This window comes from Xanthobacter oligotrophicus (assembly GCF_008364685.1).
GTDB lineage: Bacteria > Pseudomonadota > Alphaproteobacteria > Rhizobiales > Xanthobacteraceae > Xanthobacter > Xanthobacter oligotrophicus.
The window spans coordinates 223233-320449 of record NZ_VTTL01000004.1 but is presented as its reverse complement, the minus strand read 5'-3'; the positions used below and the strand labels follow the sequence as shown (position 1 = coordinate 320449).

85 protein-coding genes, 1 tRNA gene and 2 pseudogenes (1 of these 88 only partly in view) are annotated in these 97217 nt (G+C 67.9%); 40 read left to right on the top strand and 48 right to left on the bottom strand.

Features of this window, described 5'->3' with window-relative positions; translation table 11 throughout:
• Positions 1-88 precede the first annotated feature (88 nt).
• Positions 89-844 carry an SIMPL domain-containing protein gene (locus FZ033_RS08465; RefSeq protein ID WP_188079383.1) on the bottom strand — a complete coding sequence of 252 codons (756 nt, stop codon included), beginning with the start codon at positions 842-844 and terminating at the stop codon, positions 89-91.
• A gap of 224 nt (positions 845-1068) precedes the next feature.
• Here FZ033_RS08465 and FZ033_RS08460 point away from each other — a divergent pair.
• A tRNA-Ile gene (locus FZ033_RS08460) sits at positions 1069-1144 on the top strand.
• Positions 1145-1319: 175 nt separating this feature from the next.
• Positions 1320-2525: a tyrosine-type recombinase/integrase gene (locus FZ033_RS08455; RefSeq protein ID WP_149575707.1), complete on the top strand. Its 1206-nt coding sequence runs from the start codon at positions 1320-1322 to the stop codon at positions 2523-2525.
• 345 nt (positions 2526-2870) lie between these two features.
• Here FZ033_RS08455 and FZ033_RS08450 read toward each other — a convergent pair whose 3' ends face one another.
• The gene (locus FZ033_RS08450) at positions 2871-4028 is read right to left on the bottom strand and encodes an MmgE/PrpD family protein (RefSeq protein WP_188079382.1); all 1158 of its coding nucleotides are present in this window, start codon (positions 4026-4028) and stop codon (positions 2871-2873) included.
• 316 nt (positions 4029-4344) lie between these two features.
• Here FZ033_RS08450 and FZ033_RS08445 point away from each other — a divergent pair, with 316 nt between their 5' ends.
• Both FZ033_RS08445 and FZ033_RS08440 read left to right on the top strand, forming a co-directional pair.
• The gene (locus FZ033_RS08445; protein ID WP_149575705.1) at positions 4345-7773 is read left to right on the top strand and encodes a CHAT domain-containing protein; all 3429 of its coding nucleotides are present in this window, start codon (positions 4345-4347) and stop codon (positions 7771-7773) included.
• Positions 7773-8222, top strand: coding sequence for a hypothetical protein (locus tag FZ033_RS08440; RefSeq protein ID WP_149575704.1), 450 nt, complete (start codon positions 7773-7775; stop codon positions 8220-8222). Before FZ033_RS08445 ends, FZ033_RS08440 begins: the two co-directional genes overlap by 1 nt.
• 66 nt (positions 8223-8288) lie before the next feature.
• Here FZ033_RS08440 and FZ033_RS08435 read toward each other — a convergent pair whose 3' ends face one another.
• The 3 genes from FZ033_RS08435 to mmsB (FZ033_RS08425) all read right to left on the bottom strand — a co-directional run bounded on the left by FZ033_RS08435 (position 8289) and on the right by mmsB (FZ033_RS08425) (position 12121).
• Complete coding sequence (locus tag FZ033_RS08435; protein ID WP_149575703.1) at positions 8289-9512, bottom strand: ABC transporter substrate-binding protein; 1224 nt, start codon at positions 9510-9512, stop codon at positions 8289-8291.
• Positions 9513-9630: 118 nt separating this feature from the next.
• On the bottom strand, positions 9631-11130 hold the full coding sequence (locus FZ033_RS08430) for a CoA-acylating methylmalonate-semialdehyde dehydrogenase (protein WP_149575702.1): 1500 nt from the start codon (positions 11128-11130) through the stop codon (positions 9631-9633).
• A gap of 97 nt (positions 11131-11227) precedes the next feature.
• Complete coding sequence (mmsB, locus tag FZ033_RS08425; protein ID WP_149575701.1) at positions 11228-12121, bottom strand: 3-hydroxyisobutyrate dehydrogenase; 894 nt, start codon at positions 12119-12121, stop codon at positions 11228-11230.
• Between the two features lie 146 nt (positions 12122-12267).
• On the opposite strand from mmsB (FZ033_RS08425), the gene FZ033_RS08420 reads away from it, so the two are divergent.
• Complete coding sequence (locus FZ033_RS08420; protein WP_210247871.1) at positions 12268-13224, top strand: LysR family transcriptional regulator; 957 nt, start codon at positions 12268-12270, stop codon at positions 13222-13224.
• A gap of 80 nt (positions 13225-13304) precedes the next feature.
• On the opposite strand, the gene FZ033_RS08415 is transcribed toward FZ033_RS08420, so the two are convergent.
• On the bottom strand, positions 13305-14321 hold the full coding sequence (locus FZ033_RS08415; RefSeq protein WP_149575700.1) for a GntR family transcriptional regulator: 1017 nt from the start codon (positions 14319-14321) through the stop codon (positions 13305-13307).
• On the bottom strand, positions 14297-15841 hold the full coding sequence (locus tag FZ033_RS08410; RefSeq protein ID WP_149575699.1) for a UxaA family hydrolase: 1545 nt from the start codon (positions 15839-15841) through the stop codon (positions 14297-14299). The genes FZ033_RS08415 and FZ033_RS08410 overlap by 25 nt, the downstream gene beginning before the upstream one ends.
• 218 nt (positions 15842-16059) lie before the next feature.
• Between FZ033_RS08410 and FZ033_RS08405 the strand changes: the two genes are divergently transcribed.
• The 4 genes from FZ033_RS08405 (at position 16060) to FZ033_RS08390 (ending at position 19044) form a co-directional block, all read left to right on the top strand.
• Positions 16060-16743, top strand: coding sequence for an amino acid ABC transporter permease (locus FZ033_RS08405; RefSeq protein ID WP_149575698.1), 684 nt, complete (start codon positions 16060-16062; stop codon positions 16741-16743).
• A 7-nt stretch (positions 16744-16750) separates the two neighbouring features.
• A complete protein-coding gene (locus FZ033_RS08400; RefSeq protein ID WP_149575697.1) occupies positions 16751-17395 on the top strand; it encodes an amino acid ABC transporter permease in 645 nt (214 codons plus the stop codon).
• Between the two features lie 69 nt (positions 17396-17464).
• Complete coding sequence (locus FZ033_RS08395) at positions 17465-18205, top strand: amino acid ABC transporter ATP-binding protein (RefSeq protein ID WP_149575809.1); 741 nt, start codon at positions 17465-17467, stop codon at positions 18203-18205.
• Between the two features lie 35 nt (positions 18206-18240).
• Positions 18241-19044 carry a transporter substrate-binding domain-containing protein gene (locus tag FZ033_RS08390; protein ID WP_149575696.1) on the top strand — a complete coding sequence of 268 codons (804 nt, stop codon included), beginning with the start codon at positions 18241-18243 and terminating at the stop codon, positions 19042-19044.
• Positions 19045-19227: 183 nt separating this feature from the next.
• On the opposite strand, the gene FZ033_RS08385 is transcribed toward FZ033_RS08390, so the two are convergent.
• Both FZ033_RS08385 and FZ033_RS08380 read right to left on the bottom strand, forming a co-directional pair.
• Positions 19228-22362 (bottom strand): multidrug efflux RND transporter permease subunit, encoded by a 3135-nt coding sequence (locus FZ033_RS08385; protein WP_149575695.1) that lies wholly within the window; start codon positions 22360-22362, stop codon positions 19228-19230.
• Positions 22359-23561, bottom strand: a complete 1203-nt coding sequence (locus tag FZ033_RS08380) for an efflux RND transporter periplasmic adaptor subunit (RefSeq protein ID WP_149575694.1) — start codon at positions 23559-23561, stop codon at positions 22359-22361. The genes FZ033_RS08385 and FZ033_RS08380 overlap by 4 nt, the downstream gene beginning before the upstream one ends.
• 289 nt (positions 23562-23850) lie before the next feature.
• Here FZ033_RS08380 and FZ033_RS08375 point away from each other — a divergent pair, with 289 nt between their 5' ends.
• The 3 genes from FZ033_RS08375 to FZ033_RS08370 are packed head-to-tail and all read left to right on the top strand — an operon-like array spanning position 23851 to position 25403.
• Positions 23851-24396 carry a sigma-70 family RNA polymerase sigma factor gene (locus tag FZ033_RS08375; protein WP_149575693.1) on the top strand — a complete coding sequence of 182 codons (546 nt, stop codon included), beginning with the start codon at positions 23851-23853 and terminating at the stop codon, positions 24394-24396.
• 3 nt (positions 24397-24399) lie between these two features.
• A complete protein-coding gene (locus FZ033_RS23995) occupies positions 24400-24888 on the top strand; it encodes a hypothetical protein (RefSeq protein ID WP_188079381.1) in 489 nt (162 codons plus the stop codon).
• On the top strand, positions 24885-25403 hold the full coding sequence (locus tag FZ033_RS08370; RefSeq protein WP_188079380.1) for a periplasmic heavy metal sensor: 519 nt from the start codon (positions 24885-24887) through the stop codon (positions 25401-25403). Before FZ033_RS23995 ends, FZ033_RS08370 begins: the two co-directional genes overlap by 4 nt.
• A gap of 75 nt (positions 25404-25478) precedes the next feature.
• Here FZ033_RS08370 and FZ033_RS08365 read toward each other — a convergent pair whose 3' ends face one another.
• Genes FZ033_RS08365 through FZ033_RS08355 form a run of 3 tightly spaced genes read right to left on the bottom strand, consistent with a single transcriptional unit; the run spans position 25479 to position 27115 of the window.
• Positions 25479-26006 carry an ester cyclase gene (locus FZ033_RS08365; RefSeq protein ID WP_149575691.1) on the bottom strand — a complete coding sequence of 176 codons (528 nt, stop codon included), beginning with the start codon at positions 26004-26006 and terminating at the stop codon, positions 25479-25481.
• A gap of 13 nt (positions 26007-26019) precedes the next feature.
• Entirely contained in the window at positions 26020-26397 is a 378-nt protein-coding gene (locus FZ033_RS08360; protein ID WP_149575690.1) for a VOC family protein, read from the bottom strand.
• A 7-nt stretch (positions 26398-26404) separates the two neighbouring features.
• Entirely contained in the window at positions 26405-27115 is a 711-nt protein-coding gene (locus FZ033_RS08355; RefSeq protein WP_149575689.1) for an SDR family oxidoreductase, read from the bottom strand.
• Positions 27116-27267: 152 nt separating this feature from the next.
• On the opposite strand from FZ033_RS08355, the gene FZ033_RS08350 reads away from it, so the two are divergent.
• Positions 27268-28209 (top strand): LysR family transcriptional regulator, encoded by a 942-nt coding sequence (locus tag FZ033_RS08350; protein ID WP_149575688.1) that lies wholly within the window; start codon positions 27268-27270, stop codon positions 28207-28209.
• Here the strand turns inward: FZ033_RS08350 and FZ033_RS08345 are convergent.
• Positions 28206-28980 (bottom strand): annotated as a pseudogene (locus FZ033_RS08345) (IS5 family transposase). The gene FZ033_RS08350 and the pseudogene FZ033_RS08345 sit on opposite strands and share 4 nt — an antisense overlap.
• A gap of 308 nt (positions 28981-29288) precedes the next feature.
• Here FZ033_RS08345 and FZ033_RS08340 point away from each other — a divergent pair.
• Both FZ033_RS08340 and FZ033_RS08335 read left to right on the top strand, forming a co-directional pair.
• The gene (locus FZ033_RS08340; protein WP_188079379.1) at positions 29289-31103 is read left to right on the top strand and encodes a DEAD/DEAH box helicase; all 1815 of its coding nucleotides are present in this window, start codon (positions 29289-29291) and stop codon (positions 31101-31103) included.
• A 160-nt stretch (positions 31104-31263) separates the two neighbouring features.
• A complete protein-coding gene (locus tag FZ033_RS08335; protein ID WP_149575686.1) occupies positions 31264-32511 on the top strand; it encodes an Hsp70 family protein in 1248 nt (415 codons plus the stop codon).
• On the opposite strand, the pseudogene FZ033_RS08330 reads toward FZ033_RS08335, so the two are convergent.
• Together FZ033_RS08330 and FZ033_RS08325 are read right to left on the bottom strand one after the other, a co-directional pair.
• Positions 32489-32656, bottom strand: a pseudogene (locus tag FZ033_RS08330) (IS5/IS1182 family transposase); the annotation flags it as partial. The gene FZ033_RS08335 and the pseudogene FZ033_RS08330 sit on opposite strands and share 23 nt — an antisense overlap.
• 55 nt (positions 32657-32711) lie before the next feature.
• A complete protein-coding gene (locus tag FZ033_RS08325) occupies positions 32712-33542 on the bottom strand; it encodes a transglutaminase-like domain-containing protein (RefSeq protein ID WP_232847382.1) in 831 nt (276 codons plus the stop codon).
• 226 nt (positions 33543-33768) lie between these two features.
• On the opposite strand from FZ033_RS08325, the gene FZ033_RS08320 reads away from it, so the two are divergent.
• The 8 genes from FZ033_RS08320 to FZ033_RS08285 all read left to right on the top strand — a co-directional run bounded on the left by FZ033_RS08320 (position 33769) and on the right by FZ033_RS08285 (position 39647).
• Complete coding sequence (locus tag FZ033_RS08320) at positions 33769-34251, top strand: Na+/H+ antiporter subunit E (protein ID WP_149575684.1); 483 nt, start codon at positions 33769-33771, stop codon at positions 34249-34251.
• Complete coding sequence (locus FZ033_RS08315) at positions 34244-34537, top strand: monovalent cation/H+ antiporter complex subunit F (protein WP_149575683.1); 294 nt, start codon at positions 34244-34246, stop codon at positions 34535-34537. The genes FZ033_RS08320 and FZ033_RS08315 overlap by 8 nt, the downstream gene beginning before the upstream one ends.
• Complete coding sequence (locus FZ033_RS08310) at positions 34534-34860, top strand: monovalent cation/H(+) antiporter subunit G (RefSeq protein ID WP_149575682.1); 327 nt, start codon at positions 34534-34536, stop codon at positions 34858-34860. Before FZ033_RS08315 ends, FZ033_RS08310 begins: the two co-directional genes overlap by 4 nt.
• Positions 34857-35789, top strand: a complete 933-nt coding sequence (locus FZ033_RS08305) for a hydrogenase subunit MbhD domain-containing protein (RefSeq protein WP_149575681.1) — start codon at positions 34857-34859, stop codon at positions 35787-35789. The genes FZ033_RS08310 and FZ033_RS08305 overlap by 4 nt, the downstream gene beginning before the upstream one ends.
• Complete coding sequence (locus tag FZ033_RS08300; RefSeq protein WP_149575680.1) at positions 35786-36106, top strand: NADH-quinone oxidoreductase subunit K; 321 nt, start codon at positions 35786-35788, stop codon at positions 36104-36106. The genes FZ033_RS08305 and FZ033_RS08300 overlap by 4 nt, the downstream gene beginning before the upstream one ends.
• Entirely contained in the window at positions 36103-37608 is a 1506-nt protein-coding gene (locus FZ033_RS08295; protein ID WP_149575679.1) for a complex I subunit 5 family protein, read from the top strand. The genes FZ033_RS08300 and FZ033_RS08295 overlap by 4 nt, the downstream gene beginning before the upstream one ends.
• Positions 37605-39296 carry a complex I subunit 5 family protein gene (locus FZ033_RS08290; RefSeq protein ID WP_149575678.1) on the top strand — a complete coding sequence of 564 codons (1692 nt, stop codon included), beginning with the start codon at positions 37605-37607 and terminating at the stop codon, positions 39294-39296. Before FZ033_RS08295 ends, FZ033_RS08290 begins: the two co-directional genes overlap by 4 nt.
• A gap of 108 nt (positions 39297-39404) precedes the next feature.
• Positions 39405-39647, top strand: a complete 243-nt coding sequence (locus FZ033_RS08285; RefSeq protein WP_149575677.1) for a BrnA antitoxin family protein — start codon at positions 39405-39407, stop codon at positions 39645-39647.
• 47 nt (positions 39648-39694) lie between these two features.
• On the opposite strand, the gene FZ033_RS08280 is transcribed toward FZ033_RS08285, so the two are convergent.
• On the bottom strand, positions 39695-40606 hold the full coding sequence (locus tag FZ033_RS08280; RefSeq protein WP_149575676.1) for a LysR family transcriptional regulator: 912 nt from the start codon (positions 40604-40606) through the stop codon (positions 39695-39697).
• A 158-nt stretch (positions 40607-40764) separates the two neighbouring features.
• On the opposite strand from FZ033_RS08280, the gene mmsB (FZ033_RS08275) reads away from it, so the two are divergent.
• From mmsB (FZ033_RS08275) to FZ033_RS08265, 3 genes are all read left to right on the top strand, one after another.
• Complete coding sequence (gene mmsB / locus FZ033_RS08275) at positions 40765-41643, top strand: 3-hydroxyisobutyrate dehydrogenase (protein ID WP_149575675.1); 879 nt, start codon at positions 40765-40767, stop codon at positions 41641-41643.
• A gap of 108 nt (positions 41644-41751) precedes the next feature.
• Positions 41752-42960: an ABC transporter substrate-binding protein gene (locus tag FZ033_RS08270; protein WP_149575674.1), complete on the top strand. Its 1209-nt coding sequence runs from the start codon at positions 41752-41754 to the stop codon at positions 42958-42960.
• A gap of 47 nt (positions 42961-43007) precedes the next feature.
• Complete coding sequence (locus FZ033_RS08265) at positions 43008-43556, top strand: amino acid synthesis family protein (protein ID WP_149575673.1); 549 nt, start codon at positions 43008-43010, stop codon at positions 43554-43556.
• A 122-nt stretch (positions 43557-43678) separates the two neighbouring features.
• Here FZ033_RS08265 and FZ033_RS08260 read toward each other — a convergent pair whose 3' ends face one another.
• The 4 genes from FZ033_RS08260 to FZ033_RS08245 all read right to left on the bottom strand — a co-directional run bounded on the left by FZ033_RS08260 (position 43679) and on the right by FZ033_RS08245 (position 50063).
• Complete coding sequence (locus tag FZ033_RS08260) at positions 43679-45391, bottom strand: thiamine pyrophosphate-binding protein (RefSeq protein WP_149575672.1); 1713 nt, start codon at positions 45389-45391, stop codon at positions 43679-43681.
• 92 nt (positions 45392-45483) lie between these two features.
• Entirely contained in the window at positions 45484-47046 is a 1563-nt protein-coding gene (locus tag FZ033_RS08255) for an AMP-binding protein (RefSeq protein ID WP_149575671.1), read from the bottom strand.
• Between the two features lie 104 nt (positions 47047-47150).
• Positions 47151-49022: a TRAP transporter large permease gene (locus tag FZ033_RS08250; RefSeq protein ID WP_149575670.1), complete on the bottom strand. Its 1872-nt coding sequence runs from the start codon at positions 49020-49022 to the stop codon at positions 47151-47153.
• A gap of 12 nt (positions 49023-49034) precedes the next feature.
• On the bottom strand, positions 49035-50063 hold the full coding sequence (locus FZ033_RS08245; protein WP_149575669.1) for a TRAP transporter substrate-binding protein: 1029 nt from the start codon (positions 50061-50063) through the stop codon (positions 49035-49037).
• 139 nt (positions 50064-50202) lie between these two features.
• On the opposite strand from FZ033_RS08245, the gene FZ033_RS08240 reads away from it, so the two are divergent.
• Positions 50203-50931, top strand: a complete 729-nt coding sequence (locus FZ033_RS08240) for a GntR family transcriptional regulator (RefSeq protein ID WP_149575668.1) — start codon at positions 50203-50205, stop codon at positions 50929-50931.
• Between the two features lie 21 nt (positions 50932-50952).
• On the opposite strand, the gene FZ033_RS08235 is transcribed toward FZ033_RS08240, so the two are convergent.
• From FZ033_RS08235 to FZ033_RS08200, 8 genes are all read right to left on the bottom strand, one after another.
• Complete coding sequence (locus tag FZ033_RS08235) at positions 50953-51669, bottom strand: ABC transporter ATP-binding protein (protein ID WP_149575667.1); 717 nt, start codon at positions 51667-51669, stop codon at positions 50953-50955.
• Positions 51669-52421, bottom strand: coding sequence for an ABC transporter ATP-binding protein (locus FZ033_RS08230; RefSeq protein WP_149575666.1), 753 nt, complete (start codon positions 52419-52421; stop codon positions 51669-51671). Before FZ033_RS08230 ends, FZ033_RS08235 begins: the two co-directional genes overlap by 1 nt.
• On the bottom strand, positions 52418-53644 hold the full coding sequence (locus tag FZ033_RS08225; RefSeq protein ID WP_149575665.1) for a branched-chain amino acid ABC transporter permease: 1227 nt from the start codon (positions 53642-53644) through the stop codon (positions 52418-52420). Before FZ033_RS08225 ends, FZ033_RS08230 begins: the two co-directional genes overlap by 4 nt.
• Before the next feature lie 3 nt (positions 53645-53647).
• Positions 53648-54589 (bottom strand): branched-chain amino acid ABC transporter permease, encoded by a 942-nt coding sequence (locus tag FZ033_RS08220; protein WP_149575664.1) that lies wholly within the window; start codon positions 54587-54589, stop codon positions 53648-53650.
• A gap of 114 nt (positions 54590-54703) precedes the next feature.
• Entirely contained in the window at positions 54704-55951 is a 1248-nt protein-coding gene (locus FZ033_RS08215) for a branched-chain amino acid ABC transporter substrate-binding protein (RefSeq protein ID WP_149575663.1), read from the bottom strand.
• 65 nt (positions 55952-56016) lie between these two features.
• A complete protein-coding gene (locus FZ033_RS08210; protein ID WP_188079378.1) occupies positions 56017-57393 on the bottom strand; it encodes an acetoin dehydrogenase dihydrolipoyllysine-residue acetyltransferase subunit in 1377 nt (458 codons plus the stop codon).
• Positions 57394-57406: 13 nt separating this feature from the next.
• Positions 57407-59593 (bottom strand): alpha-ketoacid dehydrogenase subunit alpha/beta, encoded by a 2187-nt coding sequence (locus FZ033_RS08205; RefSeq protein WP_149575661.1) that lies wholly within the window; start codon positions 59591-59593, stop codon positions 57407-57409.
• Between the two features lie 86 nt (positions 59594-59679).
• Positions 59680-60246, bottom strand: a complete 567-nt coding sequence (locus tag FZ033_RS08200; RefSeq protein WP_149575660.1) for a VOC family protein — start codon at positions 60244-60246, stop codon at positions 59680-59682.
• A 326-nt stretch (positions 60247-60572) separates the two neighbouring features.
• Between FZ033_RS08200 and FZ033_RS08195 the strand changes: the two genes are divergently transcribed.
• On the top strand, positions 60573-61265 hold the full coding sequence (locus FZ033_RS08195) for a GntR family transcriptional regulator (RefSeq protein WP_149575659.1): 693 nt from the start codon (positions 60573-60575) through the stop codon (positions 61263-61265).
• Positions 61266-61271: 6 nt separating this feature from the next.
• Here FZ033_RS08195 and FZ033_RS08190 read toward each other — a convergent pair whose 3' ends face one another.
• The 7 genes from FZ033_RS08190 to FZ033_RS08160 all read right to left on the bottom strand — a co-directional run bounded on the left by FZ033_RS08190 (position 61272) and on the right by FZ033_RS08160 (position 67710).
• Positions 61272-62066 carry a TrmB family transcriptional regulator gene (locus FZ033_RS08190; protein ID WP_149575658.1) on the bottom strand — a complete coding sequence of 265 codons (795 nt, stop codon included), beginning with the start codon at positions 62064-62066 and terminating at the stop codon, positions 61272-61274.
• An 84-nt stretch (positions 62067-62150) separates the two neighbouring features.
• On the bottom strand, positions 62151-63077 hold the full coding sequence (locus FZ033_RS08185) for a carbon-nitrogen hydrolase family protein (protein ID WP_149575657.1): 927 nt from the start codon (positions 63075-63077) through the stop codon (positions 62151-62153).
• Between the two features lie 29 nt (positions 63078-63106).
• The gene (locus FZ033_RS08180) at positions 63107-63811 is read right to left on the bottom strand and encodes an ABC transporter ATP-binding protein (protein WP_149575656.1); all 705 of its coding nucleotides are present in this window, start codon (positions 63809-63811) and stop codon (positions 63107-63109) included.
• A complete protein-coding gene (locus tag FZ033_RS08175) occupies positions 63804-64550 on the bottom strand; it encodes an ABC transporter ATP-binding protein (RefSeq protein WP_232847381.1) in 747 nt (248 codons plus the stop codon). The genes FZ033_RS08180 and FZ033_RS08175 overlap by 8 nt, the downstream gene beginning before the upstream one ends.
• Positions 64547-65566, bottom strand: a complete 1020-nt coding sequence (locus tag FZ033_RS08170) for a branched-chain amino acid ABC transporter permease (RefSeq protein WP_149575654.1) — start codon at positions 65564-65566, stop codon at positions 64547-64549. The genes FZ033_RS08175 and FZ033_RS08170 overlap by 4 nt, the downstream gene beginning before the upstream one ends.
• 3 nt (positions 65567-65569) lie before the next feature.
• A complete protein-coding gene (locus FZ033_RS08165) occupies positions 65570-66421 on the bottom strand; it encodes a branched-chain amino acid ABC transporter permease (RefSeq protein WP_149575653.1) in 852 nt (283 codons plus the stop codon).
• 68 nt (positions 66422-66489) lie between these two features.
• Positions 66490-67710: an ABC transporter substrate-binding protein gene (locus FZ033_RS08160; protein WP_149575652.1), complete on the bottom strand. Its 1221-nt coding sequence runs from the start codon at positions 67708-67710 to the stop codon at positions 66490-66492.
• A gap of 443 nt (positions 67711-68153) precedes the next feature.
• Between FZ033_RS08160 and FZ033_RS08155 the strand changes: the two genes are divergently transcribed.
• Together FZ033_RS08155 and FZ033_RS08150 are read left to right on the top strand one after the other, a co-directional pair.
• Positions 68154-69362, top strand: a complete 1209-nt coding sequence (locus FZ033_RS08155) for an ABC transporter substrate-binding protein (RefSeq protein WP_149575651.1) — start codon at positions 68154-68156, stop codon at positions 69360-69362.
• Between the two features lie 70 nt (positions 69363-69432).
• Positions 69433-70476, top strand: a complete 1044-nt coding sequence (locus tag FZ033_RS08150; protein WP_149575650.1) for a phenylacetaldoxime dehydratase family protein — start codon at positions 69433-69435, stop codon at positions 70474-70476.
• Between the two features lie 222 nt (positions 70477-70698).
• On the opposite strand, the gene FZ033_RS08145 is transcribed toward FZ033_RS08150, so the two are convergent.
• From FZ033_RS08145 to FZ033_RS08120, 7 genes are all read right to left on the bottom strand, one after another.
• Positions 70699-70983, bottom strand: coding sequence for a hypothetical protein (locus FZ033_RS08145; protein ID WP_149575649.1), 285 nt, complete (start codon positions 70981-70983; stop codon positions 70699-70701).
• A 120-nt stretch (positions 70984-71103) separates the two neighbouring features.
• Positions 71104-79671: a GH36-type glycosyl hydrolase domain-containing protein gene (locus FZ033_RS08140; RefSeq protein ID WP_149575648.1), complete on the bottom strand. Its 8568-nt coding sequence runs from the start codon at positions 79669-79671 to the stop codon at positions 71104-71106.
• Positions 79672-79936: 265 nt separating this feature from the next.
• Positions 79937-80158, bottom strand: coding sequence for a hypothetical protein (locus FZ033_RS08135; protein WP_149575647.1), 222 nt, complete (start codon positions 80156-80158; stop codon positions 79937-79939).
• Between the two features lie 301 nt (positions 80159-80459).
• Positions 80460-80723, bottom strand: a complete 264-nt coding sequence (locus tag FZ033_RS08130; protein WP_149575646.1) for a DUF1488 family protein — start codon at positions 80721-80723, stop codon at positions 80460-80462.
• 28 nt (positions 80724-80751) lie between these two features.
• The gene (locus FZ033_RS08125; protein ID WP_149575645.1) at positions 80752-81054 is read right to left on the bottom strand and encodes a hypothetical protein; all 303 of its coding nucleotides are present in this window, start codon (positions 81052-81054) and stop codon (positions 80752-80754) included.
• A 9-nt stretch (positions 81055-81063) separates the two neighbouring features.
• Positions 81064-81192, bottom strand: a complete 129-nt coding sequence (locus FZ033_RS24530; protein ID WP_269149857.1) for a hypothetical protein — start codon at positions 81190-81192, stop codon at positions 81064-81066.
• 256 nt (positions 81193-81448) lie between these two features.
• Complete coding sequence (locus FZ033_RS08120) at positions 81449-81661, bottom strand: cold-shock protein (RefSeq protein ID WP_012113582.1); 213 nt, start codon at positions 81659-81661, stop codon at positions 81449-81451.
• 398 nt (positions 81662-82059) lie between these two features.
• On the opposite strand from FZ033_RS08120, the gene FZ033_RS08115 reads away from it, so the two are divergent.
• A complete protein-coding gene (locus FZ033_RS08115) occupies positions 82060-82920 on the top strand; it encodes a transglutaminase family protein (RefSeq protein ID WP_149575644.1) in 861 nt (286 codons plus the stop codon).
• A 26-nt stretch (positions 82921-82946) separates the two neighbouring features.
• Here FZ033_RS08115 and FZ033_RS08110 read toward each other — a convergent pair whose 3' ends face one another.
• The 6 genes from FZ033_RS08110 to FZ033_RS08085 form a co-directional block, all read right to left on the bottom strand.
• Positions 82947-83282, bottom strand: coding sequence for a hypothetical protein (locus FZ033_RS08110; RefSeq protein ID WP_149575643.1), 336 nt, complete (start codon positions 83280-83282; stop codon positions 82947-82949).
• A gap of 187 nt (positions 83283-83469) precedes the next feature.
• Entirely contained in the window at positions 83470-83955 is a 486-nt protein-coding gene (locus FZ033_RS08105) for a GlcG/HbpS family heme-binding protein (protein ID WP_149575642.1), read from the bottom strand.
• Between the two features lie 186 nt (positions 83956-84141).
• On the bottom strand, positions 84142-84741 hold the full coding sequence (locus tag FZ033_RS08100) for a response regulator transcription factor (RefSeq protein ID WP_149575641.1): 600 nt from the start codon (positions 84739-84741) through the stop codon (positions 84142-84144).
• Positions 84738-86327: a sensor histidine kinase gene (locus tag FZ033_RS08095; protein ID WP_188079377.1), complete on the bottom strand. Its 1590-nt coding sequence runs from the start codon at positions 86325-86327 to the stop codon at positions 84738-84740. Before FZ033_RS08095 ends, FZ033_RS08100 begins: the two co-directional genes overlap by 4 nt.
• 108 nt (positions 86328-86435) lie before the next feature.
• Positions 86436-87326: an amidohydrolase family protein gene (locus FZ033_RS08090; RefSeq protein WP_232847390.1), complete on the bottom strand. Its 891-nt coding sequence runs from the start codon at positions 87324-87326 to the stop codon at positions 86436-86438.
• Between the two features lie 2 nt (positions 87327-87328).
• Positions 87329-89041, bottom strand: coding sequence for an IlvD/Edd family dehydratase (locus FZ033_RS08085; RefSeq protein ID WP_149575638.1), 1713 nt, complete (start codon positions 89039-89041; stop codon positions 87329-87331).
• 192 nt (positions 89042-89233) lie between these two features.
• Here FZ033_RS08085 and FZ033_RS08080 point away from each other — a divergent pair, with 192 nt between their 5' ends.
• From FZ033_RS08080 to glsA, 9 genes are all read left to right on the top strand, one after another.
• On the top strand, positions 89234-90517 hold the full coding sequence (locus tag FZ033_RS08080) for an ABC transporter substrate-binding protein (protein WP_232847380.1): 1284 nt from the start codon (positions 89234-89236) through the stop codon (positions 90515-90517).
• Between the two features lie 3 nt (positions 90518-90520).
• Entirely contained in the window at positions 90521-91474 is a 954-nt protein-coding gene (locus FZ033_RS08075) for a carbohydrate ABC transporter permease (protein WP_149575637.1), read from the top strand.
• 1 nt (position 91475) lies between these two features.
• Entirely contained in the window at positions 91476-92348 is an 873-nt protein-coding gene (locus FZ033_RS08070; protein ID WP_149575636.1) for a carbohydrate ABC transporter permease, read from the top strand.
• A 7-nt stretch (positions 92349-92355) separates the two neighbouring features.
• A complete protein-coding gene (locus FZ033_RS08065; RefSeq protein ID WP_149575635.1) occupies positions 92356-93510 on the top strand; it encodes an ABC transporter ATP-binding protein in 1155 nt (384 codons plus the stop codon).
• Positions 93510-94529 (top strand): Gfo/Idh/MocA family protein, encoded by a 1020-nt coding sequence (locus FZ033_RS08060; RefSeq protein ID WP_149575634.1) that lies wholly within the window; start codon positions 93510-93512, stop codon positions 94527-94529. Before FZ033_RS08065 ends, FZ033_RS08060 begins: the two co-directional genes overlap by 1 nt.
• Positions 94526-95221 carry a GntR family transcriptional regulator gene (locus tag FZ033_RS08055; protein ID WP_149575633.1) on the top strand — a complete coding sequence of 232 codons (696 nt, stop codon included), beginning with the start codon at positions 94526-94528 and terminating at the stop codon, positions 95219-95221. The genes FZ033_RS08060 and FZ033_RS08055 overlap by 4 nt, the downstream gene beginning before the upstream one ends.
• Positions 95222-95259: 38 nt before the next feature.
• Complete coding sequence (locus FZ033_RS08050; RefSeq protein ID WP_149575632.1) at positions 95260-96045, top strand: SDR family oxidoreductase; 786 nt, start codon at positions 95260-95262, stop codon at positions 96043-96045.
• Positions 96046-96054: 9 nt separating this feature from the next.
• Positions 96055-96990: a dihydrodipicolinate synthase family protein gene (locus FZ033_RS08045; RefSeq protein WP_149575631.1), complete on the top strand. Its 936-nt coding sequence runs from the start codon at positions 96055-96057 to the stop codon at positions 96988-96990.
• Between the two features lie 153 nt (positions 96991-97143).
• Positions 97144-97217, top strand: partial view of a glutaminase A gene (glsA, locus tag FZ033_RS08040; RefSeq protein ID WP_149575630.1) — the start only. The gene runs 1768 nt beyond the window's last position; only the first 74 of its 1842 coding nucleotides appear in the window; the start codon lies at positions 97144-97146; its stop codon lies off the right edge, out of view.

Below are 97217 nucleotides of genomic sequence, written 5' to 3'. Positions count from 1 at the left end.
GCCCGACGCTACATGGGCCCGACGCTACATGGGCCCGACGCTACATGGGCCCGACGCTACATGGGCCCGACGCTACATGGGCCCGACGCTACATGGGCTCGATTTCGTAGACCATGACGGTACGGGCGCGCACCTCGATCTCGCCCGCCTCCACCGGCACCGACATGCGGCCGGCATCGGCCTTCATCATCATGGGCGCCGCCGGCATGGGAAAGCCGCCCTGGGTCTCGGGCTGGATCGAGGTGATGCGGGTGAGCCGGACGCCGGCGGCGGCGGCCAGCGCCTTGGCCTGCTCCATGGCATCCTTCACCGCGGCGGTCCGTGCCTCGCGGTCGAGCTGCCCCGGCTCGGCGAGGGCGAAGGACAGGCCCGACGCCTGGTTGGCGCCCGACTGCACCACCTTGTCGAGCAGCGGGCCAAGCTTGGCGAGGTCGCGCACGGTGATGCGCACGGAATTACGCACCTCGAAGCCGATCAGCTTGGGCGCCTCGCGCGAGCCCTGCTGAGGCAGGGAATATTGCGGCTGGATGGAGAAGTTCGCGGTGGCGATGTCGCGCGGCTCGACGCCGGCGGTCTTGAGCGCGGCGATCACATCGGTCACCGCCTTGGAATTGGCGGCGAGGGCGTCGTCGGCGGTCTTGGCGGTGGTCAGGGTACCGGTGGTGAGCACGGCCATGTCGGGCGGCGCAGAGGCCCGGGCCTCGCCCACCACGGTGAGCGTCGCCGCCGCGGCGGCGGGCCCGCCCGCGAGCAGGAGGGCCGTCATGGCCGCCACCACGGCGCCCGCGGCAGCGCGGCGCGGGGCGCGGATGACGGACGCCGGACCGGACGAAGCAAGACGCATGGTGTTTCCCTCGGGCTGTTTCTGGCTCGGGCCCGCCTGAGCCTTCGGCGGGAGACGACGCTGCGAAGGCGGCGCCAATGGGGCAGGCTGCTCTGCCCGCGTGCACCATCCACGCGTTTTCCGCCCGCCCATGGGCGCCACACGCGGTCTCCTGTTGTTCGCCGACGACGGGATTGCTAGACGAGAAGCGCAACCGGCGGCGGCCCCGTGCCGCGCCCAGCCGGGGGCCTGTAGCTCAATGGTTAGAGCTGACCGCTCATAACGGTCTGGTTGCAGGTTCGAGTCCTGCCGGGCCCACCAAATTCCCCTCCGCCGAGGCTCGTTCCGGTTCGCCGGTGTTCTGGAAGATCATACGATATTAAATAGTTATAGTCATCAAGCCGTCGCCTGCGTCCGCTTAAGTTCGTTGGCATCCGGGAAATTTGTTGGTATTTGTGTTGGTATCGAAAACACGGGATTGGCCAGATACCAACACATGCCCCTATCCGACATCGCCGTCCGCAACGCCAAGGGCCGGGACAAGGCGTTCAAGCTCTCCGACGGCGGCGGCCTGTTCCTGCAGGTCAATCCGGACGGCGGGCGCCTGTGGCGCATGGCCTATCGCTTCGACAAGAAGCAGAAGCTCCTGGCCTTCGGCGTCTACCCTGATGTGTCCCTCGCCGATGCCCGCAAGCGGCGGGAAGCGGCAAAGGCGCTGCTGGCAAAGGGCGTGGATCCTGGGCAGGCAAAGAAGGCCGACAAGCGCGCCTCCGCCCTGAACTCCAGCCGCACCTTCGAAGCCATCGGGCGGGAGTGGTTCGCACTCAAGCTCCCCGGCTGGGTTCCGTCCTATTCCGACCGCCTGATGAGCCGCCTGGAAGCCGATGTGTTCCCCGCGCTCGGCTCCCGGCCTATCGCCGATATCGAGCCGCCTGAGGTGCTGGAGGTTATTCGCAAGGTGGAGACCCGTGGCGCCATCGAATTGGCGAAGCGCGAGATGCAGGTCATCGGGCAGATCTTCCGGTTTGCCATCGCCAGCGGCCGGGCCAAACGGGACCCCACGCAGGACCTGCGCGGCGCCCTGAAATCGCCGGGTAGGCAGAAGCACCACCGCGCCCTGCCCCGTGAGGATCTGCCGGACTTCCTCAAGGTCCTGGACGCCTACGACGGCGAGCCCATGACAAAGCTCGCCCTGAAGCTGATGGTCCTCACTTTCGTGCGCACCACCGAGCTGCGCGCCGCGCGCTGGTCAGAGTTCGAGGGGCTCGATGGGCCCGAGCCGCTGTGGCGCATCCCGCCCGAACGCATGAAAATGAGGTTCGAGCACCTCGTGCCACTTTCGCCGCAGTCAGTCGCCGTGCTGCAGGAGCTTCGCCCCCTCGCTGGCCGCAGTCCCCAGCTTTTCCCCTCCCCCAGCAAGGAGGGCTTCATGTCGAACAACACGATGCTCTTCGCCATGTACCGCATGGGCTACCACGGCCGCGCGACGGTCCACGGCTTCCGAGGGGTAGCGTCCACCTGGCTCAACGAGGCCGGCTACCATCCGGACTGGATCGAACGGCAGCTCGCGCATGATGAACGCGACGAAGTGCGCGGCGCCTACAACAGCGCACAATACCTCGCCGGCCGGCGGCAGATGATGTGCGACTGGGCGGATTTCCTGGATGGCCTGAGGCGAGGCGGTTCCAATACAGGAGCGTAGATCGCTCTGCTCTCCAGATCCACGGGGCAGACGAACCCCTGCGAACCATTGCGGACACCGGCGAACCTCGGCAGACTGCCGTGAACAAAGACTGAACACGCGACAGAACGAGGGCGGGGCTGATGACAGAGAGGGCAAGCCCGACTGGTTGGGATTTTAGTGCAATTGGTTGGCTGTTCGATGAGGTCAAGCAAGCCGGCGGTGAGATCCCGTGCCGATATTATCGGAAGCATGACACACAGGGGGCTTATGGAGACACGCCAGAAGACTTTATGGCCACGGAGGCCGACTTCGAGTCTGTCCGCAAGGCCAGAGACGTTCTCGGACGGAAAATATCCCGGGCATTCACATGCCGTTCTTCAGGGTGATCTCGACGGCGGCGGGCGCGAAGGCGTCGGTTGAGGTGGTGTCGAAGACCTCCAGCGAAACCAGCCCCGCCAGGCGGTGGGTCTCCAGATCCCGCAGCGCCTCAGGCGTGAAGTCCGCCATGGCGAGGGACCCGCCGCGCAGCATCCGCGCCGCGCAATAGGCCATGCAGAGGCGGGCATAATTCGACGCCATGTCGTCCCTCAGCGGACGGCCCACGAGACTGCGCGCGACCGGCGTCATCCGGATGCGGACGGCATCCACCGTGTCGGCGGAAAACGCATGCCGCGCCCTGAGCCCGGCGATCGCCTCCAGCGCGCCGTGGGTAGCGCGGCCGCTGGGAAAGGGCTTCTGGGCAACCTCGGCCATACGCCAAGCCTTGCCGAACGCCTCAACCACGGGGCCAAGGTCTACCCCATCCTCGAACAGCGCATAATAGCCGAAGCGGCCCTCCAGCACCTCGCGCGGCGCCTTCAGCCCCGCTGATGCGAGATCGCAGGCCTGGATGGCGTTGCGGGCATTGAAGCCGATCTGAAGGGCGAGCAGCATGGTGCCCTCTTCATGCGCCTGCATGGAGCCGCACAGCTGGGCGAAGGTGGTGCCGAAGGCGTTCTCCAGCGTGTCGGCATCGAAGCCGAGCAGTTTTCCCGCCGCCGCCGTCGCGCCGAACCCGCCCGCCACCCCCGGACGGAAGAACTTCATGGGCCGGGTGCCGCCAAGGCCGATGGCGCAGGCGACATCGACGCCGGCGACGACCGCCTCCAGCAACCGCGCGCCGCAGATGCCACCCAGCCGGTCGGCGACGGCAAGCGCCGCCGGCAGCACCCCCGTCATGGCATGGACCACCGCCTGCTCATGAAGGCAGTCGAACTCGGAATTATGGATCTGGTACGCGTTCATCAGCGCGGCCACCGCCGCCGGAAACCGGCCGCGCCGGCCGAAGACACGGGCCTCCTCCCCCGAGCCCCAGCCTGCGGCACAGCCGGCAAGCTCCTGCGCCCACTGCCCGGCGCTGCCGGCTATGCCGACGCCGACGCTGTCGAGCAGGAACGTCTTGGCGGCCTCGATCACCGGCGCGGGAATGTCCGCGAGGCGGACCGCCAGCACGTGACCTGAGAAGTGTCGTATCGCGTCCATGCATCGCGTCCATGCTGTTTCCTCGCGGAAGGACAGGCCGTAGGCCCCCCTGCGAGCGATACATGAGGCGGGGCTTCGCCGCATATGCTTGCGACTTATATCGGATTTAAGGGTTGGAGGCCTTGCCGGGCGCAACGGACCATCGCCGATGCCGGTTCAGTCACTACGGGTCACCTCATCTTCTGCGCCGAGCTGCCGGGCCGAGGGCGACAGCCATCGCCAACGGCGACGCCCCGGTTCCCTTGCCAGACGGCGTGTCGGCCCTTGACGATTCAGGAAAAGAGCCGAAAGTTGCGCCCATGCTGGGGAGGGCGACATGGTGGCCTTCGTGCGCGAGGCCTTAGCTCGGCTCTTGTCTCGTCTCCGTCCAGCCCGGGCTGCATCAACCCATGGCCAGGCCAGCAGTCTTCTCGACGCCCGCCCCATCGCGCCGGATGCAGCCCTGCGGGCGCTGGAAGCCGCCCTCGCCGATCCTGAAGAGCTGATCCGGATCGGCGCGGCGCGGGCGGCACCGTGGCTGGAGCCGAAGGGGGCGGCGGAGCTGTTGTCCGCGCGCCAGGCGCACCTGCCCGAACCGCTGCCTGTCGCCGAGGCCTCCATTCTCGCCATCGCCATGGAATGGGCCGGCGGCGACGGCCTGCCGCTGGCCGCGCGCATCCTTCAAACGACGCCCGAGGTGGTGGAAGCGGCCACGGCCGGCGACGGCGAGCATTGGGCGCGTTCGATGAACCAGATGGTCGACCGCATCGGGCGGCCGGGCCGGTTTCGCCTGCTGCAACCCTTCTTTGTTGCGCACCGCGTGCGCACCGGGCCGCCACAGGAAGAGCCGGACCACGACGAGGAAGAACCGGACGCCGGCCAGCGGAAGGCACGGGCGGCCCGATGGGCCTTCGAGAATGCCTGCCGCGATTTCTCCAGTTTCGGCAGCGATACGGCGGCCCGGGCAAGCCTCGACGCGGCTTTCGCCGACACGCTTTCCCGCCTCGACACGGGTGACATGGACGGCGCGGTCGAGCGCCTCCTCGCTTTTGCAATCACCCACCAGGACGAGCGCACGCGGCTCACCGCCCAGCGCATGCTTCCCGCCTTCGGGAGGCAGGCCTCGGAGCCGCTGCTGGCCATGCTGGCCGAGCATTCGATCATCCTGCCGGGGCCTGAGGTCATGGCGGCCATCGCAGCCGAGCCTCGCGGCTATATTCCCAAAGGCGCGACAAGCGAGCGCCTTCGAGCCTTTCTCGCCTGCGAGACGCTGGAGGGCTTCACCGACCGGCCCACTGCCTTCGCAGTCGTCCATGCCGCCCTCTCGGGGAATGGGCCGGCACGGGCCCGCGCCCAGCGGGCGGCCGCGCGCATGTCGGCCGATGTGGCGCTGCCGGTCCTCGTCTGGTGCGCGCTTCACGGTCCCACCCTGTCCGAGCGCGTCGAAGCCAGAATTCTGCTGGATCGGATCCTCGCGCGCGATCACGGGCTCGGCATCCGCTTCCACCGCATCGGCGCCACCGAGGTCAAGCCGGAAGACCTCTCCTGGCTGAACCGCATCGTCCTGACCCGACCGGATCGGCATGCATGGACGGACAACGAAGATGTCGCCCTTGCGGTGCTTTCCGAGGCCATCGCCGTCCTCCCCAACCTCTTCGGGGACGCCGGCCCCATGTACAAGGAGCTGGGCACCGCAGAGCGGCTCGACGAGTTCATCGCGGCTGAAGGGGGGGCCGGCCCGGAGCAGCGGCCAGAGGAGGCTCCCGCCGGCACCTCCATCGCCGACCGGGATGTCTCTTTCGATGCAATCGTGAATATCGACCCACTCGATCTGGAGCTGCCCCTGCCGGAATCCACCGAAGACGCGGGCGCAGCGGCGCCCCTCCCCGAGCCGGCGCCGCGTTTCACCGACATCCAGTTGTTCGATGCGGAGCGCGAGCTGGGGCGGCTGGAGCCCCTCGTCCATGGCCGCGCCTACACCCTGAGCATTGCGGTGCGCGCCCTGCGGCTCGGCCTCACGAAGGACCGCCCGGAGCAGCCCGACGTGCGCATTCCGGGGCAGACGCAGACCGAAACCGTGTGGGCGATCGTCAGCGACGAAAGCACCGCCGAATTCGACGACGAGGAAGGCGGCGCCTTCGAGATCGACAGGCGCTTCGCATCCTTCCGCCTGCCGGCGATGGGGGATTCGGAAACGGCCGCGGTGTTCCGGCTCACCCCGCAGGTGAAGGCGTTCCGGCAACGGGGCGGCGGGCGCGGGCGCATCGGCATCCGCCTTTATCACCGCCTCAACCTCATCGACCACCTGGAACTGGACCTCCGGCTGGAGGTGCAGCCCGGCCAGCCCCTTTCGCCACCCGACGAGCCCGCCGTCAGGGTGGTGTTCTGCCGGGCGCAGGGCACAAGCGTGGAGGCCCTGGAGCCGGACCGGGCCGCGCGCACGCTCAACATCGCCATCAGTCGCGTGGCCGATACCGACGCCACCTATCGGTTCGCGGTGACCCTCGGCAACGCCGGCGGCATCCCCCAGACCTATGCCGTGAAGCGGCTGCGGGCCGAACAGCTCGACACCTTCATGACGCGCTTCCGCAACATCCTGCTGGATACGGTGTTCGGCGAGGCTTTCGCCAAGGCGGAGCTGACGCCTGCCGCCTGCACCCGGACCCTCACCGACCTCACCCGCCTCGGGCAAGACGTGCTGACCACCTTGTTCGACTATGGCGAGGGCGGCGATTTCTTCAGCCTCGGCCAGATCATGCTGGAGGCGCTGCCGCAGGCTCCCTTGGTGCAGATCGTGCTGGGGAAGGGGGCGGAGAACCTTGCCCTCCCCTGGCAGATCCTCACGGTGGACAACCGCCCTCCCCCCGCTCCGGGCGTCGCGGTGGCGCGGGTGAAGCCGGAGGACAATCTGTGGGGCCTGCGCTTCGTCCTCGAGGTCAAGCGCTGCGGCGACGGGGTGGACCGGCGCGCCCCGGCCGAGCGGGACCGGCGGCCGATCAAGGTGCGCTACGGCAACTGGCCGTTCGCGAACGAAGCCCAGCACCGCGCCCGCCTCGCGCAGATCATCACCGCCCATGGGGACGAGGCGATCCTGGTCGAGCCCGTCCTCAAGGGCGCGGCGGATTTCGTGGAGGCGCTGAAGGGCGGCGGCCAGCTGATCTATCTTTACGCCCATGGGCACGCGGCGGCGCCGGCCACGCCCTCGGCCATGGCCCTGCGCGACCGCACCCTCGCCAAGCTTGCGGACGTGCAGGAGGAGCTGAAACAGAACGCGGCCGGTCTTCCCCCGGCCGAGCTTGAGCCACGCGTCGCGGCGCTGCAGGCCCTGAAGGACGTGGTGGGCCAGGGCGATGAGGCGAGCGCCCTCATCCTCAGCCTGGCGACCGTGCGGCTCACCGACCTGCTTCTGGCCCTGCCGCCAGACGGCGCCAGGCTGAACGACGCGCCGGTGCTGTTCCTGAATACCTGCCAGTCGGCGCAAATCTGGAATGGGGTCGAGAATTCATTCGTCAGCTTCTTCCTCTCGCGGGGCGCGCGCGCCATCATCGGCAGCGAGGCGACCATTCCCGCAGTCTTCGCGGATCGCTTCGGCTGCGAGGTCATGGGCCGGATCTTCCAGGGGGAGACCATCGGCGAGGCGGTACGGCAGGCGCGGCTCATTCTGCTTCAGGCAAGCCGCAATCCGCTGGGGCTCTGCTATGCGGTCTACGGAGCGGGCGATGCGCGGCTGATCCCGCCGCGCAATATCGGGGTGGGAGGACCATGATGAGCGACATTCAAACCGTGATTGGCGAACTTCAGCAGGCCGACGACGAAAAGCTCCTGGAACAGCTCGGGGCCTATTCCAAGGCCTATGCCTCGGATGCGGCGAAGTTCGCTGCCCCGGCAACCTCCATCCCCCTCGACATGGCGACCATGGGGCCGCTCGACGGGCTTATGGAGATCGGCCGGCGGGTGCTGAAGCGCTGGCAGAAGGTCATCTACGACCTCGTCTGCGGCGGGGGCGAGGGCGACCCGGATGCGCGCAAGACCATTCTCGATTCTCTCAAGATCAACTCGCCGGAAGCCCTCGCGGCGGCGGTGGCGGGCGTCCTGATCAGCGCGTTCAATGTCGGCCCTGCCATCGCCACTATCGTCGGCGTCCTGTTCGGTCGCCTCCTGCTGCCGGCGGCGGGCCAGGTCGTCTGCGAATATTGGAAAGAACAACTGGGCTGAGCGCCTGAAGGATGGCCGGGCGCGTCCCGGCCATCCGTCTTCCAAAGCCGCGGGGGCGGCGCCGAGCTATCGCGTCACGGCCTTGTCCCGGTTCACGAGATACGGGCACCGTGTCTGCTCGATGGGGGCCGCGGTGGTCTCCCGGGCGATGGGGCTCAGCACCTTGAAATAGTCCCAGTCGCCGGTGGATTCGCCCGGCTTCTTGACCTCCACGAGATACATGTCGGTGACCATGCGCCCGTCCTCGCGGATCCGGCCGTTCGGGGCGAAGGCGTCGTTCACCGGCATCTCGCGCATTTTGGCGGCGACGGTGGGGCCGTCGTCGGTGCCGGCGGCGTCGATGGCCTTGAGGTAATGCAGCACGGCGGAGTAGGTCGCCGCCTGCACCGCGCCGGGCATCCGGCCGTTGCGTTCGAAGAAGCGCTTGGAGAAGGCGCGGGTTTCCGCGTTGGTGTCCCAATAGAACGGCGTGGTCACCACCAGCCCCTGTGCGGTCTTCAACCCCAGCGCATGCACGTCGCTGATGACCACGGCGAGGCCGGCCAGCTTCTGCCCGCCCTGGGTGATGCCGAACTCACCCGCCTGCTTGATGGCGTTGATGGTATCGGTGCCGCCGTTCGCCAGCGCGATCACCTGCGCACCGGAGGTCTGGGCCTGGAGCAGGAACGACGAGAAGTCCGCGGTATCAAGCGGATGGCTGACCTTGCCCACGATCTGCCCGCCCCGCTCGGTGACGACGCGGGAGATGTCCGTCGCCATGGCACGGCCGAAGGCATAGTCCGCCGCCAGGATGAACCAGCGCGACTGCCCCTGCGCCGTCAGCGCGCCGGCGGTGCCCACACCCTGCGAATAGGTGTCCCAGCCCCAGTGGAAACCGGTGGGAGAGCAGTTCTCGTTGGTCAGCGCCGTGCTGAGCGGCCCGGTCATGAGCGTGATCTTGCCCCGCTCCTTCGCCACCGTGTTGACGGCGATGGCCACCGCCGAATTGGTGAGGTCGGCGATGGCATCCACGCCATCCACATCGAACCAGCGCTTGGCTGTGGCAGATGCCACGTCGGCCTTGCTCTGGTGGTCTGCGGATACGATCTCGACCTTGATGCCCTTTGACCCGCCCTTGAAGTCCTCGACCGCCATGCGCGCGGCATCCACCGATGTCTTGCCGCCGAAGTCTGAATACACCCCCGACTGATCGTTCAGAACACCGATTTTCACGACGCCGCCCGTAATATCTGCCGCCTGGCACAGCGAAACGGACGCGAGCAGGGCGATCATTGAAGTCGCCAGTTTCATGGCATTTCTCCCAATATTGTTTTGTTTTTATGGCGTTTGTCTCGCCGGCTTTCTTTGGACCGGACTGTCGTGCCCGCCCGTCCCGCGCCGCCGGCTGCCGGGACGGGCGGGGGAGGCGTCAATCGTTGCTGGGGAAGGCGAAGGAGAGCGCGCGCTCTTCCTGCGCATCAGGCTCGGGCCACCGCTGGGAGATGGTCTTCATCTTGGTGTAGAAGCGCGCGGCATCCGGGCCGAACATGTGGGCGTCGCCGAACTTCGACCGGCGAAGGCCGCCGAAATTGTGATACCCGACCGGCACCGGCACCGGCACGTTCACGCCCAGCATGCCGGCCTCCACATCCGCGCAGAACCGCTGCCCGGCCTGACCGCTGCGGGTGAAGATGACCGCGCCGTTGCCGTATTCATGCGCATTCACCACCTCGATCGCCTCGTCCAGGCTCTTCACCCGCATCAGGCCGCGCACCGGCCCGAAGATCTCTTCCTTCCACATCTGCATGTCCACGGTCACATGGTCGACCAGGGAGGCGCCGACATAGAAGCCCGGCTTGTCCGCGCCAGCCGCCGAGCCGTCGACCACCAGTTCCGCGCCCTCGGCCACCGCCCGCTGGATCGCGTCCTCCACCGTCTTCTTGGCGGCAGCGGTCACCACCGGGCCGAAGTCCGCCGTCGTGTCGTCATAGGCGCCGACGCGCAGCTTGCGCACCATGGGCACCACCAGGTCGCGCAGCTTGCTGGCGGTCTCCTCGCCTACCGCGACGAGGAGCGAGATGGCCATGCAGCGCTGGCTGGCGGAACCATAGGCGGCACTGACGAAGGCCGCCGCCGCCGCCTCAAGGTCGGCGTCGGGCATCACCACCATGTGGTTCTTGCCGCCGGTATAGGCCGCCACCCGCTTATTGTGCGCACAGCCCTTCTGGTAGATGTACTCGCCCACGCGGGTGGAGCCGACGAAGCTGATGGCGGCGATGCCGGGATGCTCAAGCATGGCATCCACCACCTCCGCATCGCCGTTGACCACGTTCCACACGCCGTCGGGCAGGCCGGCCTGCTGCCACAGCTCGCTGATGAGGGCCGAGGCGCCGGGCACGCGCTCGGACGGCTTCAGCACCACGGCGTTGCCCACCGCCACCGCCATGGATCCCATCATCAGGGGGACCATGGCCGGAAAGTTGAACGGCGCGATACAGCCCACCACGCCCACCGGCTGGCGGATGGAATAGGTGTCGATGCCGCCGCCGACGTTGCAGGAATATTCGCCCTTGGTCACCTGCGCGGCATTGGTGGCGAACTCCAGCGCCTCCACGGCGCGGCCGATCTCGCCCTTGGCATCGTCGATGGTCTTGCCGTGCTCGAGGCCGATGGTCCGGGCGATGGCATCCGTATTGGCGAGCACCAGCTCGCGCATCTTGAAGATCACCTGCACCCGGCGGGCCTGGGACTGGCGGGCCCACTTGCGCCCGGCGGCCGCAGCCGCCTTCACCGTCTGGTCCACGGTCGCCTTGTTCGCATAATTGCAGCGATAGATCTCTTCGCCCGTGGAGGGATTGAACACCGCCCCGGTCCGGCTTCCGGAACCGGCGCTGAAGGTGCCGTCGATGTAATGATCCTTGCCGTACATGATGTGCGTTCCTTGAATGTGGCTGGAGCACGCGCCGATCAGCTTGCGTCGCAAGCTGATCGGACAGCGCGTTCTCTTTCTTGAGTTTGGAGAGCGCTCACGCGCCGTGCGAATAGAGGGTCTGGATGCAGGAGAAGTCGGATGCGCCGGCGCCGTCTTCCTTGGAGCGGATGGCGTAGAGGCTCTGCGCCAGCGCGCCGAGCGGCACGGCGGCGCCGTGGGCGCGCGCATTTTCCAGCGCGAGGCCGAGGTCCTTGAGCATCAGGGACAGCTGGAAGCCGGCGGCGTAGCCCTTGCTGGCCGGGGCATCCGGCATCACGTTCGGCCACGGGTTCCAGCGATCGAGGAAGAAGTTGCCGCCCGAGCTCTTCTGCATGATGGCCGAGAGAACGGCGGGATCGAGCCCGTTGCGCACCCCAAGTTCCAGCACCTCGGCGGTGCCGGCCATGGTCACGGCCGCCAGCATGTTGTTGCAGATCTTCGCCGCCTGGCCGCTGCCGTTGCCGCCGGCGTGAACGATGAAGCTGCCCATGCGCTCCAGCAGTTCGCGTGCGGTCGCCAGTGCTTGCGCGCTGCCGCCGACCATGAAGCTCAACGTGCCGTCGGCGGCGCGCTGCACCCCACCGGACACCGGCGCATCGATCATGGCGAAGCCGGCGGAAGCCGCGGCCGCCGCCACCGAACGCGCCGTTTCCGGTGCGATGGTGGAGCAATCGATGAGCAGCGGACGCCACTGAAGGGCGGCGATGAGCCCGTCCGCCCCCAGATAGAGGTCTGAAACCACCTTGCCGTTCGGCACCATGGTGATGATCGCCTCGGCGCCGTCGGCCGCGTCACGCGGGCTTGCCGCGCCACGGGCGCCGGACGCGGCAAGGCGTTCCACGGTGGCGGTCGAGATGTCGTAGGCAGATACGTCATAGCCTGCGCGCAGCAGGTTGGCGGCCATGGGGAAACCCATGTTTCCCAGGCCGATGAAGGCAATCTTCCGCATTACGGTTCCTCCCCGGGGCGCGTCCGATCTTGCCCGTCGCACATGGCTGATTGCACATGGCAACCGGTTAAGCGTCTTGCGGCATCACCTGCCTTCGCGCTCTGCGGACGGCACCCTCTGGATCGATTGGGTAGCACGCGCCCCGCGTGCTTGAACCTCCCGCCGACGCAAGGGTAGTGTTCAAAAATGCACAGGCCGAAGCGGGCGCACCGATTATGGAATGGGACGACCTCAGGTATTTTCTGGAGCTCGCGCGCACGCGCACGCTGACGGAAGCCGCACGCCGGCTGGACGTGAAGCACACCACCGTGTCCCGGCGGATCCAGCGGCTGGAGCTTGCGGTGGGAGCCCCGCTGTTCAACCGCACCGCCTCCGGCCATGAGCTGACGCGCAAGGGCCAGACCCTGCTGGTGGAAGCCCAATCCATCGAGGACGTCTTTCGAGGCATCGACGAGGACCTCGCCGATCCGGCGGACAAGGTGGCGGGCGTGGTGCGCGTGGGGTGCACCGAAGGGTTCGGGGTCGGGGTGCTGCCCCCTTACATCGCCGAACTCCGGCAGGCGCACCCCGGCCTGTTCGTCGATCTCATCGTGCAGCCCCGTCCCATCCAGCTCGCCCGCAACGAGGCGGACATCGTGATCACCATCGACAGGCCCGAGCGCGGGCCTTACCTGATCACGAAGCTGTTCGACTACACTCTTAAACTGTATTCATCACCGCAATACCTGGACAGGTTTCCAAACATCGCCTCTCTCGCCGACCTGAGGCCCCATCAATTCGTGGGATACATCGAGGAGGCCGGGCCGGCCAAGGGCCTGCCCGCAATCTGGGATATCGTCCAGTCCGCGTGCAGCAGCTTTCGCAGCACCAGCATCTTCTCGCAGATGTCCGCCGTCGCAGCGGGCGCGGGGATCGCGATCCTGCCGAGCTATCTGGTCAACGGCAAGGACGGCTTTCGCGCCGTTCTGGGCGAGACCGTGAGCTTCCAGCGGACCTATTGGATGCTGATGCCCATCGAGCTCAAGCACAGCGCGCGGGTGCAGGCAACCTGGCATTTCCTGCGGAACACGGCGCAAAATCAGTCGCAGCGCCTGCTGTTCTGACAGGCTGTTGAGATCTTCAGCTTACTGGAGTTGGACGGCAATTCACCGTGCAAACGCACTCGATTTGATTGGATCATACCCTAGACGATGTACGGCAGCGGCGCGTGCTCATGGGTGGCGCGGAAGGCGGCGAGGCGCTGGGCGGCCTTGTCGCTGGAGGCCTGAAGATGGGCAATTAGCGCCCGCCGCGCCGCCGCGTGCTGGCCCTTGCGCACCGCCTTTATGATGTCGAGGTGCTCGCCCATGAACGGGTCCACCAGCCCGTGGGGCTTCAGTTCCATCTGGATGTGCTTGCCGGAGACGAGGATGCAGCGGGTGCGCTTCAGCGCCTCCATGATCTCCGGATTGCGCCCATGGCCGATGCAGTCGATGTGCAGATCGTTTTCCAGCACATCGAGGTCGGCGCTCTCCACCTTGGGATAGCTGTCCATGGCGTCCCGCAGCCGGCGCTCGATGGCATCGAGCTGCGCCGTCGGGATCTGCCCGATGGCGCTGTCGAGGGCCACCGGCTCCAGCAGGATGCGCAATTCGTAGAGGTCGTGAAAGCGTGCCTCGTCCAGCGGCACGGTCCACCAGTGGGACTTCTCGCCCTTGGAGACGATGCCCACCTCGCGGGCATGGATGAGCAGGTCGCGCGCCACGGTGCGCCCCACGTCGAAATGCCGCGCGATGGCCAGTTCGTTGACGCGGAACCGGCCGAACACCGAGGACAGGATGATCTCGCGCTCGAAATCGTAATAGAGCGCCTGCCAGGCGAAGCCCTTGCGGGCCTCCACCGTCTCGTCGCCGCTTTTCAGCATGTCCGCCGTCACCGGCAGGCGGCGCGGGGTGGCGGCCCGGCCGACCATGAGGCCGCGCCCCTCAAAGCGGGAGACCACGCCCTCCTCTTCCAGCTCCGCCAGCGCCTGCTTCACCGGCGAGCGGCTGGAGCCGAACAGGGCCGCGAGCGGGCCTTCCAGCAGCACCATGCCTTCCGGCAACGCTCCCTCGGCGATGGAGCGGCGCAGCCGCCCGGCGATGACCGCATAGGCCGGCGTGCGATCGACCACGGGCGCTGTGGCCCGCGCCGCGCTCAGGTGACGGCGCCGATCTGCCATGGCACGAACTCGCTGTCGCCGAAGCCGAAATCCTCGCTCGCCGTGTGGGCGCCCGAGGCCACGGCGAGAATCTTCTCGAAGATGCGCTCGCCCGCGGCGGCGATGGTGTCCTCGCCGGTGACGATGCCGCCGCAGTTGATGTCCATGTCCTCGTGCATGTGCAAATACATCTGGGTGTTGGTGGCGACCTTGATGCAGGGCGCCGGCTTGAAGCCGGAGACCGAGCCGCGGCCGGTGGTGAAGACGACGACGTTGCAGCCCCCCGCCACCTGGCCGGTCACCGCCACCGGATCGTAGCCGGGCGTGTCCATGAACACAAAGCCCGTGCGATCGATGATCTCGGCATATTCATAGACCGCCTCCAGCGGCATGGAGCCGCCCTTGGCCACCGCGCCCAGCGACTTCTCAAGAATGGTGGTGAGCCCGCCGGCCTTGTTGCCGTGGGAGGGATTGTTATTCAGTTCCGCGCCGTTGCGCTCGGTGTAGCTGCGCCACCAGTCGATGCGGTCCATCAGCTTCTGCGCCACCTCAGGACTCACCGCGCGGCGGGTGAGCAGGTGCTCGGCGCCGTAGATCTCCGGCGTCTCGCTGAGCACCGCCGTGCCGCCGTGCTTCACCACCAGGTCGGCCGCATGGCCGAGCGCCGGATTGGCGGAGATGCCCGAATAGCCGTCCGAGCCGCCGCATTGCAGCGCCACCTTCAGGCCGGTGAGGGGCACCGTGGTGCGCTGGGCGGCATCGGCGATGGGCAGCATCTCGCGGATGATGGCGCTGGCGGTCTCGATGGTCTTGCGGGTGCCGCCGAGGCCCTGGATGGTCATGGTGCGCAGCAGCTGGCCCTCCACCAGCCCCTCGCGGGAGACGATGGGCTCGATCTGGTTGGTCTCGCAGCCAAGGCCGATCATCAGGATGCCGGCGAAGTTGGGGTTCTTGGCATAGCCGCCGAGCACGCGGGTGAGATAGGCGTAGCCCTCGGTCTTGGTGTTGATGGCGCAGCCGGTGCCGTGGGTGAGGGCCACCACGCCGTCCACGTTGGGAAAGCCCTCCAGAGCGTCGCCGCGATTGAAATGATCGGCGACCGCGCGGGCCACCGTTGCCGAGCAGTTCACCGAGGTGACGATGCCGATGTAGTTGCGCGTGCCCACCTGGCCATCGGGCCGCACATAGCCCTCGAAGGTGCGCCGCTCAGCCTGCGGCAGAAGCTCGGTGGCGCGGCCGTCCTCGGCGAAATGGTGGGCGACATCGCTTTCCTGCATGGCGAGGTTGTGCAGGTGGACATGGGCGCCGGGCGCGATATCGGCGGTGGCGACGCCGATGGTCTGGCCATATTTCAACACCCGCGATCCCGCCGGGATGGGCTCGACCGCCATCTTGTGGCCGCTGGGAATCTCGGCCAGCGCAATCACGCCCACCCCATCGAGGACGACGGCGGTTCCCGCCGGAATGCGCGCGCGCGCCACCCCGACATTGTCCGACGCATGAAGGTGGATGAGGGGTGATGCGGCGGACGTCGTCAGCATGGCGTTTCCCTAAAAATGATCATTGCGTGCATCAATCAATCATGTTAGACATGGTCTAGTCAAACGAAAAATATAACAAATATCAGGGTTATGGGGACGCCAATGGCCAGACATCCGTGATCCCAAAATTCGTTCGTGCGCATCCATGTCGCGCATCAAAGCATTCATGCTGGTCATGAGCGCAGATATATTGTCGTCGGCGAAGCGGATCTGATGCCGTGGGCTATGAATTCGATTTTTCATTTCTGAATGAGTATTGGCCGGACCTCCTCAATGGCGTCTGGCTGACGCTGGGCATGACCGTGGCCTCCGTGCTGCCCGGCTTCGTGCTCGGCACCCTGTGCGCCGTGGGGCGCCTCTACGGGCCGCCCCCCGTGCAGCGCGCAGTTACCTTCTATGTGGAGGCGATCCGCAATACCCCGCTCATCATCCAGGTGTTCTGGCTGTTCTTCGGCCTCGCCGTGCTGGGCGCGAAGATCGGGCCGTTTCCCGCCGCCGTGATCGCGCTGGTGGTGAATGTGGGGGCCTATACGGCCGAGATCATGCGGGCCGGCTTCCGCTCCATCCCCAAGGGCCAGATCGAGGCGGCGCATTGCCTCGCCCTCACGCCCACACAGGCCTTGTGGTCGGTGCAGCTGCCGCAGGCGGTGGAGCGGGTCTATCCCGCCCTCGTCAGCCAGTTTGTTCTGATGATGCTCGCCACCGCCATCATGTCGCAGATCTCGGCGGAAGAACTCACCGGCGTCGCCTACATGATCCAATCCTTCACCTTCCGCGGCTTCGAGGTCTACCTCGTCATCGCTGTCATCTACCTCGCCATGGCCTCGCTGCTGCGCCTCAGCCTGATGGGCGTGGCGCACGTGTCCTTCCCCCGCCTTCGCCGTCTCGGCACGCCGCTGTGAGGATGCCATGCTGGGCCTGACCATCGAGCAGATCGCCTACCTCTTCCGCGGCGCCGGCTGGACCATCGTGCTGTCGCTGCTGGGCTTCGTCGGCGGCACGCTGCTGGGCCTGCCGGTGGCGCTCGCCCGCGCCTCCAAGAGCCGGCTCCTGCGCTTCCTGTCCGGCCTGCTGGTGCAGCTGGTGCAGGGCATTCCGCTGCCGGTCATCATGTTCGTGGTCTATTTCGGCATCTCCATCGCCGGCTTCGACGTGCCGGCGCTGGTGGCCGCCGGCGTCGCCATGACGCTGTATTCCGGCGCCTATCTCGGCGAGATCTGGAAGGGCTGCATCCTCGCCGTGCCGCGCACCCAGTGGGAGGCCGGCGAGTGCCTGGCGCTGACCAAGACCCAGCGCTTCATCTTCGTCATCCTGCCGCAGGCGCTGCGCATCGCGGTGCCGCCCACGGTGGGCTTCCTGGTGCAGATCGTGAAGAACACCTCCTATTCGGTGGTGATCAATTTCTTCGATCTCACCTACTCCGCGAAGGTGATCAACAACGCCACCTACAAGCCGTTCACCGTCTTCACCATCGCGGCGCTGATCTATTTCGCCATCTGCTTTCCCATGTCGCTGCTGGCGAGCCGGTTCGACCGCCGGCTGCACCGGAGCTGAGGACGCGCCATGGCCTTGCCCTCCCCCGCAGCCGACCTTTCCGCCGCCACCTTGCACGAGGGCCTTCGCATGACCTCTCCCGCCGCCCCCCTGGTGCGCTTCAAGAATGTGGAGAAGAGCTTCGGCGCGCTCCAGGTGCTCAAGGGCATCACCCTCGATGTGGCGCCAGGGCAGGTGGTGGCGCTCATCGGCCGCTCCGGCTCCGGCAAGAGCACGGCGCTGCGCTGCGTGAACGGCCTGGAAATGATCAACGGCGGCGAGCTGGAAGTGTGCGGGCGCAAGCTCCACGCCGGCAAGGTGGACCTGCTGGAACTGCGCAAGGACGTGGGCATCGTCTTCCAGAGCTACAATCTCTTCCCCCATCTCACGGTGGAGGAGAACATCACCCTGGCCCCGCGCAAGGTGCGGCGCATCGGCAAGGCCGAGGCCCGCGACATCGCCGCCGAGGTGCTGGAGGAGGTCGGCCTCTCCGAGAAGGCGCAGGCCTATCCCGAGCAGCTCTCAGGCGGCCAGCAGCAGCGCGTCGCCATCGCCCGTTCGCTGGCCATGCGGCCGAAGCTGATCCTGTTCGACGAGGTCACCTCCGCCCTCGATCCGGAACTCACCGGCGAAGTGCTCAAGGTGATCGAGCGCCTCGCCCGCGAGGGCATGACCATGATGCTGGTGACCCACGAAATGGCGTTCGCCCGTTCGGTGGCCAACACAGTGGTGTTCATGCACCAGGGCCGCGTCTGGGAAACCGGGCCCGGCGCCATGCTCTCAAATCCCGTCACCGACGAATTGCGCCAGTTCGTCGGCAGCGGCCTGTAATCACCATCAAAAACACTGACCGGAGGAACCCCAGGATGCTCAGGACCCCCATCATCGGCGCCGTGGCGCTGGCATTCGGCCTCGCCGCAGCCCTTGCGCCCGCCGCCGCCGAGACGCCCGCCGGCATCAAGCAGCGCGGCAAGCTGATCGTCGCCATCGACGTGTCCCACCCGCCCTACCGCATGCTGGACGGCAAGGCCAAGGAGACCGGCTCGGACGTGGAGACCGCGCAGTTGCTCGCCAAGGACCTGGGCGTCGCCCTGGAGGTGGTTCCGGTGTCCGGCGCCAACCGGGTGCCCTCGCTGCTCGCCAACAAGGTGGACGTGGTCATCGCCTCCTTCTCCATCACGGCGGAGCGCAAGAAGGTGGTGGATTATTCCATCCCCTACGGCGTGATCCCGGTGGTGGTCTCCGCGCCCAAGGCCATGGCCATCAAGAGCCCGGCGGACCTTGCGGGCAAGTCCATCGCGGTCGCCCGCGGCACCACCGCCGACATCGAGCTCTCCCGCACCATCAAGGATGCCAAGGTGGCGGCCACCATCGTGCGCTACGAGGACGAGGCCACCGCCGTCACCGCGCTTGCCACCGGCCAGCAGGACCTCATCGCCGCCGCCCTCTCCACCGCCAACACCGTCGCCGAGCAGAACCCGGGCAAGACCCTCGAGGTGAAGCTGGAGATGGCCGCCTATCCCATGGCCGTCGGCCTGCGCAAGACCGATCCCGAGCTGAAGGCCTATGTGGACGAGTGGGTGAAGGCGAACCTCGCCAACGGCAAGCTCAACGACATCTACAAGAAGTATTTCGGCCTTTCCCTGCCGGAGCATATCGCGGCCGAGTGACCGGCCTCTGCCGGCATGCTTTTCCGCCCTCCTCCGCCGTCCGGCCGGAGGGGGGCGGGTCCGGGGAGAGGGCACGGGCCTCGGGTGCTGCCCTGATAACCTCGCCTGAACGTTCGTGCCCTCCCCCCGGGCCCATTCCTCCAGATGCCACGCCGGGGCCTGCCCCGCACCGGCGCCCGCCGCTCACTCGGCGGCCACATCCAGCGGCGGCGCCACCGCAGGGGATGGCGGCGCCGGGCGGCGGCGATCCGCGAAGAAGCGCTGCAGGCGGTTCATGTACAGATAGACTACCGGCGTGGTGTAGAGCGTCAGTACCTGGCTCACCAGCAGGCCGCCGACGATGGCGAAGCCGAGCGGGCGGCGCAGCTCCGATCCGGTGCCGGTGCCCAGCATCAGCGGCAGGCCGCCGAGCAGCGCCGCCATGGTGGTCATCATGATCGGCCGGAAGCGGATGAGACAGGCCTGGTAGATGGACTCCTCCGGCGCCATCCCCTCCTCCCGCTCCCGGGCCAGCGCGAAGTCGATCATCATGATGGCGTTCTTCTTGACGATGCCGATGAGAAGAAGAATGCCGATGAGCGCGATCACGCTCAGGTCGTAGCCGAAGAGATAGAGGATCAAGAGCGCCCCGACCCCCGCCGACGGCAGGCTCGACAGGATGGTGAGCGGGTGGATGTAGCTCTCGTAGAGCACCCCCAGGATGATGTAGACGGCGATGATGGCGGCGAGGATCAGGTAGGGCTGGCTGCGCAGGGACTCCTGGAACGCCTGCGCCGTGCCCTGAAAGGTGCCGATCAGCGTTGCCGGCATGCCCATGTCGCGCTCGGCCTGCTTGATGGCGTCCACCGCCTGCCCCAGCGCAGTGCCGGAGCTGAGGTTGAAGCTCAGCGTCACCGCCGGGAACTGGCCCTGGTGAGAGATGGAGAGATAGGCGGACTTCGCCGTATCCACCTTCACGAAGGCCGAGAGCGGGATCTCCTCGCCCGTGCGCGGGGAGCGCACATAGAGCTTTTCCAGCGCGCTCGGGTCGGTCTGGAGCGCGGGGTCCACCTCCAGGATCACGTGGTACTGGGACAGCTGCGTGAAATACTGCGCCACCTGCCGCTGGCCGAAGGCGTCATAGAGCGTGTCGTCGATCACCTGGGGCAGGATGCCGAAGCGCGCGGCGGTGTCCCGGTCGATGGTCAGGGAGACCGTGGGCGCATTGGTCTGCTGGTCGGTGGCCACGTCCTGCAGCTGCGGCAGGGCGCGGAGCTTGGCGAGCATGCGCGGACCCCAGGCGTTCAGCTCATCGAGGTTGGCGTCCTGCAGCGTGTATTGATACTGGGTACGCGAGGGACGGCCGCCCACGTTGATGTCCTGCGATGCCTGGAGGAACAGGGCGATGCCCTCCACCTTGGCAAGCTCAGGCCGCAGCCGGGTGATGACTTGGTCGGCGCTTGCGTCCCGCTCATTGCGCGGCTTCAGAGTGATCCAGACACGACCGGTATTCACGGTCTGCGAGCCGCCGGTGGCACCCGCCGCGCCGGACACAGCCTCCACCGCCGGATCGCGCGCCACCACCGCCATCAGCGCCATCTGCTTCTGCGTCATGGCGGCGAAGGAGATGTCCTGCGCCGCCTCGGAGAAGCCCTGGATGAAGCCGGTGTCCTGCTGCGGGAAGAAACCCTTGGGGATCACCACATAGAGATAGCCGGTGGCGGCCATGGTGACGAACAGGCTCATCAGGGTCGCGAACTGGTGCTTCAGCACCCATTTCAGGCCGGTGTCGTAAACCTTGAGCATGCCGTCGAAGAAGGCCTCCGCCGCCATGTAGGCGCGGCCGTGCTTCACCCCGTGGTCGTTCTTCAGGAACAGCGCGCACATCATGGGCGTGAGGGTGAGCGAGACCACCACCGACACCAGGATGGTGATGGTCACCGTCACCGCGAACTCCCGCAGCAGCCGCCCGACGATTCCGCCCATCATCAGCACCGGGATGAACACCGCCACCAGCGACAGGCTGATGGAGATGATGGTGAAGCCGATCTCCCCCGACCCCTTCAGCGCCGCCTGAAGGGGCGGCAGGCCCTCCTCGATATGGCGGTAGACGTTCTCCAGCATGACGATGGCGTCATCCACCACGAACCCCACCGCAATGGTCAGGCCCATGAGGGACAGGTTGTCGATGCTGTAGCCCAGCACATACATGACCGCGAACGTGCCGATCAGCGCCATGGGCACCGTGACGGAGGGGATCACCGTCGCCCACAGGTTGCGCAGGAACACGAAGATCACCCCCACCACCAGCGCGATGGTGAGCAGCATGGTGAACTGCACATCCTCCACCGAGGCCCGGATGGTCTGGGTGCGGTCGGCGATGATCTCCACCTTGATGCCCGGCGGCAGCGCCGCCTCAAGGCGCGGGATCATGGCGCGCACCCGGTCCACGGTCTCGATCACGTTGGCGCCCGGCTGCTTGAACACGATGAGCTGGATGCCGCGCTTGCCGTTCTGCCACGAGGCGAGGCGCGCATTCTCGGGGCCGTCCACGGCCCGGCCGATGTCGCGGATGCGCACCGGCGCGCCGTTGCGATAGGCCACCACCACCTCGTTCCAGGGCATGGCGGCGAGGAGTTGGTCGTCGGCATAGATGGTGAAGCTCTGGGCCGCGCCGTCGAAACTGCCCTTGGGCTGGTCCACGGTGGCGGCGGCGAGCACGGCGCGCACGTCCTCAAGGCTCATGCCGAGGGCCGCGATCTTGGACGGATCTACCTGCACGCGCACCGCCGGCTTCTGCTCGCCGGTGATGGCCACCTGCGCGATGCCGGCGATCTGGCTGATCTGCTGCGCCAGGATGGTGTCGGCGGCATCGTCGAGCTTGGTCAGGGGGTAGAGGTCCGACTGCACCGACAGGATCAGGATCGGCGCATCCGCCGGATTGACCTTGCGGAATGTGGGTGGGCTGGGCAGGTTCTTGGGCAGCTGGCCCGCGGCCGCGTTGATGGCCGACTGTACGTCCTGCGCCGCCGCGTCGATGTTGCGGCTGAGGTCGAACTGGACGGTGATGGACGAGACGCCGAGCGCACTCGTGGAGGTCATCTGGGTGACGCCTGAAATCTGGCTGAACTGCCGCTCCAGCGGCGTGGAGACGGACGACGCCATGGTCTCGGGGCTCGCGCCCGGCAGGCTCGCCGACACCTGGATAGTGGGAAAGTCCACCTGCGGCAGCGGCGCCACCGGCAACATCAGGTAGGCCACCGCGCCGACGAGGACGAGGGCCGCCATCAGCAGCGTGGTGGCGATGGGGCGATGGATAAAGGGGGCGGAGATGTTCATGCCGGGCTCTCCGCATTGGCGCTGGTGAGCGTGCCGCCGCCGGGTGCGCCGCCGGTTCCGGTGCCGGGGGTTCCCGCCGGCGCCTGACGGACCGAGACCCGGGCGCCGGGCGTCAGCTTGTACTGGCCGTCCACCACCACCCGGTCGCCGGCGGCGAGGCCCGCTTCGAGGAAGGAGACGCCGTCTCGGGTGCCGCCCACCTTCACCGGGCGCTGCTCCACGGTGTCGTCCGCCTTCACGCGATAGACGTAGAACCCGTCCGGGCTGCGCTGGATCGCCTGCGCGGGAACCGTCGCCACCGCGTGGCGGGTGTCCACCAGCACCTTCACGTTGACGAAGGCGCCGGGCCAGAGCTTGAGGTCGTCGTTGGAGAACAGCGCCTTGAGGCGCAGGGTGCCGGTATCGGAGCTGATCTGGTTGTCGATCAGCTGGATCTGGCCTTGGCCCATCTGCGTGGTGCCGTCCCGCTTCAGGGCGATCACCTCGACCGGCCCGCGCGCCATGGCCTCGCGCACGTCCTCAAGACGATCCTGCGGCAGGGCGAACAGCACGGCGACGGGCTTCACCTGGGTGATCACCACCAGCCCGCCGGTATCGGAGGCGTGGACGATGTTGCCCTGGTCCACGAGGCGCACGCCGGTGCGCCCGGAAATGGGAGCGCGGATGGTGGCGTAGTCGAGCTGCACCTGCGCGTTGTCGATGGCGGCCTGGTCGCCCTCCACCGCCGCCTGGTACTGGGCCACGAGCGCCGACTGGGTATCGAGCTGCTGCTGGGATGCGGCCTGCTTGGGAACGAGGGTCTTGTAGCGCTCGAAATCCATCTTGGCGTTGGCGAGCAGGGCCTCGTCCTTGGCCTTGGCCGCCTTGGCCTGGTTGAGTGCCGCCGTGAACGGGCGCGGGTCGATCTGGGCGAGCAGGTCGCCCGCCTTCACGTCCTGCCCCTCGGTGAAGGCGACCTTCTGCAGTTCGCCATCGACGCGCACCTTCACCACGATGGTGTTGGAGGCCTGCACCGTGCCGATGCCGAGGGCGTAGATGGGCACGTCCTGAAGCCTGACGGTGTCCGCCACCACCGGAATGGGCGGGGCGGCAGCCTTCGCCTTGGGGGCGTCCGGGCCAGGTGTCAGCAGCCCGAGATGCCATGCGAAGGCACCGGCGAGGATCACTGCCGGCGTCACGATCCATAAGACAGGCCGCATCAGGCTCTTGCGCTCCAGTGGTCGATGGGCCTTTCAACCCGCGCGCGGCCGGAACCCTGCGGCCCCGCGGCCAGGCTCACGGGACTGTGATCGCATCGGCGGACAACGGGGACCGCAGGGTTTCCCCACCGTGCGGGTTCAAAGGACCAAACCCGCAGAACGCTGCCGGCCTCCGGCGCCGCTGCGGAAGACGCCGGGCGGACAACCGGCATGGGACGGGGCGGCCGATTGAGGGAGGGCGCACCATGGTGGCATGCTGCGGGGATGGGAGGCGGGTTCGAATACGCCCATGCGCGAGGCGAGCGACGAGGACCTCATGGCGTGCGTGGCCACGGCCGACGCGGCAGCCTTCCGGACGCTCTGTGACCGCCATGTGGCGCGCGCCGCCGGCTTCGCCCGGCGCTTCGTGGGCGATGCGCAGGACGCCGAGGACATCGCCCAGGAGGCCCTGCTGCGGGTCTGGCGCGCCGCGCCCCGCTGGCGCCCGACGGCGGCCTTCGGCACGTGGTTCTACCGCATCGTGGTCAATCTCTGCCTCAACCACCGGCGCAGGACCCGCTTCCTGCCCCTCGACGGGACCGACGAGGCCGCCGACCCGGCGCCGGACGCCCTCGCGCGCATGGAGCGCCGGGAGGATGACCTTGGGCTTTGGGCCGCGGTCGCCGATTTGCCCGAGCGGCAGCGCGCAGCCATCCTGCTCACCTATTGGGAGGGTCACTCGAATGCGCGCGTGGCGGACATCCTCGGCACCTCGGTTTCCGGGGTGGAAACCCTGCTGGTCCGGGCGCGGCGCAGCCTGCGCGGCCGCCTCGGGCCGCACCAGAACGGAGTGTGAGGCATGACGCGCGCGGAACTCGAACGGCTGATCGCCCGCCACGGCGCGGATCGCGCCTTCTGGCCCGCCGGCATCCGGCAGGAGGCCGAACGGCTGGCGCGGCGGGACCCGGCGGCGCGCGCGCTCCTCGCTGAGAGCGACGCCCTCCACGCCCGCTTGGTCGCTGCCACCCGGAGCCCCCCGCAGGATACGGCGAGCGGACGGCGGGTCATGGATGCCCTGTTCGCCGCGCCGCTGCCGCCCCAGGACCAGCGAGGCCCGGCGGGCTGGCTGCCCTCCTGGCTGCCCTCTTGGCTGGTGTCGCTGGACCTCGCCCCGGCATGGTCCAGCATCGCGCTGTTGGCGGGCATGGCACTGCTGGGCTTCGTGATCGGCACCGGCACGAGCGGCTTCGGCCTGATGCCCGGCGAGCTTCACGCGCCGCAGTTTTCCGGCGGCGACGTAAGTACCATCGTGTTCGAGCCCGACCCGCTGGGGGAGGACGTTCTGTGAGCCTTGAACGGCGCTCCCTCATGGCCATGCCGTCGCAGCGCGTGCTGCTGGTGGCCTCCCTCGCGCTCAACCTGTTCTTCGCCGGCGCGGCGGTAGCGGTGGCGCTCCACCGCATGCACGGCCCGCCGCCGGCCGTGCGAAGCCAGACGGTGCACATCGACCGCCTCGCCGCCACCCTGCCGGCGGCGGACGCCGCGGTGCTGCGCGCCCGCTTCGGCGAAATCGCCGGCAGCCTCGCCGCCGCCGAGCAGGCCTCCCGCCTGGCGCAGGACAAGGCCCGCAGCGCCATTTCGGCGACGCCGTTCGACAAAAGCGCGGGCGATCAGGCGTTCGTCGAGCTGCGGGCCGCGCGGCGGGCGGTCTGGCTCATCGTCCACAAGGCCATTCTCGATGCAGCCAAGGACATGTCCCAGGAGGGCCGCGACCAGCTCGCGACCTGGGTGCCCCCCGGATCCACCCGCACGGGTGGCACCACGGAACAGACTAGGCCGCCGGCATCCAAGGGCGGCGAATGACATGGCATGGCGCACCGAAAGGGTTCGTCAGGGGCAGGTGTCTTGAGACGGCATGGTCACGCCCCTCAACCGGCCTCACGGCTCCATATGGGCCACGCCCATCTTTGAGAGCAGCGTCAGGTTGTCCTCGATGTGCCAGTTGTCGGTGATGCGCCCGTCCGTGACCTTGATGAGGTCGGTGGCGATGAAGTCGATGGGCTGGCCTTCGCCCTTCACCTTGCCGAGCGTGCCGGTGAAATGCCCGGTAAACTCCATGTGCACCGTCACATAGTCATCGGCGACGATCATCTTGCGGACCTTTACCCCCAGATCCGGCAACGCCGTCCGGAACTGGGCGGACGCGAATGCGGGTCCCTGCGGCCCCTGGGGACGGCCGGGCGGCAGGGTGTGATCGGTGAAACTCGGGGCGATGGCCGCCTTCAGGAGGGCTTCGTCGCCGGTGTTCCAAAAGTCGTAGAAGGCCATCGCGGCCTTCACCGTGGCGTCGCGCTGGGAGGCCGGAACGGCGGTGGACACGACGACTTCGTCAACCTTCACCTCCCTCGCGAATGCGGGGGCCGGGAGAAGCCCGGCAATGACGGCAGCCGCAAGCAGTTCACGCATCTTGATGTCTCCTTCAGGGGTGGGCCGGGACGGCACCGTCGCGAAAGACCAGCTCCAGCAGGATGCCGGCCGGCGTCCGGACAAAGAGGCGCCGCTCGCCAAGCTCGGGCAGGTCCATGCGCGAATAGGCAACCCCCAGCCCTTCCAGCTTCTGGCGAAACGCCTCGTAGCCGGTCAGGCGGAACGCCACATGGTCGATGGCTTCGCCCCGTCGATCCACCGGGCCGGGTCCACCGGGGATGAGGTGCACCACCGGTTCGTCTCCGGCGTAGAGCCAGTAGCCCGGAAACGGGAAGTCGGGTCGGGGACCGGGCCTCAAAGGCAGGAGGGCCTCCAGGAAGGCCCGCGTGCCCTCGAGGTCGTGGGTGCGCAGGGTGACATGGTCCAGCATGCCGCCCTCACGCGATGGTCCCGCCGCCATCGACCGTGACGGTCGTGCCGGTGACGAACGGGTTGGTGGCGACGAAGAGGATCGCCTGGGCGACATCCTCCGGCCGCCCCACCCGACGGGCCGGCAGACGCTCGGCGGTGCGGGCGAACATGGCCGCGCGGTCGTCCGCCCGCATGCCCTGCCACAGCGGCGTGTCGATCAGGCCGGGCGAGACGGTGTTGACGCGCACCGGCGCCCGCTCGAGCGCCAAGCCGCGGGCGAGCGCCTCGATCGCGGCATTGATCGCGCCTTGCAGCACCGCGCCCGCGCTCGGCCGGTGGGAGAGGAAGCCGGACACGAAGGTGATTGAGCCCCCCTCCGCCACCCGCGCCGCGCGGGCGATGCGGTACGCCCCCCAGAACTTGCTCTCCATGGAGGCCTTCGCGGCCTCCAGCGGCAGGCCGGAGACTGGGCCGCTCTTGGTCGCCGCAGCCGCGATGGCGACATGGTCGAAGGCCGGCGCCTCCGCGAAGACGCGTTCGATGGCGCCGTCGTCGAGAATGTCGAGGGCCACGGCCGCGCCGCCGGTCCCGGACGCGACGGCGTCCAGCTTCGGCCCCGGCCGGCCGGCGGCGAACACACGGGCGCCGGCATCAGCGAAGGCCCGCGCGGTGGCCGCGCCGATGCCTCCGCCCGCGCCAACGATCAGAACGCGCTTACCTGTCAGGTCGAGTGCCATGATGAGACCTCCTGTCCCGGCCTCCTGGCTGCCGCAGCCGGCAGGTGGGAGGGGAAATCCAATTCGTTATGAGGGCAATGTGCGCCGTTGCATTAGAATGGATAAGAGATCACTTATACGAGTCATTATCGTACTTAAGTTGAGAGCTGGCGGTGCTGGACGACCTGAATGAGCTGAAGACGTTCCGGGCGATCCTGGCCGAGGGCAGCCTCTCGGCCGCCGCGCGGCGGCTCGGCGTCACTCTCGCGGTGGTGAGCAAGCGGCTGGCGACGCTGGAGGACCGGGCCGGCGCGCGCCTCATACATCGCACCACCCGCGCGCTCAGCCCCACCGAGGAGGGCGCGCGCCTCCTGATCGACGTGGAGCGCGCGCTGGAGGCCATCGAGGCGGGCGAGGAGCGGCTGGCGAGCGGTCGGGTCGAGCCCTCTGGAACGCTGAGGGTCAGCGCGCCCATCGCCTTCGGCCGGCGCTGCGTGGCGCCGGTGCTTGCCCAACTGGCCACGCGCCATGCCCGGCTCGCCGTCGCTCTGGAGCTCGACGACCGGGTGGTGGATCTGGTGGGAGAAGGGTTCGACGTGGCGATCCGGATCGGCACGCCCGCCGACAGCTCGGCCATGATGCGCAAGCTCGCCGACAACCGGCGCATCCTGGTCGCCGCGCCGGCCTATCTCGACCGGGAGGGTCGCCCGGCGACGCCGGAAGAGGCGGCAGGCCATGCGTTCCTGCGCTACGGACGCGGCACCGACCCGTGGCGGCTGCGAGGACCGGACGGGACAACGGCCAGCCTCGCCGCGGCGGCGCGCTTGCGCGTCGACGATGGCGACGTGGTGCACGACTGGGCGCTCGCCGGCCTCGGCATCATGCTCAAGTCCGAGGTGGATGTGGCCCAGGACCTCGCCGCCGGACGGCTCGCCCGCGTGCTGCCCGACTGGGATGGCGGCGACGCGCCCATTCTCGCGCTCTATCCCAGCGCCCGGCATGTGCCGCTGAAGACTCGCGTGCTGCTGGACGCGCTCGCCGCCCACCTCGCCACCATCATGGCCGGGGAAAGCCGCCGGCCCGCGGCGCCCTTGCCCGTCACTGAAGTGCTCTAGGCGGGGTGGACGGATTTGATGAGGATAAAGCTCAAGGCGAGGGCGACGATGGCAGCGAAGCCGCATTCGGTCTTTTCGCAGCGCAGGGCGACGCGCTTGAATCGCTTGAGCTTTCCGAAGCACTGCTCGATACGGGCGCGGCCCCGGTAAAGCACCTTCGGAAGAAGGTCGACCGCTCCGTCGCGTTGGCTTTGAAAGGGATAGCCGGCGCGGTGCGGCGGGCGCGTGCGATGGCCCGGTTGGCCTCGGCGTCATAGCCATTGTCAGCGAGGGCCGCGCGCGGCGTGATGTCGGGACCCAGATCCAGCAGCCGCTTGAAGATCGTGCTGTCGCCGGCCTCACCAGCGGTCAGGTGGAAGGCGATCGGCAGGCCTTCGGTATCGACCAAGGCATGGATCTTCGTCGTCAGGCCGCCCCGCGAGCGACCCATGCAACCGGATCGGTCGTCTTTTTGTGGGCGTTGGCGGCGTGCTGGTGCACGCGGATGCTGGAACGATCGATCATCTGGATGTTACCGTCATAAGCCTTTGACACGGCGTCCAGAAGGCGGTCCCAGACGCCCACCTTGCGCCAGCGGTTGAAGCGGTTCACGCAGGTCGTGTGCGGGCCGTAGCGCTCGGGGACGTCGGCCCAAGGTGCGCCGGTCCGCAGCCGCCAGAAAATTCCGTTCCGAACACGTCGGTCGCCCACCTGGGGCACGCCGCGCGGCTTAATCGGCAAAAGCGGCTGGATCACAGACCACTCGAAATCCGTCAGATCAAAGCGTGCCATGTCATCCTCCATAAGGAGAAATGAATCAGCCTTCGACCCAAAAAGGGAATCCGCTTTATGGGCCTGCCGCCTAACGCCCCCGCCGCCATAGAAGCCGCTCCGCCTGCGGGCGGTGAGGCTGGTGCGGCGGTCGCGCGCGTCAGCCGGGGCGGGAGGGGTATCGCGAGAGGGGTCGCATTGGATCAGATCAAGCTGGCCGTGGTATCAGGGCGTCGGCTCGATTAAGAAGAGCTCCCAACCCCATCCGATGGCTCCCGTTCGACGCCTGACGACCGTACCAGATAGGCGGAACCAAGCCCGTGCCCTTCATGACGACAAACCCGGCGCTCGCCCGCGCCTTGGCCGAGCGGGACTACAACGACCCGACGCCGGTGCAGCTTGCCGTGCTCGCCCCCGAGGCGTCGGGGCGCGACCTTCTCGTGTCCGCGCAGACCGGCTCGGGCAAGACCGTGGCCTATGGCCTCGCCATGGCCGACACGCTGCTGGGCACGGAAGAGCGCTTCGGACCCGCCACGGCGCCGCAGGCGCTGGTGGTGGCTCCCACCCGGGAACTGGCCCTTCAGGTCCAGCGCGAGTTCGAGTGGCTTTATGCGGCGACAGGCGCGCGCATCGTCTCCTGCGTCGGCGGCATGGACCCGCGCCAAGAACAGCGCGCGCTCAGCCGGGGCGCGCACATGGTGGTCGGCACCCCCGGCCGCCTGCGCGACCATCTGGAACGCGGCCGGCTCGACATTTCCGCCGTGCGGGTGGTGGTGCTGGATGAAGCCGACGAAATGCTCGACCTCGGCTTCCGCGAGGATCTCCAGTTCATTCTCGACGCCACGCCTCCAGAGCGGCGCAGCCTGCTGTTCTCAGCGACGCTGCCGCGCGGCATCACCATGCTGGCCAAACGCTACCAGCGCGAGGCCCTGCGCATCGAGGTTGCGAGCGCCGAGGGCGGCCACGCCGACATCGAATACCGCGCCATGCGCGTGGTGCCGAAGGAGATCGAGCACGCCGTCGTCAACGTGCTGCGCTTTTATGATGCGCCGAGCGCCATCGTGTTCTGCAACACTCGCGAAACGGTGCGCCACCTGCACGCGACCCTGCAGGAGCGGCAGTTTTCCGCCGTCGCCCTGTCCGGCGAGCTGAGCCAGAACGAGCGCAATTCGGCGCTCCAGGCCCTGCGCGACGGCCGGGCGCGGGTCTGCGTGGCCACCGACGTGGCCGCGCGTGGCATCGATTTGCCGAGCCTCGGCCTCGTCATCCATGCCGACCTGCCGAACGACGCGGAAAGCCTCCAGCATCGCAGCGGCCGCACCGGGCGAGCCGGCCGCAAGGGCGTCAGCGTGTTGCTGGTGCCACCGTTCCGCCGCCGCCGCACCGAAGACATGCTGCGGGGCATGGGCCTGACCCCGGCCTGGTCGGGGCCGCCCACCGCCGACGAGATCCGCAAGCTCGACCACGAGCGCATGCTGCGTGACCCCCTCCTCACCGACGAGCCGAGCGAGGAGGATGCCGCCGTTGCCCGCGCGCTGCTGGAACAGCAGCCGGCCGAGCATCTGGTGGCGGCGCTGGTGCGCCTGTATCGCGCCGGCCTGCCGTCCCCGGAAGAGGTGGCCGACCCCGGCGAGCCGCGCGGCCGCGACCGTGCCGCCGCGCGCGGCCTCGGCGGGCCTGCGGGCGCGGGGGGCGGGGCGTGGTTCCGGCTCAATATCGGGCGCCGCAACAAGGCGGACCCGCGCTGGCTGCTGCCGCTGATCTGCCGGCGCGGGAACGTGACCCGCGACGATATCGGCGCCATCCGCATCTTCGACGAGGAAACCGCCTTCGAGGTCAGCGCCGCCGCCCTTGACCGCTTCAGCACGTCGGCGCGCAAGTCGGACGGCTCGGACGTGGTCATCGAGCCGCTGCCCGGTGGCGCGCCGTCGAGCCGTCCCGAACGGCCGGCGCCACGCTGGAAGGGGCCCCAAGACAAGCCCGGATATGACAAGCCGGGGCAGGACCGGCCGGGCCGTGGCAAGCCGTTCCGCGACAAGGCCGGACCGGGCAAGGGCGGGAAGCCACCAAGCCGAGGCCCTGCGGATCGCGGTCCGGGTACCTTCGCGGGCAAGCCGGCAGGAAAGAAGCCGCGCCGCCCCTGATCGCGCCTCCGACGCGGGAGCGGACCTGCATCGGCCAGCCTGAGGGCGGCCCCCGAAAGGGGCTGCTCCGGAGGCCGCTTGCGCTTGATCTCTTGCGTTGCAGCACGACATGCTCTAGCAAGCGCCCCCTTCCGCATCCCGCATCCTGCACGGAGGGCCCATGACCGCCTGCGGCCTCGATTTCGGCACCTCCAATACCACCCTCGGCTTCATCGGCGCGAACGGTCCACGTCTTGCACCCCTGGAGGGCGCGGCCGATACGCTGCCGAGCGCCATCTTCTTTCCGCGCACCGGCGAGCCCATGGTGGGCCGCGCGGCCATGGCGGCCTATGTGTCGGGCGAGCAAGGCCGGCTGATGCGCGCCCTGAAATCGGTGCTCGGCACGGCGCTGGTGGATGAGACCACGTCCGTCGGCCGGCTGCGGCTCAGCTTCCGGGCGGTGATCGCGGCGTTTCTCGGCGCGGTGAAGGCTCAGGGCGAGGCGGCGGCCGGAGGTCGGCTTGATCAGGTGGTGCTCGGCCGGCCGGTGCATTTCGTCGATGGCGACGCGGCCGGCGACATGCGGGCGCAGGACGTGCTGGGCGCCATTGCCCGCGAGATCGGCTTTGCCGACCTGTCGTTCCAGTTCGAGCCCATCGCGGCGAGCCTCGATTACGAGCGGCAGGTGGCGGGCGAGGAATTGGCGCTGATCGCCGACATCGGCGGCGGCACTTCGGACTTTTCCATCGTGCGCATCGCGCGCGGGCATGCGAACCAGGCCGACCGTGCGTCCGACATCCTGGCCAACGAGGGCGTGCGCGTGGGCGGCACGGATTTCGACCGCCAACTCTCCCTGTCCATGGTCATGCCGCTGCTCGGCCATGGCAGCCCGCTGAAGCGCAAGGGACTGTCCATGCCGGTGGGCATCTATCAGGATCTTGCCACCTGGTCCTCCATCAACAGGCTGTATGACGGGAAGACCGCCCGCTCCATCCGCGAGCTGGAACGCGACGCCGAGCGGCCCCAGCTGGTGTCGCGTCTGGCGCGGGCGGTGGAGGACGAGCGTGGCCACAGCCTCGCCCTCGACGTGGAGACCGCGAAGATCCGCGTGGCGGAGGCGGGCGCGACCGTGCTCGATCTCGCGGTGCTGGAAGCGGGCCTGTCCGTGGGCATCGCCCATGAGGACCTGGTGCGGCACACCGGCCTGCTGGCGGATCGCATCGCCGGGCGGATCGCCTCCTGCCTCGCCACGGCGGGCCTGAAGGCCGACGACATCGACGCCCTGTTCCTGACGGGCGGCTCCACCCGCCTCAGCCATGTGCGCGCAGCCATCTGCACCTGCGTGCCGCAGGCCCGGGTGATCGAGGGCGACACCTTCGGCTCCGTCGGCACCGGCCTCGCCATCGAGGCCAGCCGGCGCTACGGCTAGCTGGGAGCCTGGCCGAGAGATCGAGGCCCTCGCGCACCGTGTCCCGAACGAAAAGCACCTGGTGACCCGACGGCACGAAATCATGCACCGAAGCCGGCAGAGGCCAGCTTTGGTCAACATCCCACGAGCGAAACGTCTTGGCCATGTGCCAATGAATCAAGAGATGACGCCCCCGTCGATCCCATGACTCGGACAGGATCCTAGCCGACGGCGACGGCGCGGACCGTGGGCTCCTCCTCCGCGTCAGGACTGACGGCCTCGATGCCCACGGACATACCCTTGAATTCCGCGTCCCCATAGATGGTGGCGAATGCCGCGTCGGCGGCATCGCGGCCGACGCCGATCCGCACCAGCCCCTGCAGGGCGGCTTGCCGGGTGGCGTCGAACAGATACCATTCGCCGCCGAGATAGGCTTCGAACACCGCATGGAAATCCGGCGGGTCCAACTGCCAGGCGTAGCCGCTGGCAAAGCGTGCGGGGATGTTGAGGGCGCGGCAGAAGGCGATGCCCAGATGGGCGAAATCCCGGCATACGCCGGCGCGCAACACCATGGTGTCATAAGCGGAGGTCTGGGCGTCGCTGGAACCGCGTTCATAGTCCACGTGATCGTGGATCCAGCTGCAGATGGCGTTCACCCGGTTGTGGCCGGGCTCCAGCTCGCCGAACTCGCGGCGGGCGAACCGACCCAAGAGGTCGGACTGGCAGAAGCGGCTGGGGTTGAGATAGGGCAGGATGTCCAACGGCAGCTCGCCCACCGGCACCTCGCTGATGCCGGCCGGCTCCTTCTCGATCATGTTCACTTCCACTTCGCCGGCGTAGGCCACGCTGAAGGGACCCGGATTTGCGATCACCCTCAGGAAGCGGCTGCCGCCTTCATCCTCGGCGAAACGCTCGATGGCGTAGCCCGGCGTCAGCTGCAGCCGCTCGGAGATGATGCGCTGCCGGCGCAAGGCGGCGGCCTCGACATTAAGAATGAACACGGTGGGAGACTTCACCTCGTATTCGAGGCGGGATTGGACGGCGAAGCGCATTTTTGCCCCCGTTGGTCCGCGCGCGGACGGCGCGAGGAAGACTCCGCACGAGGCGCTTTGTTCCAGCGATCATCATACGCAGCCGAAGGCGTGGGTTTCGCCGCACCCGCAACCTTCTCGCGTAAACCGTGACCTGCGCCTTCCGTCCCGCGCAGGCGCTGGCTATGATGGCCGCCATGCTGCAAAGCAGCATCCGGGTGGACGACGCAGGCTGGGAAGGCCAGGAATGGGGAAACTCTTCAGCGCGCACGGCGCGGCACGCTGGCTTTCGTTCTTCGCCGGGTGGGTGATTCTCGGGCGCATTGGCGCCATCGACCTCGCCGCCGGCCTCATCATATCCGCCCTTGCCGCGGCCCTTAGCCTGCATCTGCTGCCACCCGTGCGCCTCAACCCACGGGCAATGCCGGCCTATGCCGCCCGCTTCTTCGCCGGCTCGCTGCGCGCCGGGTGGGATGTGGCGTGGCGCGTTGCCGCCCGTCCGCCTCAGGTGAACCCCGGGGTGCTGGTGGTGCCGTGCGCCGTGCCGCAAGGCCTTGCGCGGGATGCGTTTCGGGCGCTCGCCAGCCTCCAGCCGGGCACGCTGCCCCTCCCCGGACGGGGGCCGGACCTTAGGGTCCACTGCCTCGACATGGACGCCCCGGTCGTCGCGGCGCTGGATGCGGATGCGAGCGCCTTCCTCGCCGTGGTGGATGCGCCGCATCATGGCTGACCTGCTCTTCGCTGCGGCGACGCTGCTTCTGCTTTTGGCCGCCGCCGGTCTCGCGGCCCTGTGGCGGGCCGGCAACGATGTGGATCGCATGCTCGCCGTCCAGCTTCTCGGCGCGGCAGGCATCGCCGTGCTGCTGCTGCTGACGCCGGCCACGGGGGATCCATCTCTGCTCGATACCGCACTGCTGCTGGCCCTGCTCGCCGCGCTGGCGGCCTGCGCCTATCGCGCCGCCTTCGGCCCGGTGCGTCCAAAGGCGGGGACGCCCCCGGCGGTGCCGCGGCCATGAGCCTGATCGCGGACGCCTTCACCCTCGTGTTCATCGCGGCGGGCATCGGCTTCTTCGCCGCCGGAACCCTCGGCCTCGTGCGCCTGCCGGGGACGCTGTCGCGCATCCACGCCCTCACCAAGGCGGACAATGTGGGCCTCGCCCTCATCGTGATCGGCCTGTTGCCGCAGGCGGCGAGCATGCTGGATGCCGCCAAGATGGTGGCGGTCTGGCTACTGGCCCAGCTCGCCTCCGGCGCGGTGGCGCAGGTCATGGCGGAAGCCACGCTGGCGGAAGCGAAGGACGCCGCAGACGCATCCGCTCCGGGGGAGGACAGCCGGTGAGCCTCGTGTTCGATGCCGTGCTCTGCCTCCTGCTGCTGGCCGGCGCGCTCTGCGTGGTGGCCACCGGCGCGGCGCGGCCGGCGGTGATTGCGTTCATCGGCTACGGGCTGCTGCTCGGCCTTGCCTGGGTGCGCCTTGCCGCCGTGGATGTGGCGCTGACCGAAATCGCCATAGGCAGCGGCATTTCCGGCGTGGTGCTGCTGCGCTGCGTCCGCGCCCTGCCAGCGGCGCCGAGCATGCCGGCACCGAACCGCACCCTGCGGCCGCTCGCGGCTGTCGTCTCCATCGGCATCGCGGTGGCGCTCGGGGCGGCGGTACTCGCCCTCCCGGAGCCGGCGCCCACGCGTGCCGCCGACGTGGCCGCTGCCCTGCCCGCCACCGATCTGGGCAATCCGGTCACCGGGGTGCTCCTCGTCTTCCGCGCCCTCGACACGCTGCTGGAGAAGGTGGTGCTGCTGTTGTCCCTGGTGGGCGTGTGGGCCCTGTCGCGCGATCCGGCCTGTCGGGGGCGGCCGGATCCCCTGTCGGCGGAACCGGCGCCTGCACCTTCCGCCTTCCTCGCCCGGGTGCTGGCGCCCATTGGGGTGCTGGTGGGGCTCTATCTGCTGTGGGCCGGCGCCGACCATCCCGGCGGCGCATTCCAGAGTGGGGCGGTGCTCGCCGCCATGGGTCTGCTGCTGGTCATGGGCGACCAGATCCGCATCCCGGCGACGCAAAACCGGGGCCTGCGGCTGATGCTGCTGGCCGGGCCTTTCGGCTTCCTGGCGGTTGGCTTTGCCGGCTGGGCGACGGCGGGCGTTTTCCTGGGTTATCCGCCGGGGGCGGAGAAAGCGGTCATCATCGCCGTGGAAGTGGCCATCACGATATCCATCGCCGTCACCCTCGCCCTCATCGTGCTCGGCCCCCCGGCCGGAGAGGAGCGCTCGTGACCGGCGCCCATCTCTTCGGCCTCGCCGGAGCGGCCCTCGTGGGCTGCGGTGTCTATGGGCTGCTGACGGCGCCCGGCGCCCTCGGCCGCATCCTCGCCTTCAACATCCTCGGCGGAGGGGTCTTCCTGATTTTCGGCGTGGTGGCGCGACGGGGCGCGGCGGCCGGGTTCGGCGCTGATCCGGTACCGCAGGCGCTGGTGATCACCGGCATCGTGGTCGCCTTCTGCGCCACCGCCCTCGCCGCAGCCCTGCTGGTGCGGCTCTCCGCCGTTCAGGCCGAGACCGCGCGCGACGGTGAGCGGGAGAAGGAGAGGTGAGCGCCCTTCTCGTCCTCGCGATCACGGCGCCGCTCCTTGGCCTCGTGCCCCTCCTCCTCCTCGGGCCGCGCACCGGCGAACGCGCCGCGCTGGGGATGCTCGCCGTCAATGTGGCCATCACCGCCGGCATCGCCGAGCGGGTGGCGCAGGGCGGGCGGGCGCTGGGCTATTTCGTCGGCGGCTTTGCGCCGCCGCTCGGCGTCGGGCTGCGAGCGGACGGCTTCTCCGCCGCCATGATGCTGATGGCGGCGCTGGTGCTGCTCTTCACCGGCCTGTTCGCCATGACCGGGCCGGGCGACATGACGCGCAAGGTGAAGGCGCGCGGCTCGGCCGGCATGCCGGCCACCTTCTTCATCCTGCTGCTGTCGCTGGCGTGCGCACTCAACCTCGCCTTCCTCGCGCAGGACCTCTTCACCCTCTATGTGGCGCTGGAGCTTCTCACCTTCGCCGCCGTGCCCCTGGTCTGCCTCGAAGGCAAGGCGGGGCAGCTTTCGGCGGCGCTCACCTACCTGCTGTTCGCCCTGTTCGGCTCGGTGCTCTACCTGCTGGGCGTGGTGCTGATCTACGGGCTGTTCGGCACGCTGGACATCGCCCACCTCGCGGGCCTGATGGCGCACGGAGCGGGTGGCTGGACCGCCGCCGCGGCCCTCGCCCTGATGAGCGCGGGGCTGATGGCCAAGGCTGCCCTGTTCCCGCTCCACCTCTGGCTGCCGCCCGCCCATTCCGGCGCGCCGCCGGCGGCGAGCGCGGTGCTCTCCGCCGTGGTCATCAAGGCGCCGCTGTTCCTTCTGGTGCGGCTCTGGTCGGACCTTGCGCCCTTGCCTTTGACCCAGCTGGCGGGCCCGGTCTTCGCAATCTGTGGCGCGGCGGCCATCGTGTTCTGCGGGGTGGTGGCGCTGGCGCAGGAGCGGCTGAAGCTGCTCATCGCCTATTCCACGGCGGCGCAGATCGGCTACCTGTGCCTCATGTTCCCCCTCGCCGCCTCTGGCGATGGGCCATGGAGCGCACTGGCCTGGACCGGCGGCACGCTGCACCTCGTCTCCCATGCCTTGTCCAAGGCTGCCATGTTCCTCGCCGCCGGGCTGATCGCGGAGACAATGGGCCATGACCGGCTGTCCGGATTGGGGGGTGTCGGCCGGCTGGCGCCGGTGAGCGTCGCCGCCTTCGGCCTCGGCGGCCTCTCGCTCATGGGATTGCCGCCGTCGGGCGGGTTCGTGGCCAAGGTGATGCTGCTGACCTCGGCCCTGCAGCAAGGCTCGTGGTGGATCGCCACCGTCGTGCTCGTGGGCGGGCTGCTGGCGGGCGGCTATGTGCTGCGGGTGGTGGTGATCGCCCTGCAGCATCCCGATAGCGACCTGCCCGATGCCCGGGAATGCCGCTGGCGGGCGCTGATCGCCCTCGCCCTCGCTTTCGGGGCCATGCTGGTGGGCTTCATGCCGCTCGCGCCCCTGCCCTTCCTGGATATCGGCCGCCCCCTGACCTGGACGGGAGTGATGCCATGACCGGCGACACCCTGTCCCCGCCGCTCGATCTCTCCGCCCTCGCGCCAGCCATGCCGGCTTTGTCCGAGGCCTTGTTGGTGGTGGCGATTGCGCTGCCGCTGGTGCTGGCCTTCGTCGCGCTGGTGCCGGCGGTGCGCCGCGCCCTGCCCAATCTTCTGGTCTTGGTCCCGCTTCCGGCGCTTATCGCAGCCCTGACGGTGCCGCGGGGGCTTTCGGTGCTGGTGGCGCCCGATCCCTTCCGCTTCACCCTCGCCCTCGATGCGCCGGGCGCGCTGCTGCTCGGCGGGGCCTCCCTGTTGTGGATGACGGCCGGCGCCTACGCCATGGCCTATCTGCGCAAGGACCCATCGCGGCAGGCCTTCATCGTCTGGTGGCTGCTCACCATGGCGGGATCCTTCGCCGTGTTCCTGGTGGCGGATGTGGCGAGCTTCTATCTCGCCTATGCCCTGGTGAGTTTTTCCGCCTATGGCCTTGCCGCCCATGACGATACCCTTGAGGCCCGGCGCGCCGGTTCGCTCTACCTCGCCCTGACCGTGCTCGGCGAAGCACTGCTGATCGCCGCCTTCGTCATGCTCGCCTCCGGCGCGGCCGACGCCAATCCGCAGATCCGCGACGCGGTGGCCCTGCTGCCCGCCTCGCCGTGGAAGACCCCGGTGCTGGTGCTGATCCTCCTCGGCTTCATCCTGAAGATGGGCCTGTTCCCCCTGCATGTGTGGATGCCGCTGGCCCATTCCGTGGCGCCGGTGCCCGGATCGGCGGTGCTCTCCGGCGTGGTGGTGAAGGCCGGGGTCATCGGCCTTCTGCGCTTCCTACCGGAAGGCGTGCCCCTGCCCGGCTGGGGCGCGGTGCTGTGCGGCGCCGGCCTGTTCACGGCCTATTACGGGGTCGCCGTGGGCCTCACCCAGACCCATCCCAAGCGCGCCCTCGCCTATTCCACCGTCAGCCAGATGGGCGTGGTGGCGGCGGTGATCGGCACCGGCATCCTGAACGGGACGGCGGGCACCTTCACCATCGCCGCCTTCTATGCGGCGAACCACATGCTGTTGAAGGGCGCCATGTTCCTCGCGGTGGGGGTAGCCATGGCCTCCTCACCCAAGCGGGCCTGGGCGGTGGCGGCGGTCGCCGGCGTGCTGGGCCTGAGCCTTGCCGGCCTGCCGCTGACCGGCGGCGCCATGGCGAAATACGCCATCAAGCTCATCGTTCCCGACGGTGTGGCGGGAACGCTGCTCACGCTTTCCGCCGCCGGCAGCACTCTGCTGATGGCGCGCTACGCGCTGCTGGTGGCCCGCAGCGGTACTGAAGGCAAGCCGCCGCGCGGCCTCGTGGTGCCCGCGCTGACCCTCGCCGTTCTTGCGCTGGTGCTGCCTTTCGTCCTGTTCGAGGCGGTGACGGGCCTGCCGGCATCGGCCGCCTTCACGCCCGCGGCGCTCCTGAAGGGGCTGTGGCCCGTGGCGCTCGGCCTCGGGCTTGCGGCGCTCCTGGCCTGGAAGGCGCCGCGCGTGCCGGAGGTGCCGGCCGGCGACATCCTCTACGCCCTCGGCTTTCTGGGCGCTGCGGGCCGGGCGATCATGGGCGGTGCGGTGGCGGCCGACGATGTGCTGCGCCGCTGGCCGGTCGCCGCCCTCGCCCTGCTGGGGGTCGCCGCCCTGCTCGTGGCCACGCTGACCTTCGCCGCCGTGCCTTTATAGCAAGGCTCGCCCATGGCAGGGTCACGGACTGGCCGAATCGGCCGACCTGCGGCGGGAAGGCGCGAACATACGGCCGCCGACGCACAAGACGAGTGAGGGGAACAATCCATGGCTCGACCGCCATTTCGCCGAACCGGAAGCTCGGTGCGGGACACCGCCGAGGCGGCGTTCAAATCGGCTACCACCAAGCCTGTCGAGGCGCCCCCGAAGGCCCCGGTCGTTCCCGGTGGGCGGGAAATGGTCACGCTGCGCATCGACCGCGAGGTGCTGGAGCATTTCCAGGAGGGCGGCCCCGGCTGGCAGGACCGCATCAACGACGCACTCCGCAAGATCGTCGACGCCAAATCGTGAGCCGCGGGCGTTGACCGTTCCGCTGCTGTGGCTGCCTCACGGCAGCTTCACCCCACCAGGTTCAGCGGCGACGGCTGCATCAGCGTCTGCGTTTCGCGCGCGACTTCGTGCGTGATGAAATCCGCCGTGATCCTCACCCGCGACAGGTTCTTCTGCTCTTCCTGCACGATGATCCACCACGAGCGCACCAGCTGAACCGCATCGGGCAGGACGATTTTGAGGTCTGCACAGGTGCCGGCCAGGAAATACGGCAAGATGCAGAGCCCGAGCCCCGCCCGCGCGGCCTGCATCTGGGCGATGAGATTTGAGCTCTGGAAGGCGGCGTGCACGCCGGCCGCCACCTCATCCATGTAGTCCAGCTCGCGGGTGAAGATGAGGTCGTCGATGTAGTTTATGAAGCGATGCCGCTTCAGGTCTTCGATCTTCTCGATGCTCGGATGGCGCGCCAGATAGGCCGCGCTGCCATAGACGCCGAGGCCGTAGACCGCCATCTTTCGCGTCACCAGACGACCGCGCTCCGGCATGGTCAGCGCGATGGCGATATCCGCCTCGCGCTTGGTCACATTGAACGAGCGCGGCGTCGCCACCAGTTGCACCGTGAGCCCCGGCTGCTGGTCCAGCAGCCGGATCAGGCGCGGGGCGAGGAAGAAGGCGCCGAAGGCGTCCGGCGCGCCGACCCGCACCGTGCCGGAGATGGATACGTCGCGGCCGCTGATCTCGTCCTGCGCCGTCTGCGCCTGCATTTCCATGGTCTCGGCGGCTTCCAGCAGCCGGAGGCCCGCATCCGTCAGCTTGAGGCCGCCCGGCGAGCGGATCACCAGCTGGGTGCGGATGTCCTTCTCCAGGCCGGCGAGATGGCGGCTGACGGTGGAATGCTTCACCCCCAGCGTCTTGGCCGCCGCAGAAAGGGTGCCGCCTCGCGCCACCGCGATGAGCGCCTGAAGATACTCCCAATTCACGGCGCCGCCCCTCGTTGCTCATTTTTGCACAACCGAAGTGGAAACATAGGCAGCCGCCGCCCGCAACGGAACAGATAAAACCGCTCCAGCCGTGCATCTGCGGGCGTGCCGCCACCGTCACCGGCGAGCGGCGGGCCCTGCAAACAGGGACCTGCGCTGTGGCAAACATCGTCTTCATCGGCCTTGGAAACATGGGCCGCCCCATGGCCGCCAACCTCGTCAAGGCGGGCCACCGCGTGACCGGCCACGACCAGTCGGCCAGCGCCATGGACGCGGCGGCCCAGGACGGGCTCGCCGTCACCGCCGCGCCAGACGCGCATTTCGCGGCGGCCGACGTGGTCATCACCATGCTGCCCAATGGGGCGGCCGTGCTCGACGTGTGGACGCGCGCCGCCCCCCTGCTGCGACCCGGCGCCCTGATGATCGATTCCTCGACCGTCGATGTGGCAAGCTCCCGCGCCGCCCACGCCCTCGCGGCGCAGGTCGGCCTGTTCTCCCTCGACGCCCCGGTGTCCGGTGGCACCGAAGGGGCGAGCGCAGGCACGCTGACCTTCATGGTGGGGGGCAGCGAGGCAGCCTTCGCGGCGGGCAAGGACCTTCTGGCCGCCATGGGCCGTCGCGTCGTGCATTGCGGCGGCGCGGGGAATGGCGAGGCCGCGAAGATCTGCAACAACATGATCCTCGGCATCTCCATGATCGCAGTGAGCGAGGCCTTCAACCTCGGAGAGGCCCTCGGCCTCTCGCACCAGGCGCTGTACGACGTGGCCTCCACCTCGTCCGGGCAATGCTATGCACTGACCACCCATTGCCCGGTCCCCGGTCCGGTGCCCACCTCCGCCGCCAATCGCGGCTACACCCCGGGATTTGCCGCCGAGTTGATGGCCAAGGACCTGCGCCTGTCCCAGGAGGCGGCGCGCACCGCCAGCGCCGCGACCCCGCTGGGCGCGGCGGCACAGGAGATCTTCGCCCGCTTCGCCGACAATGGGGGGCGCGGCACCGACTATGCCGGGGTCATCGCCTTTCTGCGGCAGAACTGAAACGCCCACCAGGCCCGAGCGCATAAGCGCCGGGCCGGCCCGAACCGAGGCCAGTGCACGCGCGAGGAAACGCGTCAGTAAACGACAATAAGAACGGGAGGACACACAATGAGACATGGCATGATCATCGGCCTCGTCGCGCTGCTGGCGACGAGTGTGGCCGCATCCGCCCAGGCGCCAAAAGCCGTCAAGATCGGGGTTCTCAACGACCAGTCCGGCCCCTACGCCGACATGGGCGGGATCGGGTCCGTGGTGGCGGCGCAGCTTGCCGTCGAAGATTCCGGCCTCCGGAAGAAAGGCTGGACCATCGAGGTGCTGTCGGCGGACCACCAGAACAAGGCCGATATCGCCGCCAACGTCGCCCGCCAGTGGTACGACGTGGACGGCGTCGACATGATCACCGACGTCACCAATTCCGCCGCCGCCCTTGCCGTCAACCAGATCACCCGCGACAAGAACAAGGTCATGCTGGCCTCGGGGCCGGCAACGTCCGACCTCACCGGCAAGGCCTGCTCGCCCAATACGGTGCACTGGACCTCCGATACCTGGGCCTTCGCCCACGGAACCGGCCAGGCCATCGTGAAGACCGGGGGCGGCACCTGGTTCTTCCTCACCGCCGACTACGCCTTCGGCCAGGCCCTTGAGCGCGACACCGCAGCTGTGGTCGAGCAGAACGGCGGCAAGGTGATCGGCCGGGTACGCGTTCCGCTGGGCACGTCCGATTTCTCCTCCTTCCTGGTGCAGGCGCAGGGCTCGAAGGCGAAGATCGTGGGCCTTGCCAATTCGGGGGCCGACACCACCAATTCCATCAAGCAGGCGGCTGAATTCGGCATCGTCTCGGGCGGCCAGAACCTTGCCGGCCTGCTCATCTACATCACCGATGTGCACTCCATCGGCCTGCCCACGGCGCAGGGCCTGATCCTGACCTCGCCCTTCTATTGGGATCTCAACGACAACACGCGGGCCTTCTCCGCGCGCTTCGCGGACAAGATGCGGGGCACCAAGCCCTCCATGGTGCAGGCCGGCGTCTATTCGGCGACCCTCGCCTATCTCAAGGCCGTGGCCGAACTCGGCGCCAGCCAGGACGGCAAGGCAGTCGTGGACAAGATGAAGTCCGCGCCCATCAAGGATGTCCTGTTCGGCGACGGCAAGATCCGCGTGGACGGGCGCAAGATCCACAACATGTACCTGTTCGAGGTGAAGAAGCCGTCCGAGTCCAAGGCGCCGTGGGACTACTACAAGCTGCGCGCCACCATCCCCGCGGAAGAGGCCTTCCGTCCGCTCGCCGAGAGCGAGTGCCCGCTGGTGAAAAAGTAATCCCCGGCCTCTCCCCGTCATTCAACTGGCAGATCCAAGGAAAACCCATGTCGTTGCTCAAGCTGCGCAAGCTCGTCATCCAGCTGGAGGAGATCCACACCGAACAGGGCAAGCAGGTGTCCCCGCCCAGCCGCAAGGTGACGGTGGCCGCCGTCATCGCCAATCCCTATGCCGGCACCTATGTGGAGGACCTGACGCCGCTCTATGATCTCGGCGCCGAGGTCGGCGGCCTCCTGGCCACGCGCGGCGTCGCGGCGCTGGGTGTCGCGCCGGACGAGGTGGTGAGCTACGGCAAGGGGGCGGTGGTGGGCATAAACGGCGAGATCGAGCACTCCGCCGCTCTGCTCCACCCCCGCTTCGGCGCCCCGGTGCGGGCCGCGGTCGGTACCGGCAAGGACATCATCCCCGGCACCAAGAAGATCGGCGGGCCGGGATCGCCCCTGCTCATGCCGCTCACCAACAAGAACAACATCTGGAGCTTCGACGACATGGATTCGGCGGAGATCGCCATCGCCGATGCCCCGCGCCCGGACGAAATCCTCATCGCCCTGTGCCTCGGCATCGGTGGGCGGCCGCTGCACCGGATCGGGAAGTAGGCGACCAACGGCCCCGGCCCCTGACCGGCGCCGCGTTGGGATCTTGAGCCCGGTTCCGGCTGTGTCCGGAACCGTTCTCCACGCTGGCTTCTCCAAACGCCGGAGCACGCCGGCCGTTGGCATTACCCCTCCCGGAAGGCACGCTCCGCCGCGTCCCAGGCCGCCAGCGGCTGGAGATCCGGCACCCAGGCAAGCCCGGATTTGGCATCCGACGACACCGCGTCGGTGGTCACCACCACGTCGAGCAGCGCCGGCCGGTTGGCGAGGGCGCGGGCGATGGCCGGGGCAAGGTCGGCCTCGTGCTCCACCCGTTCCGCATGCATGCCGAAGGCGCGAGCCATCATGGCGTGGTCGGCGTATTGCAGCCGCGTGCCCACCACCTTGCCGTGGGTCTCCTGCTGGTCGTGCACCTCGATCTGCCACGCGCCATTGTTGGCCACCACGATCAGCACCGGCGCCTTGTGGCGGACCGCCGTGTCGATCTCGATGGCGTTGAAGCCGAAGGCGCCGTCGCCCGTGGCCACCACCACCGGCCGGTCCGGATATTCCAGGCTCGCGGCGATACCGTAGGGCACGCCCACGCCGATGCAGCCGAACGGCCCCGGATCCAGCATGGCATCGGCGCTGAGGCCGACCCGGCCGAAGGAGAGGAAATCCCCGCCGTCGGTGATCACCACTGCGTCGCGGCCGACCGCATCCTGCAACGCCGCCAGCAGCGTGTTGGGGTGCATCCGCCCGTCCGCGCCGGCGGGGGCGCTGGCCATGGATTGCCTCAATTTGACGGCGCGGCTGCGATGCCCCTCGCGCAGCTTGTCCGCCCAGGCGGGATCCACCTTCGGCGCGGTGTTGCCGGCCGCTTCCACCAGCGCGCGCAGGGTTGCGGCGACATCGGCCACGATGGCCACCGCGCCGCGCCGGTTGTCGCGCACTTCCGCCGCCGCATCGCTGATGCGCACGAAGGTGGCGCCGTTGAACACGGCGGGTGATCCGAAGCCCAGCTGGAAGTCGAGCTTGCGGCCCACCGTGAGCACCACGTCGGCATCGCCCATCACCGCGCCGCGCATGGCGCTGACCACGGCGGGGTGGTCGTCGGGCACAAGGCCCCGGCTTTCTCCGGTGTCGAGATAGACCGCGCCGAGACGGTCGAGCAGCGCCACCAGCTCCGGCCCCGCCCGCCGAGCGCCGCGTCCGGAGATCACCAGCACGCGCCGCGCGTTCCACAGGATATCGACGGCGGCAGCCACCTGGTCTGGATCAGGCAACGCCATGCAGCGGGGCTTTGCCGCCATCTGTTCCTCAAGCTGGAGCGCCTGCGGAAAGGGCGCGCGCAGCGTATCCACCGGAAAATCGATGAAGGCCGGCCCCGGAACCCCGCCCTCCCCCAGGGCGCAGGCGATGGCCTCGTCCAGTTCGGCAAGGGCGAGCGTGGGTTCGCGCACGGTGCGGGCATAGCGCGTGAGCGGCCGCACCAGCTGGCTCTGGTCCATGTCCTGGAGGCCGCCGCGGTTTTCCTGCGGGCGCGGCGAGGTGCCGGACAGGATGAGCACCGGCGCGCGCGACACGTTGGCATTGGCGATGCCGGTGATGGAATTGGTCACGCCCGGCCCGGCCGTGACCAGAGCGACCCCCAGCTCTCCGGTGAGCTCCGCGTGGGCCTGGGCCATGTGCACGGCGGCGCGCTCGTCGCGCACGTCCACGATGGCGATGCCCTCGGCGTCGAGCCGCATCCACAGCGGCATGATGTGGCCGCCGCACAGCGCGAACACGCGCTTGACGCCGCGGCGAACCAGAACCTTCGCCACCAAAGCGGCGACACTGTCGGACGAGATTTTCATGATGTTCCTCCCGAAGCGCGCTCGCGCCACGACGCGCCGGCTTCCTGTTCCTGAACACGGGCCCTGCTGTGTCTGCGCCTGCTTTTTGCGCCTCACGCCCTTTCGCGGACGAGGCGGGCCTTCAGCTCGCGGTACAGCACCTTGCCGGTGGCGTTGCGCGGGATGTCCTCATGGCGGACGAAATCGAAGGAGCGCGGCCGCTTGTAGCCGGCGACGCGGCTCTTCGCCCATTCGGTGAGGCTCGCCTCGGTGAGCGCGGCGCCATCCACCGGAACGACGACCGCGTGGACCCGCTCGCCCCACTTCGCGTCCGGCACGCCGATTACGGCCACGTCCCGCACCAGGGGATGGGCGCCGATCATCGCCTCCACCTCGGAGGGGTACACGTTCTCGCCGCCGGAGATGATCATGTTGGTCTTGCGGTCGACGAGCTGGATGTACCCGTCGTCATCGCGCCGGGCCATGTCGCCGACAGAGCAGCAGTCGCCGCGGAAGGCGTCCCGGGTCTTCTCGGGCAGCCGCCAGTAGCCGTCGAAGGTATAGGGCGTGCGCGAATAGAGTTCGCCCACCTCGCCGTCCGCCACCTCGTTGCCGTCCTCGTCGAGCAGGCGGATGGGAGCGGAACCGACGCATTCACGGCCCACCGAGCCGAGCTTGGAGAACTGCTCGTGGGGGTGCAGCATGGTCACCCACCCGGTCTCGGTGGCGCCGTAAAGCTCGAACAGGCCAGAGTTCGGGAACATCTCCATCACTGCCCGCTTGGTGTCCTGGCGGGCCGGGGCGGAGGAGATCATCAGCTTGGTCACGGACGCGAGGCTGTGGCGCGCCCGCTCCACCTCGGACAGGCCCAGCATCAGCGCATAATGCGTCGGCACCAGCGAAGTGAAGGAGGCGCCGCTCTCGGCCAATGTCCGCACGCAGTGCTCAGGATCGAAGGTCTGCCGGGAGTAGATGTTGATGGTCGCTCCCGCATAGGCGAACGCGCCGAAGAAATAGAGCGAGTTGGCGTGGCACATGGGCATCACCAGCAGCGCGCCGTCGTTGCGGTGGATGCCAAGCTCGATCTCGGTGACCAGGGACAGCAGCGCCCCGCCGCGATGGCTGCGGATCGCCCCCTTGGGATTGCCGGTGGTGCCCGAGGTGTACATGAGCGTCCACGGGTCTTCTTCGAGCACCAGCTGATCCGGCTCGCCATCGCTGGCGCGGGCGAGCAGATCCTCGTAGTCGCGATAGCCCGCCGGGGCGGCATGCCGGCCGAAATGGATGTAGCGGTCGGCGCGAAGGGTCATCTGCGGGCGGGCTTCCTCGACCACGCCGGCCAGTTCGTCCTGCACGATGATGGCCGCCGCCTCGCAGTTTTCCACGATGAAGGCCACCTCCCGGCCCACCAGGCGGAAATTGATGGGCACGGCCACCAGGCCGGCCTTTGCCGTGGCGGCGTAGATCTCGACCCATTCCAGGCAGTTGTAGGCCAGCACGGCGACCCGGTCGCCCTTGGCGAGGCCGAGCCCCAGCAGGGCGTTGGCGAGGCGGCAGGCCCGCGCGTTCCACACCGCGAAGGTCATCTCGCGGTCCAGATCCCGGGCGCCGATCCGCGTCGGGGCGAGGCGCGCATGGGACGCAAGCATCCGGCCGAAATTGAGCAAATCAGTCATGTCCTGCCCTCCGATTGCGGCATGCCTAGCCGCGCGGATCACTGGAGCGCTTTCGAGCGAAGTGGATTCCGGTTCGCGTGAAGAAAACGCGTGAACACATGGCTCTAGAGAAAGCCGGTGGAGATCCACGGCACGGCGGCGACGATGAGGGTGCCGATGAGGAGCGCGGCCATGTAGCCGAGCATGGGCCGCATGCCTTCGTCCGGGCTGATGCGGCTGATGGCGCAGGCGGCGTAGTAGCCGACCCCGAAGGGCGGGGCGAACAGCCCGATGCCCATGGCGAGGATCACCACCATCGCGTAGTGCACCTCGTGCAGGCCCACCTGCCGGGCGATGGGGAACAGCAGCGGCCCGAACAGGACGATGGCGGGAATGCCCTCCAGCACGCTGCCCAGCACCACGAAGGCGAGGAGCGACACCAGCAGGAAGGCGAAGGGGCCGCCGGGCAGCGCCATCATCATCTTGGCCAGCGAGGCCGAGAAGCCCGACTGGGTCAGGGCCCAGGCCATGGCGGTGGCGGCGCCGATGATGAGGAGGATGGCCCCGGACAGGGCCGCGGTGTCCACCAGCATCGGATAGAGCCGCTTCCAGTCGAAGCGGCGATAGATCAGAAGCCCGGCCAGGGCGGCATAGGCGACGCCGATGGTGGAAACTTCGGTGGCCGTCGCCACGCCCTCGATAACCGCCGCCCGGATGATGAAGGGCAAGGCCAGCGCCGGCAGCGCCACGACGAAGGCGGAGGCGATCTCCCGCAGGCTGGCGCGGCGCACCGCCGAAAGGTCCTCGCCGCGGCTGCGCCACCAGACCACGGCGCACAGCAGAGCGCCGAGCACCACCGCCGGCAGAAGGCCGCCGGCGAACAGGGCGGCGATGGAGACGCCGGTGACCGAGCCGACCGTGATCAGCACCAGGCTGGGCGGGATGGTCTCGGTCTGCGCGCCGGTCGCCGACAGCAGCGCCAGCAGCTCGCCGCGCTGCGCGCCGCGCTTCTCCATCTCCGGCAGCAGCACCGGGGCGATGGCGGCCATGTCCGCGGCCTTCGACCCGGAAATACCCGAGACCAGGTACATGGCCCCCACCAGCACATATTGCAGGCCGCCGCGCACATGGCCGAGCAGGCTGGCGAGGAAGGCCACCATGGCCCGCGCCATGCCGGTCATCTCGATGAGCAGGCCGAGGAAGACGAACAGCGGCACCGAGAGCAGCACGAAGTGGCTCATGCCCTCGTCCATCCGGCCGATCACCACCGTGTGCGGCAATCGCGTCGTGAGGCAGATGTAGCCGAAGGTTGCCGTGGCGAAGGCGAAGGCGATGGGAATCCCGGCCAGGACCATGGCCCCCACCAGTCCCACGAAGAAGATCACCAGGTTGAGGTTGCCGAGCCCGGTGAAATACGGGTGTAGGGCGCTGAAGGCCGCCGCCGTCGCGACCACCAGCACCACCGCCGCGAGGGTGGCGCGCCAGTCGGCCTGTCCGGCGAGCCGAAGCAGGGCAAGCACCAGCATGAGGCCGAAGCCCACGGGAAGCGCGGACACCCGCCAGGCGGCGGAGATGTCGAGCGCCGGGGTGGTGACGATGGCCTCGTCCACCGCGAACTCCACCGCCGCGCCCATGGCCAGCGCCAGGAACAGCAGCGGCACCGCGACCGCCAGCGCCTCGAAGAAGCCGCGCAGCGGGGACCGAAGGCCCCCCACGAAGGCGCTCATGCGCATGTGCTCGCCGCGCTCGAAGGCGACCACGGCCCCGAGCATGGCCAGCCAGAGGAACAGGCTGCCCGCCAGTTCATCGGTCCAAATCAGGGGCCTGTGGAACAGGTATCGGGCCACGACCCCGGCGAACAGCACCACCATCTCGGCCGCCACCAGCGCCGCAACCGCGATGCCCGTCACGCTGCGGATCAGCGCAGTGAGGCGCCGGATGAGGAAGGGCGATTGAACGGCGGGCGCGGCGGCACCCAGCCCCAGGTCGATCTGCATGATGGCCCCCTCTCAGCCGATGGGGCCGGCGAACTTCTGGAGCAGGTTCCAGGCCTCGTCGCCGAACTTGGCGCGCGCATCCTTGTAGAAGCTCGTCTTGGCAAGGGTCTGCTGGAAGAGTTCGGAGTTGGTGGTGTTGAAGATCAGTCCCTTCGCCTCAAGCTCCGCCTGGAGGCTCAGGTTGGCCTTGACGATATCAGCCCGCTGCTTGAGGGCGGCGGCATTGAAATGCTTTTCCATCACCTTCTGCAGGTCTTCTGGAATGTTCTTCCAGACCCGTCCGCTCGCCAGCAGCCAGAAGCCGTCCCACGCGTGGTTGGTGAGCGAGCAATACTTCTGAACCTCGAAGAACTTCGCGTTGTAGATGAGGGCGAGGGGATTTTCCTGGCCGTCGGCAATCTTGGTCTGGAGCGATGAATAGGCTTCCGCCAGCGGAATGCTGACCGGCGAGGCCCCGAAGGCCGAGAACATGTTCACCCACAGCGGCACCAGCGGCACGCGGATCTTGAAGCCGGCGAGGTCGCCCGGATCCTTGATGGGGCGGGTGCTCGACGTGATCTGGCGGAAGCCGTTGTCCCACGCCGCGGTGAAGGGAACGAGGTTGGTCTTGGCGATGCTGGCGCGGACATAGTCGCCCACCGCGCCGTCCATGGCGCTCCACACCTTGTCGTAGCTGGTGAAGGCGAAGCCAACGCCGGTCAGGGCCGTGGCCGGGATGATGGTGGACAGCACCGTGCCCGGCATGGTGGCCAGTTCCAGCGCGCCGGAGCGCAGCTGGGACATCATGTCGGGATCGCTGCCGAGCTGGTTGTTGGGAAACAGGCTGATGTCCAGGGCGCCGTCGGTCTCCGCGCCGATGGCGGCGATGGCCTCGCGCAGGCGCACGTTCACCGAATGGCTGTCCGGCAGGTCGTTGCCGAACTTCAGCTTGAGCGGCTCGGTCTTGGCGAGGACGTAGGGCGCGGCGAGCGTGGTGCCGCCGAGGACGCCGCAGGCGGCGGCGGACAGCTTGAGAAGCGCGCGTCGGTTCAGGGTCTTCATGGCGTTTCCTCCCGTTTGCGACTTTGTGCCGGGTTGTTTTCGGCCTTCTTTGAATTCAGCATACGAATTCCGAATTCAAATGCAAGCGACGATGCATTTCTGCGGCGCAACATGTATGCTGGGGATGGTGAGGGACGAGATGCGCGTTATTCAGAGCCAGCCGAGTCTGGTGGATCAGGTCGTCGAGGCGATCACGTCGGAGATCATCAGCGGAGAGCTGCCCTCCAATGCGCGCCTCATTCAGGATGAGTTGGCGCGCGCCTATGGCGTGTCCCGCCAGCCGGTGCAGCAGGCGCTGCTGCTGCTGCGCAGCCGCGGGCTGGTGCGCGAGGCCGAAGGCCGGGGCTTGGTCGTGGCCCCGCTGGACCTGGACTTCATCCGCAATCTCTACGAGATCCGCGCGGTGGTGGAAGGCCTGGCGGCGCGCCTGGCGGCGAGCAACGGCTGCAAGCGCGCCAAGGCGGAAGGCCCGCGCTACATCGCCGATGGCCTCGAGGCCGTCAAAAGCGGCTTGCTCGATCGCCAGATCGAGGCGGATATCGCCTTCCACGCCTTCCTGAGCGAGCTTTCGGGCAACCCCCTGATCAACGAGACCACCGCCCCCCACTGGCCATCCCTGCGGCGGGTGATGGGCGAAGTGCTGCGCGACGCCGACGAGATGCCCTACAACATCTGGGACGAGCACGCCGCCATTCTGGATGCCATCGTCACCGGCGACGGGGCGAAGGCCGAGCAGCTCAGCCGCGACCACATTCTGCGCGCGGCGGGGGTCTTCATCACCCGGCTGAAGGCCCAGCAGGACCTGCAGAACGGCGAGGCCGGCCGTCGCCGCATCAAGCGCACGGTGCGCGCGACCTCCGAGACCTGACTGCGGGTCTTGAGCGCCCGCTCAGACCGCGAGCCATTCCTCCATCAGCCGCGCGTTGGAGGTGAGCGCCTCGGGGGCCCCCTCGAACACGATGCGGCCGTGGCCCATGACGCACACCCGGTGCGATACCTTGAGGGCGATGGTGAGCTTCTGCTCCACCAGCAGCACGGACACCCCGCGCCGGTTGATGTCGGCGATGGCTTCGCCCACCACGGTCACGATCTTCGGCGCCAAGCCCTCGGTGGGCTCGTCGATGAGGATGACCAGCGGATTGCCCAGCAGCGAGCGGCACATGGTGAGCATCTGCTGCTCGCCGCCGGAGAGGCTGCCGGCACGGGTGTTGCGCCGCTCCTTGAGGCGCGGGAAATAGTCGAACATCTGCTCGATGGTCCAGCGCGCGGCGCCCTCCGCGCCCTTCTGCTCGCCCATCCGCAGGTTTTCGTCCACGGTCAGGTTGAGGAAGACCTCGCGCTCCTCCGGTACATAGGCGATGCCGGACCGGCAGATGGTGAAGGCGCGGGCGCCGGTGAGGTCCTTGCCGCGGAGCACGATGTGTCCGCGGGTGGGCGGCACCAGGCCCATGATGGCCTTCAGCGTGGTCGAGCGGCCCGAGCCGTTGCGGCCCAAGAGGCTCACCACTTCCCCCTGCCCCACCTGGAAGGTGACGCCGTGCAGGATGTGGCTCTTGCCGTAATGGGCGTGGAGGCCGTCGACGGTGAGAAGGGGTGTGTCGCGCATCAGCTGGCCTCCTCGCCGAGATAGGCTTCGCGCACCGCGAGGTTGCCCCGGATCTCGGCCGGCGTTCCGGTGGCGATGATCTGGCCGTAGACCAGCACGCTGATGCGGTCGGAGAGGGAGAACACCACGTCCATGTCGTGTTCCACGATGAGCAGCGTGCGCCCCCTTGTGATGTCGCGGATGAGGCCCACCGTGTATTCCGTCTCCTCGTGGGACATGCCCGCCATGGGCTCGTCCAGAAGGATCACCTTGGGATCGCTCGCCAGCGTCATGCCGATCTCCAGCGAGCGCTGCTCGGAATAGGACAGCTCGCTGGCCAGCACGTTTGCCCGCTTCTCCAGCCGCACCTGGGCCAGCAGTTCGTCCGCCAGATGGGTCACCGCCTTGAGGCGGGAGGCCCTTCGCCAGAACACGAAATCGAGGCCGAAGCGCCGCATCACCGCCAGCCTCAGGTTCTCGAACACCGAGAGGCCGGGAAAGATGTTGGTGATCTGGAAGGAGCGCGCCAGCCCCTGCCGGTTCACCAGATGGGGCGGCATGCCGCCGATGGGCAGACCATCCAGCAGGATATCTCCGGCCGTGGGCGTCAGCTGGCCGGAGATGAGGTGGAACAGGGTGGACTTGCCCGCCCCGTTCGGCCCGATCACCGCATGGCGCTCCCCTGGCACCACGTCGAGCTCGATGCCGCGGATGATCTCGATGGGTCCGAAGGACTTGCGGACCCCGTGGAGGGACAGGACGGGCGTGCTCATGAAACGCCTCCGCGCTCAGGATCCAGACGACGCGACGCGAAATTGAGGAGGCCGATGCCCACCGCCATCAGGCCCAGGGGCAGGCCCCAGGTGACGGGAGAGAACGGCAGCCACTCGCGCCCGAACAGGGTGACCGGCGGCCATGGGGTGCCGACGATCATCGACCGATAGTCGGTGGAGAAGAAGCGCTGCGCCAGCTCCACCATGCACACGAAGCCGACGATGGCGAGCACCAGTGCCACCGCGAACAGCAACCCCGCCGAAAGCCGCTCCCAGCCGAGGCCGAAGCGCCCCTCGCGGACCCGTTTGGCAAACTCGCCCACGAGGCCATCGGGCAGGAACATCATCACCAGCACGAACAGCACGCCCTGATAGAGCAGCCACGAGCGGGTGAGGTCCGACACCGCATAGCCGAAGAAGGACATGAGCGCGGCGCCGATCGCCGGGCCCAGGAACACCTTCACGCCGCCGATATAGCTGTTGAGCACCACCGAGGCGGAGAGCTGCATGTCGAGCACGACATAGTTGGCCGCCTCGATGTTGAGCGCCTGCAGCCCGCCCGCCACGCCCGAGAACATGGCCGACACCGCGAACACCAGCACGCCCAGCCGGTGGACGTTGTAGCCGAGGAAGCGCAGCCGGTGGGTGTTCTCGCGCAGGCCGAGGGTCAGGCGGCCCACCGGCGTCAGGGTGTAGAGATAGAGCAGCAGCAGGCACAGCAGCACCCAGCCGAGGGTGAGGTAGTAGACCTCCACATTGCTGCCGAAGGTGAAGCCCCAGGCCGGCATGCGCATGGCGGAGATGCCCGCCTCGCCGCCAAACACTTCTTTCAGGTGCGGAGCCAGGGCGTGCAGCAGTTCGGCCAGCGCCAGCGTGATCATGGAGAAATAGACGCCGGTGCGCTTGGTGGCGAACCAGCCGGCGGCGATACCGCTCACGAGGCCCATCACGCCGCCCACCAGCGGCAGCAGCGGCGTGGGCAGGAGGCCGGCGCCATTGAAGGCGTTCATGGCATGGATGGTGGCGAATGCGCCGATGCCGAAATAGGCCGAATGGCCGAAGGAGAGCATCCCCGCCTGCCCGCACAACAGGCTGAAGGCGGAGGCGAACAGGGCCGCGATCAGCATCTGGATCGACGCATTGACGAGGCCGGCGGAGAGGAAGGCCGGGGCGGCGACCAGCGCCACGACGGCAAGGGCGAGGAGGAGGACCTTGGTGCGCATGGGTTAGCTCTTGTCGCCGAACAGGCCCGAGGGACGCACCAGCAGCACCAGCAGCATGAGCGCGAACGGAATGGTTGCGGCAAGGCTCGACACCTGCAGCGTCAGCGGGCCGCCCACCGCGCGCGCCCAATCGCCGAGGCCGACGACCCCGAGCAAGTCGGCAAAGCTCGCGTCGATGCCTACCGCCAGCGAAGTGACCACCCCGATCAGTAGGGAGGCGACCATGGCCCCTTCCAGCGAGCCGAGGCCGCCGATCACCACCACCACAAACACCAGCACCCCCAGTTCCAGCGCCATGTTGGGATTGGTGGTGTAGAACGCCCCCGCCAGCGCGCCGGCGAGGCCCGCGAGCGCCGCACCCACCCCGAACACGCCCATGAAGACGAGCGGCACATTGTGGCCCAGCGCCTCGGCCATGCGCGGCCGGAAGATGGCCGAGCGCACCACGATGCCCACCCGCGTGGTGGTGAGCAGCGCGTAGATGACGCCGAACATGGCCAGCGCCACCGCGCCCATGATGAGGCGGTAGACGGGATAATCGGTGCCGCCGATGCGGAAGGCGGCAAAGCTCAAGGCCGCCGGCACCCGGTAGTCCACCGGGAAGTTGCCGAAGAACAGCTTGATCAGTTCCGCGATGATGAAGGACAGGCCGAAGGTGAGCAGCAGTTCGTGGGCATGGCCGAAGCGGTGGACCCGGCGCAGGAAATAGCGCTCCACCACCACCCCCACCGCGCCGACGACGAGGGGGGCGACGATGACCGCCAGCGCGAAGCCAAGCACGCCCGACAGCGCATAGGCCACATACGCGCCCAGCATGTAGAACGAGGCGTGCGCAAAATTGAGGACACCCATCATGCCGAAGATGAGGGTCAGCCCCGCCGAGACCATGAACAGCAGCAATCCGTAGATCGTGCCATTCAGGACGGCGACAAAGAGATGTTCCATCACATGTCCTCTCGCGTCAGGCAGAGGTGTTCGGCTGGACGGCGGATCGCGGTTTCATGACAGCCGCCATGGCCGGGCGTGTCCCGGCCATGGCGGATCGTGAGGCGGACAGGCTCAGTTGGGCCGCGTCATCTTGCAGGCGTCCTGCACCGGAGAGGAGGCTTCGGCGGCGGTGAAGAGCTTCATCGGCTTGAAGCCCAGGTTGGTGCCGTCCACCTTGAACTTGGCGTCCTCCGCCACGATGGAGACTGCCATGGGAATCTGTGCCTGGTGGTCGGCCGCGCGCATGCTGGCCTCGCCCATGGGCGTCTTGACCTTGACGTTCTCGATGGCCTTGGCGACGGCGTTGATGTCGACGCTGCCGTCCTTGGCCGGCGGCACGCTTTTCAGCGCCTCGCCCACCATGGCCATGCCGAAGGCGGTCTGCGGCTCGATATAGACCGGATAGTGGCCGGTCTTGGCCTTGTAGTCCTCGGAGAAGGCAGCGGTGGCCTCGCTCGCCTCGGCGTTGAAGGGGTGGGAGACCACATTGCCGAGGGCCACATCGCCCGCATTGGCGATATTGCCCGGCTGGTCGAGGAAGGCGGTGGCGAAGCGGGTCTTCAGGCCGGCGCCATGGGCCGCCTTCATGAGAAGCAGCAGGTCGTTGGACCAGTTGCCGGTGATCACCGTCTCGGCGTTGGCCGCGGAGATCTTGGCGACGTAGGGCGAGAAATCCTGGATCTTGTTGACATCGTGGAGGGTCTTTTCCACCACCGTGTAGCCGCCCAGCGGCGCGTTGGCGACGATGGCGCCCTCCATGTCGATGCCCCAGCTGTAGTTCTGGTTCATGGAATAGACGCGGGTGCCGAGAATGCCAGCATCCTTCATGGCCAGCACCATGGGCTTCACCCGCACCTGCGCGTTGGGATTGAAACGGAAGTGGTAGAAGTGGCACTTGGCGCCGGTCAGCTCCAGCGCCTCGCCGCCCACGTTGAGGAAGAGCACTTCCTTGCCGGGATTGCGCAGATTGTGCTTGCGCACGTCCTCGGTGATCTGGCCCGACACGGCGGAGGACGAGCCCTGCACGATGAAGCGGGCGCCGTCGGCGATGGCCGCCTTCACCTTGTCGGCAGCGCCCACCGGGCCGCCCTGGTTGTCATATTCCAGCAGCGCGATGGGCTCGCCGCCATAGCCACCGCCGGCGTTGATCTTGTCGATGCCGAATTTCGCGGCGGTCTTGAACAGCAGGCCGGTGGAGGCCTGAGGACCGGAAAGGGTCTCGATCACCGCGACCTTCAGCGGCTCGGCGCTGGCAGCGCCCGCCGTCGAGGCCAGCAGCATGGCGGCGATGGGCGCGAGGAAATGTGTACGGATGGTCATGAAAAGTCCTCCCTGGGACGTCGTTTTACTTGGCTTCACCCGACTTTTCTTCACTCTTTGCGGGCTCACCCCGCCGCGCGCAGGTGGCGCTCCAGAAGGCGCCAGACCTCGTCGCGGATCTCCAGCTGCGGCATGTGGCCGACGCCCGGAAACAGGTGCAGGCCCACCATGCCCGGCAGCCGCCGCACATGGCCCGGCGGGATGATCTTGTCCTCGGTGCCGGCGACGACGGTGACCGGGATGCGCAACTGCTCCAGCTCCGTCCGCACGCTGAAGGCCTGCGTGCCGTCCGGAAACAGGGCGGCGGCAAGGCGCTGCTGCGCCGCCACCAAAGCCTCGTCAGCGCGGGCCGCCGCGGCGGCTCGCACGAAGGCGGGGGTCAGCACCGCGGGATCGGCAACCAGCTCGCCCAGCCAGGGCGCAAGGCTCTCGGCGGTGCGGGCACGGGCAAGGCCGGACACGAAGGCGCCGTTGATGTCGGGCCCCAGGCCCGCCGGCGCCAGCAGGAAGAGCGAGCGCACGTCGGGATAGCCTTCCGCCGCCAGCGCCACCGCCACCGCCGCACCGAGGGAATGGGCGACGAGATCCAGATCGAACAGGCCAAGCCCCTGCAGCGTCTCGCCCACCGCCGCCACCAGCGCCTCGAAGCGCGCGGCGCCGTGGCCGGCCGACCCGCCATGGCCCGGAAGGTCGATGCCGAGCACCGGCCGCGACACCGCAGCGCCGGCGAGGAAGGGGCGCCAGCCGTTCAGCTCCGAGCCGAAGCCGTGAACCAGCACCAGCGGCCGGCCCTCGCCCTGGCGCAGCCATGCATGGTTGAGCCCCCCCTGCCCCGACCCGCTGCCGAGACGCGGCGCAGCAGTGGCGATACGTGGTGCTGCGGGCGCCACCTTATGGCGGGCCTTCTCCACGTCGATCCGTACGATACGGCCCTTGGGACCGCTGCCCGCGACGGCGCTGAGATCGACCCCGAAATCATCCGCGAGGCGCCGGGCGAGCGGCGAGGCCACCACCTTGCGCGCGGCCACGAGGGCGGCGATGGACGGTGCCCGCGCCGCAAGGCTCGGGGTCGGCGCAACGGGCGCGGGTGTTGAGGGGGCAGGTACAGGCGATGCCGGAACAGAAACCGCCGCAGCCGCGGCCACGGCCGTCACCGCCGGCGCAGCGGCGACAGACGCGACCCGCGCGGGCGCCGTTTCCCCCTCCGCGAGGATGGAGGCGATGAGGGTGCCCACCGCCACGCCGCGCGAACCGTCTCCGATCAGGATGGGGCCGAGGCGGCCTTCGCCTTCCGCCTCCATCTCCATGACGGCCTTGTCGGTCTCGATCTCGGCGAGCAGGTCGCCAAGCTTCACCGCCTCGCCTTCCTTCTTCAGCCAGCGGACGAGGTGGCCCTCCTCCATTCCGGCGGCGAGGGCGGGCATCAGGATTTCCTTGGGCATGTGGGGCTCCTGATCAGGCGAGGGCGAGGCCCTGCTCGGCCATGACGCGGCGGATGCCGGCCTCGATGTCCTTGGGACCGGCGCAGGCGGCGGCTTCCAGCACCTTGGAGATGCTGGGCGAGGCCTCCCCGCCATGGACGCGTTGCACCGGCTGGTCGAGCGCATCGAAGCAGCGGGACTGGATCTCGGCGGCAAGGAAACCGCCGTAGGAGGTGCCCACCGAACCCTGCTCCACCACTAGCACGTTGCCGGTCTTGGCGATGGAGGCCTCGATGGTTTCCCAGTCGAGGCCGGCGCGGTCGAGGCTGCGCAGGTCGATGACCTCCGCATCCACACCCAGGCGCTCCACCTCCTCCAGAGTCGACTTCACCATGGACAGATAGGTGAGGATGGTCATGGCCGAGCCGGGACGCACCACCTTGGCCTTGCCGAGGGGAATGAAGTAATCGAGGTCATCGACCGGCGCCGGGCCCTTGGCGTTGTAGAGGTCCACATGCTCCAGCACGAGCACGGGGTCCTGGCAGGCCAGTGCACTGTTCATGAGGCCCACATAATCGAACGGCGTGGAGGGGGCGACGATGCGCCAGCCCACGGCAGTGGCGAAGATGCCGGCCGGGTCCATGGAATGCTGCGAGCCATAGCCCGTGCCCATGGCCACCTTGGTGCGCAGCACCAGCGGCACCGCCATGTCGCCGCCGAACATATGCCGCGCCTTGCCGATCTGGTTGAACACCTGGTCGGCGGCGACCCACATGAAGTCCGGATACATGAACTCGATCACCGGCACGTAGCGCCCGTCCATGGCGATGCCGCCGGCGAGGCCCGCGAAGGCGTTCTCGCTGATGGGAGTGCCGAGCACGCGGTCGCCGAAGGCATCCTTCAGGCCGCGCGTGGCGCCATTGGTGCCACCCTTGAGGCGATGCACGTCCTCGCCCATCACCACGATGCGGTCGTCTTGCGCCATGCGCCGGTGCATCACGTCCGCCACCACATCCACGAAGCGGGCCTGCGGCTCGATACGGCCGGTGAAGGTCTCCAGTTCCTCGGTGCGCACGCCATCGAGTTCCGAGAGGTCGCCGCGCACGCCGAAATCGCGGAAATCAGGCGACGGCCACAGGGCCGGGATGATGCGGCGCTTGCCGTCCACCTGCTCCACCAGCTCGCCGGCCACATCCTCCATGAGCGCCTTGGCGCGGGCGCGCAGGGCGGCGACTTCCTCATCGCCGATGAGCTGGCGCAGGGCCATCTCGCGGGCCACGAGATCGATGGGATCGCGCCGGCGCCACTCCTGCTCTTCCTCGCGGGTGCGATAGCCGAAGGCGCTGCCGGGGAGTGGTCCGTTCTGGTGGAAGAAGCGGTAGACATCCGCCTCGATGACGGTGGGGCCACCGCCCGATCGCATCACCTCCAGCGCCTCGGCGCTGGCTAGCGCCACGGCCAGCGGGTCCATGCCGTCCACCTTCCAGGAGGGGATGGCAAAGCCCAGCCCGCGCGCGGACAGGCGGGTCTCTGCGGTGGCCTCCTCCACATGGGTGGAGACGGCGTAGCGGTTGTTCTCGATGAAGAAGCACAGGGGCAGCTTCCAGGCCGCCGCGAGGTTCATGGTCTCCAGCACCGAGCCGATATTGGTGGCCCCGTCGCCGAAATAGGTGAAGACGGCATCGCCCGTGCCGGCGCGCTTGTGGGCGAAGGCCGCCCCCGCCGCCAGCGGCACGCCGCCGCCGACAATGGCATTGGTGCCGAGATTGCCGGCATCGCCCCAGCGCAGGTGCATGGAGCCGCCGCGCCCCTTGCAGAAGCCCTGGGCGAGGCCAAGGATTTCCGCCATGGTCTTCTTGGACAGATCGCGCACGTCGCCACCGATGGCGGCAGTGGGGGACAGGCCATCCGGCGCCACATAGGCCAGCGACTTGGCGAGGAACTGGTGGTGCGCCCGATGGGAGCCGTTCACCTGGTCGGAAGCGCGCATCATGACGGCGGATCCGGTGGCACCGCCTTCCTGACCGATGGCCGAATGGGCGGGGCCGTGCACCAGCCCCTGCCCAGCCAGCTCCAGCACCTTCTCCTCGAAGGCGCGGATCAGCACCATGGAGGTGAGCATGGTGCCGAGCAGGGCCGGATCGGCCGCATTCCAGTCATCGCGCGAGGTGGTCAGCTCACGCCAGGGGGCGGCGGGCTTCAGGTCCATATGGGTCGCCATCACGGCAGCTCCGAAAACGCTGGAAACGTCGGGGGTGCAAACATCCCCCGCGCGAAAGAACGTGACATCAAGGTGCTAGCCATGGCTCAGCCGCCCGGGTCGGCGGTGTGCCAGAGCCTCAGGGAGGACGTGCGCTCATAGGCCTTGCCATTGGGAAAGCTCACCAGCTCGCACTGCATACCCCAGGGGGTGAGGAAATAGACCCAGGTCTGCCCGCCGCTGGGGCCGCTCTCGCGCGTCACCGGCACGCCGCAGATGCGGGCGCCGTGCACCTCAAGGTGGCGGACGGCGGCATCCATGTCGTCCACGTAGAACGCAAGATGATGGCCACCCACGTCGCTGTTGCGCGGCTGTATCGTCCGCTGGTCCGGAGCGATGTACTGGAAGATCTCGAAATTGGAGCCGAATCCGCAGCGCAGGAAGACGAGCTTCTTCATGATGGTGCGGGGATCGACATTGAGCTGCCGCGCCATCCAGTCGTCCTCGGCCTGGAACGGGCCAAGCTCGTAGACCTGGATGCAGCCGATGACATCCACGAAGAAGCGCACCGCCTCGTCGATATCGGGAACGGTGAAGCCGATATGATCGGTGCCGCGCAGGCCCGGAAGCCCCCGCTTGGCCGTCTCGTAGGATTGCCCACCCTCAGTGCTCATGACCCGACCCGCTGGAGGGATCGGCGTGCCGTTCGGCTGGGACAGGGTGCGATTTCCGCGGGAAGCGGGCCACCGTCGCGGTCGCCGCAGCCCCCTCGCCCTCGCGTCTCTCCCTTGCCAAACGATCTGCGCCGCTTTCCTGACGGATACGGCTGGTGAGATACGCTGTCAACATCAATGTATCCAATTGTGGCACATATTGGGATATTACAGCGCAAAATACGCATATTTGGATACATTTGCTGGAATGCGCACGCGCATGGTATCCAAATCAACCGAGCCGCACGGTCCCCCTGCGAGTCAGGGATCCTCCAGCAGAGCGCGCCATGAGAACGGAAAAATCCCCGGACGGGGCGGACAAGGACCAGGGCGTCCGCAGCCACGCCATCGCCACGGACCTGCGAGCCGGAATCCTCGCCGGGCTCTACGCCCCCGGCACCCGCGTGCGGCAGGAAGAGCTGGCCGAGCGCTACGGCACCAGCCGCATCCCCGTGCGCGAGGCCCTGCGGGACCTCGAAAGCGAGGGGCTGGTTGTGCTGGTGCCCAATTCCGGCGCCTGGATCGCCAAGACCGACATCAACGAGTGCGTGGAAATCTACAAGATCCGCGAGCGCATCGAGCCCCTCGCCCTCAGCGAGAGCATCCGCAACATGGACGCGGCCACCATCGCCCGCCTCGCGGACCTGTGCGCGCAGATCGAGGCCTCAACGGAGGTGGAGGATTTCCTGAAGCTGGACCGAGAATTCCACCTGCTCAGCTACAAGGCGGCGGCCATGCCCACGTTGCTGGCCATGATCGAGCGCTTCTGGAACACCACCCAGCATTATCGCCGCGCCTATTCCCACCTCATCGGGAAAGAGGGCCAGTGGATCATCCACAGCGAGCACCGCCTCATCATGGAGGCGATCCGGCGCCGCGACGGCGTGGACGTGCAGCATCTGCTCGAAAGCCACATCCGCCGCACCCGACTGCAACTGCAGGCGAACGATTTGCCGGGTCTCGTCCAGGCCGGCAGGTAGGCCTGCCTAAACCTTCTCCGCGCGGCGGCGTCCGCCCGCGGGCTTGCGCGGCGGTTCGGCCGGGGTCGCCGGCGTGGAGATGGACCACAAGGTCTCGAACATCAGCGACTGCAGGCGGGCGAAATCCTCGCTCTCGATGATGAGGCCGTAATTCTCGCGCTTGGAAGAGATGATGGAGACCTTGTCGTCATAGACATACTGGGTCACGCCCAGCGTCATGGCGTCCGGCGCATAGCGCAGCTCGCGCAATTGCTCCATGCCGGAAGGCCAGATCTGCTCCACATCCTTGTTGCGCGAGCGCAGCACCTTCAGCGTGATGCCACGCTTCACCCGCTCGGAAATGTACACGTCCATCTCCCCGAGCCCCGGCGTCTCGATCAGCTCGTTCATGGAGAGGATGCCGCACAAGGTCTTGCTCTGGCAGGTCAGGGTGTCCCACAGCACCGTGTTGATGCCCTCCTCGCCCTCGTAGAAACGGATCTGCGGCTTGCCCTTGGCGCGGTTGTAGAGGGAGCGGATCTGCGGCATCACATCGGTGATCACCTGCTTGCGCAGTTCCAGGCGCTGGAGCATGCCCACCGGATCCTCCGCCACCACGAAGCGCCGGCCGGAACGCTCCTCGATGCGGATCAGCTCCTCCTGCTCCAGCCGCTCCAGCACGTCATAGGCGGTGGTGCGGGCAAGCCCGGCACGGGCGGCCACCTCCTGCACCGGCGCCTCACCCAGCTCTACGGCGGCGAGGTACAGCTTGAACAGCTTTCCGGTGATTCCGATCTTGGCGAGCTTTTCTTCCATGTCCATGACGTGTTGGTCTCACGGCGCGGCGCAGGCGAGCCGCGCCGTGAGAATGGATGAATTCGCGGCGGATTGCATGTCCCGCCGTGTTCAAGCCTTCAGGCGAACCGCCTGCTGCGGGGCTTCGTTGACCGTCAGGCTGAAAACGTCCGGCCGGGCGTAGTTGCCGGCCACGTCGAAGTCGAACTTGGCGCGGCCCAGATCGTCCAGGTCCAGCTCGGCGGTCAGGAGCGTCTCCGTGTCGAAGACCGGGCCGGCCAGCACCTTGCCGAGGGGATCGATGATGGCCGCCCCGCCGTGCATCACGATCGCCTCGGGATCGCCGGTGATGGAGCAGCGGTAGTCATCCGGGAAGTCGCCGCGCTTGACCACCTGGCAGGTGGTGAGCACGAAGCAGCGGCCCTCCAGCGCGATGTGGCGCATGGTGGGCAGCCAGGTCTCGCGGTCGTCGGCGGTGGGCGCGCAATAGAGCGAGACGCCCTTGGCGTACATGGTCATGCGCAGCATGGGCATGTAGTTCTCCCAGCAGATCACCGCACCGATCTTGCCGATGGGCGTGTCGAACACCGGCAGCGTCGAGCCATCGCCGAAGCCCCAGGCGAGGCGCTCGCCGGCGGTGGGCATCAGCTTGCGGTGCTTGCCCAGCAAGGACCCGTCCGGGCCGAAATAGAGCACCGTGCAATACATGGTGCCCAGCTCCCGCTCCATCACGCCGATGACCACATAGGTCTTGGCCTCGCCCGCCGCCTTGCCGATGCGGTCCGTCTCCGGCCCCGGCACGGTGATGGCGGCGTCGAAATAGCGGCGGAAATCGTCGCGCCCGCGCGCGGTGCGCACGCCGATGGAGATATCGAAATCCGAGCCCTTCGGATAGACCGAGAGGAAGGCTTCGGGGAACACCACGATCTCGCAGCCCTCCGCCCCCGCCTTGGCGATCCACGACTCGGCCTTGGCGACCGAGGCCTCCACGTCGAAGGGCACCGCGCCCACCTGGGCGACGCCGGCTTTCACTTTCATCTTTCTTCTCCCTGGGATTTGATGGGGCGTCACACGCCGAGATAGGCGCGCCGCACGCCGGGATCGTCGGAGAGGGATTGCGCGGTGCCCGAGAGCACCACGTGGCCCGCCTCCAGCACGTAGCCGCGGTGGGCGACGGACAAGGCGAGCATGGCGTTCTGCTCCACCAGCAGCACCGACACGCCCTGCCGGTTGATCTCGCCGATGGCCGCATGCAGCTCGTCCACCACGATGGGGGCGAGGCCGTGGCTCGGCTCGTCGAGCAAAAGCAGCTTCGGTTGGCCCATGAGCGCGCGGCCGATGGAGACCATCTGTTGCTCGCCGCCGGACATGGAGCCCGCCATCTGCGCCTGCCGCTCCTTGAGGCGCGGGAACAGGGCAAACACCCGCTCCACCCGCTCGGGAATGTCGCGCGCGCCGCGATGGCCGAAGGCGCCCATCATCAGATTGTCCAGCGTCGTCATGCGCGGGAACACGTGGCGCCCCTCCGGCACGTGGCCGATGCCAAGGCCGGGGATGGTGTGGGCCGCCCGGCCCAGCAACGCCGCCCCCTCGAAGGCGATGGTGCCGCGCGCCTTGGGCACGAGGCCGGAGATGGAGCGCAGCAGCGTCGTCTTGCCCGCCGTGTTGGCGCCGAGCACCGCCACCGTCTCGCCGGCCTTCACCTCCAGGGTGACGGAAGACAGCACGTCCGGGCCGCCATAGGCAGCGCAAAGGTCGCGAACTTCAAGCATGGGCTGCCTCCTTGCCGGCGGCGCCATGGCCGAGATAGGCCTCGATCACCGCCGGGTTGGCGGCCACCTCGGCGGGGGTGCCCTGCGCGATCAGCCGGCCGAAATTCACCACCAGCAGCCGGTCGCACAGGGCCATGATGGCGCGCATGTGGTGCTCCACCACGAGGAAGCTCAGGCCCTCGGCCTTCAGCGCGCGGATCACGCCCATCACCTCGTCCATCTCGTTGGGGGTGAGGGCCGCCATCACCTCGTCCAGCAGCAGCACGCGGGGCCCGGTGGCCAGCGCGCGGGCCATCTCCACCAGCGCCTTCTGGGGGAAGGTGAGGTCGGCCACATCCGCCTCCGCGATGGGGGAGAGGCCGAGCTTGTCCAGCACCCGCTCCGCCGTGGCGCGCGCGCCGGAAAGGTCGTGGCGCAGCAGGGCGGCGGTCATCACGTTCTCGACCACGCTCATGTCGGGGAAGAGCGCGGCATTCTGGAAGGTCTTGGTCATGCCCTTTGCCGCCACCTTGTGGGGCTTGAGGCCGGACACGGTGTCGCCGTCCAGCACGACCTTGCCGGAGGTGAGCGGCTGGAGACCGACCAGGGCGTTGAACAGGGTGGTCTTGCCCGCCCCGTTGGGACCGATGAGGCCGATGATCTCGCCCGCCTTCAGGGTGAAGGAGACGCCGTCCACCGCCTTGAGGCCGCCGAAGGTGACGGCGATGGCATCCGCTTGAAGCAGCGCGTGCATGATCATGCCCCCTTCGCGGCGGCTTGGGCCGGAGCCACCGCCGGTGGCGCCGCCTTGGCGGCGCGGCGCTTCTTCGGCCAGAAGGCCATGATGCCGCGCGGCTGGATGAGGATGGCGGCGATCAGGATCAGCCCGAACACCAGCTGCGACAGGCCCGCCGCCTTGGAGGAGAGATAGGCATTCGCCACCTCTTCCAGCGGGATCAGGAACAGGGCGCCGATGAGGGGCCCGCCCAGCGTGCCGAGCCCGCCCACGATGGCGATCATGGCCATGCGCACCGAGATGCCCGCCAGCGAGAAGATGGAGTCCGGATCGAAGAAGAAGGTGAACTGCGCGAACACCGTGCCGCACATGGCGGTGAGCGCGGCGGAGATGACGCTGGCGGTGAGCTTCACCCGGAAAGTATCGACGCCAGCAACCTCGGCTGCATTCTCGTTCTCCCGCACCGCCCGCAGGCGATAGCCGATGGCGCCGCGCGCCAAAAGGTGGAAGACGAGGCAGACGAACACCAGCAGGCCGAGGATGGCCCAGTAATAGGAAGACACCGCGCGGAAGGCGAAATAGGCCGGCTGGGTGCCCATGAAGGGGATGGAGAGGCCCACCGGCCCGCCGGTGAGGCTGGCCCAGCTGTTGGCGATCACCCGCATCACCTCGGCAAAGGCGAGGGTCGCCAGCGCGAAGTAATGGCCCTTCAGCCGAAAGGTGGGGATGGAGAGCAGCGCCGCCGCTGCCCCCGCCACCACCGCGCCCGCGAACATGCCGATCCAAGGCGAGACGCCGAGCTTCAGGAACAGCAGGGTGGAGGTATAGGCGCCGAGGCCGAAGAAGGCGGCATGGCCCAGCGAGATCTGGTTGGCGAGCCCGCCCACGATGTTCCACGACTGCGCCATGGCCGCGAACAGCAACACCATGGCGGCGACGCGCAGCAGATGCCCGCGCGGATCCACCATCAGCGGCAGCAGAGCCGCCGCCACGAAGAACAGGAGCAGCACCGCGCGCCCCGGCGAGAAAAGCTGTCGCATGGCTCAGGCGCCCTTGATGAGGCCCTGCGGGCGCAGGGCGAGAACGGCGATGAAGATCACGAACAGGCAGAGGTTCTGCAGCTGGATGGGGAAGACGAGGGTGGACATGGACTGCACGATGCCCACCATGATCCCGCCCGCCAGCGCCCCTGCCACCGATCCGAGTCCCCCCAGCACCACCACCGTGAACATGAGCACCACGAACTGGCCGCCGATGGTGGGGCTGACCGTGATGTAGGGCAGGATGACCGCGCCGCCGAAGGCGGTGAGGGCCACGCCCAGGCCGAAGGCCAGCCCATAGGTGCGCCGCGTGTCCACGCCCACCAGCGTCGCCGCCATGGGGTCCTGCGCCACCGCGCGGATGGCGCGGCCCATCCAGGACCGGTCTAGGAACAGCCACAGCGCACCCGCAAGAATGACGGCGGCGATGAAAGCGTAGAGATAGGGCGCGCCGATGAAGATGTCGCCGAGCCTGTAGCCCTCCACCTGATAGGGCACGCTCACCGACCGGAAGTCGGAGCCGAAGGCCATCAGCGCCGCATTCTCGATGACGATCATCAGGCCCACGGTGAGGAACACCTGCGCCGCCGGCGGCGCCTTCAGCACGCGCTGGATGAGCGTGCGCTGGACCCCATAGCCCACGGCGAACACAACGATGAAGGACAGCACCGATCCGATCAGCGGATCGAGCCCCAGATAGCGCCAGGCGAACCAGGCCACATACATGCCCAGCATGAGGAATTCGGCATGGGCGAAATTGACCACCCCGAGCACGCCGAACACCAGCGAAAGGCCGGTGGCGATGACGCCGTAGACGCCGCCCAGGAGGAGACCATCGACAAGGGCCTGAAGCATAGGTGTCCCGTCAGGCTGGAGGGCGGCCCCGCCACGCGGCGGGGCCGGAGAGCGAGGTGCGCTTTAGGTCAATTCACCGGCTTGCCGCGCCAGATGGGTGCCTGCTTGGCTGCCTTGGGCGGATAGACGGTCACCGGCTCGTCGCCGCGCCACTGCACCATCACCGGGAAGGCGGAGGCGTTGAGGCCATTGGCGTCGAACTTGATGCAGCCGCCGGGCACGCCGCGCGCAAAGCCCGCGCAATAATCGAGGCTGGCGAGCGCGTCGCGCACCTTCTGCGGATCGGACGACTTCGCCTTCTCCATGGCCTGCGCCACCGCATCCAGGGCCGCGGCGTGGATCAGGGCCTCGTGGGTGATGAAGGCGCCGTACTTCTCCTTGTACTTGGCCGCGAGATCCGGGATCAGGTCGCCGCTGGCGGCCGCAACCGAGAGCACGCCCTCGGCATATTCGCCGAGGCCCTTCTTGAAATCCGGGATGATGTAGCCGGCCGCGCCGCCGATCACCGGAATGTCGATCTGCTGCTGGCGCAGGGCGCGGATGATGAGCAGGCTGTCGTTGAGGTAGGACACCGGGAACGCCATCTGGGCGCCGGAGGCGCGCAGCTTGTTCACCAGCGGCGACACGTCGGTGATGCCGAGCGGATAGGCTTCGTCCAGCACGATCTGGACCCCGGCCTTCTGCGCCGCTTCGCGCAGGCCCTTGGCCTGGGCGGTGCCATAGGCGGTGTCCTCGTAGAGGATGGCGATCCTGTCGATCTTTTCGCCGGCGGCCTTGGCAATCTCGGTGGCGTAGTCGAACTGCGCCGCGCCGAACACCGTGCCCTTGGGCGACACCTGGAAGACATATTGGTAGCCGCGCCCGGTGATCTGGTCGGCAAAGGCGAAGGTGACCAGCGGAATGCCGGCGCGCTCCGTCACTTCCGATGCGGCCAGCGTGGTGGACGAGACGAAGGCGCCCACCACGGCGCTCACGCCGTTCTGCGAGATCAGGCGCTGGGTGGTGGCGGCAGCGGTGTTGGGGGTGGGCACGTCAGCCGCCACCAGCTTGATCTTGGCGCCGCCGAGGGAGGCGATGCCGCCTGCGGCGTTGATCATTTCGGCCGCAAGCTCGGTGCCGCGCTGGGCGCCGATGCCGAACTGCGCGTTTGGCCCCGAGAGCGGCTGGATCACGCCCACCACCACATCGTCCGCTGCATGCGCGGGCTGGAGGAAGGACGCGAACACGGCGGCACCGGCGGCGAGCATGACACCCGCCGCGCGGCGCCGGTCGAGAGGTGCGGACATCATGGGACCACCTTCGGCTCTGGCTTTCGATGGGCCAGACGCTACGGCGTGTCGGTTATTTCCGTCAATAAGCTTCGGCACCAAAATTTGAGCACTGGCCGCACGACAGCGGGCGATATGATTTATCTATTTGATATTTCATAATTTAATGTGCAAACATTTTACGCAAACTGATTTCTGAAACATGAGATTCGACACCAAAATCAAGTGTCGAAATTTTCGACGGCAGGCGCCAGCAGCATCCGCAGGGCAGCTTCCGACCCCGCCTCCTGGGAGGAATTGTCGGCAATTTTCGACGCTATAGAAGTGGGATAAAAATCAATCATACTGTCACTTGTTTGGGCAGATGCGATGCCGTTCACTCCACTGCGTCGAAGATTGTTGACATGGCATCCGTCGCACCCTCATCTTTTCGGACCTTCCAAGAAAAGAGAGGACCTTTCCGCATGCAAAGGACCTGGAAAGCGGTCGCGTCGGCGACCGCCGCGACCCTTGCCGCAGCGCTGCTGCCGGCCGCAGCCATGGCGCAGGCGCCGGTGAAGATCGGCGTGGTTCTGCCGCTCAGCGGACCCAACGCCCAGTTCGGCATCAACAGCCGCACCGGCATCGAGATGGCGGCGGACGCCATCAATGCCGCGGGCGGCATCGCCTCCCTCGGCGGCGCGAAGATCGAGCTGGTGGTGGCGGACGTGCCCAGCCCCAACACAGCGGCTGCCGCCACCCAGCGCCTCGTCAGCCAGGATCAGGTGGTGGGCGTGATCGGGGCGTTCGTCTCGTCCATCACGCTGGCGGCCTCGGAGGTGACAGAGCGCGCCGGCATCCCCATGATCACCCACTCCTTCGCCGACCAGATCACCTCGCGCGGCTACAAGTACATCTTCCAGGTGTCGGCCAAGGCGACCACCTACGGCAAGGCGCAATTCGACTATGCCATCGCGCTGGCGAAGCAGGCCGGCGCGCCATTTGAAAAGGTGGCGATCTTCTACGAGGACACCGCCTACGGCACCGCCCAGGCCAAGGGCCTGCGCGAAGCGGCGAAGGCGGCGGGCATCACGCCGGCCATCGACGAGGCCTATCCGCTGGGCATCACCGATGTGGCGCCGCTCATCAACAAGCTGCGGGCGTCCAAAGCCGACATTGTATTCCCGGTGTCTTATTTCAACGACGCGCTCCAGATCATCCGTGCCATGCGCCAGCAGAAGATCGATATTCCCACCGTTGGCGGCGCCGCCGGCTATATTATTCCGGACTTCAAGAAGGGCCTCGGCGAATATTCCGAGGGCGTGTTCTCCATCGCGCCCGCGAACTACGATTTCATTCCCGAACTGAACGCCCAGTACAGGGCCAAGCACGGCACCTTCATGACCCACGAAGTGATCATGTACGGCGCCGCGCTGCATCACCTGGCCAAGGCCATCGAGGCGGCGAAATCCCGCGATCCGGAGAAGATCCGCGACGCCATCGCGGCGCTGAAGATCTGCGACACCGGCTTTGCCGCCGGCATTCCGGGCGGCTGCACCGCCTTCGACGCCACTGGGCTTTCCAGCACCGCCTATCCGGTCTTCGTGCAGTGGCGCGGCGACGATCTTGTCACCGCGTTCCCCGCCAAGGCCGCGAAGGGGCCGGCCATCTGGGCCGGGAAGACGCTGAACTGAAGTCCATAATCACTGAAGGAGGCGTCGCGTCGGCTCGCCCCGGCGTGACGCTCCGCCAAGAGGAAACGCCATGGTCTTCCACGTCGACTATCCGCGCATCGTCCCCGAGCGCCGGCCGCCGGGCCACGAGCCTGCCGCGCCGCGTTTCTCCCTGCGCTGGGAGCAGCCGGTGGGGCTCTTGGTCTGCGCCTATTTCGGCTTGCAGGGGCACGATCTTGGCTGGGACGAGCAGAAGGCCTTCTTCGACCGCCTCGAAGCCTCCTTCGGCGCGGACGGGCCTGTCGCCCACGAAATCATGCGCGCGAGCGACGAGACCGGCGCGGTGAACGCCATCCTCGTCGCCTACTGGCTCGATGCCACCGCCCATGCCCGCTGGGAGCGCAACTCACCCTTCATGGCGTGGTTTCGCGCCCCCGAACGCCTCGAAGGCACCCGTGGGGTGTGGCGGGAGACCATGCACGTGCCCTACGACCGGCACGAAACCATCTATTCCACGCCCGGCTACGCCATCGGCCTTGCCCGTACGCCGGGCGCAACCCGCGCGCCCATCACCACCAACGGCTATTTCGGCGCCATGCGCGACCGCATGCCCATCTCCGCCATCGACACGCTGGAAAGCCCGCTCGACGCCATGCCGCCACGCCGCGCGCCCACGTCCCTCGGCCAGCGGCTGACTGCGGCGTTCCCGCTGAACCTCATTTCGATCCGGTCCGGCCAGTATTGGGAGGGGGCGGGTAACGAGCAGACCGCCGACTATATCGACCATCTCCAGCCCAAGCTCATGCGCGGCATGGCGCACCTCTCCTCCCACCCAGTGGAGACCGGCACGGTGACCCTGCGCATCATGACAAATCTGGATGCCGAGGGTAGGCCGCGAGCCGAAACCTCGGTGCACGGCTATTTTCTCTCCATGGCGCATCTGGAAGAGTGGTCGCGCAGCCACGAGACCCATCTCGACATCTACCGGCACGCCATCGCCATGAACCGGCTGCACAAGGAGAGGCGCGAGGTCTTCACATGGCATGAAGTGTTCGCGCTGCTGCCGGGCGCCCATGCCGAATATGCCAATTGCCACGCCGGCACCGGCCTGCTGCCCTACTTCGCCGACGCCTGAGGCTCCCGCAGAGTAGGTGCAGGGCGAGAGGCGATATCGGCTTTGGGCGGGATTGAATTGAGATTGCGCATCCGGTGCATGGTCGACATGCGGGCCGGGCCTATGACGGATGCGTAATGTCAGGCAAACGACCGTCGCGGCTTCGCCGGGGCGAAGGGCAGTCGTGCCGTATCATCGCGACAAGATCGGGGGCCGGGTTTCACCTGGCCCCGGCGTTCAGCTTCAGACCGCCTTGGCCTGAGCCTTGGTGCGACGCTTGCGGACGGGCGCGACCACCACGAGGGCTTCGGCTTCCGCTTCACGGGCTTCGCGCAGCGCGCGCAGGCGCGCGGTGTTGGCGCGGATCGCCTCGAAGTCGGAATTGTAGCGGTCCATGGCCTGGGCGATCGAGTTTTCGAGCTGCCGGCGACGGTCCGAACTGGAAATGCGCTCATGGAGCGCGGGAGAAAATGTGTCCATAAACAACACCATATACCATACCGCCCTTGAGCGGTAGAAATTAATCAATGGTCCGATTTGTGCGCCGGCTCTTCTTCCGAAGGGCCGGCCTTTGTCGTGCGCACATTTCGGCTACCAACATGCGCACGCGCCGCCAATACGTCCCGGCCAGCCGAAAAACTGCGCGGCTCATCCCAGCCGGACGTGAATGGAATGATCCTGCCGCGCCCCGTCGAGGGTGATGAGCAGCGGCTTCACCGGCAGCGCCAGCCCGTCATGGGTGGCGGATGCGATGCCGCGGCTCACCCGGTCCGGGTTCTCGACCACGATGCGATAGCGCCCCGCCCCATGGCGGATCGTCAGCTCGAAGCCCGGCCAATCCTTGGGGATGCAGGGATCGAGGCGCAGCTGGTTGCCCTCCTTGCGCAGCCCGAGAATGCTCTCCAGCCCGGCCCGCTGCATCCAGCCGGCGGAGCCGGTGTACCAGGTCCAGCCGCCACGTCCCGCATGGGGCGGCTCGGCATAGATGTCGGCGGCGAGCACATAGGGCTCGACCTTGTAGCGCAGCACGTCCGAGCGGGTGCGGGCATGATTGATGGGATTGAGCATCCAGAACAGGGCCGCCGCCTTGTCGCCCTCGCCCAGGGCTGCGAACGCCATCACCGACCACAAGGCGGCGTGGGTATATTGCCCGCCATTCTCGCGAATACCCGGCGGATAGCCCATGATGTAGCCGGGATCCGGCGACGACTTGTCGAACGGCGGGGTGAACAGTAGCGCCAACCCTTCCCCGGGCCGGATCAGTTCACGCTCGATCGCCGCCATGGCCCTCCGCGCCCGTGCCGGATCGCCGGCACCCGACAGCACCGCCCAGGACTGCGCGATGGAATCGATCCGGCATTCTGCATTCATGGCAGAGCCGAGCGGCGTGCCGTCATCGAAGAAGGCGCGGCGATACCAGTCGCCGTCCCACGCCTCGCCATCGAGGGCGGCCGAGAGCCCTTCGGCGTGCTGCCGCCATCTCGCCGCGCGCTCGGTTTCGCCCCGCGCCTGCGCAAGGGGGGCGAAGGCCGTCAGCGCTGCATGGAGGAACCAGCCCAGCCAGACGCTCTCACCCGCGCCCTGCTCGCCCACGCGGTTCATGCCGTCGTTCCAGTCGCCGGTGCCCATCAGCGGCAGGCCGTGGCCGCCCAGTGCAAGGCTGTGGTCGAGGGCACGGGCGCAGTGCTCGAACACGGATGCGGCCTCATCCGAGACGGCCGGCGGGAAGAAGCTCTCGTGCTCGCCCGCATTCAGCCTCTGGCCCTCCAGGAACGGCACCCGTTCATCAAGAACGTTGGCGTCCCCGCTTACAGCCACATAATGGGCCGTCGCGTAGGCGAGCCACGCGCGATCATCGGAAATGCGGGTGCGCACGCCACGGCCGGAATGGGGCAGCCACCAATGCTGCACGTCGCCCTCGACGAACTGACGGGCGGCGGCGCGCAGCAGATGGGCGCGGGTCATGTCGGGGCGGATGGCGACGAGGGCCATGCCATCCTGAAGCTGGTCGCGGAAGCCATACGCGCCGCTCGCCTGATAGAAGGCGGCACGCGCCCAGACCCGGCAGGCGAGGGTCTGGTAGAGCAGCCAGCCGTTCAGCATGATGTCCATAGTGCGGTCCGGGGTGCGGACCTCCACGGCGCCGAGAATATCGTCCCAGCTCCGCGTCACCTCGGCGAGGACCACGTTTAGGTCGGCGACACGGAAGCGGGAAATCAGGTCGCGGGCGTCCGCCGCATCATTCGCCTCGCCCAGGAAGACAACGCGCTCGATGCTGGCGTTCGGGCGCAGCTCGATCTGCGTCCGCAAAGCCCCGCACGGATCGAGCCCCGCGCCCACCAGCCCGGAGAGCGGCACGCCCCGCAAGGCCGCGGGATCGGCCAAGGTGCCGTTGCGGCCGATGAATTCCCGGCGGTCGCCGGTCCATTCGCTCTGGCGACCCGCCATGTCGAGGAAGGCGACCCGACCGCCGAAATCCGCATTCCACGGATTGCGTGCGAACAGGGCGCCGGTTTCGTCATCGATAACGGTGGCCACGAAGGGCGCCGTGGTGGAGCGCGACGGGCCAAGCACCCATTCCGCATAGGCGGTGAGGGAGATGCGCCGGGGCCTACTGGTCAGGTTGCGCAAAGTGAGACGGGAAATCTTGATGGCGCCGTCCACCGGCACATATTGCACCAGCTCGGCGGCGATGCCGTTCGCCGTATGGGAGAAGCTGCTGAAGCCGCGGCCATGGCGGGCCACATAGGTCGCCGCGTCGTCGCGCATGGGCAAGGCGGTGGGCGTCCACACCGCGCCGGTCTCCTCGTCGCGCAGGTAGAAGGCTTCCCCCGTGCGGTCGGCGACCGGATCGTTGGACCAGGGCGTGACCTGGTTTTCCCGGCTGTTGAGGGACCAGGTCGAGCCGCTGCCCTCGGTCGCCGCCTGGAAGCCGAAGGCGGGATTGGCGATGACATTGATCCACGGCGCCGGCGTGGAGCGGCCGGGGCCAAGTATCGTTACATAGTCCCGCCCGCCATCGGCGAAACCGCCGAGCCCGTTGAAATATTCGAGGTCCGGCACCGTCGGGGCCACGGCCTGAACCGCCGCCGGACGCTTCGGGTGGGGCTTTGCGAGAGCCGCGATTTCGACGATCCGGTCCAACTGCTCGGCAAGGCTGCCGCGCTGGGCCACCAGCACGATGCGCGCCGCCGCGGAGAGCAACGCCGGCGTCTCCGCCGGGATGATGTCGGCACGCAGGACGAACACCCGTCCCGCCGGCCCGTCGCGCCCCGCCTCGCGCGCCACCTGCGGCCGCGACTGGCTGGTGCGGACCAGCGTTTCGAGGGCGGTCTGGAGGTCCTGCACATAGGAGGAGCGGCGCTCGTTGAGGATGACGAGATCCACCGCCAGTTGCTTCATGCGCCAATAGTCCTGCGCCTTCAGCAATTCGTGGGCGACATCCAGATTGTCCATATCGGAGATGCGCAGCAGCACGATGGGCAGGTCGCCGGAAATGCTCTGCCCCCACAGGCCGGACTGCGGGCCGCCGCCGCGCAGGATCGTGTCCGAGGCGGGGCGCAGCGTCGGCGCGTTATAGATGGCGTAGCCGGCGAGCCGCTGGTACACGGCGGCGGCACCCGCCGTAATTCCCAAGTGATAGAGTTCCACTTGGGCCTGGGTCCAGGCCAGCGTCGCCGCCCGGCCATAGGCGGTGACATCGCGATGCCTGTCGATGCCGTCCAGCAGCGCGGCGCGGCTGGACGCCGCCATGGTCCAAAACGCGATGCGCGCCACCGCACCGGGTTCGATCCGCACCCGTCGGCGCAGGGCGAACACCGGATCGAGCACGGTGCCCACCGTATGGGACAGCGGGCCGCCGTCGATCACCGCGATGGGCGCGCGCACGCCGTGGCCCCGGCCGAGGAAGCGGGCGCGGTCAGTTTCGATCTCGGTGGCGCCCAACTCCTCGCCTTCGAGCACGCTGAAGTGGGCGGCCCAGATCTCCGGCTCCGAAGGCGCCCGGCGCCGGCGCGTGGCCAGGATGGCGCCGATATCGGCGAGATATTCGGTTTCGACGAACAGCTTGGAAAAGGCCGGATGGGCCATGTCCGACGCCTGCGGCGCCAGCGCCAGCTCGGCATAGGAGGTGATCTCCACCTCGCGCACCCGGTTGCCGGTATTGATGATCGAGATGCGGCGGACTTCCGCGTCATCCTCGGCGGAGACGACCACGTCCAGCGTGGTCTCCAGCGTGCCGTCGCGACGGGTGAATTCGGCGCGGTCCTCGTGGAAGGTCACAAGGCAGGCGTCCGGCTCCACGCCGCTGGGCTGGAGGCCGGCGGACCAGACCTCGCCGCTGCGCACATCCCGCAGGAAGATGTAGGAACCGAAATCGTCGCAGGTGGCATCCTCGCGCCAGCGGGTGACGGCGAAATCGCCCCAGCGGCTGAAACCGGAGCCCGCCGCCGTCAGCATGGTGGCATAGCGCCCGTTGGAGAGCAGGTGCGTGGCGGGCGTCGCCTGCCGGGCGGAGGTGAAGGTGCGCGTGGCCGCCGGTTCAAGATCCAGGACACGATCCGCGGCGCGCACCTGCGCCGACCAGGGGCGGACCACCGCCACGTCGCGGGGGGTACGTTCCTGAAGCAGCAGTTCGCTGGCCTGGATCATGGGCTCGGCATGGAACCGCGCTCGCATGATGCCGCCCATGAGCGCATCGGCGATGGCGACGATGGTCATGCCCTGATGATGGGCCATGAACGCCCGCACGATCACGAAGCTCTCATCCGCCGGGACCCGGCTCGCCGTATAGTCGAGAGCCTCGTAGAAGCCGTAGCGGCCGGAGGCGCCGGAGGCCGCCAGACGAGCGAGATTGGCACAGGCGGCGGCGGGCTCCGCCATGGCGGCCAGCGCCGTGGCATAGGGGGCGATCACCAGGCTGTCGCCGAGGCCGCGCTTCAGCCCCAGGTCCGGAATGCCGAAGTTGGAATACTGGTAGGTCAGTTCAAGATTGCGGGCGTTGTAGGCGGATTCGGAGATGCCCCAGGGCACCCGCCGGCTCGCGCCATAATCCATCTGCCGGCGTACCACCAGGCGGTTGGTCTGGTCCAGCAGGCTGCCGCCCGGTGCGCGCATGATCAGCGACGGCATCAGGTATTCGAACATGGAGCCGGACCAGGAGATCAGCGCGGCGCCGTGCGCCACCGGCGTCACCGAGCGGCCGAGGCGGAACCAGTGGCGGGCTGGCACGTCGCCCTTGGCAATGGCGAAGAAGCTGGCGAGCCGGGCCTCGGACGCCAGAAGATCGTAGCAGCTGGGATCGAGCGTGCCCTCCGGCACCAGGTAGCCGATGGACAGGAGGTTGCGGTCGCCGTCCATGAGGAAGCCGAACTCCATGGCCAGCGCCATGGCACGGGCGGTGTCCTCCAGTGCCAGGACGCGGACCCGCAAGGCGGCGTCGGCGGTGTCGTCCGATACGAGATCGCGGCGATGAGTGGCGACGGCTTCAAGGCTCGCCTGCGCCCAGAACAGCATGTCGGCGCCAGCCGTATCCCCGCGCTCGGTGGCGAGCGCAGAGGCGATGTCGAACATGGTGTCCGCCGCCGTGGCGAGTTGCTCCAGCCGGTGGGACAGCTCCTCTTCCGGTGACATGGGTCGCTGCGCCTCGGCGATGAGGGCGGCAAGGGCATGGTCCAGCTGGGGCAGCGTCACCGTCTGGGTGCGCCGGCCGTCCTGCAGGCGGGCCGCCTCGGTGCGGGTAAGGTCCAGCGCGTCGGCGATGCCGGCAAGGCGCTGCGCGGGGGGCTGCACGCCGGTTCGCCACTCGCGCAGCGCATTGGCGAGGGCGACGAGGTGCCCGGCCAGATTGCCGCTGTCCACAGTGGAGACGTATCTGGGGTCGAGCGGCCGCAGGTCTGACGTGTCGTACCAATTGTAGAAATGGCCGCGGAACTGCGCGAGGCGGCCCATGGTGGCAAGGGTGGCCTCCAGCCGCTCCATGGCGGCGTGGGTTCCAACCCACCCGAAGTCGCGGGCGCTGGCCACCGACAGCAGATAGAGCCCGATATTGGTGGGCGAGGTGCGGCGCGCCAGCGCGGACGCCGGGTCTTCCTGGAAATTGTCCGGCGGCAGCATGTTGTCCGCCGCTGTGACGAAGGTCTCGAAAAACCGCCAGGTGCGGCGGGCCGTCAGCCGCAGCGTGCGGGCATCGGCGTCCGACATCTGCAACAGGTCGGCCGGCTGGGGCGAGCGGCTGACGAAGCGCGCCACTACGGGCGAGGCGAACCACACCGCCGCGAACGCGAACGCCAGTGGCCAGGCGCCTTGCCCCGCAACCACGGCAACGACCAGCGCGGCGGCGGCAATAACGAAGGCGCCGGCCATCCGCCGGCAATAGGCCACAAGGTCGAGGCGCCGGGCCGAGGCGGCCTGGGCGGCGGGGACCCATTCCAGCAGGTGCCGACGGGAGACCGCGAGCCGCCACAGGGTGCGCACGATGGCATCGCCCATAAGCCAAGCCTCATGGGCCAGGAACACCACCGTGAGTGCCGACTGGAGCAGCGCCAGCCGCAGATCGCCGAGGAGCGCCCGCAGGTGGCTCACCATGGCAATCCCGCGCTGGCTGGGCACGACGGCGGCGAAGACCGGGATGAGGTTGGGCAGCGCGAGGGTGAGGAGCAGGAAGGAGGTCCAAATCAGCGCGGCGGTCCAGGGCAGGGTGAAGCCCGCGATCAGGCCCGCGACCACGAGGGGCGCCGACAGGGAGCGGCGCAGATTGTCCAGCATTTTCCAGCGCCCCATGGCCGGGATGTCGCCGAAGCCGTGGGCCACATGGGCCGGCTGGGGGCCGAAGCCGACGATCCAGGGCAGAAGCTGCCAGTCGCCGCGCGCCCAGCGATGGCGTCGCAGCGCGCTCACGTCATAGCGGGCGGGGAATTCCTCCACCACCTCCACGTCGGAGGCAAGGCCCGCGCGCGCGAACACCCCCTCGAACAGATCGTGGCTGAGCAGGGTCGAGTCGGGGACCCGCTCGGCCAGCGAGGCCTCGAAGACATCCACGTCATAGATGCCCTTGCCGGCGTAGGAGCCTTCGCCGGTGAGGTCCTGGTAGACATCGGACACGGCTGAGCCATAGGCGTCGATACCGCTCATGCTGGAGAAGGTGCGCTGGAACAGCGACCCCTCCACGCCCACCGGCAGCGACGGTGTCACCCGCGGCTGGAGGATGCCGTAGCCTTCCACCACCCGCCCGGACGCCGCGTCGAAACGCGGCTGGTTGAGGGGATGGGCCATCTTGCCGATGAGACGGCGCACCGTGTCCCGCGGCAGCCGCGTGTCGGCATCCAGCGTCACCACATAGCGCACATTTTCCGGCACGTTCGGGGCAACCCCGTCGATGGCGAGAAACGTCGTGTCGGCGGCGCCACGCAGCAGGCGGTTTAGCTCGTGCAGCTTGCCGCGCTTGCGTTCCCAGCCGATCCAGCGCCCCTCCCCCGCGTTCCACACCCGCCGCCGATGAAGCAGCAGGAAGCGGGTGCCGCCGGGCCCCGGTCCGTAGCGCGCATTGAGGCGCGCGATCCCCGCCGCCGCCGTGGCGACCAGGGCAGTATCGCCGTCCGCATGCTCCGCGTCGGCGTCGGTCCAGTCGGACAGGAGGGCGAAATGCAGGTCGCCTTCGGGGCTGGCCAGATGGTGGATCTCCAGCCGCTCGATATTTTCCTCGATGGAATCCGCGTGCGCCAGCAGCGTCGGTACCGCCACAAGCGTGCGCAGATGGGAGGGCACACCATCGCGCAGTTCCAGCGCCGGCAGAGCGGTCGCCCCGAAGCCGAAGCTCATGGCGCGGTTGACCAGCGCCACCGCCGCATCAAGCGCCGGAATGGCCCCGAGCAACGCCAGAACACCGAGCGCTGGCCCGGTGAACCCGGCGGAACCCATCGCCAGCAACGGCAAGACGAGCAGCGCAGCGGCGGCCATTGCGATGGCGCCCACATAGCCGCCGATGCCGAAGGCCCGGTTCAATCGCGTGGACACATCATGAAGCGGCAGGCGGAAACCGATCTCCTGCTCGAACGCGCGGCGGCCCCCTCCGATCAGGTGGTAGCCGGGATCGCTTTCGCGCCGGATCGCATCGGCGTCGCGGGGGGCACGGACACGCACGGTCGCAGCCAGCGCGGCCTGCGCGATCTGAAGCTCGGTGCGCGGCGCGCTCCGCGCCAGTTGCTCAATGGCATTGCGGTAGAGATTGCGGGTCGAAAAATCCATCGCCGAGAAGGCGCTGCCGGCGGTGAGCACGCGGTCCACCAGACTGGTGCGCTCGAACATCTCCTTCCAGTCCAGATCGGAGATCAGGCGCAGGCTGGTGATGATGTTGCGCACCGTCAGGTTGGCGGCACCCTGGCTGCGGTGCACGTCGCGCACCACCGCATCGGCAGTCATGCCCTGCGCCGCGAGACGCTGGTCCAGCCAGGTAAGGGCAGGTGTGATCCTCGGGTCCTGATCGCGCAGCCGGTGCACCAATTGCACCGCGAGCGCATCCGCCAGCGGCCCCTGCTCGTGGGCGGCGAGCACGGACGCAACCGGCTCGGGCGGCCGCCCGCTCAGCCCCAGCAGGCGGTCGGCCAAAGTATCGGCCTCGCGCCGGGCCACGCGATCGTCCACGATCCGCTCGGCCATGCGCCGCAGGTTCTCGATCAGGACGATGCGCAAGGTGATGGAAACCGCCCACAGCTCGCCGATGGTGAGCGGCTGCACCTCCTGATAGGCGTTCAGGTAACGCGCCAGCATCTCCGGGTCGAAGCGGCTGTCGGTGTGGGCCACGAACGCCCACGCCACGCCGAATACCCGCGGATAGCCCGCGAACGGCCCCGCAGCGAGCTTCGGCAGCTGGCGATAATAGCCCGGCGGCAGATCGGAGCGGATCTCACGGATCTGCTTTTCCACCAGGTGGTAATTGTCGATCAGCCATTCCGCCGAAGGGGTGATGGCACCGCCCTCGGCGAGGGCGGCCGCGATGGCGCGGTAGGCGTCCAGCAATACGGCGCCGTTGTCCGCAAGACGGGCCGACAGGGTGTGACCCCGGGCCAGCCGGGGCTCCACGGGCTGGGCCGCAGCCAGGCTGCGGGCGTGTTCTTCCAGACGTTCCGCACTGAACAGTTCTTCGCGGACCGGTTGGCCGTCATTCCAGGCGGAAGACGAAGGCGCGCGCCCGATGGCGGCGTGGAGAAGCGAGAGCAAATGGACCTTTCTGCCGCGCTTTCGGCGCACGGTGGGCCATGGAACCCCATCTGATCGAATCGAAATACGCTCAGACCGGGAAGCGGCTTCTTTTCATAAAGACATCAGCCATACGAACCACTCCAGATGACGTAATCGGAACAGAACATCCGGAAATCAATTCGTAATTACACGCATTCATCGCGCAAAACTGGTATTACCATTTTCAATACCACAAAGTGCGGAGCAGACCGGTCGCGGCGCCTGGATCATGCTCCCCTTCGCCTCATCCCTCGATGGTATCGGCGAAGGCGCGGGCGAAGCGCACCGCGAGGGCGCGCGCGTCCGCCTGAAGCTCGGCGTTGCTCTTCGGGGCCGCCGCGGCGCTGCGCACGGGAATTTCAATGGTAAGCGAACCCCCGCCGGAATCCTGCTCACGCCAGACGATCCGGGCGAGGACATGATCGGCGTCGAGCGCCTGAAAGATGATGTTGAGGCCTTTGTTCATCTAGACCTCTCTGTCGTCGGGCCGAGGCGCACGGCGCGCACCTGTCGAATGCCATCTGGCGACAGGTCCCTGCGGCAGGTCCAAATGTCGTCGCTTCAAGAATGTCGCCGGCCTCCGGCGCCCCTTTGATCAGGACGGCACATGGCGGACGATGGCCAGATGCCAAGCGCCTGTCTGGGCGCCTGTCCGGCCTGGATCGTCATGGCCGGGCTCGTCCGGGCATGACGGGTAAGTATTCACAAGGAACGCCGTTCTGGCACTCTCTCCTCGCGCGAGGCCGACTTGGCACGCCCAGAATAGTCTAGAAATCAGCCGTGGAGAGACGGTTGAAGTTCTGCTTGCGCCGCGCATAGATGCCGCTGGCGACACTTTCGATCCGCGACCGATTCACGTCGAAGACCTGGAGCGATGCCTCCTCGTCCTGTCCCGCCCGGGGGTTGAACCGCTGCAGCACATCCGCATCCACATGGAACGAGATCTCGAAGGTGGAATCATATCCCCAGAAGGTGACGCAGCGCTTGGATGCGTTGTAGCTGCGGCTGGTGTTGGGAAACTGGAGCGACATTGGAATTCCCCTTTATGGGCTCGGCCGTCTAAGCGGCCGCCACGGAAGAGGGACCCGCGCGGCTCTCCGCCGATTGCTGCCGGTCCTTCAACAGGGCGGCCTCCAGGTCGGCAGCGTCGATGGCGAGGCTTTCGCTCCGGCCCTGTGGCGCTGCGACGGCCGGCGTGTGCAACAGGGTCGCCACGCGCCGGTAGGCGATGAAGGAGAGGCCGAGGATCTGCTCCTCGTCGATCACCACGCGATAGGTTCCAGGCGGGAGCACGCCCTCGGTGCCGCTGATCCGGAAAGGGTGCTCGAACGTGACCATGGTTTCATGGGTGCGAACGTTCATGACGACACCTCAGCTCTTCTTCTTCGGAGGCCCGATTGATACGGGCGTACCCTTGATGAATGAAGGAGCTGCCACAGGTTCTTTTTGCTTCTTCGGCTTCTTGGTTTCGCGATTCCCGCGCAATTGTCCTTTGGCCATTGCCGTCTCCTGCGCCTGGAATTGTGTGCTCGCGTGTGCCGACGATGCCCGCGACCTCTGGGGTGCTCGACTACTGGGACAGCCGACCACTGGGGCGCGCAAGCCGTGGGGCACGCAGGCTGCAAGGCGCCGGGCGCCTTGCAGAAGAATGGTTTACGCATCTCTCACGACAGCTGCCGGTACATCCGCGGTCAGCCACGTGGAAGCGATGCGAAGGCCGGCGATGCCCGATTGACCGGGACGCCGGCCGGAAAGATCAGCTCAGATCCTTGAGCTGGTCGGCCGACAGCTTGCCGCTCTTGCGATCAGTGACGAGCTCGAAGGCCACCTTCTGGCCTTCGCGCAGATCGGACATACCTGCGCGCTCAACCGCGCTGATATGCACGAAGGCATCGCTGCCGCCGGAATCGGGGGTGATGAAGCCAAAGCCCTTCTGGGCGTTGAACCACTTTACGGTTCCCTCAGCCATGGGAAACCCTTTCAAATTTTTGAGTTGTAGCTTGCCGAGCCTTGCCCGGCCGTCGAAATCGCATTTTCTGGCGAGAGATATTGGTTTAGAGCAGAAATCAATCCCGCCTATAGCCAAGTTTTCCGGCTTTCCATCGACGCATCAGCTATGCTCCCAAATGCTGGAAATAGCAATAATATTTTCCATATGGCCATTTCCGCATTTGTCCACATGCCAAGCGCTGCCGAACACGTGCGATGTTTACCTCTCGGCTGTGCAGCCCGCCGGGCCAGCCTTGCGAACAGGAACCCCAGCCGCGCCGCAGCCCCGCGAGACCGGCTGGAGCGGCACCGGGAAACCTTGCAGTGGTGTCACAGTCATGCGGTGATAAGGTGGCCTCTCCGGCAGTGGAGCACCCGTTGAGCCTTCTCCAGATCCGCCACACCACCACCTATCGCTTTCACCGGCCGGTCGCGTTCGGACCCCACCGCCTGATGCTCCGCCCCCGTGAAAGCCGGGACCTGCGCGTGATCTCCAACACCATCACGCTAGCCCCGCAAGCGAGCGTGAGCTGGGCGCACGACGTGTCCGGCAATGCGGTGGCCACCGCGACCTTCCAGGTGGGCGGCGACCTGCTGGTGGTGGAAAGCCTGACCCAGATCCAGCTGGACGCGGTGGCCTGGCCGGTGTTCGACATCGCCGGCTCCGCCCAATCCTTCCCGTTCCGCTATTCCGACGACGAATGGAAGGACCTCGGCGCCCTCGGCACCCCGCAATATCCCGATCCCGGCAACCAGTTGCGCAGCTGGGCCCAGGGCTTCGTGCGCGCGATGCCCACCGACACGCTGTCCCTGCTCAAGGACCTCAGCATGGGCGTCTCCCAGGCCATCAGCTACCAGAGCCGCGACGAGGAGGGCACGCAGGCACCGGTGCAGACCCTGCAGCGCGGCTGGGGATCGTGCCGGGATTTCGCGGTTCTGTTCGTGGAGGCGGCCCGCAGCCTCGGCTTCGGAGCGCGCATCGTGTCCGGCTATCTGCACAATCCCGACCAGAGCTTGGCCGGATCGGCAGGTGCGGGATCAACCCACGCCTGGGGCGAGGCGTTCGTGCCGGGGGCGGGCTGGATCCCGTTCGATCCCACCAACCGCAGCATGGGCGGATCCAACCTCATTCCCGTCGCCGTGGTCCGCGATATCCGCCAAGCCATTCCGGTGGCCGGCAGCTTCATCGGCGACACCCTCGCCTTCCGGGACATGAGCGTGGACGTGCGGGTCTGGTGAGGCGGCGCACCGTCTCACAGGTTCGCTCATGATCGAGCGCTCGCCTCCGGGGCTGCCGGCGCATCCTTGTGATCATGAAGAAAGCGCGCGATGAGCACCTTGAGCTGCACCGGATCATCATGATCGCTGGCGGTCGCCCGCCGGAACAGCGCACGCTGAACGGCGGTCGGCAGGTCGGTCCATTCCTTGACCAAAGCCGCGCCCAAGCATTCGAGAATGTGCCGCTCGCGTTCAGTCAAGGCCGCATGGCGCTGCGCCGACAGATTTGGGGGCACCTGAGCACCACCCTCATCGTCCCAGCGCGAGATAGCCGAGGCCGCATCAGTGCGGGTCGGCTCGATATCTTGGTGATTACTTTCCATCGTGGAAATATATCACAACCCGGACTGCACCACAATTTCCCGATGCCTTCGTTTACGGTACCCCGAAATGGCTCGTTCAAGCGCCAGCCGCGGGGCGGGAACCCGGCGGCTGGCGCTTGAAGCTGTTCGGGCTTTTGGGTCACGCCGGGCCGGCGCGCTTTCGCGATGCCGGCCGCGTGCCGCCGCCTCACTTCAGCTGCTGCTCCACCTTGGCGATGGCGGCGTTAGCGCAGGCTTCGTCCAGCTGCCCGCCCGGCGCGCCGCCGACGCCCACGGCGCCGATGACCTCGTTGCCGGACTTTACCGGCACGCCGCCGGCGACAACGAGAAAACCGTCGATGGCGACGAGCTGCGCGGCAGCCGGCGTCTTCTGGATGTTCTCCACCATGGTCGAGGTGGGAATGCGCGTGGAGGCTGACGTGTAGGCCTTGCGGCGCGCCGCGTCCGGCGTGTGCACGCCAGCATTGTCCGCCCGCGCCAGCGCCCGGATCACCCCGGCGCGGTCCACCACCGCCGCGGTCACGTTGTAGCCCTGGGCCGCGCAGGCCGCGACCGCCTCGCGTGCGATGTCCAGCGCGATGGTGAGCGGCATGTTCTTGTCCTGGAGGACCTGGGCGGACGCTACGGGCACGAGCGAGACCGCGGCCACGGCGGCGAGAAGAAGGCGCTTCATCGTCAATCCCTTTTCTGTGCTGCGGATGTCTTTGGCACGTATGCAATGGCGCCGGATGGAACGGGGCGCCAGGCGCCGGAGCGCAAAGCGGATCAGGGTGGCGGAACCGCGCCGCCACGGCCCCATGCTCTACTGCGCGACGCGCGTCCGCTTAATCCGCGCCTTCACACGGGCGACTAGGTAGGACTACCGAGACGGCGGTGCAGCAATGGACATGCGCACCAGATCCGCCACGGAACTGGTCCCGAGTTTCTCGGCGATGTTGGCGCGGTGGGCGTCGATGGTGCGCGGCGAAACGGCAAGCGCCGCCGCGATCTCCTTGCTCGCCCATCCTCGGCACACCAGGTCCATCACCTCCCGCTCGCGCTCGGTCAGGGTGGCGAGCAGGGCATGGGTTTCCTGCCGCTCCAGCACCTCCTCCAGCACCTTGGCGGCGGCAGCGAGGGCATCGAGCAGCACCTGCTCGTCCACCGGCTTGGTCAGGAAATCCACGATGCCGGCCTTGAAGGCCCGCCGGCAGGCGTTCACGTCGCCATGGCCGGTGATCATGATGGCTGGCCAGTCGATGCCCCGCGCCGTCAGCGCCGCCTTGAGCTGGAGCCCGCTGACCAGCGGCATGCGCAGGTCGATGAGGAGGCAGCCGGGACGCGCCGTGTCCACATGGGCGAGGAAGGTCTCGGGGTCCGCGAAGGTCTCCACCGTCATGCCGCAGGTGGAGAGCAGCAGCGACAGCGCCTGCCGCACCGCCGCGTCATCATCCACGATATAGACGCGCAGGGCCTTCATTGCGCCGCCTCCATGCGCAACATCGCGGCAGGCAGGACGATGACGAAGGCCGCGCCCGTGCTCGCCCCCGTATCCGCGCGGATGGAGCCGCCGGCCCGTTCCACCAGCGTCGCGCACAGGGACAGGCCCAGCCCCATGCCGTCGGCCTTGGTGGTGAAAAAGGGCTCGAACAGGCGTGGCAGAACCGCAGGCGCAATGCCCGGACCGGTATCGGAAACGCGGATCACCACCTGCCCACCGCCGGTCCCGGTGCGGATGACGATCTTCTTCTCGGCCTGCGCCGTGCCATCCAGGCTGTCGACCGCGTTGCGGATGAGGTTGTGCAGCACCTGCTCCAGCTCGATGGGGTCCACCACCGCCTGCGGCAACGCGCGTTCCAGATCCAGCTCCAGGCCGATGCCGCGCTGGGCGAGATCGGTGCGCGCCAACGCGGCGGCATCGACGATCACGGCATTGATGTCGGAGGGGATGCGGGCGGTGGCGCGGTTGCTGATGTAGTCGCGCATGCGCTGGAGCATCTCCCCGGCCCGCTTGGCCTCGCGCACATTGGCCCGCAGCGCCTCGTCGAGCCTCGCGGCATCGCCGCCCGGCGCCGCCAGCCGCAGTGCCGCCTGGCTCTGGCTGAGCAGCGCGGTGAGCGGCTGGGTCAGCTCGTGGGCGATGCCGGAGGCAAGCTCGCCCAGGGCGTTAACCCGCGAAGCGTGGGCAAGACGGGTTTCGCGCTCCAGCAAAAGGCTGCGCTCCTGCGCCTCCCGTGCGGCGGCGCGCGAGCGGCCGGCCTCCCGGCGCTGCTTCAGGGTGTAGCGCAGGGCCAGAAGGCCGATCAGGGACAGGACGGCGAAGAGCAGCACCGGCCCCATTGGCACCCCCTGCGCGAACGCAAGGCTGCGGTTCAGCGACAGCTGCAAGGGCTGGGTCTGGCTGTCGATGACGCGCTCGAAGCGCAGCGTCTCAAGCGCCGCGCTCTCCTGCGGCCCGGCGGTGGCGGTGCGATCCACAAGGTTGTGCCCGCCAAGCTCCAGTCGCAGGCGGGTCGCGGCCGGGCGCTCCTCGCCCTCCACGAGGAGGGCGGGGTCGATCTCCACGATCATGGCCAGCGGACGGCCCGGCCCCCCCGTCCGCTTGCCAAGGAAATAGCGCCCCGGCACCGCGGGATCGGCATAGGCGCGGGCCTCGCCGGGGGCCTGGGCGAACACGCCAGCGGTGAAGGAGGGCAAGGACGAAGCCAGCGCCGCGTCCGGGGCCGCCACAAGGATTTCGCCGGCACCGCCCGCGCCCGGCGCCACGATGCGCACGGAAACGATGCGCGGATAAAAGCGCATGATGGCGAGCGCCACCTGCCGCACCGCCTCGCGCGGCGGCGGATCGGCGGATTGGACCAGCGCCGCGAGGCTGGTGAGGTGGGCATCGTGTTGCGCCACGCGCTGGGAGACGATGCGATGCAGCGCCACGCCAGCCGCGTTCAGCTCTTCACCGGCATGCTGCGTGGCCGAGCGGACGGAAAGCAGCGCAAAGCCGCCCACCGCCCCGATCCACACCAGGACGAGAACCACGATCGACCGGAAGGCAAAGATGCGGCGGCGCACCCCATCTCCCCTGCTGAAAGATCCCGCCGCACCGGATGGCGACGGCGTCGCCTCCATATGGGGCCATTTTCGCTGCCGACGGAAGATCCTCCCCGCCAGCGCGGCGAGTCAGGGATGCTCTGCGGGCTCGAACCCATAGAGGCGGGCCGGATTGGCGACGAAGATGAGCTGGCGGATCGCCTCTGGCACCCGGTCGAATCCGAGCCGCAGTCCCGGGTCGAGATCGTCGGGCATGTCGCGCCACAGTTCCGTGTGGGGCCAGTCGCTGCCCCACAGCAGCCGGTCCGGGCGGCAGGCCATGAGCGCCTCCACGAACGGCGCAAGGTCCGTATAAGGCGTTGCCATGCGGCTGACGCGATACGGGGCGGAGAGCTTCAGCCAGAGATTGCCGGCCGCGAGCAGGGCCAGCACCTCAGCGAACGCCGCGTCCCCCACCGGCCGCGTTGGATCGAGCAGGCCGAGATGGTCCAGCACCACCGGCACCGGGCAGCTTTCCACCAGCGGCGCGAGCGGGGCGCCCTGCCCGATCTCCACCTGAAGCTGGATGTGCCATCCGAGCGGAGCGATGCGGCGGCCCAGCAGCGCCAAGTCCTCCAAAGCAAGCCCTCCGGGATTGCGCCTGTTGACGCGGATGCCCCGCACGCCCGCATGGTGCAATCCGGCAAGGTCTCCGTCGGATATGGACGGGGGCACCACCACCACGCCGCGCAATTGCCCCGGCGCCTGCCGCAGTGTGTCGAGGAGGGCTGAATTGTCCGTGCCGTAGACGCTCGGCTGCACCAGCACCGCCCGGTCGATGCCGAGTGCCGCCATCACCGGACGGTAATCAGCGAAGGGCACCGGATGGGGCGTGTAGTTGCGCGCCACCGCCAACGGATAGCGCGCCACAGGGCCGAACACATGCATGTGCGCGTCGCAGGTCCCCGGCGGCAGCAGTCGCACCGTGGGCAGTGGACCGACCGGACGCGGCGGCAAGCACAGGGGCGCGGCGGCACCCATGCTCAAGACGCATTGTCCGGCTTGCGGACCATGAAGTCGAAATCACATCCCTCGTCGGCTTGAAGCACCGTTTGCGCATAGAGCCGTGCATAGCCGCGCTCGGGCACAGGACGCACCGGCTCGGCCGGGAGGTTCGCCCGCCGCCGGGCAAGTTCCTCATCGTCCACCAGCAGGTCGATGCGGCGGCCGGCCACGTCGAGGCGGATCATGTCTCCGGTCCTCACCAGCGCCAGCGGCCCGCCAATAGCGGATTCAGGCGTGATGTGCAGCACGATGGTGCCGAAGGCGGTGCCGCTCATGCGCGCGTCGGAGATGCGCACCATGTCCTTCACGCCCTGCCGACCTAGCTTCTTCGGGATCGGCAGATAACCCGCCTCCGGCATGCCCGGCGCGCCCTTGGGGCCGGTGTTGCGCAGCACCAGCACATCGTCGGCTGTCACGTCGAGGTCCGGATCGTCGATGCGCGCCGCCATGTCGATGACGGAATCGAACACCACCGCCCGGCCCGTATGCTGAAGCAGGCGCTCTGTCGCCGCCGCCTGCTTCAGCACGGCGCCGCCGGGGGCGAGGTTGCCGTGGAGCACCACCATGGAGCCCTCGGCCTTGATGGGCGCGCTGCGGGGGCGGATGACATCCTGTCCCGGCACATCCTCCGCCGTCGCCACCACCTCGCGCAGGGTGGTGCCGGTGACGGTGGGGGCATCGAGGTCCACGAGGTCGCCGAGTTGGTCCAGCAGCCGCGGCACGCCGCCGGCATGGTGGAAGTGCTCCATGTAGTGCGCGCCGGACGGCTTCAGGTCCACCAGCACCGGCACCTCGCGACCGATCTCGTCGAGAGTCTGAAGAGCGAAGCGGTGCGGCGTGCGCCCGGCGATGGCGGCGAGATGGACGATGCCGTTGGTGGACCCGCCGATGGCCTGCATCACCACCATGGCATTGCGGAAGGCCTTCGGCGTCAGGAGGTCGCTGGGGCGCGGACCGCCCTCCACGGCGAGCTTGGCCGCCACCTTGCCGCTGGCCTCGGCGAGGCGGATCCGCTCGGCATGGGGGGCGGGAATGGTCGCGCTCATGGGCAGGGACAGGCCCATGGCCTCGGTGATGCAGGCCATGGTGCTGGCAGTGCCCATGACCATGCAGGTGCCGACGGAGGGTGCAAGGCGGCCGTTCACCGTCTCGATCTCCACTTCGTCGATCTCGCCGGCGCGATGGGCGCTCCACAGGCGCCGGCAATCAGTGCAGGCGCCCAGCACCTCGCCGCGATGATGGCCCACCACCATGGGTCCCACCGGCACCACCACCGTGGGCAGGTCCACGCTCGCAGCCGCCATGATCTGGGCCGGCAAGGTCTTGTCGCAGCCGCCGATCACCACCACCGCATCCATGGGCTGGGCGCGGATCATCTCCTCCGTGTCCATGGCCATGAGATTGCGCAGGAACATGGAGGTGGGATGGGCGAAACTCTCGTGGATGGAGATGGTGGGAAACACCATGGGCATGGCGCCCGCCAGCATCACCCCGCGCTTCACTGCCTCGACCAAGGCGGGCGCGTTGCCGTGGCAGGGATTGTAGTCCGAATAGGTGTTGGTGATACCGACGATGGGCCGATCCAGCGCGTCGTCCGAATAACCCATGGCCTTGATGAAGGCCTTGCGCAGGAACAGCGCGAAGCCCTCGTCACCGTAGCTGGTCAAGCCCTTACGCAGTCCTCGCGCCATCCGTGTCGCCCTCTTGCCGATCGTCGTCGACCTGGGCGGGACATTCGAGGTACCGCCCCATATTGTCAATAAATTTAGCGCTACATCGCCATATATCCGCTGATATTCGGAATCTTTCGCATTCATTATTGACAATAATGCGAAGCTTCCGCACTCTCCGGCAAAAATCAGAACACGCCACGGGAGGACGGAATGACGAGCGTTCGCAGGATCGGGATGGCCGCCCTGGCGGTTCTGGCGATGGGGGCGGGCCATGCGGCGGCGCAGGAGCCCACCCAGATCACCATGTGGAGCAACTGGCCCGACGAGCCGGCCAAGAAGGACTGGGTGAGTGCCCGCGTCCAGGAGTTCGAGGCGGCCAACAAGCAGTGCAGCGTGAAGCTCAGCTTCATTCCCAAGGCCGACATCTACACCCAGGCCAAGTCCGCGGTGCGCACCGGACAGGCCCCCGACATCTTCTATATGGAGCCGGACCAACCCGAATTCCTCGCCGGCGGCTTCCTGGAGCCCCTCGACGACTACATCAACCTTGCCGGAATCGAGGACTGGGCCAAGCCCGCCTGGACTTCAAAGGGCAAGGTCTATGGTGTGCCGGTGGAGGCCTATACGGTCGAGCTTTACTACAACAAGGATCTCGTGAAGAAAGTGGGCGTGGAGGTTCCGCCCTCCTTCCAGCTCACCCAGGCGGCCTTCGCCGATCTCGTGAAGAAGGGCGTTGCCGCCGGCATCACGCCGGTATCGCAGGGCGTGGGCGACCGGCCCTTCCCGGGCGGGCAGTTGCTGTTCGAATCCCTGCTGCGCAAGCTTGGCAAGGACGATTACGCCAAGCTACTCAACGGCGAACTCTCCTTCAAGGACCCGCGCGTGGTGGAGGTGATGACCTGGGTGAAGGGGCTGGTGGATGCCGGCGCCTATCCTAAGAGCTTCTCCACCCTGAAGCTCGGGGAGTCTCACTTCTACTTCTACAATACGCCCGGCGCCCTCACCTTCCCCGATCCCAGCTGGTTCACCGGCCGCGCTTTCGCCGCGCCCGAGAAGGGCGGCATGCCGGCGGGCTTTCCCCTCGGCATCATGAAGTTCCCCGCCATGGACAACGGCGCGTGCCCCAACTGCAAGACCCTCGCGGTGGCCGGAAGCTTCGTGATGTATTCCAAGGGCAAGAACAAGGACTGCGCCGGCAGGCTGCTGAAATCCATGGCCACCGCCGAGAACGGCACCAAATGGATCGGCCAGGTCTCCCTCCAGAGCGGCCTCAAGTCGGATCCGGCGAAGATCGAAAGCCCGCACAAGGATTATTTCGCCGATCTCATCGCCCGCAACAAGGACGCGGACTATTTCTTCGGCACGCCGCTGCTCTACTACCGGGCGAAGTGCGCCGACACTTACGTCCAGGTGATGAACAACGCCTTCCCCGCCGGCCTCATCACCGTGGCGGAGGCGGGCGAGAAGATGGATGCCGCCTGCCTGAAGAAGTGATCCATGACGGACGCACTGACCTTGAAGCCCGCATCCACCAGCGAGGGGGCGAAAGCCTCCTCCACCCTCGCCGATCCGCGCCGGGCGTCGCGGCTCGTGCTGGCCGTCTTCCTCGGCCCGGGCCTGCTGATCTATGCGGGGCTCACCGCCTATCCGGCGGCGCGCACCATCTATGACAGCTTCTTCCACATCGAGGGGCTGGAGGCGACCTTCGTCGGCCTCGCCAATTACGCAGAACTGATGGGCGACGAAACCTTCTGGGTGGCGGTGCGCAACACCTTCATCTGGTCCTTCGTCGCGCCGTTTCTCGATGTGGCCACCGGCCTTCTTCTGGCGCTGGCGCTCTATGCGGGCGTGCCCTTCGCCCGCTTCCTGCGTGTCGCCTGGTTCACGCCGGTGCTGCTCTCCTACGTGGTGGTCGCGATCCTGTGGATGTGGATCTACAATTATGATTGGGGCGTGCTGAACGCGCTCCTGCGCGCTGTGGGGCTTGAGAGCCTCGCCTCGTCATGGCTCGGCGACCCGAAGCTTGCGCTGGCCTCGCTCATCGTCACCCACGCATGGAAGTGGGCAGGCTTCAACATGGTGGTGTGCCTTGCAGCCATCCATTCGCTGCCACGGGAAGTGTTGGAGGCGTCGGAGCTGGATAATTGCGGCTGGGGCGCCAAGCTGCGCTACGTCATCATCCCCATGCTGCGGCCCACATTGCTCAGCCTCTACATCCTCGCCTTCATCGGCAAGATGAAGATCTTCGACCTGGTCTGGATCATGACGCAGGGCGGACCGCTCTGGGCCACCGAGACCGTCTCCACCTATGTCTACAAGCGCGCCTTCAACTGGAACACCTTCGATCTCGGCTACCCGTCCGCGATCGCCACCGTCTGGTTCCTGGTGGTGTGTGCCTCGGTGCTCATCCTGAACCGGGTGCTCGGTTCCAAGGAACGGCTGGAGTACTGACATGGCCGTGACCACCATCCTCGACCGGGACCCGCACCCCTCGCAGCGCCCCCTGCCACGCCTGTTCGGCCGGGGGGCGCTGGCGCTGGTGCTGGTCGCCTACACCATCTACACTCTCGGCCCGTTCCTGTGGCTCGCCACCATGTCGGTGCGCACCACCGCCGAGATCAGCGCCGACCATTATGCCTGGCCGCGGCCGTTCCACTGGGAGCAGTTCCGCAGCGCCTGGGTGGACTCCGACTTCGCCACCTATTTCTGGAACTCCGCCATGGTGGTGGTGGGCGCGGTGGCGGTAGTGACGCTGGTCGGCGCGGCGGCGGCCCACGCGCTGGCCCGTTACCGTTTTCGTGGCAACCGGCTGATCTATTCCATCCTGTTCTCGTCCATCATCTTCCCGCCGCAGATCACCTTGATCTCGCTTTACCAGATCCTGGTGGACTATAATCTCTACAACAGCCTGTTCGGGCTCTCGCTGGTCTATGTCTCGCTCCAGCTGCCGCTCACCGTGTATCTGCTGGAAGGCTTCTTCGCGCGGATCCCGCAGGACCTGTTCGACGCGGCCAAGATGGACGGCTACGGCGACCTCGAGATCTTCTGGCGCATCGTGCTGCCCGTGGGCATGCCGGCCATCGCCACCACGCTGATCCTGAACTTCATCCAGTTGTGGAACGAGTTCCTGTTCGCCGTGGTGCTCATCACCGATCCCGAGAAGCGCACCCTGCCCATCGGCATCCGCGCCTTCATGGGCGACCATTTCCAGGACATCGGCATGATCGCCACCGGCGTCATGATCTCGGTGATCCCGGTCATCGTCGCCTACGTCTTCTTCTCCGAAAAGCTGATCCGCGGCATGACCGCCGGCGCGATCAAGTGAGGCTTCCATGGCGGTGGTGAAACTCGACAGGATCGTCAAGCGCTACGGCGGCGCTGGGCCGGTGGTGGTGGAGGATGTGGACCTCACTGTCGCCGACAGCGAGTTCATGGTGCTGCTCGGCCCCTCCGGCTGCGGCAAGTCCACGACGCTGCGCATGATCGCGGGGCTGGAGACCATCTCCGGCGGCACCCTCTCCATCAACGGGCGGGTGGTGAACGACGTGCCGGCCAAGGACCGCGACATCGCCATGGTGTTCCAGTCCTATGCGCTCTATCCGCACATGAGCGTCAAGGACAACCTCGCCTTCGGCCTGCGCCGCCGCGCCATCCCGGCCGCCGAGATCGAGCGGCGGGTGATGCAGGTGGCGGACATCCTCGGCCTTGCCGCGCTGCTCGGTCGGCGGCCGGCTGCCCTGTCCGGCGGCCAGCGTCAGCGCGTGGCGCTCGGGCGCGCCATGGTGCGCGAGCCGCAGGTGTTCCTGTTCGACGAGCCGCTGTCGAACCTCGATGCGGCGCTGCGCGTCAACACCCGCAGCGAGATTATCAAGCAGCACAACCGCCTCGGCTCCACCATGATCTACGTGACCCACGACCAGGTGGAAGCCATGACCATGGGCACCCGCATCTGCGTGATGAATGCCGGCCGCGTGGCCCAGATCGGCGCGCCGCTCGATGTCTACTGGCAGCCGGCCAACACCTTCGTCGCCCGCTTCCTCGGCTCCCCGCCCATGAACCTCGTGGAGGCTACGCTGGCCCCCGGCACGCCACGGGCGGAGGCGTCCGGCGTGAGCGCCCCGCTCAGCCGCTGGACACCGGCGGTGTTGGCTGCCCGTACCGGTGGAAAGGTGACGCTGGGCGTGCGCGCGGAAGACCTCAGCATCGAACGCCCCGATGGAGGCGACGCGGCGGGAACCCTGCGCGGGCGCGCCATCGCGGTCGAGCCGCTGGGCGCGGAGACCCTGCTGCTGGTCGCCCTCAACGACGGCACGGAAGTGACGGCGCGACTTCCCCGCCATGTCACCGCCGTGCCGGACCAGGCGGTTGAACTGTTCTTCCGCCCGGAAGCCGCCTACCTGTTCGATGCCGCCACCGGCGAGGCAATCGCACCGCAGGAGAGCGCGACGACAGCCGTGCGCGCCGCCACCCAGCGGAGGACCCATTGATGGCCCGCCCTCTCAAGGTCGGCCTGATCGGCGCCGGCTGGGTCACGCAGCATCATCTGAAGGGCTGGCAGGCGCTGGGCGACGCCGCCAAGGTGGTCGCCATCGCCGATCCCTCCCGCGAGCGGGCGGCGGAGCGGGCGGCCGCATTCGGCATTCCCGCTATCTTCGACAGCGCCGAAGCCATGCTGGCGGCGGGCGGCCTCGATGCGGTGGACATCGCCGCGCCGCGGGCCGCCCATGTGGCGCTGGCGCGCCTCGCGGCCGGCTATGGCCTGCCCATATTGTGCCAGAAGCCGCTGGCCCCGAGCCTTGCGGAGGCCGAGCAGTTGGTGGCCGACATCGGCGGGCGGGTGCGCCTCATGGTGCATGAGAACTGGCGCTTCCGCGCTTATTACCGGCAAGCTGCGGAGTGGCTGCGCGCCGGCCGCATCGGCACGGTGAAAGCCGCCGCTCTCACCCTGGTCACCTCCGGCACCGTGCCCGATGCGCAAGGCCGCCTGACCGCCCTGGAGCGCCAGCCCTTCATGGCCGGGGAGACGCGGATGCTGGTGGCGGAAGTGCTGATCCATCACCTCGACACCCTGCGCATGCTGCTCGGCCCACTGAAGGCGGAGGCCGCCGCCCTCAGCCGCACCTGCCCGGCCCTGCGTGGCGAGGACGGGGCGGTGATCCAGCTCTCCACCGCCTCGGGGGCCGGGGTGAGCGTGTTCGCCAGCTTCGCCGCCCATGGGGCGCCGGCCCAGCAGCAGGACCAGCTCATGATTCTCGGCGAGACCGGGACGATCCGCCTTTCAGGCGCCGAGCTTTCGCTTTCGGGTGCGACGACGCAGCACCTCACCTACGATCCGGAAGCGACCTATCTCAATTCCTACGCCGCCACCATCGGCCATTTCGTTGATTGCCTCGCCACCGGCGCCCCGTTCGAGACCGCGCCGGAGGACAACCTCGAGACCCTGCGGCTGGTGGAGGATTGTTACCGGCTCTCCAGCTTCAAGACCTGCGACAGGAGCGCAGCATGAGCCAAGACCTGCTTCCCACCTCGCGGGCCGACGAGCAGGCGGAGATCCTGCGCCGCGTCGAGGAAGACATTATCTTCGGCCGCCTCGCCCCCGGCTCGCGCCTGGTGGAAGACACGCTGATGGCGCGCTACGGCGCCTCCCGCCACTATATCCGGCAGGCGCTGGTGCAGCTGGAGCGCACCGGCATCGTCAACCGGGAGAAGAATGTGGGCGCCACCGTGCGCTCCTATTCGCCGGAGGAGGTGCGCCAGATCTACGAGGTCCGCGAGATGCTGACCCGGCAGGCGGCCTTGAAGATCCCGCTGCCCGCCCCGCCGGAGCTGGTGGCGCAGTTGAAGGCCATCCAGGCCGACTATGCCCGGCACGCGGAGGCCGGCAACCTGCGCGGCATCCACGAGACCAACGACGCCTTCCACATCGTCCTGTTCTCGGGCTGCGCCAATCCCTATCTCGTGCGGACCCTGCAGGACTACATGGGGCTGACGCTGCCCATGCGCGCGAAGAACCTGGCGGACCGCGACGGGCTCGCCCTGTCGCGACGCCAGCACGACATCATGATCGAGCTGCTGCAGGGCACGGACAGCTGGGCGCTGGCGCAGCTCTGCGTGGACCATATGCAATACAGCAAGGCGGACTATCTGGCGCGCGCCGAACGGGGCGTGCCGGTGACACCCATCGGCCTCGCCGACTGAGCCTCGACAGGCGCGGCGAGAGGACAAGGGGACAAGGCATGGATCTCGGCTTGAAGGGAAAGACCGCCCTCGTTCTGGGCGCAGGCGGCGGGCTCGGCAGCGCCATCGCCGCGACGCTGGCGCGGGAGGGCGCGCGGATGGCGCTGGGCGACATCGACGAGGCGGCCCTCGCACGGGTGGCCGCCGCCATAAAGCAGGACGGCGGCGAGGCGCTGGCGCTGCCCTTCGACCTCTCCGACATCGCTGGCATCGACGCGCGGGTAGCGCAGGTGGAAGCCGCCTTCGGCCCGGTGGACGTTCTGGTGAACAACACCGGCGGCCCGCCCCCCACGCCCGCCGCGGGACAGGACCCGGAACTGTGGAGCAAGAGCTTCGGGCAGATGGTGCTCTCCGTCATCACCCTCACCGACCGGGTGCTGCCGCAGATGCGCGCGAAGAAATGGGGGCGCATCATCACCTCCACCTCCTCCGGCGTGGTGGCGCCCATCGCCAATCTCGGCATCTCCAATGCGCTGCGCCTGTCGCTGGTGGGCTGGTCCAAGACGCTGGCCCGCGAGGTCGCCCGCGACGGGGTGACCGCCAACATCATCCTGCCCGGCCGCATCGCCACCGACCGCATCAAGTTCCTCGACGCCAAGAAGGCCGAGCGCGAGGGACGCACGGTGGAGGAGGTCTCCGCCGAGAGCACCGGCTCCATCCCGGTGGGCCGCTACGGCGATCCGCAGGAATACGCCAATGTGGTCGCGTTTCTGGCGGGCACGCCGTCGTCCTATGTCACCGGTTCCGTCATCCGCGTGGATGGCGGCCTCATCGCCAGCATCTGAGGGATTGCCATGCGTCTCGACGCCACCGCCTCGGGCCTCTTCCCCATCGCGCCCACCCCGTTCACGCCGGACGGGCGGATCGACGAGGCCTCCATCGACACCCTCATCGCCCGCTATCTCAAGGCTGGCGCCACCGGCATCACGGTGCTCGGCATCATGGGCGAGGCGCCGAAGCTGGAGCCGGAGGAATCGCTCCACCTCACCACCCGCTTCATCGCCGGCATGGGCGACCTGCCGGTCATCGTCGGCGTCTCCGCGCCGGGGCTTGCCGCCATGCGCTGGCTGGCGCGCGCAGCCATGGACCGGGGCGCCGCCGGCGTCATGATCGCCCCACCGCCGAGCCTTCGCACCGACGACCAGATCATCGGCTACTACCGGCAGGCGGTGGAGGCCATCGGCACCGACATCCCCTTCGTGATCCAGGATTATCCGCTCACCCTCACGGTGCAGATGACGCCGAAGGTGATCCGGCAGATCGTCCAGGACCATCCCTCCTGCGTCATGCTGAAGCACGAGGATTGGCCGGGGCTGGAAAAGATCTCGACCCTGCGTGGCTTCGAGAAAGATGGCTCCATGCGTCCCATCTCCATCCTCACCGGCAATGGTGGCCTGTTCCTCGACTTCGAGATGGAGCGGGGCGCCGACGGGGCCATGACCGGCTATGCCTTCCCCGAGATGCTTGCCGACGTGGTGCGCCTCTCCAGGGCCGGCCGGCGGGACGAGGCCCACGACCTGTTCGACGCCCACCTGCCGCTGCTGCGCTACGAGCAGCAGCAGGGGGTTGGCCTCGCGGTGCGCAAATATGTGCTGATGCGGCGCGGCTTCATCGCCAGTGATGCCCAGCGCAAACCCGGCTCGGCGCTGTCCGCCACGGCGCGGGCCGAGGTGGACTATCTCCTCGCCCGCCTCGCTGCCCGCGACAGCCGGGCACTGGCGGCAGAATAAGCCCGCCGGTTTCGTCATGGGGGTGCCCGGCACAGGCCGGATGCCCCCGAGACGGCCCGATGGCCGGAAGTGCGGCGCCAGTTCGCCGCCACGCACCATTGCCAACCGCAGCGCACGCGCTTTCACTAGGGGGGAGTTTCCCGGAGCCGCGCTGTGCCGAATCTCCTGCCCGTTCCCACGACACCCCTCGAAACACCGCTGCTGCGCGCCATCAGGGGCATCCACGC

Coding starts and splice junctions, on each gene's coding strand:
- FZ033_RS08465 (WP_188079383.1), bottom strand. CDS start 844: ATGCGTCTTGCTTCGTCCGGTCCGGCGTCCGTCATCCGCGCCCCGCGC.
- FZ033_RS08455 (WP_149575707.1), top strand. CDS start 1,320: ATGCCCCTATCCGACATCGCCGTCCGCAACGCCAAGGGCCGGGACAAG.
- FZ033_RS08450 (WP_188079382.1), bottom strand. CDS start 4,028: ATGGACGCGATACGACACTTCTCAGGTCACGTGCTGGCGGTCCGCCTC.
- FZ033_RS08445 (WP_149575705.1), top strand. CDS start 4,345: ATGGTGGCCTTCGTGCGCGAGGCCTTAGCTCGGCTCTTGTCTCGTCTC.
- FZ033_RS08440 (WP_149575704.1), top strand. CDS start 7,773: ATGAGCGACATTCAAACCGTGATTGGCGAACTTCAGCAGGCCGACGAC.
- FZ033_RS08435 (WP_149575703.1), bottom strand. CDS start 9,512: ATGAAACTGGCGACTTCAATGATCGCCCTGCTCGCGTCCGTTTCGCTG.
- FZ033_RS08430 (WP_149575702.1), bottom strand. CDS start 11,130: ATGTACGGCAAGGATCATTACATCGACGGCACCTTCAGCGCCGGTTCC.
- mmsB (WP_149575701.1), bottom strand. CDS start 12,121: ATGCGGAAGATTGCCTTCATCGGCCTGGGAAACATGGGTTTCCCCATG.
- FZ033_RS08415 (WP_149575700.1), bottom strand. CDS start 14,321: ATGGCAGATCGGCGCCGTCACCTGAGCGCGGCGCGGGCCACAGCGCCC.
- FZ033_RS08410 (WP_149575699.1), bottom strand. CDS start 15,841: ATGCTGACGACGTCCGCCGCATCACCCCTCATCCACCTTCATGCGTCG.
- FZ033_RS08400 (WP_149575697.1), top strand. CDS start 16,751: ATGCTGGGCCTGACCATCGAGCAGATCGCCTACCTCTTCCGCGGCGCC.
- FZ033_RS08395 (WP_149575809.1), top strand. CDS start 17,465: ATGACCTCTCCCGCCGCCCCCCTGGTGCGCTTCAAGAATGTGGAGAAG.
- FZ033_RS08390 (WP_149575696.1), top strand. CDS start 18,241: ATGCTCAGGACCCCCATCATCGGCGCCGTGGCGCTGGCATTCGGCCTC.
- FZ033_RS08385 (WP_149575695.1), bottom strand. CDS start 22,362: ATGAACATCTCCGCCCCCTTTATCCATCGCCCCATCGCCACCACGCTG.
- FZ033_RS08380 (WP_149575694.1), bottom strand. CDS start 23,561: ATGCGGCCTGTCTTATGGATCGTGACGCCGGCAGTGATCCTCGCCGGT.
- FZ033_RS08375 (WP_149575693.1), top strand. CDS start 23,851: ATGCGCGAGGCGAGCGACGAGGACCTCATGGCGTGCGTGGCCACGGCC.
- FZ033_RS23995 (WP_188079381.1), top strand. CDS start 24,400: ATGACGCGCGCGGAACTCGAACGGCTGATCGCCCGCCACGGCGCGGAT.
- FZ033_RS08365 (WP_149575691.1), bottom strand. CDS start 26,006: ATGCGTGAACTGCTTGCGGCTGCCGTCATTGCCGGGCTTCTCCCGGCC.
- FZ033_RS08360 (WP_149575690.1), bottom strand. CDS start 26,397: ATGCTGGACCATGTCACCCTGCGCACCCACGACCTCGAGGGCACGCGG.
- FZ033_RS08355 (WP_149575689.1), bottom strand. CDS start 27,115: ATGGCACTCGACCTGACAGGTAAGCGCGTTCTGATCGTTGGCGCGGGC.
- FZ033_RS08340 (WP_188079379.1), top strand. CDS start 29,289: ATGACGACAAACCCGGCGCTCGCCCGCGCCTTGGCCGAGCGGGACTAC.
- FZ033_RS08335 (WP_149575686.1), top strand. CDS start 31,264: ATGACCGCCTGCGGCCTCGATTTCGGCACCTCCAATACCACCCTCGGC.
- FZ033_RS08325 (WP_232847382.1), bottom strand. CDS start 33,542: ATGCGCTTCGCCGTCCAATCCCGCCTCGAATACGAGGTGAAGTCTCCC.
- FZ033_RS08320 (WP_149575684.1), top strand. CDS start 33,769: ATGGGGAAACTCTTCAGCGCGCACGGCGCGGCACGCTGGCTTTCGTTC.
- FZ033_RS08315 (WP_149575683.1), top strand. CDS start 34,244: ATGGCTGACCTGCTCTTCGCTGCGGCGACGCTGCTTCTGCTTTTGGCC.
- FZ033_RS08310 (WP_149575682.1), top strand. CDS start 34,534: ATGAGCCTGATCGCGGACGCCTTCACCCTCGTGTTCATCGCGGCGGGC.
- FZ033_RS08290 (WP_149575678.1), top strand. CDS start 37,605: ATGACCGGCGACACCCTGTCCCCGCCGCTCGATCTCTCCGCCCTCGCG.
- FZ033_RS08285 (WP_149575677.1), top strand. CDS start 39,405: ATGGCTCGACCGCCATTTCGCCGAACCGGAAGCTCGGTGCGGGACACC.
- FZ033_RS08270 (WP_149575674.1), top strand. CDS start 41,752: ATGAGACATGGCATGATCATCGGCCTCGTCGCGCTGCTGGCGACGAGT.
- FZ033_RS08265 (WP_149575673.1), top strand. CDS start 43,008: ATGTCGTTGCTCAAGCTGCGCAAGCTCGTCATCCAGCTGGAGGAGATC.
- FZ033_RS08260 (WP_149575672.1), bottom strand. CDS start 45,391: ATGAAAATCTCGTCCGACAGTGTCGCCGCTTTGGTGGCGAAGGTTCTG.
- FZ033_RS08255 (WP_149575671.1), bottom strand. CDS start 47,046: ATGACTGATTTGCTCAATTTCGGCCGGATGCTTGCGTCCCATGCGCGC.
- FZ033_RS08250 (WP_149575670.1), bottom strand. CDS start 49,022: ATGCAGATCGACCTGGGGCTGGGTGCCGCCGCGCCCGCCGTTCAATCG.
- FZ033_RS08245 (WP_149575669.1), bottom strand. CDS start 50,063: ATGAAGACCCTGAACCGACGCGCGCTTCTCAAGCTGTCCGCCGCCGCC.
- FZ033_RS08240 (WP_149575668.1), top strand. CDS start 50,203: ATGCGCGTTATTCAGAGCCAGCCGAGTCTGGTGGATCAGGTCGTCGAG.
- FZ033_RS08235 (WP_149575667.1), bottom strand. CDS start 51,669: ATGCGCGACACACCCCTTCTCACCGTCGACGGCCTCCACGCCCATTAC.
- FZ033_RS08230 (WP_149575666.1), bottom strand. CDS start 52,421: ATGAGCACGCCCGTCCTGTCCCTCCACGGGGTCCGCAAGTCCTTCGGA.
- FZ033_RS08225 (WP_149575665.1), bottom strand. CDS start 53,644: ATGCGCACCAAGGTCCTCCTCCTCGCCCTTGCCGTCGTGGCGCTGGTC.
- FZ033_RS08220 (WP_149575664.1), bottom strand. CDS start 54,589: ATGGAACATCTCTTTGTCGCCGTCCTGAATGGCACGATCTACGGATTG.
- FZ033_RS08215 (WP_149575663.1), bottom strand. CDS start 55,951: ATGACCATCCGTACACATTTCCTCGCGCCCATCGCCGCCATGCTGCTG.
- FZ033_RS08210 (WP_188079378.1), bottom strand. CDS start 57,393: ATGCCCAAGGAAATCCTGATGCCCGCCCTCGCCGCCGGAATGGAGGAG.
- FZ033_RS08205 (WP_149575661.1), bottom strand. CDS start 59,593: ATGGCGACCCATATGGACCTGAAGCCCGCCGCCCCCTGGCGTGAGCTG.
- FZ033_RS08200 (WP_149575660.1), bottom strand. CDS start 60,246: ATGAGCACTGAGGGTGGGCAATCCTACGAGACGGCCAAGCGGGGGCTT.
- FZ033_RS08195 (WP_149575659.1), top strand. CDS start 60,573: ATGAGAACGGAAAAATCCCCGGACGGGGCGGACAAGGACCAGGGCGTC.
- FZ033_RS08190 (WP_149575658.1), bottom strand. CDS start 62,066: ATGGACATGGAAGAAAAGCTCGCCAAGATCGGAATCACCGGAAAGCTG.
- FZ033_RS08185 (WP_149575657.1), bottom strand. CDS start 63,077: ATGAAAGTGAAAGCCGGCGTCGCCCAGGTGGGCGCGGTGCCCTTCGAC.
- FZ033_RS08180 (WP_149575656.1), bottom strand. CDS start 63,811: ATGCTTGAAGTTCGCGACCTTTGCGCTGCCTATGGCGGCCCGGACGTG.
- FZ033_RS08175 (WP_232847381.1), bottom strand. CDS start 64,550: ATGATCATGCACGCGCTGCTTCAAGCGGATGCCATCGCCGTCACCTTC.
- FZ033_RS08170 (WP_149575654.1), bottom strand. CDS start 65,566: ATGCGACAGCTTTTCTCGCCGGGGCGCGCGGTGCTGCTCCTGTTCTTC.
- FZ033_RS08165 (WP_149575653.1), bottom strand. CDS start 66,421: ATGCTTCAGGCCCTTGTCGATGGTCTCCTCCTGGGCGGCGTCTACGGC.
- FZ033_RS08160 (WP_149575652.1), bottom strand. CDS start 67,710: ATGATGTCCGCACCTCTCGACCGGCGCCGCGCGGCGGGTGTCATGCTC.
- FZ033_RS08155 (WP_149575651.1), top strand. CDS start 68,154: ATGCAAAGGACCTGGAAAGCGGTCGCGTCGGCGACCGCCGCGACCCTT.
- FZ033_RS08150 (WP_149575650.1), top strand. CDS start 69,433: ATGGTCTTCCACGTCGACTATCCGCGCATCGTCCCCGAGCGCCGGCCG.
- FZ033_RS08135 (WP_149575647.1), bottom strand. CDS start 80,158: ATGAACAAAGGCCTCAACATCATCTTTCAGGCGCTCGACGCCGATCAT.
- FZ033_RS08130 (WP_149575646.1), bottom strand. CDS start 80,723: ATGTCGCTCCAGTTTCCCAACACCAGCCGCAGCTACAACGCATCCAAG.
- FZ033_RS08125 (WP_149575645.1), bottom strand. CDS start 81,054: ATGAACGTTCGCACCCATGAAACCATGGTCACGTTCGAGCACCCTTTC.
- FZ033_RS24530 (WP_269149857.1), bottom strand. CDS start 81,192: ATGGCCAAAGGACAATTGCGCGGGAATCGCGAAACCAAGAAGCCGAAG.
- FZ033_RS08120 (WP_012113582.1), bottom strand. CDS start 81,661: ATGGCTGAGGGAACCGTAAAGTGGTTCAACGCCCAGAAGGGCTTTGGC.
- FZ033_RS08110 (WP_149575643.1), bottom strand. CDS start 83,282: ATGGAAAGTAATCACCAAGATATCGAGCCGACCCGCACTGATGCGGCC.
- FZ033_RS08105 (WP_149575642.1), bottom strand. CDS start 83,955: ATGAAGCGCCTTCTTCTCGCCGCCGTGGCCGCGGTCTCGCTCGTGCCC.
- FZ033_RS08100 (WP_149575641.1), bottom strand. CDS start 84,741: ATGAAGGCCCTGCGCGTCTATATCGTGGATGATGACGCGGCGGTGCGG.
- FZ033_RS08090 (WP_232847390.1), bottom strand. CDS start 87,326: ATGGGTGCCGCCGCGCCCCTGTGCTTGCCGCCGCGTCCGGTCGGTCCA.
- FZ033_RS08085 (WP_149575638.1), bottom strand. CDS start 89,041: ATGGCGCGAGGACTGCGTAAGGGCTTGACCAGCTACGGTGACGAGGGC.
- FZ033_RS08080 (WP_232847380.1), top strand. CDS start 89,234: ATGACGAGCGTTCGCAGGATCGGGATGGCCGCCCTGGCGGTTCTGGCG.
- FZ033_RS08075 (WP_149575637.1), top strand. CDS start 90,521: ATGACGGACGCACTGACCTTGAAGCCCGCATCCACCAGCGAGGGGGCG.
- FZ033_RS08070 (WP_149575636.1), top strand. CDS start 91,476: ATGGCCGTGACCACCATCCTCGACCGGGACCCGCACCCCTCGCAGCGC.
- FZ033_RS08065 (WP_149575635.1), top strand. CDS start 92,356: ATGGCGGTGGTGAAACTCGACAGGATCGTCAAGCGCTACGGCGGCGCT.
- FZ033_RS08060 (WP_149575634.1), top strand. CDS start 93,510: ATGGCCCGCCCTCTCAAGGTCGGCCTGATCGGCGCCGGCTGGGTCACG.
- FZ033_RS08055 (WP_149575633.1), top strand. CDS start 94,526: ATGAGCCAAGACCTGCTTCCCACCTCGCGGGCCGACGAGCAGGCGGAG.
- FZ033_RS08050 (WP_149575632.1), top strand. CDS start 95,260: ATGGATCTCGGCTTGAAGGGAAAGACCGCCCTCGTTCTGGGCGCAGGC.
- FZ033_RS08045 (WP_149575631.1), top strand. CDS start 96,055: ATGCGTCTCGACGCCACCGCCTCGGGCCTCTTCCCCATCGCGCCCACC.